At 66.0% G+C, this 115,343-nt stretch carries 78 protein-coding genes, 1 tRNA gene and 1 pseudogene (1 of these 80 only partly in view); 49 read left to right on the plus strand and 31 right to left on the minus strand.

Going from position 1 to position 115,343, the window contains the following annotated elements; all coding sequences use genetic code 11:
- The 7 genes from EHV23_RS00860 to EHV23_RS00890 form a co-directional block, all read right to left on the minus strand.
- Positions 1 to 5,061: hypothetical protein (locus EHV23_RS00860; RefSeq protein WP_203228840.1), on the minus strand; the 5,061-nt coding region annotated here is incomplete at its 3' end.
- Between the two features lie 245 nt (positions 5,062 to 5,306).
- Positions 5,307 to 12,155 (minus strand): DUF11 domain-containing protein, encoded by a 6,849-nt coding sequence (locus tag EHV23_RS16315; protein WP_125094301.1) that lies wholly within the window; start codon positions 12,153 to 12,155, stop codon positions 5,307 to 5,309.
- A 3-nt stretch (positions 12,156 to 12,158) separates the two neighbouring features.
- Positions 12,159 to 15,914 carry a hypothetical protein gene (locus EHV23_RS00870; protein ID WP_125094302.1) on the minus strand — a complete coding sequence of 1,252 codons (3,756 nt, stop codon included), beginning with the start codon at positions 15,912 to 15,914 and terminating at the stop codon, positions 12,159 to 12,161.
- Between the two features lie 464 nt (positions 15,915 to 16,378).
- The gene (locus EHV23_RS00875) at positions 16,379 to 17,011 is read right to left on the minus strand and encodes a superoxide dismutase (RefSeq protein ID WP_125094303.1); all 633 of its coding nucleotides are present in this window, start codon (positions 17,009 to 17,011) and stop codon (positions 16,379 to 16,381) included.
- Between the two features lie 137 nt (positions 17,012 to 17,148).
- Positions 17,149 to 18,357, minus strand: coding sequence for a beta-ketoacyl-ACP synthase I (gene fabB, locus EHV23_RS00880; protein WP_125094304.1), 1,209 nt, complete (start codon positions 18,355 to 18,357; stop codon positions 17,149 to 17,151).
- 75 nt (positions 18,358 to 18,432) lie between these two features.
- Positions 18,433 to 18,957 (minus strand): 3-hydroxyacyl-[acyl-carrier-protein] dehydratase FabA, encoded by a 525-nt coding sequence (fabA, locus tag EHV23_RS00885; RefSeq protein ID WP_125094305.1) that lies wholly within the window; start codon positions 18,955 to 18,957, stop codon positions 18,433 to 18,435.
- Positions 18,958 to 19,397: 440 nt separating this feature from the next.
- Positions 19,398 to 20,153 carry a transporter substrate-binding domain-containing protein gene (locus EHV23_RS00890; protein ID WP_125094306.1) on the minus strand — a complete coding sequence of 252 codons (756 nt, stop codon included), beginning with the start codon at positions 20,151 to 20,153 and terminating at the stop codon, positions 19,398 to 19,400.
- A 570-nt stretch (positions 20,154 to 20,723) separates the two neighbouring features.
- On the opposite strand from EHV23_RS00890, the gene EHV23_RS00895 reads away from it, so the two are divergent.
- From EHV23_RS00895 to EHV23_RS16320, 4 genes are all read left to right on the plus strand, one after another.
- On the plus strand, positions 20,724 to 22,835 hold the full coding sequence (locus EHV23_RS00895; protein WP_125094307.1) for a carbon starvation CstA family protein: 2,112 nt from the start codon (positions 20,724 to 20,726) through the stop codon (positions 22,833 to 22,835).
- 100 nt (positions 22,836 to 22,935) lie between these two features.
- Complete coding sequence (locus tag EHV23_RS15750) at positions 22,936 to 23,121, plus strand: YbdD/YjiX family protein (protein ID WP_275265089.1); 186 nt, start codon at positions 22,936 to 22,938, stop codon at positions 23,119 to 23,121.
- A gap of 342 nt (positions 23,122 to 23,463) precedes the next feature.
- Positions 23,464 to 24,159: an RNA chaperone Hfq gene (locus tag EHV23_RS00910; RefSeq protein ID WP_158615761.1), complete on the plus strand. Its 696-nt coding sequence runs from the start codon at positions 23,464 to 23,466 to the stop codon at positions 24,157 to 24,159.
- Positions 24,160 to 24,224: 65 nt separating this feature from the next.
- On the plus strand, positions 24,225 to 25,235 hold the full coding sequence (locus EHV23_RS16320) for a 23S rRNA (adenine(2030)-N(6))-methyltransferase RlmJ (protein WP_125094310.1): 1,011 nt from the start codon (positions 24,225 to 24,227) through the stop codon (positions 25,233 to 25,235).
- A gap of 158 nt (positions 25,236 to 25,393) precedes the next feature.
- Here the strand turns inward: EHV23_RS16320 and EHV23_RS00920 are convergent, their stop codons facing one another.
- From EHV23_RS00920 to EHV23_RS15125, 5 genes are all read right to left on the minus strand, one after another.
- Positions 25,394 to 26,521: an ABC transporter substrate-binding protein gene (locus tag EHV23_RS00920; RefSeq protein ID WP_125094311.1), complete on the minus strand. Its 1,128-nt coding sequence runs from the start codon at positions 26,519 to 26,521 to the stop codon at positions 25,394 to 25,396.
- Between the two features lie 198 nt (positions 26,522 to 26,719).
- Entirely contained in the window at positions 26,720 to 27,937 is a 1,218-nt protein-coding gene (locus tag EHV23_RS00925; RefSeq protein ID WP_158615762.1) for a GNAT family N-acetyltransferase, read from the minus strand.
- Positions 27,938 to 28,074: 137 nt separating this feature from the next.
- Entirely contained in the window at positions 28,075 to 28,500 is a 426-nt protein-coding gene (locus EHV23_RS00930) for an ExbD/TolR family protein (protein WP_125094313.1), read from the minus strand.
- 129 nt (positions 28,501 to 28,629) lie between these two features.
- The gene (locus EHV23_RS00935; RefSeq protein ID WP_125094314.1) at positions 28,630 to 29,364 is read right to left on the minus strand and encodes a MotA/TolQ/ExbB proton channel family protein; all 735 of its coding nucleotides are present in this window, start codon (positions 29,362 to 29,364) and stop codon (positions 28,630 to 28,632) included.
- A gap of 2 nt (positions 29,365 to 29,366) precedes the next feature.
- On the minus strand, positions 29,367 to 30,200 hold the full coding sequence (locus EHV23_RS15125; protein WP_158615763.1) for an energy transducer TonB: 834 nt from the start codon (positions 30,198 to 30,200) through the stop codon (positions 29,367 to 29,369).
- Between the two features lie 1,504 nt (positions 30,201 to 31,704).
- On the opposite strand from EHV23_RS15125, the pseudogene ribA reads away from it, so the two are divergent.
- The 6 genes and pseudogenes from ribA to EHV23_RS00970 all read left to right on the plus strand — a co-directional run.
- A pseudogene (gene ribA, locus EHV23_RS15765) lies at positions 31,705 to 32,571 on the plus strand (GTP cyclohydrolase II); the annotation flags it as partial.
- A 174-nt stretch (positions 32,572 to 32,745) separates the two neighbouring features.
- A complete protein-coding gene (folE, locus tag EHV23_RS15770) occupies positions 32,746 to 33,459 on the plus strand; it encodes a GTP cyclohydrolase I (RefSeq protein ID WP_238990339.1) in 714 nt (237 codons plus the stop codon).
- A 305-nt stretch (positions 33,460 to 33,764) separates the two neighbouring features.
- Positions 33,765 to 34,781, plus strand: a complete 1,017-nt coding sequence (galE, locus tag EHV23_RS00955; protein WP_125094317.1) for a UDP-glucose 4-epimerase GalE — start codon at positions 33,765 to 33,767, stop codon at positions 34,779 to 34,781.
- 741 nt (positions 34,782 to 35,522) lie between these two features.
- The gene (locus tag EHV23_RS00960; RefSeq protein ID WP_125094318.1) at positions 35,523 to 36,593 is read left to right on the plus strand and encodes an ABC transporter substrate-binding protein; all 1,071 of its coding nucleotides are present in this window, start codon (positions 35,523 to 35,525) and stop codon (positions 36,591 to 36,593) included.
- A gap of 1 nt (position 36,594) precedes the next feature.
- Positions 36,595 to 37,455 (plus strand): ABC transporter permease, encoded by an 861-nt coding sequence (locus EHV23_RS00965; protein ID WP_162499727.1) that lies wholly within the window; start codon positions 36,595 to 36,597, stop codon positions 37,453 to 37,455.
- Complete coding sequence (locus EHV23_RS00970) at positions 37,455 to 38,855, plus strand: quaternary amine ABC transporter ATP-binding protein (RefSeq protein ID WP_125094319.1); 1,401 nt, start codon at positions 37,455 to 37,457, stop codon at positions 38,853 to 38,855. Before EHV23_RS00965 ends, EHV23_RS00970 begins: the two co-directional genes overlap by 1 nt.
- Positions 38,856 to 39,019: 164 nt before the next feature.
- Here the strand turns inward: EHV23_RS00970 and folK are convergent, their stop codons facing one another.
- The 3 genes from folK to EHV23_RS00985 form a co-directional block, all read right to left on the minus strand.
- A complete protein-coding gene (folK, locus tag EHV23_RS00975; protein ID WP_125094320.1) occupies positions 39,020 to 39,535 on the minus strand; it encodes a 2-amino-4-hydroxy-6-hydroxymethyldihydropteridine diphosphokinase in 516 nt (171 codons plus the stop codon).
- 152 nt (positions 39,536 to 39,687) lie between these two features.
- Positions 39,688 to 41,277 carry a polynucleotide adenylyltransferase PcnB gene (gene pcnB, locus EHV23_RS00980; RefSeq protein WP_203228841.1) on the minus strand — a complete coding sequence of 530 codons (1,590 nt, stop codon included), beginning with the start codon at positions 41,275 to 41,277 and terminating at the stop codon, positions 39,688 to 39,690.
- An 8-nt stretch (positions 41,278 to 41,285) separates the two neighbouring features.
- The gene (locus EHV23_RS00985) at positions 41,286 to 41,966 is read right to left on the minus strand and encodes an HAD family hydrolase (RefSeq protein WP_420813021.1); all 681 of its coding nucleotides are present in this window, start codon (positions 41,964 to 41,966) and stop codon (positions 41,286 to 41,288) included.
- Positions 41,967 to 42,270: 304 nt separating this feature from the next.
- On the opposite strand from EHV23_RS00985, the gene EHV23_RS16325 reads away from it, so the two are divergent.
- The 8 genes from EHV23_RS16325 (at position 42,271) to EHV23_RS01020 (ending at position 52,799) form a co-directional block, all read left to right on the plus strand.
- Positions 42,271 to 42,606 carry an L-lactate permease gene (locus EHV23_RS16325; protein WP_203228842.1) on the plus strand — a complete coding sequence of 112 codons (336 nt, stop codon included), beginning with the start codon at positions 42,271 to 42,273 and terminating at the stop codon, positions 42,604 to 42,606.
- 13 nt (positions 42,607 to 42,619) lie between these two features.
- The gene (locus EHV23_RS00990) at positions 42,620 to 43,915 is read left to right on the plus strand and encodes an L-lactate permease (protein WP_275265077.1); all 1,296 of its coding nucleotides are present in this window, start codon (positions 42,620 to 42,622) and stop codon (positions 43,913 to 43,915) included.
- Between the two features lie 488 nt (positions 43,916 to 44,403).
- Complete coding sequence (locus EHV23_RS00995; RefSeq protein ID WP_125094322.1) at positions 44,404 to 45,513, plus strand: ABC transporter substrate-binding protein; 1,110 nt, start codon at positions 44,404 to 44,406, stop codon at positions 45,511 to 45,513.
- 12 nt (positions 45,514 to 45,525) lie between these two features.
- Entirely contained in the window at positions 45,526 to 46,698 is a 1,173-nt protein-coding gene (locus tag EHV23_RS01000; RefSeq protein ID WP_125094323.1) for a FecCD family ABC transporter permease, read from the plus strand.
- 151 nt (positions 46,699 to 46,849) lie between these two features.
- Positions 46,850 to 47,596 carry an ABC transporter ATP-binding protein gene (locus EHV23_RS01005; RefSeq protein WP_125094324.1) on the plus strand — a complete coding sequence of 249 codons (747 nt, stop codon included), beginning with the start codon at positions 46,850 to 46,852 and terminating at the stop codon, positions 47,594 to 47,596.
- Between the two features lie 235 nt (positions 47,597 to 47,831).
- Complete coding sequence (locus EHV23_RS01010) at positions 47,832 to 48,989, plus strand: hypothetical protein (protein ID WP_125094325.1); 1,158 nt, start codon at positions 47,832 to 47,834, stop codon at positions 48,987 to 48,989.
- An 82-nt stretch (positions 48,990 to 49,071) separates the two neighbouring features.
- Positions 49,072 to 50,130, plus strand: coding sequence for a hypothetical protein (locus EHV23_RS01015; protein WP_125094326.1), 1,059 nt, complete (start codon positions 49,072 to 49,074; stop codon positions 50,128 to 50,130).
- 1,469 nt (positions 50,131 to 51,599) lie between these two features.
- A complete protein-coding gene (locus tag EHV23_RS01020) occupies positions 51,600 to 52,799 on the plus strand; it encodes a hypothetical protein (RefSeq protein WP_125094327.1) in 1,200 nt (399 codons plus the stop codon).
- A gap of 9 nt (positions 52,800 to 52,808) precedes the next feature.
- Here EHV23_RS01020 and EHV23_RS01025 read toward each other — a convergent pair whose 3' ends face one another.
- Positions 52,809 to 53,510, minus strand: coding sequence for an HdaA/DnaA family protein (locus EHV23_RS01025; protein ID WP_158615765.1), 702 nt, complete (start codon positions 53,508 to 53,510; stop codon positions 52,809 to 52,811).
- A 330-nt stretch (positions 53,511 to 53,840) separates the two neighbouring features.
- On the opposite strand from EHV23_RS01025, the gene purM reads away from it, so the two are divergent.
- From purM to mnmH, 9 genes are all read left to right on the plus strand, one after another.
- Positions 53,841 to 54,905, plus strand: coding sequence for a phosphoribosylformylglycinamidine cyclo-ligase (purM, locus tag EHV23_RS01030; RefSeq protein WP_125094329.1), 1,065 nt, complete (start codon positions 53,841 to 53,843; stop codon positions 54,903 to 54,905).
- 750 nt (positions 54,906 to 55,655) lie between these two features.
- Positions 55,656 to 58,730, plus strand: a complete 3,075-nt coding sequence (gene fdnG / locus EHV23_RS01040) for a formate dehydrogenase-N subunit alpha (RefSeq protein ID WP_148098587.1) — start codon at positions 55,656 to 55,658, stop codon at positions 58,728 to 58,730.
- A gap of 13 nt (positions 58,731 to 58,743) precedes the next feature.
- On the plus strand, positions 58,744 to 59,742 hold the full coding sequence (gene fdxH, locus EHV23_RS01045; RefSeq protein WP_125094332.1) for a formate dehydrogenase subunit beta: 999 nt from the start codon (positions 58,744 to 58,746) through the stop codon (positions 59,740 to 59,742).
- A 3-nt stretch (positions 59,743 to 59,745) separates the two neighbouring features.
- A complete protein-coding gene (locus tag EHV23_RS01050; protein ID WP_125094333.1) occupies positions 59,746 to 60,369 on the plus strand; it encodes a formate dehydrogenase subunit gamma in 624 nt (207 codons plus the stop codon).
- Between the two features lie 389 nt (positions 60,370 to 60,758).
- Complete coding sequence (fdhE, locus tag EHV23_RS01055; protein WP_125094334.1) at positions 60,759 to 61,805, plus strand: formate dehydrogenase accessory protein FdhE; 1,047 nt, start codon at positions 60,759 to 60,761, stop codon at positions 61,803 to 61,805.
- Positions 61,802 to 63,217 carry an L-seryl-tRNA(Sec) selenium transferase gene (gene selA, locus EHV23_RS01060; RefSeq protein ID WP_125094335.1) on the plus strand — a complete coding sequence of 472 codons (1,416 nt, stop codon included), beginning with the start codon at positions 61,802 to 61,804 and terminating at the stop codon, positions 63,215 to 63,217. The genes fdhE and selA overlap by 4 nt, the downstream gene beginning before the upstream one ends.
- Before the next feature lie 6 nt (positions 63,218 to 63,223).
- Positions 63,224 to 65,773, plus strand: coding sequence for a selenocysteine-specific translation elongation factor (gene selB, locus EHV23_RS15775; RefSeq protein ID WP_238990220.1), 2,550 nt, complete (start codon positions 63,224 to 63,226; stop codon positions 65,771 to 65,773).
- 287 nt (positions 65,774 to 66,060) lie between these two features.
- Positions 66,061 to 66,156: transfer RNA gene (locus EHV23_RS01075), tRNA-Sec, on the plus strand.
- A 363-nt stretch (positions 66,157 to 66,519) separates the two neighbouring features.
- The gene (gene mnmH, locus EHV23_RS01080; protein ID WP_125094336.1) at positions 66,520 to 67,578 is read left to right on the plus strand and encodes a tRNA 2-selenouridine(34) synthase MnmH; all 1,059 of its coding nucleotides are present in this window, start codon (positions 66,520 to 66,522) and stop codon (positions 67,576 to 67,578) included.
- 10 nt (positions 67,579 to 67,588) lie between these two features.
- Here mnmH and EHV23_RS01085 read toward each other — a convergent pair whose 3' ends face one another.
- The gene (locus EHV23_RS01085; protein ID WP_238990221.1) at positions 67,589 to 68,650 is read right to left on the minus strand and encodes a LysR family transcriptional regulator; all 1,062 of its coding nucleotides are present in this window, start codon (positions 68,648 to 68,650) and stop codon (positions 67,589 to 67,591) included.
- A gap of 144 nt (positions 68,651 to 68,794) precedes the next feature.
- Between EHV23_RS01085 and EHV23_RS01090 the strand changes: the two genes are divergently transcribed.
- A complete protein-coding gene (locus tag EHV23_RS01090) occupies positions 68,795 to 69,844 on the plus strand; it encodes an SMP-30/gluconolactonase/LRE family protein (RefSeq protein ID WP_158615766.1) in 1,050 nt (349 codons plus the stop codon).
- A gap of 32 nt (positions 69,845 to 69,876) precedes the next feature.
- Here the strand turns inward: EHV23_RS01090 and EHV23_RS01095 are convergent, their stop codons facing one another.
- Entirely contained in the window at positions 69,877 to 70,467 is a 591-nt protein-coding gene (locus EHV23_RS01095; RefSeq protein ID WP_125094338.1) for an NAD(P)H-dependent oxidoreductase, read from the minus strand.
- Positions 70,468 to 70,646: 179 nt separating this feature from the next.
- Here EHV23_RS01095 and EHV23_RS01100 point away from each other — a divergent pair, with 179 nt between their 5' ends.
- Entirely contained in the window at positions 70,647 to 71,060 is a 414-nt protein-coding gene (locus tag EHV23_RS01100; RefSeq protein WP_125094339.1) for a type II toxin-antitoxin system Phd/YefM family antitoxin, read from the plus strand.
- Positions 71,057 to 71,449: a type II toxin-antitoxin system VapC family toxin gene (locus EHV23_RS01105; RefSeq protein WP_125094340.1), complete on the plus strand. Its 393-nt coding sequence runs from the start codon at positions 71,057 to 71,059 to the stop codon at positions 71,447 to 71,449. Before EHV23_RS01100 ends, EHV23_RS01105 begins: the two co-directional genes overlap by 4 nt.
- 59 nt (positions 71,450 to 71,508) lie before the next feature.
- Here the strand turns inward: EHV23_RS01105 and miaA are convergent, their stop codons facing one another.
- Positions 71,509 to 72,438 carry a tRNA (adenosine(37)-N6)-dimethylallyltransferase MiaA gene (miaA, locus tag EHV23_RS01110; RefSeq protein WP_125094341.1) on the minus strand — a complete coding sequence of 310 codons (930 nt, stop codon included), beginning with the start codon at positions 72,436 to 72,438 and terminating at the stop codon, positions 71,509 to 71,511.
- 148 nt (positions 72,439 to 72,586) lie between these two features.
- Entirely contained in the window at positions 72,587 to 75,232 is a 2,646-nt protein-coding gene (mutL, locus tag EHV23_RS01115; RefSeq protein ID WP_158615768.1) for a DNA mismatch repair endonuclease MutL, read from the minus strand.
- A 104-nt stretch (positions 75,233 to 75,336) separates the two neighbouring features.
- Here mutL and EHV23_RS01120 point away from each other — a divergent pair, with 104 nt between their 5' ends.
- Positions 75,337 to 75,987 (plus strand): DedA family protein, encoded by a 651-nt coding sequence (locus tag EHV23_RS01120; protein ID WP_125094343.1) that lies wholly within the window; start codon positions 75,337 to 75,339, stop codon positions 75,985 to 75,987.
- A gap of 66 nt (positions 75,988 to 76,053) precedes the next feature.
- Here the strand turns inward: EHV23_RS01120 and EHV23_RS01125 are convergent, their stop codons facing one another.
- The 8 genes from EHV23_RS01125 to EHV23_RS01160 form a co-directional block, all read right to left on the minus strand.
- Positions 76,054 to 76,935: a class I SAM-dependent methyltransferase gene (locus EHV23_RS01125; protein ID WP_158615769.1), complete on the minus strand. Its 882-nt coding sequence runs from the start codon at positions 76,933 to 76,935 to the stop codon at positions 76,054 to 76,056.
- Positions 76,936 to 77,402: 467 nt separating this feature from the next.
- Positions 77,403 to 78,743, minus strand: a complete 1,341-nt coding sequence (locus EHV23_RS01130) for an alginate export family protein (RefSeq protein WP_125094345.1) — start codon at positions 78,741 to 78,743, stop codon at positions 77,403 to 77,405.
- A gap of 382 nt (positions 78,744 to 79,125) precedes the next feature.
- The gene (locus EHV23_RS01135) at positions 79,126 to 80,520 is read right to left on the minus strand and encodes an alginate export family protein (protein ID WP_158615770.1); all 1,395 of its coding nucleotides are present in this window, start codon (positions 80,518 to 80,520) and stop codon (positions 79,126 to 79,128) included.
- A 195-nt stretch (positions 80,521 to 80,715) separates the two neighbouring features.
- The gene (locus EHV23_RS01140) at positions 80,716 to 83,478 is read right to left on the minus strand and encodes a phosphotransferase (RefSeq protein WP_125094347.1); all 2,763 of its coding nucleotides are present in this window, start codon (positions 83,476 to 83,478) and stop codon (positions 80,716 to 80,718) included.
- A gap of 20 nt (positions 83,479 to 83,498) precedes the next feature.
- Positions 83,499 to 85,586 carry an ABC transporter ATP-binding protein gene (locus EHV23_RS01145; protein WP_238990222.1) on the minus strand — a complete coding sequence of 696 codons (2,088 nt, stop codon included), beginning with the start codon at positions 85,584 to 85,586 and terminating at the stop codon, positions 83,499 to 83,501.
- A gap of 191 nt (positions 85,587 to 85,777) precedes the next feature.
- On the minus strand, positions 85,778 to 86,974 hold the full coding sequence (locus EHV23_RS01150; protein WP_125094348.1) for a glycosyltransferase family 4 protein: 1,197 nt from the start codon (positions 86,972 to 86,974) through the stop codon (positions 85,778 to 85,780).
- On the minus strand, positions 86,971 to 88,221 hold the full coding sequence (locus EHV23_RS01155; protein ID WP_125094349.1) for a glycosyltransferase: 1,251 nt from the start codon (positions 88,219 to 88,221) through the stop codon (positions 86,971 to 86,973). Before EHV23_RS01155 ends, EHV23_RS01150 begins: the two co-directional genes overlap by 4 nt.
- Before the next feature lie 76 nt (positions 88,222 to 88,297).
- Positions 88,298 to 89,551: a glycosyltransferase family protein gene (locus EHV23_RS01160; RefSeq protein WP_125094350.1), complete on the minus strand. Its 1,254-nt coding sequence runs from the start codon at positions 89,549 to 89,551 to the stop codon at positions 88,298 to 88,300.
- 204 nt (positions 89,552 to 89,755) lie between these two features.
- On the opposite strand from EHV23_RS01160, the gene EHV23_RS01165 reads away from it, so the two are divergent.
- From EHV23_RS01165 to EHV23_RS01180, 4 genes are all read left to right on the plus strand, one after another.
- A complete protein-coding gene (locus EHV23_RS01165; protein WP_125094351.1) occupies positions 89,756 to 90,469 on the plus strand; it encodes a PepSY domain-containing protein in 714 nt (237 codons plus the stop codon).
- A complete protein-coding gene (locus EHV23_RS01170) occupies positions 90,469 to 91,173 on the plus strand; it encodes a response regulator transcription factor (protein WP_125094352.1) in 705 nt (234 codons plus the stop codon). Before EHV23_RS01165 ends, EHV23_RS01170 begins: the two co-directional genes overlap by 1 nt.
- Positions 91,170 to 92,528 carry a sensor histidine kinase gene (locus EHV23_RS01175; RefSeq protein ID WP_125094353.1) on the plus strand — a complete coding sequence of 453 codons (1,359 nt, stop codon included), beginning with the start codon at positions 91,170 to 91,172 and terminating at the stop codon, positions 92,526 to 92,528. The genes EHV23_RS01170 and EHV23_RS01175 overlap by 4 nt, the downstream gene beginning before the upstream one ends.
- A 184-nt stretch (positions 92,529 to 92,712) precedes the next feature.
- Positions 92,713 to 94,047 carry a UDP-glucose dehydrogenase family protein gene (locus EHV23_RS01180; RefSeq protein ID WP_125094354.1) on the plus strand — a complete coding sequence of 445 codons (1,335 nt, stop codon included), beginning with the start codon at positions 92,713 to 92,715 and terminating at the stop codon, positions 94,045 to 94,047.
- Between the two features lie 136 nt (positions 94,048 to 94,183).
- Here EHV23_RS01180 and EHV23_RS01185 read toward each other — a convergent pair whose 3' ends face one another.
- Positions 94,184 to 96,031, minus strand: coding sequence for an N-acetylmuramoyl-L-alanine amidase (locus EHV23_RS01185; RefSeq protein WP_125094355.1), 1,848 nt, complete (start codon positions 96,029 to 96,031; stop codon positions 94,184 to 94,186).
- A complete protein-coding gene (gene tsaE, locus EHV23_RS01190; RefSeq protein ID WP_125094356.1) occupies positions 95,983 to 96,486 on the minus strand; it encodes a tRNA (adenosine(37)-N6)-threonylcarbamoyltransferase complex ATPase subunit type 1 TsaE in 504 nt (167 codons plus the stop codon). The genes EHV23_RS01185 and tsaE overlap by 49 nt, the downstream gene beginning before the upstream one ends.
- A gap of 445 nt (positions 96,487 to 96,931) precedes the next feature.
- Between tsaE and xerD the strand changes: the two genes are divergently transcribed.
- A complete protein-coding gene (gene xerD, locus EHV23_RS01195; RefSeq protein ID WP_125095446.1) occupies positions 96,932 to 97,813 on the plus strand; it encodes a site-specific tyrosine recombinase XerD in 882 nt (293 codons plus the stop codon).
- A gap of 67 nt (positions 97,814 to 97,880) precedes the next feature.
- Positions 97,881 to 98,543, plus strand: coding sequence for a glycerol-3-phosphate 1-O-acyltransferase PlsY (gene plsY / locus EHV23_RS01200; RefSeq protein ID WP_125094357.1), 663 nt, complete (start codon positions 97,881 to 97,883; stop codon positions 98,541 to 98,543).
- Positions 98,544 to 98,546: 3 nt separating this feature from the next.
- On the opposite strand, the gene tsaD is transcribed toward plsY, so the two are convergent.
- Entirely contained in the window at positions 98,547 to 99,599 is a 1,053-nt protein-coding gene (tsaD, locus tag EHV23_RS01205) for a tRNA (adenosine(37)-N6)-threonylcarbamoyltransferase complex transferase subunit TsaD (protein WP_125094358.1), read from the minus strand.
- A 67-nt stretch (positions 99,600 to 99,666) separates the two neighbouring features.
- Here tsaD and EHV23_RS01210 point away from each other — a divergent pair, with 67 nt between their 5' ends.
- The 12 genes from EHV23_RS01210 to EHV23_RS01265 form a co-directional block, all read left to right on the plus strand.
- Entirely contained in the window at positions 99,667 to 101,118 is a 1,452-nt protein-coding gene (locus tag EHV23_RS01210; protein ID WP_125094359.1) for a BaiN/RdsA family NAD(P)/FAD-dependent oxidoreductase, read from the plus strand.
- A gap of 243 nt (positions 101,119 to 101,361) precedes the next feature.
- Positions 101,362 to 101,574, plus strand: a complete 213-nt coding sequence (rpsU, locus tag EHV23_RS01215; RefSeq protein ID WP_005673817.1) for a 30S ribosomal protein S21 — start codon at positions 101,362 to 101,364, stop codon at positions 101,572 to 101,574.
- A gap of 160 nt (positions 101,575 to 101,734) precedes the next feature.
- On the plus strand, positions 101,735 to 102,193 hold the full coding sequence (locus EHV23_RS01220; RefSeq protein ID WP_125094360.1) for a GatB/YqeY domain-containing protein: 459 nt from the start codon (positions 101,735 to 101,737) through the stop codon (positions 102,191 to 102,193).
- A gap of 39 nt (positions 102,194 to 102,232) precedes the next feature.
- Entirely contained in the window at positions 102,233 to 104,473 is a 2,241-nt protein-coding gene (gene dnaG / locus EHV23_RS15780; protein WP_238990223.1) for a DNA primase, read from the plus strand.
- Positions 104,474 to 104,808: 335 nt separating this feature from the next.
- Positions 104,809 to 107,145 carry an RNA polymerase sigma factor RpoD gene (gene rpoD / locus EHV23_RS01230; protein WP_125094361.1) on the plus strand — a complete coding sequence of 779 codons (2,337 nt, stop codon included), beginning with the start codon at positions 104,809 to 104,811 and terminating at the stop codon, positions 107,143 to 107,145.
- A gap of 625 nt (positions 107,146 to 107,770) precedes the next feature.
- Entirely contained in the window at positions 107,771 to 108,295 is a 525-nt protein-coding gene (locus EHV23_RS01235; RefSeq protein WP_125094362.1) for a GspH/FimT family pseudopilin, read from the plus strand.
- A gap of 134 nt (positions 108,296 to 108,429) precedes the next feature.
- Positions 108,430 to 108,963 (plus strand): type IV pilus modification protein PilV, encoded by a 534-nt coding sequence (gene pilV / locus EHV23_RS01240; RefSeq protein ID WP_158615771.1) that lies wholly within the window; start codon positions 108,430 to 108,432, stop codon positions 108,961 to 108,963.
- Positions 108,963 to 109,997: a PilW family protein gene (locus tag EHV23_RS01245; RefSeq protein WP_158615772.1), complete on the plus strand. Its 1,035-nt coding sequence runs from the start codon at positions 108,963 to 108,965 to the stop codon at positions 109,995 to 109,997. The genes pilV and EHV23_RS01245 overlap by 1 nt, the downstream gene beginning before the upstream one ends.
- A gap of 32 nt (positions 109,998 to 110,029) precedes the next feature.
- Positions 110,030 to 110,656, plus strand: a complete 627-nt coding sequence (locus EHV23_RS01250) for a pilus assembly PilX family protein (RefSeq protein WP_125094365.1) — start codon at positions 110,030 to 110,032, stop codon at positions 110,654 to 110,656.
- The gene (locus EHV23_RS16330) at positions 110,653 to 111,309 is read left to right on the plus strand and encodes a type IV pilin protein (protein ID WP_275265078.1); all 657 of its coding nucleotides are present in this window, start codon (positions 110,653 to 110,655) and stop codon (positions 111,307 to 111,309) included. The genes EHV23_RS01250 and EHV23_RS16330 overlap by 4 nt, the downstream gene beginning before the upstream one ends.
- Positions 111,310 to 111,520: 211 nt before the next feature.
- Positions 111,521 to 112,012 (plus strand): hypothetical protein, encoded by a 492-nt coding sequence (locus tag EHV23_RS01260; protein ID WP_125094366.1) that lies wholly within the window; start codon positions 111,521 to 111,523, stop codon positions 112,010 to 112,012.
- Between the two features lie 139 nt (positions 112,013 to 112,151).
- Positions 112,152 to 115,343: the 5' portion of a pilus assembly protein gene (locus EHV23_RS01265; protein WP_125094367.1), read on the plus strand. 966 nt of this gene lie beyond the right edge of the window; the window shows 3,192 of its 4,158 coding nt (coding positions 1–3,192); the start codon lies at positions 112,152 to 112,154; the stop codon falls past the right edge of the window.

Genomic DNA, 115,343 nt, shown 5'->3' on the forward strand with positions numbered 1-115,343 from the left:
GCCGTCATCCAGCGTGACCTGGGTGGACACGACCTGCACATCGGGGTCGAAGGCGGGGGTATCGGTCAGGTCGTAGGTGGCATCGACGCCGCTCTGGTGGGTGACGGTGACGATGTGCTGCACCGTGTATTCGTTGGCGGTACCGGCCACGAGTGCGGGTTCACCGACCACGGATTTTTCCACCCGGATGCTGGCGGGGATGTCCTTGAGGGTGAAGCGGCAGCCGATGTTGGCACGGTTGCCGGTGACGAGGAAGGGGCCGTTCTGCGTCTGGCCATCGACGACGTAGGTGTCCTGCAGGGTGCCGCCATCGCAGGCCCAGCTGCCGGTCTGGTAGCCGGGCAGGGACAGGCCGGTGAGTTTATACACGCCGGGGGCCACGGGCACCGGATCGGAGGATTCGGATTTTTTCGGGCTGCGGATTTCCTTGCCCTGGCCGGATGCGGAGACGGTGTTGTCGTCGGCGGTGGCGGTGCCGCCGTACTGGTTGATGATGTCGAGTTTGAGCGACAGGCTCACGGGGGCGTCGCTGTGGTTGATGGTGCAGACCACGTTGTCGCCGTTGGCCAGCGTCACGTCGGCATCGCCTTTTTTGGCATTGCCGCTGTCTTCGGTGATGATGGTGACATCGCGGACCGAAGTACGGCCGGCTGCGCTGCTGCCGGTAGTGCCGGAAACAGTACCCGAAGCATTCGACGTGGCACCGGATGCAGAGCCGCCTGCTGCGCCCTGGGCGGCATCATCCGTGCTGACCGTGCACGACCAGGCGCCCGGTACATAAATGGGTTTGCCGTCGCTGTCGAGCAGATTGGTGGCGTGCAGGCGGTAGCTGCCGGGCAGCACCTGCACCGAGGTTACGGTCGGGGTGCCGGTCTTGCCGGACAGCGCAGCGGTCTGGGTGCTTCCACCGTTTCCGCTGCCACCGTTGCCACCATGACCTGTGTTGCCACCGTTTCCGGCATTGCCGCCATTTCCACCCGATCCGCCATTATTGCCGGAACCACCATTGCCGCCATTCTGGCCGGACAGCGGCCCCGTGGCGCTGAGGTCGAAATCGGCAGCCGTGTTGCTGCGGCCGTTGCTGTTGGTGACGGTATTGATGAGTGTGAGGGTGGCGGGTTTGTCCGCATAGGTCACGGTGCAGCTGGCCTTGTCGCCGTTGAGCAGGGGCAGGGCCAGTGTGGCGGTGTTCACCGTCACGTTGCGTTTTTCGCCGGCGGCATTGGTCACTTCGCATGTCCAGCCGTTCACCTTGTAGCCGGACAGGGTGTTGCTGGCCAGTGTCCAGGTGCCGGCGGTGGCGCCTGCCGCGGTCACGGCGGTTTCATCATTTTTACCGGATTTTTGCGTGGCCGGCACGGCGTTGCCATCGGCATCCACCTGTGTGGCGGTCATCGTTACGTCATTGCTGGTTTTGCTGCCGCCATGGGTGTTGTTGACCACGTTCACCAGCGTGAGCTGCGGTGCGGGCGGGGTTTCGGTGAAGTTGTAGCTGGTGGCCGCCTTGCCGCCCTTGAGCTGGATGTTGCCGATCAGCTGTTCGGTGGTGCTGGCGTCGCCGCCTTCACTGCCGGTTTTTGGCTGGGAGGCGGTGTTGCCGGTGCTGGCGGGGGTGATGCGGGAGAGGGTGTAGGTGCCGGCGCGGATGCCGTTGAAATTGGGAAGGGCCGTGCCACTGCAGTCGCCGTTGACGAAGAAGCGATTGGCGCTGCCGGCGGTAAAGCTGTAGTTGCCGTCATCATCGGTCTGGGTGGAGATCGTGATGGTCTCGCCACGCTCGTTGGTGCCGGTCAGCTTGATGCACTGCTGTCCCAATGGCTTGTTGTACCCGGCGGCGCTGTTGGCGGTGCCGTCCATGTCGATGAAGACACGGCCAGCCACCGAGGCTAACTTGTCGGCGGAAATGGGCACGACTTGCGAGCTGAGGCCGTCCCTGGAGAGCACCAGCAGCAGCGAGCCATTGGGGTTGTCCGAACGGGCCGCTGCACGGTTGGACAGGATGTCCTCGGGTGTGGCGATGAACGAATCCAGCGCCAGATTGATCTTGAAGCCATAGGGCTGGCCGGAGGCCAGCTGGTTCAGTGCCGGGTTGGTGCGGATGGCCGTGACATCGGCCAGACTGTCCGGGCAGCCGGTATTGCTCTGGCCGAATTCGGCGCGACGGCACCATTTGGTGGAACCGCCCGGGATGGCGTTGCTGGCGTCACGCGGGTCGTTGTGGATTTCGGCAGGGTTGCGGCGGGTGTAATAGACCTGCATACCGGGGTCGATTTCCGGCCTTTCCACGGAAACCAGCCGGAAGGCTCCCTTGGCGTATTTCGATTCCGGATGGCGCCCCTTGAATTCACGTGATGCGTCTGCTGTGCCGTCACCGACGAAGGGCAGGATGTCGATGATGTCGGGAACATCATCTTTCTGGAGGTCCTGGCCCAGAGCGTAGAACGTCACGGTGTAGTGGAACGTGTCACCGGGTTCGAAGGTATTTGTGGAGGCCTGTTTGTCCAGATACATGCTGGGGGGCGTTTGCACGCGCACCTCGCTGGTGTCCTTCTTCGAGCAGGCGTCCAGTACGCCGGTCGTCGCGTTCAGCGTGCAGTCCGGCTCGGCGTCGGCGGTGCCGCCCGTGATCGACACCTGGTTCTGCAGGGTGTCGCCGTTGCGCAACTGCAGGGCCATGCGTGCCTTGAAGGTGATCGGCGCCATTTTTGCGCTGTCCTCATTGTCGGCACCAGCATGGGGCATGGCGTTTTCATAGGTCCAGGTCAGGCGGGTCTGGCCGCTGGCCAGTTTTTCCACGGTGGGTTCGGCGGCCTGGTCGCCTTTTCTGGCCGAGCCGGCAATGTACTCAACCCCACTGGGCAGGAGGTCGGTGACCGTGACGGCGGCAGGCTGGGGAGGCAGCGGCGTGGCATAGCGCGGCTGCAGCTCGTATGTCAGCTCGGTTCCTGCCGGCAGAGGCGCCGTACTGGCGTCCGCCGGGCTGACGATCCTGTCCTGGATGCGGGTGATGGTCCGGGCAAACTGGACCTGCAGGTGATCCCGGATTTTGGTGTTCAGCACGTCCATCTGGCTCTGCGGCATGTTGTCGGAGCTGACCCAGGCACGATTGCGCAGTACGGTATTCTCGGCAATGGTCTGCCCCTGCTGCCGGATTTCTGCTTGTGGCCACTGCACGGCGACGGTGCTGGCCCAAGTGTTGCGCAGTTTAAGCCCCTGGGTAAAGAGGTGTGCACTGGCGCCTCCCTGCAGCTTGGGAATGACCAGACGGACGTAGCTGATTTCGCCAGCAGCCCGTGCGGCTTCCGGGGTGTCGTACCAGGTGATGGCTGGGTCGCCGCATGATGCCTGGCTGTAGGCCGAGGAGCCGTGTTCCGAGCCGGCCTCGGCGCGGGGGCCGCGGCCGGTATCGATGGTGCTGAAATACGGGCTGCCACTGTGCACGCCGTACTGGGGATTCACCCGGTCCCCCTTCTCGATGACGCTGCGCCCGCTGAAGTGCGCTCCCAGGTCGAATGCGCTGCGGTCCAGCACATCGCACATGGTGAGGTTCAGAATGCTGACGCTGCCCCGGTTGTTGAAAGTGACGCGGCTGCCTACGTGCTGTCCCGGTGCCATGTAGTCGACGATCTTGTCGCCGGTATAGGCGGGGTCGGGAAGGGTACCCCAGGGCATGGCAACGGTACTGTCCGGGAACCAGATCTTGCTGGCCTCGCCATCGATCTGGTTGATCAGGGGATAGGAATAGGCGTCGTTGCTGGTACGGCCGTTGGTGGCGATCTGCCCGGTGATCGACTGTGCGGAAAAGTTCTTCAGGCGCAGGGTGTGAGTAACGGTGACGGCGCCCGGGTAATCGTTGACGTCGGTCCAGAGAATGACGGCCTTGTTGAATACCCAGAATTCATCGGGCGGAACACTGCCCTTGGCGCGCCGCAGGGTTGGTGTGTGCTGCAGGGTGGTGTCGGTGCCAGTAACGGTAATCTGGATGGTCTGGTTGTCGGGCAGGCCGCTGGCGGTACGCGTGGCCACACAGACGCCCCCTCTGGCCACGGTGGAAGGGTCGGTGCTGTTGACGCCGGTATCGAGCACCTTCTGGTGCATGTTGAGTTCACCGCCGGCCAGGTTGCCGGGGTTGCTGCCACCGCCCCAGGGGCTGCCACAGCCATTGCCGGTGGCAAGGGTGCCGGTCGGCCGGTCCCACTGGTTGGGTGTGTTCTGTGGCGTGCGCCAGTTGTCCAGCCGAACGGATTGTGGGTAGCCGCTGACATCCAGATCGATGACGACGGGTTTGGTCGGGTCCAGCTGCTCGACGCCCTTCTTGCCGTTGCCGTTGGGGTTGCGCGCCAGCAGGCCCACCAGCATGCGGTGATAGAAGCCATCCTTGCCGTCTGGACCACCGCCCTCCTGGAAGGCCGCGGCCTTGGGGCTTCCCGGCCATGTTGTATCGACCACCACGTCGTAGAAAGGAGCGGCCGTGATGGTGAGGGTTCTGGGGAGTGTGGCGGGGGAGATGGTTGCCGTGTTGACGGAGCCGACTTTCAGCGTGGGGGCCGGCATCTGGGTGTTGTTGGGGGTGCTGCCCAGAATGGTGGCGCGGAACAGGCCGGAGCTGGTGCCCGGGGATCCGCTCTGGTCTGGAATGCGGCAAGTAAGAGTCTGGCGGTCTGACGATATGGTGGAGCCGGGGGCGCAGTCGGCGGGGGCGATGGTGGGCCACTGGGCCATGGGCTTGCCGTTGGCCATGCTGGGCAGCGTCAGCGTGATGCTGGCTCCCTGGGTAGTGCCGTCGTGCGAAATGGAGACCTGATAGGTCACTTCATCGTTGGTGCGCACCCGTCCGTTATTAGGGCCGGTATCCATGCCGTTGTCGTCCGTGGGATCCCAGCCTGCGGTGCCGTCGCTTTTCAGTTCGTAGGCAACATTGACCAGGGCAGCGTGCACGGGGACGCTCCACAGCGCCAGCGCAGACACGACGGCTGCAGCCAGAGGCTTGCGGATGAGGCGGGGAGGCTTGGCTGCCGGGGCACGCGGGGCGCGGACGGGGCGCTCGGGATGGGTTGTCATCGGGATCACCAGGGGGGGAGAAATGCGGGGGCAGCGGCGTGTTGCGCCGGCGAGACGCACACGCTGCTGCTGCCAGTGTTCGTGAGGAAACAAACGGGATGATTGCCGTCTGGTTCGGTATCGAAGGGATGATGCCGCCATTCATCCCCGGGATGGGCGGTGGATGGCCCTTGCGTTGCCGTGGTGCAACCGGGGGCTGATGGGTGTGGCTTCGGTGGGGATGGGTGGTGCGGCTTCGATGACGTTCAGTACCGCGTTCTGGAAAGGGGCTGCCTGGCGCTGTCGGTGCCCTGCTGGCGGGGACGCGAGGTGAGGCGTCCCTTGCTGTCGAAGGTGAGGGCGGGCTGCGTCTGTTGGAGGGGCGTACCGGTGTTATGGTGTTTTTCGGTTGCTCCGCTGCCGGCAGGGGGCAGGGGGCCTTCGGTCTGCACGCTGGTGGCCGGGCCTTGCGCCTGACGGGCCTTGACCTGTTCGATCACCGCGTTGCTGCACGAGCCTTCGATGAAGTCGGCGCGGTGCAGCATGCCCTTGCGGGCGTCGATGAAGAGGCTGTTGGCATCGCCCACGTTCTGCGGGCTGCTGGTGACGAGGCGGCTTCTGCGGGGCAGGGTGCGGCTGTCGACCTTCAGGACGTGGGTGCGGGGGCGCAGGCCGCAGTGGCTGTATTTGCCCTGTTCGTCGGAGACGAGCCAGGTGCCGTTTTCCAGATACAGGCGCACGCCGGGGATGCCCAGTTCTTCGCGGTCCTTGATGGAATTGCCGTTGCAGTCGACGAAGATCTGGCCGGCCAGGCACGCTTCTTCGGAGAAGATGCCGCCGGTGACCTGCACTTTCCAGCGGGATTCGTTGGAGCAGTCGGCCAGGCCGGAGGGGCTGCGGGGGGCAACGCACTGGATGTGGGCACGGTTGATGCCGTCACCTTCCTGTGAGCCGACGCCGGCACGCAGGCGGTAGGTGATCAGCACATCGCGGCTGCTGGTGCCTGTGCTGCCCGTCAGGCGGCTGCCGGTGGTGTCCGGGTTGCCGGTGCCGGCCGCCGTGTTGCCTGCCGTGCTGCTGGCGGTTGCGTTGCCGGTGGTGCTGCCCGGCATGTCGATGCGGTCCAGGGTGATGCGCAGTTCGCGGCTGCTGGCCATTTCCACGTTCGTGGCGGTGGCGTTCTGCACGCGCACGGAGCCGGGTTCTAAGCGGAAGCCGCGCGGCAGCAGGTCCACGACCACGGGTTTGATGGCCGGGGTGTTGCCGGTGTTGCGGATGCGCAGGCGATAGGCCACCTGTTCACCCAGTTCGACGCTGCGCAGGCCGCTGGATTTCTCGATGACGAGGGTGGTGGATTCGATGGGTTCCGGTGTGTCCACGCACGCCTGCGAAGTCAGCGGGGTGCTGTTGATGGGCTGCAAGGCACCGTCGTAGTGGGTGAGGCTGACGGTGTTGTGCAGGCCATTGCCGCCGGTGGCCGAGCCTGTGGAGGAGGCGATGGAACCGGTGGCCGCGGAGGTGGTCGCGACGCTGCCCGTTCCGGTGCCGGTGCCCACGGCGGTACCTGTGGCGGTATTTGTGGCGCCACCCGTTGTGCAGCGGTTGTTGTGTGTGCTGCTGCCGAAGGGTACGCGGATGCGGCTGGTCATGCGGTAGACGTGCCGGCCGCTGTGGCCGGTGGTGGTGTCCTGCATTTTCAGGACACGGCGGCTGGCGAGCGGCCACTGCACGGTGCCATTGGTCAGTGTGATGGGGGTGATGTTCAGTGGCTGCAGGCTGTTCTGGCCGCGGCTGGTGCGTGAAGGTGTCTGGCCCGTGCGGTTGTCGTTCGCTGCGCTGGGGGTAGCGTTCGTGCGCAACGACTGGCCATCGCGTCCGGTGCGGCTGGCGCTGCCTGCGTCGTCATCGCCGTCATCGCTTTCCAGCGTGATCTGGGTGGACACGACCTGCACATCGGGGTCGAAGGCGGGGGTATCGGTCAGGTCGTAGGTGGCATCGACGCCGCTCTGGTGGGTGACGGTGACGATGTGCTGCACCGTGTATTCGTTGGCGGTACCGGCCACGAGTGCGGGTTCACCGGCCACGGATTTTTCCACCCGGATGCTGGCGGGGATGTCCTTGAGGGTGAAGCGGCAGCCGATGTTGGCGCGGTTGCCGGTGACGAGGAAGGGGCCGTTCTGCGTCTGGCCATCGACGACGTAGGTGTCCTGCAGGGTGCCGCCATCGCAGGCCCAGCTGCCGGTCTGGTAGCCGGGCAGGGACAGGCCGGTGAGCCTGTAGACGCCGGGGGCCACGGGCACCGGATCGGAGGATTCGGCTTTTTTCGGGCTGTGGATTTCCTTGCCCTGGCCGGATGCGGAGACGGTGTTGTCGTCGGTGGTGGCGGTGCCGCCGTACTGGTTGATGATGTCGAGTTTGAGCGACAGGCTCACGGGGGCGTCGCTGTGGTTGATGGTGCAGACCACGTTGTCGCCGTTGGCCAGCGTCACGTCGGCATCGCCTTTTTGGGCATTGCCGCTGTCTTCGGTGATGGGGGTGACATCGCGGACCGAAGTATGGCCGGTTGCGCTGCTGCCGGAAGCGGTGCCCGAAGCAGCACCTGAAGCTGCGCCGGATGCAGCGGCATTGGGTGATGCACCTGAAACCGTGCCGGATGCCGAGCCGCCCGCTGCAGACTGGGCTGCATCATCCGCGTTGACCGTGCACGACCAGGCGCCCGGTACGTAAATGGGCTTGCCGTCGCTGTCGAGCAGGTTGGTGGCATGCAGGCGGTAGCTGCCGGGCAGCACCTGCACCGAGGTCACGGCCGGGGTGCCAGTCTTGCCGGAAAACGCAGGGGTCTGGGTGTTGTTGTCGCCGCCATTCTGGCCGGACAGCGGCCCCGTGGCGCTGAGGTCGAAATCGGCAGCCGTGTTGCTGCGGCCGTTGCTGTTGGTGACGGTGTTGATGAGCGTGAGGGTGGCGGGTCTGTCCGCGTAGGTGATGGTGCAGCTGGCCCTGTCACCGTTGAGCAGGGGCAGGGCAGGGGATGTTCCTGCCAGTTTCGTCTCGCGCTGTTCGCCGCCCTGACGGGTGATGCTGCATGTCCAGCCGCTGGTGGTGTAGCCGGGCAGGGACGTACTGTCCAGTGTCCAGATACCGGCGGTCACGGTGGCGGCGGTTACGGCGGTGTCTCCGCTTTTGCCGGATTTTCGCGTGGCCGGTTCGGGGCTGCCATCGGCCTGCTGGCGGGTGGCGGCCAGTGTCACGTCATTGTGGGTGTGGCTGCCGCCGTGGGTGTTGCCGACCGTGGCGGTCAGCGTGAGTTGCGGCGCCGGTGGTACGTCGATGAAGTCGTAGTGGGTGGCCGCCTGGCCCCCCTTGAGCGAAATGTTGCCGATCAGCTGTTCGGTGCTGCTGGCATCGCCGCCCGCGCTGCCTGCCCTGGGGCGGGAGGCGGTGTTGCCCTGGCTGGTCGGGGTGATGCGCGACAGAGTGTACTGGCCGCCACGAATGCCGTGGAAGCGGGTCAGGGCCGTGCCGCTGCAGTCGCCGTTGGGGTAGATGGCACGCGTGCCGTTACTGGCGTTTGTCTGGGGCGTGGCGCTGTGGGAGGCTGCACTGGTGGAAGAGGCGCTGCTGGAGGTGGTATTGCCGGGTGTGGTGCCACTGGAGGTGCTGCTGTCCGGTGATCCATTGCCGGCCGCTGACTCACGGCTGCCGTCGGGTGCAAGGCTGTAGTGGCCGTCGGCGTCGGTGCGGGTCGAGAGGGTGATCGGGCGTTGCCGGTCGTCGGTGCCGGACAGGCGGATGCACTGGCCGGCCAGCGGCCTGTTGTGTTCGGCGCTGCTGTCGGCCTGTCCGTCCATGTCCAGAAACACGCGGCCGGAAATGGCGGCCATCTGCCCGGCGCCGGGTGATACGACACGGGTGTTCAGGCCGGCATCGGAGAGGGCCAGCAGCAGGTCGCTGGCACGGTTGTCCGGCCGGGCGGCTGCCTGGTTGGCAAACAGGTCGCCGGGCTGGGCAATGACGGGGTCGCTGGCCATGTGCAGGACCAGGCCATAGGGCTGGTTCGAGGGCAGGGTGGCCAGGGTGGGACTGGTGCGCACCGCCGTGGTTTCGGCGATGGTGGCCGGGCAGCCAGCGGTGCCGAACTCGGCTTCGCGGCACCACCGGGTGCTGCCGCCGGGAATGGCGTTGCTGGCGTCGCGCGGGTCGTTGTGGATGTCGCGGGGCGCGCGGCGGGTGTAGTAGATCTCCATGCCCGGATCGATGGCCGGCCTGTCCACGGAGACGAGGTGCCAGGCACCGGTCTGGAAGCGGGAGGCGGGCTGGCGGCCCTCGAAGGCGCGGCTGGTGTCCCGGTTGCCATCGCCTGCATGGGGCAGGATGTCGATGATGTCGGGAATGTCCACCTGCTGCAGGGCTCTGCCCATCGAGTAGAAGTCGATGGTGTAGGCAAAGGGGTCGCCGGGTTCGATCTGCGCGGGTTCGGTGCGTTTTTCGAGGGCAAAGCCGGGCGGGGTGCTGATGCGCAGTTCGCTGTCGCTGCGCTTGGTGCAGGCTGCGAGGTTCCCGGCGGCATCGCGGGTGCAGTCGGGTACGTCATCGGCTGCGCCGCCCGAGATGATGGCCTGGTTGCGTACCGAACTGCCGTTGGTCAGTCGCCGGCTCAGCCGGGTCCGGAAGGTGATGGCTGGCAGGCGGGCGGCATCGTCTCCGTCGGGGCCGAAATGGGGGGTGACGTTTTCGTAGGTCCACGTCAGTTTCGTCTGGCCGGTGGCGGTGTCCGTTTCCACGACGGGTTCGTCCGGCTGGCCACCGCGGGTGCCCGAGCCGGCCTGGTAGACGAGGCCAGCCGGCAGAAAGTCGGTGACGGTCACGGTGCCCGGCTGCGGGGGCAGCAGGGTGGCGTAGCGCGGCTGGAGCCGGAAGGTCACGATCTGGCCGGCGGCCAGGGGCTGGGTGGCGGCACTGGCGGGTTCAATGATGTCGTTGTTCACGCGCGTGATGGTCCGGACCCGTTTGACCTGCAGGTGATCGCGCAGGGCGGCAAAGCGCTGGACTTCCGTGACGGGCATGTTGTCGGCATGGACCCAGGCACGGTTGCGCAGCACGGTGTTCTCGGCAATGTCATCGCCCTGTACGCGGGTGCCGGCCTGCGGTGCCAGGACCTGGACGGTACTGGCCCAGGTGGTGCGCAGTTTCAGGCCCTGCACGAACAGGTGATAGCCCTTGCCGCCGGCCTGGTGGGCCAGCGTGGCACGGATGTAGGTGGGGCCGCCGGCGGCCCGGGCCTTTTCCGGCCGGGTGTACCAGACGATGCCGGGGTCATTGCAGGTGGCCCGGCTGTAGTCGGAGCGCCCACCGGGGGATGTATCCTTGAAGGAGGGGCCACTGGCGCTGTCGGTGCTGGCAAAGTACGGCGAGCCCGGGCGTACGCCGTATTCCACGGTGCCCTGGCCACGCCTGTCGTTGTACACGTCCCAGGCGCTGAAGTGGCTGCCCAGGTCGAAGGCCGAGCGGTCGATCACCTCGCACAGGACGATGTTCCGGTAGGCCACGCTGCCCCGGTTGCTGAAGGAGATGCGGCTGCCCACGTGCTGTCCCGGTGCCATGTAGTCGACGATGGCGTCTTCCCTGTAGGTGGGCTCGCGCACCGTGCCGCCTTCCGGCAGGGTCAGCGAGGTATCGGGAAACCAGATCTTGCTGGCGCGTCCCTCGATCTGGTTGACCAGCGGATAGGTGAAGCTGTCGTTGCTGGTGCGTACGTTCTGGATGGGCTGTCCGCTGAGGGAGCGGGCGCTGATGGCGGCCAGTTTCAGGGTGTGGTCGATCTGCTGCTGGACGGGGTAGTCGGCAATGTCGGTCCAAAACACGACCGCCTTGTTGGACACCCAGAAATCGCTGGCATCGATGGCAAAGCTGGGGTGCTTGTGGGTAGGGGTGTGCTTCAGGCTGGTGTCGATGCCGCTGATGCGGATCTGTACGCGCTGGCTGGTGGGCAGACCGTCGGCCGTGCGGGTGGCCACGCAGGTGCCCCCGTTGGCGACGATGGTGGGGGTGTTGCCCGTGTCCGGCCCCAGGTCCAGCACGCGCTGGTACATGTTGAGGGGGCCACCGGCCAGCAGGCCCGGTGTGCTGCCGCGTACCCAGGTGCTGCCGCAGCCCTGGCCGGTCTGGAAAGAACCGGAAGGGCGGTCTGCCGCGTTGGGGGTATTGGCGGCCGTGCGCCAGTTGTCCAGGCGTACGGACTGCGGGTAGCCGCTGACATCGAGGTCGATGGTGACGGGCTGGCCGGGGTCGAGCGCTTCGACGCCCTTCTTGCCGTGGCCGCCGGGATTGCGTGCCAGCAGGCCCACCAGCATGCGGTGATAGAAACCGTCCCGGCCCCCGGGGCCACCGGCTTCCTGAAACGCGTGGGCCTTGGGATCACCGGGATAGGTCCTGTCGATCACCACGTCGTAGAAGGGCGCGGCGCTGATGGTCAGCGGGCCGGGCAGGGCCGGTGGCATCACGGCCGGGGCGTTCTGTTCGCCCGCCTGCAGGGTAGGGGCCGGCATGGCGGTGCCATTGGCCACGGTGCCGAGGATGGTGGCCCGGAAGTCGGTGGCCTGGGTACCCGAGCCGGAAAAGTCGTCCAGCACGCAGGTCAGGGTCTGGTGGTCGGCCGAGACGCTGGAGCCGTTGGCACAGCCTTCCACGGCCTTCGGCCATTCGGCCATGGGGGTGCCATCGGCCTGTTTCGGCAGGGTCAGGGTGATGCGCGCGTTTTTCGTGCCGCCCGAATAGGAAATGGCCACCCGGTAGGTGACTTCGTCGTGGGTGCGCACGCGGCCGTTGCGGGGGCCGCTGTCCAGGCCGGGGCCGTCGCTGCCGTCCCAGCCCGGGGTGCCATCGGCTTCGATGGTGTAGGCCACGGCGGTCAGGGCGGCGTGGGCGGGCGCGCCCCACAGGGCCAGTGCCGCCATGACCGCAGCCGCCAGCGACTGCCGGCGGGGCAGAGGGCATGCGCCGGTGATGCTGCCCGGATGCGTGGCTTTCATCGATGACGGGATGGGCTGCCCGCTGGCAGGCGGCTGGTGTGCGGCGTGGATGGAGGAAGGCGCGAGCGGGACTACTGTTTGCGTCATGTGTCAGCGGTCCAGCGTGCGGTTCACGTCCGGATCGTTGCCGCTGAACAGCCGCTCGTCGAACTTGAAGCGCAGGCGCAGGTAGGCGCCCCGGCTGGTGTATTCGGAACCGGTCAGGTCGTGATCGCGGAAGCCCGTCCAGTTGTAGCCGGCCGACAGCCACAGGTTCGAGGTGAGCAGGTAGCCGATTTCGGCACCGGCTGCATTCTGGCTGTTCAGGCGCGGGCTCCACAGGCGGTAGGCCAGTGCGCTCACGTCCCAGCGCTCGGTCAGCCCGTAGGTGATGCGGCCACCGGCCAGCCAGGCGCGGAAGGTGCTGCGACCGGCATCGGCAAAGCGGTCGGTCTGGCGCTTGCCGGCCAGCCGCCCGGTCAGCCACCAGGTGCGGCTGGGGTGCCAGTCGGACACGACGCTGGCGATGTGTTTTTCATAGCCGTCGGATGCGGCCTCCGTGTTGCCGGCGTCACCGGTGCCCAGCACAGGATCGCGCCGTTTCCACCATTCGTAGCGGAACAGGGTGTTGGTGCGGTTGGTTTCGGTGTCGCGGAAGGCCAGACCCAGCTGAAAGCGGTTTTCGTAGCGTTTGGGGGCGTTGCCGTCGAAGTCGTTCAGCAGGTAATAGTTGCGGATCAGCGCTGTCCAGTCTTCGTTCAGTTTGCGCGACAGGCTGAGGGTGGACAGCCAGCTGTCGTAGCCGCGCAGGTACGGATCGGCCTGCGCGGTGGTGTTGCCATCGGTCACGCGCTGTCCGCCGGTGTGGCGCCATTCCAGCCGGTTGGCAACCTGCCACAGGCCGTTGGGTTTCCACTGGAGGCCGGTGGTGATGGCGGTGGCGTTGCGGTCGGTGCCGTCGAGCACCTTCAGGTGTTCGGCGCCGGTCTGCAGGCTGAGTTTCGGCGAGATGCGCCAGGTGTTGCGGATGCCGTTGGCCCACTGTGCCTGTTTTTCGCTGATGGCGTCGTACATGCGGTATTCGCTGTAGACGTTGCCATCTTCCATGTATTCGGTGTCGATGCCGAACACGAAGGCGCTGCTGCGGTAGGGGCTGGCCTTGCGGGCGCCGGTCAGCGGATCGACCACGGTGCTGCTGGTGGCCACGCTGGACAGGCCGGTGTTCCATTCGTAGCGGCCGAACAGACGGGTCTTTTCCTTGAGCTGGTAGCTGGTGCCGAGGGCAGCGCGGCGGTGCTCGCGGTGCGAGACATCCTGCTCCACTTCGGCGCCGATGCGCCAGCGGGTGACGGGCAGGATGGACAGGCCGATCTGCGCGGCGGTGTATTCGACGGGCACGCCGGCCAGGCCGGTGCCCACACTGCTGCCGTAGCCGGTGCTCCAGCCGCTGCCGGTGTTGTAGAGGGTTTCGCCGCGGATCGGGTCGAGCGCGCTGTTGCTGCTGCCGTACAGGCCGCCGCCGAAGCCCTGATCGACCACGCCGACGCCGTAGGGCGCGGTGAGGTTGCTGGCGGTGACGAGGCCGCCGGTGGCGGTGGTGCCGGCCTTTTCATCGACGCGGTTGGCGCCCAGCTCCAGACGCACCTTCGGACTCAGGTCCAGCTGGACGCCGGCCTGGATCTGGGTGCGCTCGGCCTGGGTCTGGCGGTCCTCGACGAAGTTGCCGCGGGTGTAGACGGCCACGCCGATCTGGCTGTCGGGCTGTGACGTTGAGGTGCTGCAGCCGTCCGTCGCGGAGGCGCGGTCCTGCGTGCCGTCGTTGCGGCCGGTGTGGGCGTGGGTGTCCTGGGGCGAGCAGTCGTCAGGACTCGTGCCAGTGCCAGTGCTTGTGCTTGTGCTTGTGCCGGTGCTCGTGCCTGTGGTTGCCGTGGGATCGTCATGCTCGCTGCCGGATTGCGCGGCGGCTGCGAGGGTCGCGGCTTCTCCGGCATGGCGGTTGGCTTCGGCCACGGCAACGGCCTCGCGCAGGATGCGCCGGGCCTCCAGGCCGGCCTGGCGCTGGCCGCCGGCAAAGGAGGAAGCGGGGTTGTTGAAGCCTTCGTCGCTCTGGCCATACCAGACACCGATGGCGCCCCGGTCGCCCTCGTAGCCGGCTTCGGCACGCCAGGCATTGCCGGCGACCTGGCCGTCACCGCCTGCGAGCTTCGTGGGGTCGAGGTTGTAGCGGTGGCCGCCGACGGCATCGGCGGTGGTTTTGGTGCGGGCGATTTCGGCGCGCGCCCAGCCTTTGTCACCGAGCGTGGTGCCGACGTTGGCGCTCCCCATTTCGAACGGGGCCAGCGGGTTGCGGTCCTTCACCCAGGAGCCGCCCATGTCGCTGCCCTCGGTGGGCTGCACCTGGCCGCTGACGCCGTAGACCCAGTAGCGCTCGCCGCCCTGGTCCACCTCGTAGGTGATCCGTACGGACATGGGGTTGAGGTTTTCATCCAGTGAGGGGACCGGGCGATTGAGCAGGATGCGGCCGCTGAAGGGCTCGAAGGTGTAGTCGGTGAAGCGGGTCAGTGGCTGGGTCTTCAGGATGCGCGACGGCGCATGCCGGTCACGGGTGACCAGCACGACCTGTTCGGTGCCCACCACGGCACTGGCTGCGTTGGTGACGGTGTAGGGGCCCGAAATGCCACGCCCCGGAAACTCTTCCACCACCTGGCGCAGGCTGTCGTAGGCGGCAAAGCTGTCGAAGAAGCCGCGCCTGCCTTCCACGTGGCCGCGCACGCCGGTCAGGGCGCGTTCGTACTGGCCGAGGTCGCGGCGCTGCAGGCGGGCCACGCGCCCCTGGCCGGCCCGTTCGGAAAAGCCGCTGCCGGTGACGATGTCGCCGTACAGCAGGTAGTTCCTGTTCTTGTCCAGCCGGACGTAGAGGCGGCTGTTGCTCTGGGCATCGAACCCGGTCTGGCTGCTGTCGCCGTAGACGGGGTACCAGCGCTCGGGGTCGAGGTCGCGGAACAGGCGGTCGTTGTCGGGATGTTCGCTGTCGTAGGCCATGGTCAGCAGCGTGTCGCCGCGCACCTTGCCCTTCAGGAAGAAGGCGCTCTGGGCGGCGGCGCTGCGCTTGCCATCGTGGCTCTCGCGGCTCCAGGTGCGGATCTGGTCCTCGAAGCCGTCGCTGGGGCGGGCTTCGTCCAGACGCAGGGAACGGTCACGGCGCAGCGAGATCACGCCCTCCACGAAGCCCACGGCGATCATGTCGCGCAGCTCGGGCACGAAGTCGATGTCGCCCATCACCTGCACGGGGCCGGCGGACACGCGCAGTTCCACCGTCTGCGGCGCGGCCGGTGCCAGCAGCAGCACGGTGGCATGGCCATTGTTCAGTGCCACGCGCATGCCGGGTTCCAGCGGATTCAGGTCGGCCGGGAACAGGCCCTTCTCGTCGCTGCGGGCACCAGGCAACTGCAGGCGGCCGCCGGAGGTTTCGATGTCGACGAAGGATTCGCCGCGCACGGCCTGGTTGTCGGCATCGAAGGCGCGGATGGTCAGCTTGACCGGGCTCTGGCCGTCGGCGGGCACGTCGTTGCGGTCCACCTCGACGGTGATGCGGGCAATGCCATGCTGCAGTGGGGCCACGGGCGGTTCGGCCAGCACACCGATGGGTGTGTCGGGCACGGTGACGCGCTGCAGGTCGACGTGGCTGGAGTCCAGCGGGCTGGTGACGGGTGTTTCGGCCCAGACGGCCATGGGGGCGAGGGCACAGGCGCCGAGCATGGGGGCCGTCCAGCGCAGGGCGCGCCTGCGTACGCCCGGTGGTGCCATGCGCGCCTGCGCCGGGTGATTGCGGGATCGGTCGACCTGGTTGTGCTGCTTGCCGCTCATTCGGGCCCTCTGTGTGGGAATGCCTGCCGGTTGAATCCGGCCCGGGCTGCGAAAAACCGGCGTGTCGCAGGGGCGGGTCGGATATCTTTTGCCGTGACAGGGAAGGGATGGTTCGCTGCCGACGGATTTTCATTGTGCGTATTTTTGGGGCGGCAGCCCATGGCACGGGGCCTGTGTTTCGGCAACAAACAAACGGTTTTTCCGGGCCTTTCGACTGGTGGGAATCACGGGGCGATGAGTGGCCGGGCGCTGTTTGCGCGGAGCGGGATGGTTTTTGGGTGATGTGGTTTTTGTGCTGTATTTGTGAATGACAAGGGAAATGGCGGTGAGCGCAGATGGCCGGCTGGCGGGGAGAGGATGGCCGGTGGAATGCGTTGTTTTTCTGGGAAGTGTTGCCTGCGGCTGGCGCACGCACAAAAAAACCCGCCGGAGGGGCGGGTTTGGGCTCGATGCGCAGGTGAGGCTCAGCCTTTGGCGGCGTCGTAACGGCGGGCCACTTCGTCCCAGTCGATCACGTTGTAGAACGCGGCGATGTAGTCGGGACGGCGGTTCTGGTAGTGCAGGTAGTAGGCGTGCTCCCACACGTCCAGGCCCAGCACCGGGGTGTTGCCGCTCATGCCGGCCACCTTGCCCATCAGCGGGTTGTCCTGGTTGGGCGAGCTTTCGACCACCAGCTTGCCATTGGCATCGACCGACAGCCAGGCCCAGCCGCTGCCGAAGCGGGTCAGCGCGGCCTTGGTGAAGGCGTCCCTGAAGGCATCGAAACCGCCCAGGTCACGGTCGATGGCGCTGGCCAGTGCGCCGGTGGGCTTGCCACCCTTGTTGGGGCCCATGATGGACCAGAACAGGCTGTGGTTGGAATGGCCGCCACCATTGTTGCGCACGGCGCCGCGGATGGCTTCCGGCAGGTTGTCGAGGTAGGCGATGAGGGCATCCACCGGCTCGTCGGTGGCGATGCCGGCGCCTTCCAGGGCGGCATTCAGGTTGTTGACGTAGGTCTGGTGGTGTTTGGTGTAGTGGATTTCCATCGTCTGCGCGTCGATGTGGGGTTCGAGCGCATCGTAGGCGTAGCCCAGTGTGGGCAGCGTGTAGGCCATGGTGTTCTCCTGAAGCAGGGAAAGTGGGTGAGGAAGGTTAGGGCGGTTCGTGCACCCGTTTGCCCGTGCGGGGCGGAATGGGTTCACGACATGCGCCGTGCCGGCCATCCCGGAGCGGCCGGCGGATAGGGGCGATATCAGACCCGTTTGAAGATCAGGGTGGCGTTGGTGCCGCCAAAGCCGAAGCTGTTGGACATGACGGCGTCGAGCGACACGTCGCGGTTCTCGCGCAGGATGGGCATGCCCTCGGCCTTTTCGTCCAGTTTCTGGATGTTGGCACTGCCGCAGGCAAAGCCGTTCTGCATCATCAGGATGGCGTAGATGGCCTCGTTGGAGCCGGCGGCCCCCAGCGCGTGCCCCGACAGCGACTTGGTGGAGCTGATCGGCGGGATGTCGTTGCCGAAGGTGGCGCGGATGGCCTCCAGCTCCTTGGTGTCGCCCACCGGGGTGGAGGTGCCGTGGGCGTTGATGTAGTCGACCTTGCCACCGTGCTGGGCCAGGGCCATCTGCATGCAGCGCACGGCGCCCTCGCCGGAGGGCTGGACCATGTCGTAGCCGTCGGAGGTGGCGCCGTAGCCGGTGAGTTCACACAGGATGTTCGCGCCACGGGCTTTCGCGTGTTCGTACTCTTCCAGCACCAGCATGCTGCCGCCGCCGGAGATGACGAAGCCGTCACGGTCGGCGTCGTAGGCGCGACTGGCCACCTCGGGGGTGTCGTTGTAGCGGCTGGACAGGGCGCCCATGCCGTCGAACAGCATGCTCATCTGCCACGATACTTCCTCGCCGCCACCGGCGAAGACGATGTCCTGCTTGCCCAGCTGGATGAGTTCGGCACCGTGGCCGATGCAGTGGGCGCTGGTGGAGCAGGCCGAGCTGATGGAGTAGTTGACGCCCCTGATCTGGAAGGGCGTGGCCAGACAGGCCGAGACGGTGGAGCCCATGCACTTGGTGACGCCATAGGCACCCACGCGCTTGACGCCGCTGGCCCGCAGCGTGTCGGCCAGTTCGACCTGCGACGACGAGGAGGCGCCGCCGCTGCCGGCCACGATGCCGGTGCGGATGTTCGAGACCTGTTCCGGCGTGAGGCCCGCCTGGGCGATGGCTTCCTTCAGGGCGATGTAGGTATAGGCGGCCGCATTGCCCATGAAACGCACGACCTTGCGGTCGATGTGTTCCTTCGTGTCGATGGCGATGTTGCCGGCCACCTGGGAGCGCAGGCCCATTTCCCGGTAGGTTGGGTCGGAGGTGATGCCGGACTTCAGGCCGCGCAACGACGCCAGGACTTCCTGGCAGTTGTTGCCCAGGCTGGAGACGATGCCGATGCCGGTGACGACGACGCGTTTCATGCTATGGCTCCCGGATGCTTGCGTGACGGGCGATGTGAATGCTGCACAGGAAGGAACAGGGGGCAGGAGGGCTGGTTAGAAGTCATCCGTGCTGGTGAACAGACCCACACGCAGGCCGTTGCCTTCGTAGATCTTGCGGCCATCCACGCTCATCTCGGCGTCGGCAATGCCCAGCACCAGTTTGCTGTTCATCACGCGCTTCATGTGGATGTGATAGGTGATCTTCTTGTGGGTGGGCAGGACCTGGCCGCTGAACTTGACCTCGCCGCAGCCCAGCGCACGGCCGCGGCCGGGGGCACCGGTCCAGCCCAGGTAGAAACCGACCAGCTGCCACATGGCGTCCAGCCCCAGGCAGCCGGGCATGACGGGGTCGCTCTCGAAGTGGCAGCCAAAAAACCACAGGTCCGGGCTGATGTCCAGCTCGGCGATGATCTCGCCCTTGTGGAACTTGCCGCCCGTTTTGTTGATCTCGACGATGCGGTCGACCATCAGCATGTTGGGCAGGGGCAGGCGGGCATTGCCGGGGCCGAAGAGCTGGCCCTTGCCGCAGGCGATCAGTTCTTCCTTGGAGTAGCTGTTTTGGGGGGCGAACGCGGTCATGTCAGTCCTTGAAACGGGCGGGCTGGCCGTCGGGCTGACGGGCCAGGAGGCCACGGGGCCCCCTTGTGCGGATCCGCCCGTCGTAGAGGCCGATTTCAGTGGAAACCCTCAATGTTATGCGCAAATTGCCCTTTCTTGATGAATCAGGGTGTGTTGCCGGGTTTTTGCTGCAGTGTGGCCGGGCCGAAGGATGCCTGCAGGGCCGCCCCGCTGTCAAACCGGACGGGGTCCCGGCGCCCCTCGTCCGATGATTGTGTCACGCCTGCCTGACAGCCGGTTGGCGAGAAACTGCGCCAGGCTTGTGCCAGACGCACGTTGCCGGTGCAGGTACAAGTGGCCGGTGCAGGTGCAGATGCATATGCCGGTACAGGTGCCGGTATGAAAGCCCGCACAGCAGTGCCCGCGCTTTCGGCCGTGGCGGCGGGCAGGGGAGAGCCCCATCAGGGCTGGGTGGCCGCTGGGGCTACGCTGGCCCCATGAATATGATGGGCCTGCAGGGCGGCGGCCACGGCGCCGCTGGCCTTGGCGTGCTCGACGAAGCTCTTCAGTAGGCCGGCGGCGCGCTCGCTGCGCCCCTTCGGCAGGCCCATGGCCTGTTCGATCACCATGAAGCGGCCGGGCAGCAGGCGCAGGCCGGGCACGCGGGCGGCGTCGGCTTCCAGCTGCTGGCGCACGCCGGCGGCCACGTCCAGCCGGTCGGCCATGAAGGTGTCGACCACGGCCTGGGAGGAGGCGGCGCGCACCAGGGTGGCATGCCGGATGTTCCGGGTGAGCCAGAGGTCGTAGGCACTGCCCTTGCCGACCACGATCCGGTGCCCCTCGGCATCGACCTGGGCATTGTCGGTCAGCGGAGAGTTTTTGAGCACCAGATAGGCGCCCTCGATGAGCACATAGGGTGCCGTGAAGCCGATGCCGGCCCCGCGCTCCGGGTCGATGGCAAAGAAGCCGATGTCGGCCCGCTCCTCCGTGACGGCGGCCACGGCCTCGGCCGCGATGTTCACCGGGATCAGGTCCAGCTCCACCCCCAGCAGGCGGGCGAGGCTGCGGGCCAAATCGACCGAGACACCAGCCGGCTCGGGACTGTCGGGCTGACGGTGGGCCAGCAGGGCGTTGCCGAGGTTGATGACGGCGCGCAGGCGGCCGGTGGGGACGAGTTCTGCGACGAGGGCGGGATCATCGATGGCAGCGACGGTCATGGGTGGTCTCCTTGCATATGATGACGTGTGTTTTTGCAATATGGGATGAAAGGCGTGCCTTTCGGCAGAATGTCCTTTCCCTGGCCGGTGGCCCGGGCCCATTGTGCGGATCCGGCCCGTACGGGTAAAGACAGGGATTGACCGGAGCCGGCCGCTGCCGCCCGTTACGGCCGATGCCGGCAATGGCGGCAGATCCTGCAAAAACGCAGCGTACAGCGCGGTTGTCGGGGAAAGAGGGTGGATGCCGTCTGTCCGGTGCCGTGGCGTTGCCGGTGCATCGGGCAGGACGAAACCGTCAGCCTAACAGCCGGATGTTTCTCGCACGTGATGTTTCATGAGCATGGGTGATGGATGCAAAATAACTGCGGGCGGCCGCCGGGCACAGGGCGCTTCAGGAGCGCAGTCCCATTGATGCATGCTTCATGCGACGCACATGTCCCGATGGGTACGTGTCATGGGTACATGTCTTTGGGGTATGCGCCTCATGGATGCATCTGTCCCGCGCAGGTTCCGTTCTTCATCAACATGTCGCCGGTGCGGGTTGGCCGGCATTTTCGGAGACAGAAAACCATGTCAGCTTCCGGTTCTGATCCCTCGAAGCGTTCGCCCTGGTTCCATCAGCTGGGCTGGTGGGTTGCCGCCCTGCTGGGGGCGTGGGCGCTGGGGGTGGTGGCACTCTCGCGCGGAGAAACCATCAACGCCCTGTGGGTGGTGATTGCCGCCGTCTGCGTCTATCTGATCGGTTACCGCTATTACAGTCTGTTCATCGCGGACCGGGTTCTGGGGCTGGATGGCACGCGGATGACGCCGGCCTGGAAACACAATGACGGGCTCGATTTCGTGCCCACCAATGAATATGTGCTGTTCGGCCACCATTTTGCAGCCATTGCCGGGGCCGGGCCGCTGGTGGGGCCGGTGCTGGCCGCGCAGATGGGTTATCTGCCGGGCATGCTGTGGATTCTGGCGGGCGTGGTGTTTGCCGGTGCGGTGCAGGATTTCATCGTGCTGTTCATTTCCGTGCGCCGCGATGGCCGTTCGCTGGGCGATCTGGTCAAGGCCGAACTGGGGCCGGTGCCGGGCGTGATTGCGCTGGTCGGCACGTTCATGATCATGGTGATCATCCTGGCCGTGCTGGCCCTCATCGTGGTGAAGGCACTGGCGCACTCGCCGTGGGGGCTGTTCACGGTGTCGGCCACCATTCCGATTGCCATTTTCATGGGGGTGTACCTGCGCTACATCCGCCCGGGGCGCATCGGCGAGATTTCGCTGATCGGCTTCGTGCTGCTGATGCTGGCCATCATGCTGGGCCAGAACGTGGCCGAGAGCCCCACCTGGGGGCCGATGTTCGACCTCGACGGCAAGACGCTGACCTGGATCCTGATCGGCTATGGCGCAGTGGCCTCCATCCTGCCGGTGTGGCTGCTGCTGGCCCCGCGTGACTACCTGTCGACTTTCCTGAAGATCGGCACCATCGTGGGCCTCGCCCTGGGCATTCTGGTGGTGGCTCCCAGCCTGCAGATGCCGGCCGTCACCAAATTCATCGACGGCACCGGCCCGGTGTGGTCGGGCGACCTGTTCCCGTTCCTGTTCATCACCATTGCCTGCGGGGCGGTGTCGGGCTTCCATGCGCTGATCTCGTCGGGCACCACGCCCAAGCTGCTCGAGAACGAGCGTCAGGCCCGCTTCATCGGCTATGCGGGCATGCTGATGGAATCGTTCGTGGCCATCATGGCGCTGGTGGCGGCCTCCGTCATCGATCCGGGCGTGTACTTTGCCATGAACAGCCCGGCGGCACTCATCGGCACGACCCCCGAGGCGGTGGCCCAGACGGTCTCCAGCTGGGGCTTCGTGATCACGCCGGATGTGCTGGTGGCCACGGCGAAGGATGTGGGCGAGCACACCATCCTGTCGCGGGCCGGTGGCGCACCGACGCTGGCGGTGGGCATGGCGCAGATCCTGCACCAGGCCATTGGCGGCAAGGCGATGATGGCCTTCTGGTACCACTTCGCCATCCTGTTCGAGGCGCTGTTCATCCTGACGGCGGTCGATGCCGGTACCCGTGCCGGCCGCTTCATGCTGCAGGACCTGCTGGGCACGGTGGCACCGTCGCTGCGCCGGACCGACTCGCTGATGGCCAACCTGGTGGCCACCGGCCTGTGCGTGGCGGCCTGGGGCTACTTCCTCTATCAGGGCGTGGTCGATCCGCTGGGCGGCATCAACACGCTGTGGCCGCTGTTCGGCATTGCCAACCAGATGCTGGCTGCGGTGGCGCTGGTGCTGGGTACGGTGGTGCTCTACCGCATGAAGAAAGACCGCTATGTCTGGGTGACCATCCTGCCCACCATCTGGCTGCTGGTCTGCACGCTGTCGGCTGGCTGGGAGAAACTCTTTCACGAGAACCCGAAAATCAGCTTCCTCGCCCACGCCCGCAAGTATTCGGAGGCGCTGGCCGAACAGAAGGTGCTGGCGCCGGCCAAATCGCTGGAACAGATGCAGCAGGTGCTGTTCAACGATTATGTCGATGCAGCGCTGTGCGGCCTGTTCATGCTGGTGGTGGTGAGCGTGGCGGTGTTTGGCGTGAAGTCCGTGATGGAGGCCCGCCGTCGTCCCGAACCCTCCACGGCCGAAATGCCGTATGAACCGCTGCCGGCCGAGGCGGCCGCCGGTCCGGGAGGACACTGACATGGCGGAGGGCAAGCACGAAGCCGCGACCATTGCGGCTGCAGGCGCGCGGGCGCGCCAGGCGGGCGGCTCGGTGTTCGGTGCTGCGCTCAGGCGCTCGCTGGGAACCGGCGGGCGCTATCTGGGCCAGACCATGCGGCTGATGGTGGGTATGCCCGATTACGAGCGCTATGTGGCCCACGTGCAGCGCGTGCATCCCGGGCAGACCCCCATGAGCTACGAGGAGTTCTTTCGCAACCGTCAGGACGCCCGCTACGGCGGGCGCGGCAAGGTGGGGTGCTGCTGAACGGGGTGCTCCTGGGTGAGGTGCTGCTGGGTGAGGCGCTGCTGGGTGGGGCGCTGCTGGGTGGGGCGCTGCCGGGGCGGAAAGTGCGCGCCCGCAGCGTGGGGTCTTCGCAGCCGTGCATGTCATGCGCCGACGTGGCTCCGTGCCCCGGCCTTTCCGCTCCAGGGGGAAGGGCCAGCCTGTTTTGTGGGTATGTGTTGCCGGGTGCTACGGCTCGTGAAGGGGCCGTTTGCCCTGCGGCCCTGATCGGGCCGATAATTGCAGAGGTCATGCCCAGACGCCTGTGTTCCGGCTCGTGGGCTTTCTGTGTTCATTCAAATGCGAGTACAACGGAGGAAGTCTGTGAGCGGAAGTGATGCAGCCGAACAGAACGCGGAATCACCCGCACGGGAGGCAGCGCCGTCCGGAGCGGGTGACGGTCCTTCCTCCAGCCTGTCCCCCGCGGATGGACTCGCCCCGCCGGCGCCACCGTCCGGCCCCGACGCCGACGATGCGCTGCCCCTGCTGAACCAGCAGTTCACCATGCTCAATGGTCTGCGCCGTGCGCGGACCTGGGTGGATGTCTATCTGGTCACCGGTACCTGCCTGCACGGCCAGATCCGTTCGTTCGATTCCAACATGCTGCTGCTGCAGACCCGCAGCGGCGAGGTGGCGCTCTATCACCACGCCGTCAGCAGCGTGATGCGCGCCCAGAAGCGCGGCGGCAGCCGGCCGTCGTCGTCCGCCCGCAAGCCGGCCCGCACGGTCGGCGGCCGCTCCGGCCAGCGCGACGAGGGAGGCCGTCCCGAGATGGATGGCGGTACCCGTGCCCATGGTGCCGGCCAGGCCCCCCGCGTCTGGCGGCAGCCGGCCATCGAAACAGCGCCGCGGCCCCGGGTGGAAATCAACCGGGAGGCGGGCGGCCGCATCGAGGGCTCACGCCTGTCGGCATCGCGTCCGGCCGGTGCGGCCCCGCGCCGGGCGCCGCCTCCGCCCGCCGGGGTGGTGGTGGTGCGCCACAAGCGGGTGCGCACCATCGTCAAGCCGGAAGACGTGTAGCGCGTGTCATGAGTTCATACACGCGCTGACCAGCATGCGTTCATAACACGTCCCAGGCGCCCCCCATGTTCAGCTATCGCCATGTCTTTCACGCCGGCAATCATGCCGACGTGCTCAAGCACGCCATCCTGGTGGCCATCCTGCGTCACCTGGCCCAGAAGGACAAGGCGTTCTGGGTGTTCGATACCCATGCCGGTGCTGGCCTGTACCGGCTCGATGCCGCCCAGGCCCGCAAGAATGCCGAGTACGCCAGTGGCATCGAGGCCCTGTGGCCGGTGAAGAAGCTGCCGCCGCTGCTGAAGGATTACTGCGAGGCCGTGGCGCGTTTCGATGCGGCGCATGGCCAGCAGCGGGGCGTCGCAGGCCGGGGGGAACGGGAAGCGAAGGCGGGCTCCGCTCGTGCCGGTGGGCCTGTGGAAGCCGGTTCGGAGAGGCGTGCAGCTGGGGCAGCTTTGATGGCTGGCGCGCCGTCCGGAAAGGTGGTGCGTGCCGGCCGCCTGCCGCGCTGGTATCCGGGGTCGCCCTGGCTGGCGCTGCAGGCCATGCGCCCGCAGGACCGGCTGCGCTGCTTCGAGGCGCATCCCAGCGAGATCCGCGCGCTGCAGAACAATCTGGCCGCGGCTGGGCGCCGGCAGGTGCAGGTGTTCGGCGAGGACGGCTTTGCCGGGCTGAAGGCGCTGCTGCCGCCGGTGTCGCGCCGCGGGCTGGTCGTCATCGACCCGTCCTACGAGGACAAGCGCGACTATTCGAAGGCGCGCCGCACGTTGATCGAGGCGCTGGAGCGCTTTGCCACCGGCACGATGATGCTCTGGTACCCGCTCGTGCGCCGTCGCGAGCTGATGCTGCTGCTCGAAAACCTGCCCAGGCTGCCCGGCCTGACCGACTGGCTGGATGTGCGCCTGCAGGTCAGCGCCCCGCCGGAAGATGGTTACGGGCTCTACGGCAGCGGCGTGTTCGTGATCAACCCGCCGTACACGCTGGCCCCCAGCCTGAAGGAAGCCATGCCGGTGCTGTGGGAGCTGCTGGGGCAGGACGCCCGTTCCGGCTGGTGGATGGGTTCGTCGAACGAGCGCTGAGCGCTGGTCGCTGGCCGTAAACGGGCAGTGGTATTCTGGCCTGTCGCCAGGGTGGGGGCAAGTGCTACGGTGGGGCAAAAATGCCATGGTGGCGGTATGTGCCGGATGCCGGCCGCTGTGAGAGCGACCGGTGCGGGAAGCGCTGTTTTTCCGGTGTCTCAGTGGCCAGTTTCGGGCTCGACGTAAAACGTCCCACGCGGTACGACCGGCAGCCAGCGTTTGTAGAAACCCAGATAACTGGCCTGCGGATCGATGTCCTGGAACAGTGACGGATAGGCCGCCTTGGCGATGTACTGTACCGACGCATAGTCGGCCACCGAGCGTGAGGCCCCCTGGTACGCACCATGAATGCGCTTGCTGCGGACGGCGGGCAGGCTGCTCCAGCCCGGACGCTGCGCAAAGCTCTCCAGCCGCTTGAGGGCATCCTCGCGGCTCACGTCGATGCCCATGCGCATGGCGGTGGGAACCTTGCTGCTTTCCGTGCCGGTGATCAGGATGACCTCCGGTTTGGCGGCAATGATCTGTTCCGGGTTCATCGGCCCCCAGTACTGGACGTAGGGAGCGGCAATGTTGTCGCCGCCGGCCAGGTCGATCAGGGCGCCCCACTGGCTGCGGCCGTAGGCGAAGCTGTATTCGGATGGCCCCTTGTTGCCGAATTCGGCATAGACCTTCGGTTTGGGCAGACCAGCCTGCTCGATGCGGGCCTGCACCGCTTCGACGGCACTGCGGTACTCGTCGGCAATCTTGCGGGCGCGCTTTTGCTGGCCGGTGACTTCGCCGATCAGCAGCGTGCTGGCAACATGGCTGGCCACGGTCTCTTCGTTGTAGTCCACCACCACGATGGGAATGCCCGCCTGCTGCAGGCGGTCGGCATCGGCGCCCAGGCTGCGGTACTGCCACCGGGCCAGCACGATCACATCCGGACGCAGCGCCAGCACCTTGTCCACGGAAAAGCTCTGGGTCTCGACATCGCCCACGTCGGGAAGCTTCTTCAGCGACGGACGATGGGCCGTGAACAGGGCCCAGCTGGCTGGCCGCCAGCCCTCCCAGCCCTCGCGCGACAGGCCGACCACCCGGTCGAAGGCCTTTTCCGTGCCAATGGCCATGTAGTCTTCGTAGTAAAAGCCCAGCAGCACCCGTTTGGCCGGCGACGCGATGGTCACCTTGCGTCCCTCGATGTCGGTCACTTCCTTCTTGGCGGCGAAGGCGGGGGCCATCAGACCCATGGCCAGGGCGCCCAGGGCAGCGGTCAGCAGGGGGCGGGGGAAGGGACGGGTGAATGACATGGGCGGATGACCTCGCAGGGAAAGGGAACGGGGCGTGAGGGGGGCGGACGGTTCACCGATGGTTTGGGGGCAGCATGCGACGGGAACGACGGGCGCAAAGCAGACGAATCCGCCGGATCAGCTGATGACGCCTGCAGGATCAGCTGATGCTCCCCGCAGGATCGGCCGATGCCCCACAGGATCGGCGCCACCGCCGGATCAGCTGATGGCCTGGGCCACCAGCGCGCAGAAACCCGGTGCGTGGGGCGGCTGTACCCCAGTGATGGTAACGCCTGCTGCAACGCTGCCCGATGCGATGCCGGAACCGGGTTCTGTCGCACCAGTCGTCGCTGTCGTTCGTGTCGTACCAGCCATGGCGGGGGGCGGCGTTTCCGCAGTCATCGTGCCCGGGCGAATCATCGTGACGGGCTCGTCCACCATGGCCAGCCCCTGCGCCTGCAGCCAGGCGCCGAGCTGCGGGCCGGGGGCCTGACTGCCGTGCGCTGCAAAGGCCAGCATGTCAGCCGCCAGATCAATGCGGATGAACTGGCCGGCATGGTCGGCCGTCAGATGCCGGATCAGGGCCTGGGCGTGCGATTCATCCCGGGCCAGCAGCGGCCCCAGCACCCAGCCCCGCCCGAAGCGGCGCAGCACACCGTAGCCGTCGATCTGCCCGCCGGCCGTCGTGCTCACCGTGCAGCGTTCATCGGGCTGCAGGCCCTGCAGCAGGTCGCGGATGAGCCACTGGCGGCTGATGCCGCGCGCGGCACTGTCCCAGTCCAGCAGGGCCGGCAGGTCGGCGGGCTGCAGCGGGCGGAGATGGCTGGCCTGGGATGTATTTGCAGTACAGGCTGTACGGAACCGTCCTGCGGCAGGTTGCGTATCTGCGGTGGGTTCTGTCCTTGCAGCAGGTTCTGCGACCGCTGCGTGCATGGCCCCCGTCACGCCGGCTGTCACACCTTCTCTCGCCGGGGGGGCTTCCGCCGGGGCCGACCCCGCCAGGCTGCCTGGCAGCAGGCTTTCTGCCGCCGGCTGCCATATGCCATGAAACTGCCGCGCCCGTCCGGTGGCATGGAAGCCCATCCTTTCGTAGAGCGGCAGCCCCGCCTGGGTGGCCTGCAGGGTCACACTGCGTTCGCCCTGCAGGGCGAGCAGCTGGTTGAACATCTGCTTGCCCAGCCCGCGTCCCTGCCAGGCGTCATCGACGATGACCATGCCGATGCTGCCGTGCGTCTCGCCCCAGAAAAAGGCAAAACCGCAGCCGATCAGGCGCCCGTCTGCCCGCAGGGCCACGGTGCCCCCGTGTCGTTCGGCCCATTGCTGAAAGCGCAGCAGGTCGGCCTCGCGGTGCGGCCAGCGCAGCGCCTGGCACATCCGCCAGCAGGCGTGGGCATCGGCCGGGGTGAGCGTGTCGAGGGTGGGGGTGGGAGCTGTCATGGGAATTCCGTGAGCGTGGGGGCCTTGTGGCGCAGTCCTGAGAACAAAAAGGCCAGCGATGTGCGGGGGCATCCCCGTGTCACATCACTGGCCGCCGGGCGCCTGGCTGGATGAGGCGCCTTGCCGGATGAAACGCCTTACTTCTTCTCGGTCTCGGGCTGGGTGATGAAGCCTACCTTGGAAAGCCCGGCCTTCGAGGCATCGACGATGGTCTCGGCCACATAGCGATAGGGGGTGGTCTCATCGGCGCGCAGATGCACGGCCGGTTGCGGATCCTTCGTGCCGGCTTCCTTGAAGCGGGCGGCGGCCTCTTCGCGGCTGACCTTGTCCTTGCCCCAGAACAGGTTGCCATCCGGATCGATGGAGAACTCGATGGTATCCGGCTTGCTTTCGGACGGGGCGGTGGTGGCGCGCGGCAGCGCCAGCTTCACCGAATTGGTGAGCAGCGGTGCGGTGACGATGAAGATCACCAGCAGAACCAGCATCACGTCGATCAGCGGAACCATGTTGATCTCGCCCATCGGAGAGTTGCTGCCTTTGGAATCAAAACTGGCAAATGCCATGGTGTGTCAGTCCTTCGGAGAGGTGTGCTGCAGCCGGGGAGCGCGACTGGCCCGGGCTGGATGCCCGCGGAGCCTGCCGGCCCGGGGCCGGCTGCAGCGCACCATGAACGGAGAAACGGAAAACGGCGATCAGGCTTCCTTCGGTTCGGTACGGTTGCCGGCGTGACCGCTCAGCGTCTGGCCCGATGACAGGAAGGTGAACAGCTCGAAGGCGAAGGCGTCCAGCTTGGCCGACACCACGCGGTTGCGCCGGGCCAGCCAGTTGTAGCCGATGACGGCGGGCAGCGCCACGGCCAGACCCAGACCGGTCATGATCAGGGCCTCGCCCACGGGGCCGGCCACCTGGTCCAGACCACCCGAGCCGCTCAGGCCGATGTTGACCAGCGCATGGTACACGCCCCACACCGTGCCGAACAGGCCGAAGAACGGGGCCGTGGCACCCACCGTGGCCAGCACGGACAGGCCGTTCTCGGCGCTCACGGTCTCTTCGTCCAGCACCTTCTTGATGGTGCGGGTGAGGAAGTCGGCCGGGCTGCCGGATTCGGCCATGCGGCCACCGTTGGCGCCGGTGCGGGCATAGTGCTGCACGGCCTGAAGGGCGTTGGCGGTCACGCGGGAGAAGGAATCATGCACCCCATGGGAGGCGATATCCCTGGCCACGGCCTGCATGGACGGGGCCTCCCAGAACATCTTCAGGAAGCGCTCAGCATGGCGTCGGCGCAGGAAGTAGGTGACACCCTTGACGAGGATCAGCGTCCAGGACACCACCGACATGCCCAGCAGGATGATCAGCAGGCCCTTGCTGATGGCATCACCCGACAGCAGGAAGTGGGCAAAGCCCAGGGTTTGTTGGGGTTCGTTCACGTTCAGTTCTCCAGTTCAAAGACGATCGGCACGATCCCATAGGCTTCGCGCGGCTCGCCGTTTTCGATGTTCGGTGAGAAGAGGGATCCGCGGGCGGCCGCCACGGCGGCATCGTCCAGGCGCGGGAAGCCCGAGGATTTTTCGATCTTGATTTCCGTCGGCCGGCCTTTCTTGTCGATCAGCACGCGCAGGATGACCTTGCCGGTCTCGCCTGCCCGCCTCGAGAAGGCGGGATATACCGGTTTGGGCTGACGCAGATAGGCGACCTGTCTGCCCGTGAGTACGCGGGGTGCATTGCTCGGTCCGGGCGTACCACGGCCAGCCTGTGGCTTGGCATCCGACGGCGCATTGGGCGTACCTTCCACTGGCGGGGCAGGGGGGGCCTGGGGCGCAGGGGGAGCGGGAGGCGCGGGCGGGGCCGGCGGCGAAGGCTCGGGTGGCTTCGGTGGAGGCGGTTCCTTGGGCTTGGGAGGCTCCTTCTTCCTGGGTTTGGGCTTGGGTTTCTTGGGCTTCTGCACCTCGAACTCGGGCTTGGGCTCGGGTTTCGGGGGGGGCTCGGCCACGACCGGCTCCGGCTCGGGTTCCGGTTCGACCGGAGGAGGCGGGGGTGGCGGCGGGGGCGGAGGCGGTGTGCTCGGTTCCGGAATGACCGGCGGCTGATAGGGCGCTTCGACGATGTCCACGGAAATGGGCACGTCATCGCCGCCGGCTACCTGCACCGGTTCGGAGCGCGTGATGCCATACAGCAGCGCGGCGTGCAGCAGCAGCACACCGCCCAGCGCGGGCAGCATGTGCCAGCGCGGCGATGACTGCCCCAGTTGGGTGGGGGAGAACATGCCGGTGGCTGCAACATCACGCTGCCCGACCGTCTGAGGTGCCTGCGATGGACTGGCGGGCGCCTGCTGAGGGGGAGAAGGTGGTTTCACACAGGAACGGGAAAAGGTTGCGGGAAGGGGCGCCGCCCCGGATGGCAGCGCGCGGTTCCGGACGAACCCGTACCGGAAGGACGCGGCTGTTGCCACGGATGACGCACAGACAGGCCATGCACCGGGAACCAGGAGCTGCCCGGTGCGTCGCATGCAGGCCGGTTGTGGATGGCGAAGCAGAGCGAGGGCACGGGTGAGGGTTCTTGCGGGGCCATGGCCGGCGCAGGGTGGGGGAGTGCAGCAGGACGGAAATGTGACTGTCAGATGGCTGTCAGAAACATGCCAGTTCTGTTACAAGCGCCACGGGGATAACGCGCGCGCCAATGTTAACGATTCGTATTGGAATCATCAAACCGTCGCTCTGCGATTCTTGTCGTGATTCCTGCAGCTTGCAAGCATGACCCTGCGCGGCAAAGGGGGTTGAATTGGGGCGGATATTTGCAGTGTTTTCGCAGGATGCCGCCCGGAGCAACAGCTACATGTGGATTACGTCACGCAACACAGATTTACGATTTTGAACCGGGAATCTGGCTGTATTTCAGGCCGTCAGGTGCCGGGAGACGGGGGGCAGGCATCACGGGCATGTGTCGGCCCATTTGTCATCTCCGTCCGTGCAACAGTTCCGCCCGCAGGGGGCAACACAGGCGCCTGTGGCGGCGGAGCGTGACCAAACACTCTATACAATGCGCGCATGCATACCGATACCACTTCCCTCTGGCCTGACTGGCAGCGTCAGTCCCTCTCCATTGTTGTCGATCGTGCCCTGACCGAACTGCGACGGGGACGGCCGGTTCTGATGCAGTCGCAGCCAGGGAAGCGGCCGCTCATGCCCGGTTACCATGGCTGCACGCCGTCCGGGGCCGACAATGGCTGGCATCCGGATCTGGCAGAGTCCTGGCTGTTCGTGCCTGTCGAGACACTGACACCCGACATGCTGCGCCTGATCGAGGAGGTCAGCAGATGCAAGTGTCTGCTGCTGTCGGCACAACGTGTTGCTGCGTTGCTGGCCCTGCGCGAGAAATCGTCTGATGTTCAGCCGGGGGCAGGAAAAACCGCCGTGTCCGCAGCTGAACGTGTTGCCCAGGGGCAGCTTTGTGCGTTTGAGCTGCCCGGGCCACGGGAATACCAGTCCGTGGCAGGCAGGGAAGCGCTTGCAAGCATACTTGGGCTGTCATTGCGCAGTGACGCACCGGGGCAAACCGGTATGCAGGTCAGTGGCGAGGTTCCGGCCGAAGACTACCTGCACGTCCTTCGAGAGGCTGCCGGGCTGGCGCCTGCCACCTGGTTCGAGGTTCCACCCTTCGTGCGCAGGGCACTGGACGCAGGCATGCGGCCTCCCGCGGAAAACGGCAGCGCTACTGCGGTGGCCGCCATCCTCTGCGACCGCTCGCTCGTTGCCTCTCCCCCCGTCATGATGTCAGAGGCTGCCATTGCGCTGGCCCGTGAAGCCAGGCTGGCGCCCGCCCTGGTGGCTGTTCGGATCCAGACGGCCGGAAAGGCTGTCGATGCACTTTACGCGGTCCGTAGCCAGACATACCGTGACCAGCAGCAGGCAGAAAAGCCTGCCGATCAGCAGGCTATCCTGGGGGCATGGCTGCAATCGCTGCTGCCGGTCGATCCTGCCCAGGTGCTCCAGTACGTCTCTGACCGTCCCGCCCATCTGGAAGAGATCAGCGATGCGCCGGTGCCGCTGGAACGCATCGTCGATGGCCCCAGCGGGGCGCATGCTCCGGGTACGGTCCCCATCGGCAGCCGCTTCGTCGTCTTCCGCGAAAAGAACACCGATTTCGAGCATGTCGCCGTCATCGTCGGCGATCCTGACTTCAACGGCCCCGATCCGGTCCGTGTCCGCCTGCATTCCTCTTGCCTGACTGGCGATCTCTTCGGCAGCCTGCGCTGCGACTGTGGCGACCAGCTGCGCGGTACGGTGCAGCGGCTGGCCCGGGAGGGCGGTGGCATCATCCTGTACCTGTCGCAGGAAGGGCGGGGCATCGGCATTGCCAACAAGCTGCGTGCCTACCGGCTGCAGGACGCGGGGCAGGACACGCTGGATGCCAACCAGTCGCTGGGTTTCCGGATGGACGAGCGCCACTTCGAGGTGGCCGCTGCCATGCTGAAATCGCTCGGGTGCACCCGCATCCAGCTGCTCACCAACAACCCGGCCAAGATCGAGTCGCTGCGCGCCGCAGGCATCGACGTGGTCGAGCGCGAACCGGTGAAGGGCGAGGTCAACCCGCACAACCAGCAGTATCTGGTCACCAAGATGAAACGGGCCGGCCACCTGTTCGAGCGCAGCGAGCTGCGCCTGCCCGACCGGCCGGCGGCGGCCTCTCTCCCGGCTGATGCCGCCCGTCTGGGTGATGCAGCGCGCCCGGATGATGCAGCCCGTTCCGGAGAGGCTGCCCGTTCGGAGGGGCTGGTGCATCCGCGCGATGCAGCCCTTCAGGCGGGCGGCGTGGCCGTGCCGGCCAGCGCGTCCAGCGATGCCGGCTTTACGCCATCGCGCGCCATCCGCGCCCGCATCCTGCAGGCCGGCCAGCGCTTCCATGCCAACGACAACATCGCGGCCTTCATCCGCGATGACGAGCTGGCCCTGCTGCAGGACGAAGTGGCCGAGCGGATGCAGGCGCTGCTCGAATCGCTGGTCATCGATACCGAGTCCGACCACAACACCCAGGATACGGCGCGGCGCGTGGCCAAAATGTACCTGAACGAGGTGTTTGCCGGCCGCTATCGTGCCGCGCCGGACATGACCGAGTTTCCCAACGTGGAAAAGCTCAACGAGCTGCTGGTGGTGGGGCCCATCACCGTGCGCTCAGCCTGCTCGCATCACTTCTGCCCGATCATGGGCCGGCTGTGGGTGGGCGTGCTGCCCAATGCCGATTCCAATCTGATCGGCCTGTCCAAGTACGCGCGTCTGGCCGACTGGATCATGAGCCGGCCGCAGATCCAGGAAGAGGCCGTCAAGACGCTGGCCGACGAGCTGGAGCGCCGGCTGGCGCCCGACGGGCTGGCCGTCATCATGAAGGCCGACCACTTCTGCATGCACTGGCGCGGCGTGAAGGACGAGAGCCAGATGACCTCCTCGGTGATGCGGGGCGCCTTCCTGCGCAACAGCAGCCTGCGCCGCGAACTGCTGTCGCTGATCGCCGACATGGGCAAGGGCTGAAACCAGCACGCAGCCCGGCCGGGGCGCGGGCGGGGGCATGCCGGGTGACACGTAGCCGGGTGGCGCAGGGACGTGTCGTGGGCCGTTGCGAGCCTTCGTGCATCGGTTCGTTTCTGTGTAACAGTGCATGCCAGAGCTTTTCCCGCGCGGGCAAACCGGGGACGGCGCGATGCCCCCTGTGGGAAAATGGCCCGGCCGCACGGCTGCCATCGGGTATGCTGCAGCGCAGCGCCGCCAGGGTACGCCGCGACGGCCTCTCTCCTCCTTTTCTGTTCGACGCCCGTCTTCAGCGGGCAAGATATCTCATGGACAAACAGACTCTCCTGGTCACCGGCGGTGCCGGTTACATCGGTTCCCACACCGTGGTGGAACTGCTGGGCGCCGGGCATGACGTGGTCATTCTCGACAACTTCAGCAACAGCTCGCCGAAGGTGGTCGACCGCATCGAAGAAATCGCCGGCCGCCGGCCGCAGCTGGTCGAGGGCGATGCCGGTGATCGCAGCACGCTGCAGCAGCTGCTGTCCCGTCACCGCATCGATGCCACCATCCACTTTGCCGGCTACAAGGCCGTGGGCGAGTCGGTGGCCAAACCGCTGGCCTACTATGGCAACAACGTCGGCGGTACCGTGGTGCTGCTCGAGTGCCTGGAAGAGGCGGGGGCCCGCCGCTTCGTGTTCAGCTCGTCGGCCACTGTCTATGGTGACCCGGCCAGCGTGCCCATCCGTGAAGACTTCCCCACCGGCCCCACCAACCCCTATGGCCGCACCAAGTGGTACATCGAGCACATGCTCAACGACCTGGCAGTGGCCAGTCCGGACTGGTCGATCGGCATCCTGCGCTACTTCAACCCGGTGGGGGCACATGTCTCGGGCCGCATCGGCGAGAATCCGCGCGGCATCCCCAACAACCTGATGCCCTTCGTCACGCAGGTGGCGGTGGGCAAGCGGCCGCAGCTGTCGGTCTTCGGTGGCGACTATCCCACGCCCGACGGCACCGGCGTGCGCGACTACATCCACGTGGTCGATCTGGCGCTGGGGCACCTGGCGGCGCTGGAGAAGGTGGCCCGTGGCAAGGGCGCCTGGACGATCAATCTCGGCACGGGCATCGGCTACTCGGTGCTGGACATCGTCAAGGCCTTCGAGAAGGCCAGCGGCCGGCCCATCCCGTACCAGATCGTCGACCGTCGCCCCGGCGATGTGGCGCAATGCTACGCCGATCCCTCGCTGGCCGCGCAGGAACTGGGCTGGCGCGCCACCCGTGACCTGCAGACGATGTGCGCCGACAGCTGGCGCTGGCAGGAAGGCAATCCCGAGGGGTATTGAGGTACGCCGGCCGGTGCCCGACGCTCCCACTGGTTTTTGCCGGGGAGCCATGCCTGCAGAGCCTCTGCCACGGCCTCCTGTCTGCCGGTTTTCTGGACATTCTCCGGAAAATAACATTATGTTACTGTAATGGATATCACCCGAAACCCGCATGAACAGCCGGTTTCGGGTGAAAAACCCGTCTTCCGGGTTATTCCCGGAATGGTTTTCCGGGTGGGGGCTGGTTATTGCGTTATAATGCCCTTGCTGTTCCCCATTAATTTCCCCGTACGGGGTGCATTTTCAACCACACCCGGGGTTCAGCTTCGCGTCGGGTTTTCTGCTTCATGCCAGAGATGTCTCGTACCCGGGATGTCCCGTGCATGAGGGGTTTCCCCCTGAAGGCAGAAAGCGCCTGCATCGCCAGCGCTTCCGCTGCTGCCCGTTTTTTGCGGTGGCCATCGTCTGGTCCGTTGCGGGCGCATGTCTGGGCCTCACCGCCTTGCCGGTGTCTGCGTAGTTTTTCTGCATATCGGCCCGTTTTGCCCACCCGGCATTTTCCGGCTCTGTCCGGATAACACCCGTGTGCACGCGTGTGCGTGCCATGGCATACCAGTATCGGTTCCCCCTGGGTCTTCCAGATCATCGCCGTCGGGCAGATCTGGCCCAGTCGCGCGGGCTCTCGTCCGGCGGCCGGTCAGAGGGTCGCTACCGTTCGCCACCGGCGTCGGTATCCGGTCTTCCGTCAAAGAGGAGTCAAACATGTCCCGTCTTTCACCGCAGCCTTCCGCAGTCGTCAACTCCGCCCGGCACGAGGCCGGCCCCCGCCTTCCCCTGGCCGCCCTGTCTGCCGCAGCCCTCGGCGTGGCAGCCCTGTTTGCCGCACCGGCCGCCCAGGCCGCCGATGCCCCGGCCTGTGAAGTGAATCACCCCGTGCGCTTCGGCGGCATGAACTGGGAGTCCAACCTGGTGCTGACCGAAATCGAGCGTCGCATCATGGAGAAGGGCTACGGCTGCGAAACCGACGTGCTGCCCACCGAAGCCCTGCCGGCGCTGGCTGCCCTGGGCCGGGGTGACCTGGATGTGAACAGCGAGATCTGGCAGAACAGCGTGGCCGAACCCTGGGCCAAGGCGGCTGCCACTGGCAAGGTCAAGTCCGTCGGTACGGCTTTCATGGGCGCCGAAGCCTGGTACATTCCGCGCTATGTGGCCGAGCGCTTCCCCGACCTGAAGTCCGTCAAGGACCTGCCCAAACACAAGGAAGACTTCGTCGACAACGAAGACCCCGACAAGGGCCGCTTCTACGGCTGCCCGGCCGGCTGGGGATGCGAGGTCGTGACTTCGCAGATCTTCAAGGGCGACAAGGAGCTGGCCGCCAGCTTCAACCTGTTCTCGCCCGGCACCGGTGCCGCCCAGAAGGCCGCGCTGACCTCGGCCTACAAACGGAAGAAGAACATCGTCTTCTACTACTGGTCGCCCACGCCGGTGGTCGGCTCCATGGATCTGGTCAAGCTGGAAATGCCTCCGTATGACGAGGCCAAGCACAAGTGCCTGACCGACCCCGACTGCCCGAATCCGGAAATCGTCGACTATCCGCAGAACCCGGTGCTGACGGCCGTCAACACGAAGTTCAGCGAGCAGGCGCCGAAGGCCACCGAGTTCCTCTCGAAGGTGTCGCTGCCGGTGGATGTGGTCAATGCGGCACTCGCCCACATGGAAGAGGAATCGCTGGAGGCCCCGGACGTGGCCAACTGGTTCCTGAAGAACCACGAGGAGGTCTGGACCAAATGGGTGCCGGCCGACGTGGCCGAGCGTGTGAAGGCGGGGCTCTGACATGGCGTTTCCCGAACTCTTCAACCCGGCCGGCATGCGCAAGGGTATCGACAGCTTCGTCGATACCATCGTCACCCGCTACGGCGACTCGCTGGGTGCTCTGTCCGACCACTTCGAGCGCTGGCTGTCGTGGTTCGAGAAGCTGCTGCGAACGTCGCCCTGGTGGGCGGTGGTGCTGGTGGTGGTCCTGATCGCCTGGTGCCTTACCCGGCGGCTGGGCTTCTCCATCCTGATGGGGGCCATGCTGTGCATCATCGGCCTGCTGGGCCTCTGGGATGCCGGCATGCAGACGCTGGCGCTGATGCTGATGGCCACCTTCCTGTCGGTCATCATCGGCATTCCGGTGGGCATCCTGATGGGCCGGGTGGACTGGGTGCGGGCCGTTCTGCACCCGGTGCTGGACGTGATGCAGACCATGCCCAGCTTCGTCTACCTCATCCCGGTGGTCATGCTGTTCGGCCTCGGCAAGACGGCGGCGCTGATCGCCACCATCATCTATGCCGTGGCCCCGCTCATCCGCCTCACCGACCTGGGCATCCGTCTGGTCGATCGGGAAGTGCTGGAAGCAGCGCGCGCCTATGGGGCCAACACCTGGCAGCAGCTCTTCGGTGTGCAGATTCCGCTGGCGCTGCCCAACATCATGGCGGGCATCAACCAGACCACGATGATGGCGCTGGCCATGGTGGTGATCGCCTCGATGATCGGCGCCACTGGTCTGGGCCATGAGGTGCTGCTGGGCATCAACCGCCTCGAAGTGGGCCGCGGCCTGATGGCGGGGGCTTCCATCGTCGTGCTGGCCATCCTGTTCGACCGCATCACCCAGGCCTATGGCCGTCGCCAGCGCAAGGGGGGCGCACACTGATGAGCAAGATCGAGGTCCGCAACATCTACAAGATCTTCGGCCCGCACCCCGAGCGCTGGCTGAAGGCCGCCCAGGACGGCATGAGCAAGGAAGAGCTGCTGGCCAAAAGTGGCCATACGCTCGGCCTGCGCGACATCTCCCTGTCCATCGAGGAAGGCAGCATCTACGTCATCATGGGCCTGTCCGGTTCGGGCAAGTCCACGCTGATCCGTCACTTCAACCGCCTGATCGAGCCTACCGCGGGCGAGATCCTGGTCGATGGCCAGAACGTGGTGCAGATGGGCAAGCGCGAACTGCAGGACTTCCGCCAGCACAAGATGTCCATGGTGTTCCAGCGCTTCGGCCTGCTGCCGCACCGCACCGTGCTGGACAACGCCGCCTATGGGCTGGCCGTGCAGAAGGTGCCGCGTGCCCAGCGTGAGGAGAAGGCCCGCTACTGGCTGGACCAGGTGGGCCTGTCCGGCTTCGAGAACCAGTATCCGAACCAGCTCTCGGGCGGCATGCAGCAGCGCGTGGGCCTGGCCCGGGCGCTGGCCACCGACGCCGAGATCCTGCTGATGGACGAAGCCTTCTCGGCGCTGGACCCGCTGATCCGCCGCGAGATGCAGGACCATCTGCTCAAGCTGCAGGCCCGGCTGAACAAGACCATCGTCTTCATCACCCACGATCTGGACGAGGCCCTGCGCCTGGGCAACCACATTGCCATCCTGAAGGACGGCGAGCTGATCCAGGACGGCGAGCCCGAGGACATCCTGCTGGCCCCGGCCACCGAGTACGTGCAGTCGTTCCTGCAGGACGTGAACCGCTCCAAGGTGCTCAGCGCCGGCCACGCGCTGCAGGAGGGGCCGCGGCTGACGCTGACCATGCGGACGCGCCCGCACCATGCGCTGGCGCTGCTGCAGGAGAAGAAATTCGACTACGCACCGGTGCTGGACGGCAAGCGCCTGGGCGGCGTGCTGACCGTGGGCCGCATCATCGACGCGCTCAAGGACGGCGCCCGCGATGTATCCGACTACGTGGAGGACATGGCGTCCGTGCCGTCCACCGCCGGTCTGGATTCCGTGCTGGGCCATCTGCTCAAGAGCGACCAGCCGCTGGCCGTGACCGGCGATCACGACGAATTCGTCGGCATGCTGTCGCGCAGCAAGGTGCTGAGCCTCGTCAGCAACGAAACACCGGAGCTGGTGCCCGAAAACGCCGCCTCGCCGGCCATTGCGGCCGAGGGCGAGGCCCAGAAGGCGGCGGCGGAGCAGGCCGCAGCGGAGCAGGCCGTGGCAGAACAGGCAGTGGCGGGACAGGCCGCTGCCGAAAAGGCCGCTGCGGATCAGGCGGCCCCAGGCCAGCCGGCCGCGCAGGCTGCTGCCGAACCGAAAGACACTTCATCGGGAAGCAGCAGCTGACGAACGACGTATATCATGCCCCTTTGAGGGCGTGTATACCGCCGTCATCACAGGGCGATCCTTTTCGCGAGGGGTCGCCCTGTTTTCGTATCCTTCCCCGTTGCGTGAAGAAGTGTCGTGTTGCGTCATACGCGGATTTCAGGGGCAGTCGGGGAAGTACCTGATCAGCCCGCCATCCGCCGGCAATCCTGGCCGTGGGCCGTGGCCTGCAGCCGTTCCAGCAGCGCTGCCACCGTGCCCAGCCCGGGTACCGGCAGCGCTGCGTCGATCTCGGCCAGCGGCATCAGCACGAACAGCCGCTCGTGCAGGCGCGGATGGGGCAGCGTGAGCTGCGTGTCCGTACGCACCTCGTCATTGAACAGCAGCACGTCCAGATCGAGCGTGCGCGGCGCGTTGCGGTAGGGCCGCTGCCGACCAAACGCCTGTTCGATGCCCTGCAGCGCAGCCAGCAGGGCAGGGGCGTCCAGCGAGGTGCCTGCCCGCACCACCTGGTTGCAGTACCACGGCCCGGATGAGTCGACTGGTGCACTGTCGTACAGGCCGGAGGCCGCCTGCAGCGTGATGCCGGGCAAGGTGCCCAGCTGCTGCAGGGCCGCCCGCAGCGTGTCGGCCGGATGCCCGGCCTCGCTGGGCAGGTTGGCGCCCAGGCCGATCCAGGCGGTGTTCAGATGAGCTGGCATGCTTTATCCGGGGTATGACAGGGCACGAAGGCGCTTCGTTGTGCCGATACCCCTGGGACGCCTGGCTGGCGGAAGGGCACGGCGTTCCGCGAGGGGAAATGATCAGGGTTCAGTGCAGCTGGCCAGACCGAAGCTCTGCTCGGACCGCCGCATCAGACCGCAGCCCCACTTACGGGCGGCAGCGGTGCCATGACGGTAGTGTCAACGGCACCTGCCGCCGCTCCCGAACCGGCCACGTCACTGCTGTCACCCCCTTCGCCACCTGCCGCAGCACCCTTGCTGCGCCGCCGGCGCCGCTTGCGGTTGCCGCTGCCCTTCGGAGCATTGGCCAGGCTTTCCTTCACCAGCCGTTCGCGTTCGTCATGGTTGCCGGTGGTGAAGGCCGTCCACCAGTCGGCCATGGTGCCGTCCAGCTCGCCGGCACCGGCGCGCAGCAGCAGAAAATCGTAGCCGGCCCGGAAGCGCAGCTGGGTGATCAGCGTGAACGCCTGGCGGCCCCGTTTTTCCAGCCGGGGCTGCATCATCCAGATTTCGCGCATGTCCGCCTGATAGCGCCGCTGCAGCGACAGCTTCACCCCCTGCTCGTCCAGCACGCTGGTAATGGCCAGGTCCAGTGCCGGCACCACGTGTTCGCCCCGGGTACGGGCGGCTTCCCAGCGCACCCGCACCTGCGGCCACAGCAGGGCGGCAAACAGGAAGCTGGGCGAGACCGATTTGCCCTGCTGCACGCGCTCGTCGGTGCGGGTCAGGGCCTGCGTGACGAAGCCCTCGTCGGTTTCGAAAATGGTGTCGAGCAGCGGCAGGATGCCGTGGTGCAGCCCCTCGTGCCGCAGCCGCTGGATGCAGGCCAGGCCGTGGCCGCTTTCCAGCAGTTTCATGATCTCGTCGAAAATCCGTGCCGGCGGCACGTTCTCGAGCAGCGGGGCCATCCGGCGGATGGGCTTGAGGGTGGGTGGATCGACCTGAAAATCCAGCTTGGCCGCAAAGCGTACCGTGCGCAGCATCCGCACCGGATCCTCGCGGTAGCGGGTGGCCGGGTCGCCGATCATGCGCAGCAGCCGGGCGTTCAGATCCTGCACGCCGCCCAGCGGGTCGATCAGCGTTTCGGCAATCGGGTCGTAATACAGCGCGTTGACCGTGAAGTCGCGACGCAGGGCATCTTCGTCGCGGGTGCCGAATTCGTTGTCGTTGAGCATGCGGCCGTGCGCATCGGTCTGGCCGTTGGTCTGCGCAGCGCGGAAGGTGGTGACCTCGATGGTCTCCCGGCCGAACATCACGTGCACGATCCGGAAGCGCCGCCCGATCAGACGCGCACGCCGAAAGACGTGCAGCACCTCTTCCGGGGCGGCATCGGTGGCCACGTCGAAATCCTTCGGTTCACGCCCCAGCAGCAGGTCACGCACGCCGCCGCCCACGATGTAGGCCGCAAAACCCGCCTGCTGCAGCTCCTCGCAGGTCCGCAGGGCGGCAAAGGAGATCCGCTGCTTCGACAGACCCAGCGCCGCGGCCGGGTGGCTGTGTGCATTCGCGCCCGCTGCCGCGCCTTTTCGGCTGCCGCTGCGGACCGGGCGGGAGGCTGGCAGGGCAGCATGCCGTGGCGCGCTGGTCCGGGAACGGCGGGTGGCGGGAGCCGGCGCACGCGATGCCGGTGTCTGGCTTTCGGAGGCCGGGGCGTTGTCCTTGCCGTGGCTGTCTGTCCGCGCGGTCTGACCGGACATCCATTTGAAGAGTCGGTTGAGCACGATACCTTCTAGCCCACGAGCGGGAACAGTTCGATGACCGGCCAGCCGCGGGCCCCGGCGGTCTGGCGCAGGATGGTGTCGGGATTGGTGGCGACCGGGTGGGTGGCCAGCTCCAGCATCGGCAGGTCGTTGTGGGAATCGGAATAGGCCCAGATCTCGTCGAAGCTGTTGCGCGACAGGCCCATGTCCTTCAGCCAGGCGTCGATGCGGATCAGCTTGCCGGCCCGGTAGGTGATGACCCCTTCGGGCTCGCCGGTGTACTGGCCATCACGAATCTCGCCCTCGGCCCCCAGCAGGTGCGCCACGCCGAACAGGCCGGCAATGGGGCGGGTGACGAAGGCATTGGTGGCGGTGACGATGGCGCACAGGTCGCCGGCATCGCGGTGTTTTGCCACCAGGTCGAGCGCCGACTGGCTGATGACCGGCCGGATCACCTGGTCGATGTATTCCTGCCGCCAGCCTTCGATTTCGGCCATCGGGCGGTGCGCGAACGCCCCCAGCGCAAAGCGCAGGTGCTCGACCGGATCGAGCTGGCCTTTCCTGTACTGTGCGTAGAACGCGTCGATTGCGGCGTTGAACGCGGCTTCATCGGGCACCCGGCCGGTACGGCACAGAAAGCGCCCCCATTCGTTGTCGGAGTCGATGGGGAGCAGCGTGTGATCCAGATCGAACAGGGCTAGTCTTCTCATGGAGGCCATTCTAAAGCGTGTTGGACCTTTTGGGACGCTTTCAGGGCAGACACGCGACGGGCCGGTAGTGATCTGGACTGGTTCGCATTCATAATACGGGACATGTCACCTGCAGCGTCCCCGCCGGGAAGGGCTGCCACGGGTGGCGTTCTATCTTCTGGCGGTCCGTCATGGACTGCAGCCCTCCGTCGTATCTCTCCATTTGGTCGTGGTGCGGCCGGCCCTGTGCCGCTGTGCGAGCGGTGCCAGGGGGCCAGACGGGCGGGCAGTGCCGTGCGCCGCATTACAAGGAATCCCCATCATCATGTGGCAACAGGTCTACAACCCGCTGCAGGCGCCCGTGCTGTCGGCGCTCGTCGCAGCCATTCCCATCCTCTTCTTCCTGCTGGGGCTGACGGTCCTCAAACTGAGCGGCGTCCGGGCCGCCCTCGGTGCACTGGTGCTGGCGCTGGGTATTGGCATCCCCGTTTTCGGCATGCCAGTGGGCGTGGGTGTCGGGGCCATCGTGCTCGGTTTTCTGTCCGGACTCTGGCCCATCGGCTGGATCGTGCTGATGGCCGTGTGGCTCTACCGCATCAGTGTGCGGGCCGGCAATTTCGATATCGTGCGTTCGTCCATCTCGGTCGGCCATCACCACTGACCAGCGCATTCAGATGTTGCTGATCGCCTACTGCTTCGGCGGTTTTCTGGAAGGGGCGGCCGGTTTCGGCATTCCGGTAGCCATCTGCGCAGCGCTGCTGGTGTCGCTGGGCTTTCAGCCGCTGCGGGCTTCGGTGCTGGCCCTGGTGGGCAACGTGGCCTCGGGGGCCTACGGGGCCATCGGCATTCCGGTGAGCAACGGGGCCGAGAAGGGCGGGGTGGCGCTGGCGGCCCTGTCCACCGACATGGTGTTCGTGCTGCAGATCTTCGCCATCCTGTGTCCGGTCGTGATGGTGATGCTGCAGGACGGCCTGCGGGGCCTGCGCCAGACCGGCGTGGTGGCCCTCATCACCGGCGCCGTGTTCGGTGGTGGCCAGTCGCTGATGCTGCTGGTGCTGGGCAGCCCCGAACTGGTCGACATCATCGCGCCACTGCTGTCGCTGGTGGTGCTGGCGCTGATCATGCAGTTCTGGTCCCCCAGTCACGTGTTCCGTGAGCCGGGTGCCCCCTGTCCGGAAAGTGTCCAGGAGCTGAAGCAGAAGCGCCAGACGTTCATGGGCATCGTGCGTGCGTGGAGTCCGTTCATCTTCCTGTCCGTCACCATCCTGCTGTGGTCCACGGTACTCAAGCCGGTGTTTGCCCCGGGCGGAACGCTGGGCTTTGCCAGCCTGAGCTTCGGTATGCCCGGCGTGCACCAGGCCATCCAGCAGATGCCGCCCATCGTGGCCACGCCGAAGGCGGTGGAGGCGGTCTACACATGGAACATCCTGGGGGCGTCCGGCACGGCCATTCTGGTGGCGGCCATCGTCACCATCCTGACGGCCCGCATCACCTGGCGCGAGGCCTTCGAGGAACTGCATGCCACCCGCCAGCAGCTGCAGCTGCCCATCCTGATGATCTGCCTCGTCATGGCGGTGGCCAACGTGATGAACTACTCCGGCATGATCTCAGCCATTGCCCTGGCCGTGGCGGCGGCGGGCACGGTCTTCCCGCTGCTGTCCCCCGTCATCGGCTGGATCGGCGTGTTCGTCACCGGCTCGGTGGTCAACAACAATACGCTCTTCGCTGGCCTGCAGGCCACGACGGCCCAGCAGATCGGCGTCAGCCAGAGCCTGCTGGTGGCCGCCAATACGGCCGGAGGCGTGGCTGCGAAGATCGTGTCGCCGCAATCCATTGCCATTGCAGCTGCGGCCGTCGGAAGCGCCGGACAGGAGTCCACCATTACCTCGATGGGCTTTCGCTACAGCGTCATCCTGCTGCTGCTGATGTGCGGCTGGGTGTATCTGCTGTCGCTGATGGTGGGGGGCTGAGGGTATATTGAAGACTGCTCCTGCTCCTGCTCCTGCGCCGGGTGCCGGGTGCCGGGCGCTGGGCGCTGGGCGCTGGGTGTAGGGCGCAGGGTGTTGGGGCCGGGCTGTCCGCAGTCACCCGCGGATGCATGGTGCCTGAACCCGGCTCTTTCAGGTGCAACCCGAGGGGCGGGCATGGAACAGGCATGAACCTGCACCTGCCTGCACCCGGGCGCCTCCGAAAAAGCGGATGGCCCCGAAAAAATGAACGTCTCGTCATCAATGCTGGTGCCGGGGCGTTTTGACGACAGGGAGGAGAGGATGCGCGGGGACAAAAGTGTCCATGACAGGTTCTAATTTGATGGTCGTCAAATTACATCGGCCATCCTGCCGGAGATATTTACAAAGCATCAGATACCTTACCCGATACCGGGCCAAATTTCGCATGGTGGCGATAAAACAATGCAATAATCCGCCGGTTTCCCAGAAACACAAGAAAGAGGTCCTCCATGAAGAAACTCGCCGCTGCCGTGGCACTCAGTCTGCTGCCCCTGGCCTTTGCCGCCCAGGCCGAAATCACCGCCACCGACGTCGTCGGACGCAAGGTCACGGTACCCGATGTGCCCAAGCGCGTGGTGCTGGGTTTTTATTATGAAGATTATCTGGCCATTACCGGCCCCGGCGGCGTCGACAAGCTGGTGGGCCTGTCGCTGACCACCTGGAAGGACTGGCGTCCGAAGCAGTACGCCGCCTACGAAAAGGCGCTCCCGCAGCTCAAAAAACTGCCGGACGTGGGCACCACCGACGACAACACCTTCTCCATCGAGAAGGTCATCGCCACCAAGCCGGACCTGCTGATCCTGGCTGCCTTCAGCTACGACGCGCTGGGCGAGAGCGTCAAGCAGATCGAGGCCGCCGGCATTCCGGTGCTGGTGCTCGACTACAACGCCCAGACCGTCGAGAAGCACGTCGCCTCCACGCTGGCGCTCGGCAAGATCATGGGCCAGGAAAAACGCGCCCAGGAACTGGCCGACAACTACAAAAAGGCCTTCGAGGACATCGATGCCCGCATCAAGAAGGCCGGTCCCACCCAGAAGAAGGTTTACGTCGAGCTGGCCCAGAAAGGCCCGTCCGAAGTGGGCAACTCCTACGGCAACAGCATGTGGGGCGCGCTCATCACCCAGCTGGGTGGCCACAACATCGCCGACGGCCAGATCGGCAACTGGGGGCCGCTCAGCCCCGAGTATGTGCTGTCGCAAAAACCCGATCTCATCTTCCTGTCCGGCTCCGAATGGCTGAACAAGCCGCAGGCCGTGGAAATGGGCTTCGACGCGAAGGAAGCGGTCACGCAGGAACGCATCGCCGCCTACCTGAAACGCCCGGGCTGGAGCAACCTGCCGGCCGTGAAGCAGGGTGATGTGCATGGCATCTACGCCGGCGGCGCCCGTACCCTGTCCGACTATGTGTACGCCCAGTACATCGCCAAACAGCTGTATCCGGCTGCCTTCAGGGACGTGAACCCGCAGCAGAACCTGCGTGATTTCTACGCCAAATGGCTGCCGGTCAAGGCCGACGGTGTCTTCATGCTGCCCTGGGCCAAGGGCGCGGCCGGCAAGTAAGGAGGGCAGCGCATGCAGCAGGCAGGCAGTCCCACGCCACCCCCATCCCGGGCAGGGGAGGGGACCACGCAGGTCCGTTCCCCGGGCAGCGACGCGCACCGCACGCCGGCAGCCACGGATGCCGGCGCCGGCACAGTGCCGGCCGCGTCCACGTCCCGTCATGACGACTACCACCGGGCTTCGGCCCGGCGCCTGCTGCTGATCGGCGTGGCCTGCGTGCTGCTCGTCACGCTGCTGCTGCTCGACCTCACCACCGGCCCGTCCGGCATGCCCTTCGCCGATGTATGGCGGGGGCTGAAGGCCGGCCCCAATGGTGGCGATCTCGATGTGGCCACCATCCTGTGGCAGCTGCGCATGCCGCAGACACTGATGGGTGCCCTGGTCGGCGCCTGTCTGGGTCTGGCCGGCCTGCAGATGCAGACCATCCTGGGCAACCCGCTGGCCAGCCCGTTCACCCTCGGGTTTTCGGCGGCGGCCGGCTTCGGCGCGGCGCTGGCCATCATGTTCGGCGGGGCGCTGCCCATTCCCAATTTCGTCGTCATCCCCGTCAGTGCCTTCATCATGACCATGGTGGCCTGCGGGCTCGTCTACCTCATTGCCCGGCTGCGCAGTGCCTCGCCCGAAATCCTCGTGCTGGCCGGCATCACGGTGCTGTTTTTCTTCCAGTCGGTGCAGTCGCTGATGCAGTTCCTGGCCTCGCCCGAGGTGCTGCAGCAGATCGTGTTCTGGCTGTTCGGCAGCCTGCTCAAGGCCACCTGGACCAGCGTCACCGTCTGTGCCCTCGTGTTCGTGGCGTGTCTGCCCTTCATCATGCGTGATGCCTGGGCCCTCACCACCCTGCGGCTGGGCGATGCCAACGCCCGCAGCCTCGGCCTGTCGGTCGACAGCATTCGCCAGCGCACCTTCTTTCTGGTGGCGCTGCTCACCGCAGCCGCCGTGTCGTTCGTCGGTACCATCGGCTTCGTCGGGCTGATTGCCCCGCACACCGCCCGCACGCTGGTGGGCGAAGATCACCGCTATTCACTGCCACTGGCTGCCATCATCGGCGCCGTCATCCTGGTGGGCGCTTCGGTATTCGGCAAGTTCATCTCGCCGGCCGCCGTCATCCCGGTGGGCATCATCACCGCCGTGGCCGGCGTGCCCATGCTGTTCACCATCATTGCCCGACGGGGGAGCGAAGGATGAGCAACGGCTGCATTTCCGACTTTTCGGGTCTGTTCCCTGCCACTTGCCATCCTTGCCCGGCGGGAGAGCGAAGGATGGGCAAGGACTGCATTTCCATATTTTCGGGTCTGCCCGGACCTGTTCCTGGCCGCCTGAGTGTGGAGGTACCGGCATGAGTCTCGAGCTGAAATCCGTCACCGTCACCCGCGGCAAGGCCCAGATCCTGAAGGACATTTCCGGCACGCTGGAAAGGGGCCAGATCGTCGGCCTGATCGGCCCCAACGGCACCGGCAAATCCACGCTGGTCAATGCCATTGCCACCATCTATCCCTTTGGCGGCACCATCCACTGGGAGGGCAGGCCGGTAAAGCTGGGCGAAATCGGCTACATGCCCCAGCAGGCCCACGTGCGCGCCAGCATCAGCGTCACCGAAACCGTGCTGCTGGGCCGCCACGAAGGGCTGGGCTGGCGGGTTGGCAACGCGCTGGTCGATCAGGCCATTGCCATGCTGGACGAATTCGGCATCGGCCACCTGCACAACCGCAGCATGCACACGCTTTCCGGCGGCCAGCAGCAGCTGGTCCTGCTGGCCCAGCGCCTGCTGCGCGAGCCAAAGCTGCTGCTGCTCGACGAAGCCACCAGCGCGCTGGACGTGCGTCACCAGATGCAGGTGTTCGACCGCCTGCGCGCCTACGTGGACCGCACCGGCGCCCTCGTCGTCATTGCCATTCACGACCTGAATCTCGCCGCCCGCCACGCCGACACCATCATGCTGCTCAACCGCGGCTATGTGGCCGGGCTGGGGTCGTTCTGTGACGTGGTCTGTGCCGATGCCCTGCGCGAGGTGTATGGCATCGAGGCCGAGCTGCTGCAGTCGCAGTCCGGCCAGACGGTCGTGCTGCCGCTGTGTGCGGCCTGACGCGTGTCATGAACGCATTCTCCTGAAACCGGGGGGCGCGCGATGCAGTGATGCGCATTTGTTCACTGCCATTCTGTCGTCTTGTCGGTAGGCTTTGCACATCGCTTCATTCGAAGCGGTGCTGACGGCCTGGAACGGCACGATTCTGCCGGCTGCCGTGCCGCCAGCTTCTGATCCCTTTCAACCTGCGGGTGCAACCATACCCAGACGGGAAGCACCCGGATCCGGAGCTGCCATGATCGAGATGACTTCCTCCCTGCCTTTCCGCCGCGCTGCGCTGGCTGCCGTGCTGGCTTCCGTGATGTTGCCGTTGGCCGCCTGTGGCGGCGGCGGTGAGGTATCGGTGAGCGGCGGCGGTTCCCTGGGGGGCGCATCGCTGTCGGGCAGCGGGACGTTCCGGCCGGGGCATCAGGGTGGCCAGAGCAACCAGAACACGCAGAACGGCCAGGGCGCACAGGGTAGCCAAAATGCACAGACCGCACCCGGTGGCCAGGACAATCAGAACCCGCAGAACCGTCAGAACGCCCAGAGCAATCAGGGTGGGCTGGCATCCCCGGGAAATCAGGTTGCCCAGAATGATCAGGCCAGTGGAGCAGGTGCCGCAGATTCGAATGGCACGGGGCGTCTGGGAGCGCCGGTTCGTCCGGGGACGGATACCGTGAACCAGACGGAAATCGACGAGGTGCTTTCCTGGCTGAGCAAGCCGCATCCGGAAATCACGCCGTCGATCCAGTACCTTGTTCAGTTCCTCGATGAAGGGCCGGATTTCCGTACGCTGACCGATGGCGTCAATGGCAAGGCCAGGCAGCCAGAGGAAGCGTTGACGGGCCAGGCGCTGGCTTACTATCAGAACCGTATCGAAACGTTGAAAAGTGGTGCCGTGCTCAACCTCGACACCGAGCAGCGTGTGTATCCGAAATGGTCGCTGACCGATGAGGAAGTCGCGCTGGCGACAGCCCCCGCTGCCTACGCCCAGATAATGGGGCGGTGCGGCAATGCCAGCCAGAACCTCGAAGGCTTCAACCGTTGCATGGTGGGAACCTACAGCGGTCATACCGAACAGGGAGAAAGCTGCTCGGTCAATGTCGGCGCGGATGGCAAGGTAACGTTCACCCTGTCGGGCAGGCAGTTTCCGTCGTTCGACATTCGGCACCGCGCCGCCTTTGTTGAACGCAATGCGTCAGGGGATGTCACCTCGGCAGGGGGCATTGCGTTCTCGGGATGGCTGTCGGCGGCGCAGGTGGACGCCACGGGTACCCAGCCTTCCCACACACAGTGGTTTGGTCTCTACCTTGAAAACTACAAGGGCAAACCGCTGGTCGACGTGGATTTTGGCAACGCAGACCCCGAGCACGGCCCAGTGGTTGACGAAACCTGCTATCTGGGTCGTTGATGCCTGAACCGGTCCCGTACGGTGCGTGAGACGCCTTGCGCATCGTGCGGCACAGTTTTTCAGTGTACGAAACCACGCTGGTGTGAACGCCTACCCACTTGCTTCGATTGGGCCGGTTTTTCAGCCCTGTCAAGAACACGGAATCATCATGAATCACCACGTCCATTGCTCGTCGAGGTTGCGTAACCTTTCCGGCAGAGCGTTCATTACCGGTGCATTGCTCGCGCTTCCGTTGGGTGTGCTCGCAGCAGATAGTGCCCAGGGCACAGCCTCTGCAGGTTCGGCAGTGGCCAAACCCTCTGTCCAATCCACTGTCCAGGCCGCCACCCAGGTGCCGTCGGCCACAGCAAGGCCAGACAACTCGGCCCGATACCTGAACCCGCCGCTCTATCCGGGCGATGACACCCTGCCGTCCATGGAACGGGCTGCCAGAAAGGTTGCCCGGATGAGCGCCTTCGACAGCGGCCCAAACCGGGAGAGGCTTTACCAGCGCCTGCATGAAAAACCGGCCGACCAGCTCACCGACCGACATCGGATCATGCTCAGGTACGAGCCGGTGTACCGCGAAAGCCTGGCCACGCTGCAGCGTGGTGAAGTGCTGGCGTTCGAGCCGATGTTTCGCCTGGTGCCTGACACGAAGCTGACCGGCATGCTGCTGGACAGGCAGGTGACTTCCGAAGCTTTCTACCGGAGCATGTCCACGCGCTGCAGGGACGTCACAAAAAGCACGGCGGGCTTTTCTGCCTGTGTGACCGGCAGTTTCACGGGCACCGTGACCGATGGTCTGTCCGGAAAATCTCCGGCCGCCTGTCAGGTCATCATCGGCAAGGACGGGACCGTGTCATTCACGGCCGCCGGCAAAACCTACGCCCCGCTCAGGATTCGCTATCGCGCTGCGGGTGCGGATTTCACGGCGTCCGGTGACATCCGGGTTGCCGACATCCGCATGTTCACCGGTTGGGTGTCTGAAGGAGCGCGCCGGATGCAGAGCATGGCGGACGTGTTTCGTGGTGAGCGCAGTCAGGCACTCGACATCCTGATTGCCAGCGCTGGGGGAAGACGCAACGTACAGATGCGTTTCCTCAATCTGGATGCGGCCTATGGCCCGGACACTGAGATCGTCTGCGCCATTACACAGTGACGCAGGTTTTCCGAGTTTTTCCCCCTGAATGGAAGGTGCGCCCGCTGAAAAGCGGAGGGTATGAAGGCAGTCTTCATCGTGCATGGTGAAGGCCGCCTTTCGCTGTTTTGGGCGTTTGCCCTTTGTTGTCCCCGTCCTGTCATTCCTTTGGCCAGGCCAGACGACCTAGGCCATATGGATGTCAAGGCCCGTGTTGGGGGAGGGCGTGTGCTTCATCACTGTTTGGGTTTTTCCGTGTGGGTAGCCTTTCTGCATGGCGCTGCATGGCGCGATGCGGGGGCACCGGGGTGCTGCCCGTTTACCCACTCAACGGAAACACCATGAATTCTTCCATTTTCCTTTCCCTGCCTTTTCGCCGTACCAGCATGTGTGTGGCGCTGACTTCCGCCTTTGTTTCCCTGGCTGCCTGTGGCGGTCCGAATGTGGGAAACGGTTCCGATGCACAGGGGGGCGCATCTGCCCAGCGGCAAGGACATGTCCTGAACGATAGTGGTCTGCGGCCCGGCAATACGGGCTACGATACGTCGGGCTACACCGGTTTTGATGCTGGCTATCAGCCCGGGGCCTTCATGTCTGCGGACAGTGCAGTGCAGGCAGACCACGGTACCGGGCTGTCGGGTGTGGCGCCCGGTGGTGTGCGGCCCGGAAATTCCGGTATCCAGAGCGGAAATATCCATGCCGGAAGTTATGGTACGCAGGGCGGTAACGTGCAGGCTGGCGTTCCTGGTGCGACCGGGCAGGGGAGCACTACGGTTCCGCAAGGGGGCTCCCCTGCATTTCTGCCGGGTTTCATGCCGGGCAATGGCTATAACGGCAGTCCGTTCGGCGTGACAGGCCAGCCAGGGAGTGCAGGTCAGAACGGACAGGCAGGGCAGGCCACGCCTTTCGTTCAAACAGGGCAAACAGGCCAATCAGGCCAGTCTGCTCCGGCAGGGCAAGCTGCGCAGAGTGGAAATTCGCAGGGTGGAAATGCACAGGCCGGGATTTCGGGCATGCAGGGTCATGGGATGGCTGCGCAAACCGGGCAGGCCGTCCAGAATGGACAGTCCATTCAATCCGGGCTGGCCGCCCAGAACGGAAACGCTCGCCCCGTTTCCGGTGATGTTCTGACCAAACCGGTTCTCACGGATGGCACGACTCCACATGCATCTGGTGCCGCCAGCTGGAACGGATCTGCCGGCTCCAATGGACCAGCTGGCACCAATGGACCCGCCGGTTTCAACGGATCAGCCGGTTTCAATGGATCGGCTGCCTTTTACGGAAACGGAACGGGCGGTGTGGATGGTACGGCGGGACAGGGCAGTCCCGGTGGGTTCCCGGCAGAAGGGGCCGCAGGGGCTGCGGGACAGGGATCTTCCGGTGCGGCCCAGGGCGCCGGCGTTCCGGCTGCACCCATTTCGGGGACGGGCGCGGGTGCCGTCGGTACGAACACTGCCACCGGCGCGATTGCGGCGGACACGGCCGCGGGTATGCCTGCTTCTGGCACGGGGGGCAATGTCGGCTCCGGTGGTACTGATGGTGCGGGTCAGCGTGGTGGTACGGCCGGTACCCCAGGGGATGGTTTCATCGGCAGCAACAGCTACCGGCCTGCCGGCACGGGGGATGACAGCACAGCGGGCAACGGCAGCCCGCCTGCCGGTATGGGCAATATCAACACCGCAAACAGCGATGCGAACGATGCAACAGGCACCAGCCCCTCGTCCCCCTTCCGCTTCGACCTCTCCCCGGCCGGGCAGGAACGGCAGCGCCAGCTGGACGCCGAATCCGAACAGCGCCTGCTCACGCCCGAGGAGAACGCCGCGCACCTGACCTTCGTGTACGGCACAAGCCTTGGCCGCTGGTTCGACCGGGCGCGCGCCAACCTCGGCCGGATGGATGAGGATGACCGGGAGGTGCTGAAGTTCGAGCCGCTCTATCGTGCCAGCATGGCCACGCTGCTCAATGGTGGCGTGCTGTCGCTGGATTCGATGGTGCGCACCTATCGCAGCACGCCGGCCTATCTGGTGGCGGCCGGTGCGCGCCTGCCCGATGCCACTTTCCAGCGGCTGAATGCCCGGTGCCGTGAGGCCAGCGCCAGCGTGGCCGGCTTCAGCCGCTGCGTGACGGGCACCTACACGGGCCACATGTTGACGAAGCCGAAGCTGGCCTGCTCGGTCACCTTCACCCCTGATGGGCATGTCTCGTTCCAGGTGGGGGAACAGGCGTATCCGCCTTTCCGTATCGACTACCGGGCGGCCGGTGTGGACTACACCAGCCCGCGCGGACTGCGGCAGCTGGACCTGCGCATGACGACGGGCTGGCGGGATCGCGACATGTTTGCCGAAGCGAACGGGGACGATGACGACGACGGCCTGATGGCAGGCGATGATGCAGGGCGGCTGGGATTCATCGCTGGCCCGGCATCCAGCATCGGGCGCGGTGCGGGTGTAGCGGCCGGCGCTGGCGCAGGCATGGGAGCAGGCGCTACTATCGCCGGAGCTGGCACCGGCACCGCGGCGAATATTGGCGCCGCCACCCGCAAGGACGCCTGGCTGGACGATGCCTGGCAGCGCCAGTGGGTGAACCTGCTGGCCAGTTCGGGCGGCTACAACGCCGTTTCCATCGCACTGGGCAATACCGAGCCGTCACTCGGGCCGGTGTTCAGTGGGGTCTGCCGGATCGAGGAATGAGAGCCTGACTCAGCCCCCGCTCTGTTCCCGCCGCTGCAGATAGTCCTTCAGCAGCGGCAGCGTCAGCTGCTTCTTGCGGGCACGGGCCAGCTGTTCCAGACCGTCCAGAATGGTCTTGAGGCTGGCCATGTCGCGGCGGGTGTGGCGCAGCAGGTAGGTGGAGAGATCCTGCCCCAGCGTCAGGCCCCGCTCGCGCGCGGTGTGCTCCAGTGCATCGACCAGCGCGGTGTCATCCAGCGGCTGCAGGGCAAAGACCATGCCCCAGCCCAGGCGGCTGACCAGCTCGGGCAGCAGCTTCAGCCGGGCAGGGGGCTGGTTGCCGAACACCACCAGCGCCTGCTCCGGCTGCTCGACCAGCGCGTTGAAGCGGTGGAACAGCGTGCGCTGCCGCCCCTTGCTGTACTGGTCCACGTCGTCCACCACCGTCAGGTTCGGTGCCTGGCTGGCGGTCAGGGCGCTGGCTAGATGGCTCTTGCCGGAGCCGGCCGGCCCCCACACATAGAAGAAGCGCTGGGCGGGCGTCTCGCCCTGTTGCAGGGTGTGGACCAGATGCCGCAGGGTGGCGGCGCACTCCAGGTTGGGGCCGGGGACGAAGTTGTCGAAGCACGGGGGCGGCGGTGGCCCGAAATCCAGTATGAGCTGGGGCTCCTGCAGCGTCGGGGCAGGGGCTGGCGGCGTGTCGGGCGGGGTGGATGAGCGCTGGCGGTCCATGCACGGAATTCTACCGGCAGAGAGGGGCAGGAGGCGCAGGGAGGGCAGGGAGCGGAGGGGACGGAGAGATCTGCCAGCCGTCAGCAGCGGGGCAGGGGACGCAGAGGAGGCCACAGGCGGGCAGAGGGAGCAAAAAGGCAGGAGCGCTCGTCCACGACACATTTCAGGGACACGCTAGAATGCCGGCAACCCGTTTTTACGGTTGGGCACGGTTGCCGCGACGCGGATTCCTGACCATGGCCTGAATCGTCGCCCGGTCGTGTGCCGGCTGCCGGTGGCCTTCCATGATGGACGTGCCCTGCCTTCATCTGCCACACAGCGAGCACATTCATGGCACAGACGCAGAACACAGGTCTTTCATACCGGGATGCCGGGGTCGACATCGACGCGGGCGACGCACTGGTCGAGCGGATCAAGCCGCTGGCGGCCCGCACGAAGCGCCCGGGGCTGCTGTCGGGCATCGGGGGCTTTGGCGGGCTGTTCCAGATTCCGGCCGGCTACCGCGAGCCGGTGCTGGTGTCGGGGACCGACGGGGTGGGCACCAAGCTCAAGCTGGCCTTCACGCTGGGTGTGCACGACACCATCGGCATCGACCTGGTGGCCATGAGCGTCAACGACATTCTGGTGCAGGGGGCCGAGCCGCTCTTCTTCCTCGACTACTTCGCCTGCGGGCATCTGGACGTGGATGTGGCGGCGGCCGTGGTGGCCGGCGTGGCCACGGGTTGTGAACAGTCGGGCTGCGCGCTGCTGGGCGGCGAGACGGCCGAGATGCCGGGCATGTACCCGTCGGGCGAGTATGACGTGGCCGGCTTTGCCGTGGGGGTGGTCGAGCGGTCGCAGATCATCGACGGTTCCCGCGTGCAGGCTGGCGACCGGCTGCTGGGGCTGGCGTCCAGCGGGCCGCATTCCAATGGCTACTCGCTGGTGCGCAAGGTCATCGAGCGGGCGCTGGGCGAGGTGTCGCTGAAGGCCCTGCAGCAGCCGCTCGATGGCCGGCCGCTGTCCGAACACGTGATGGCACCCACCCGCATCTATGTGAAGTCGCTGCTGCCGCTGCTGCGCAGCGCGGCGCAGCCCATCCATGGCCTGGCCCACATCACCGGTGGCGGGCTGGTGGACAATGTGCCCCGCATGCTGCCCGACGGCCTGGTGGCGCGGATGGATGCATCCCGCTGGACGCGTCCGGCCGTGTTCGACTGGCTGCAGCAGCAGGGCGGTATCGACCAGGCCGAGATGCACCGGGTGTTCAACTGCGGCATCGGCACGGTGCTGGCCGTGGCGCCGGCCGATGTGGCGGCCGTCACGAGGGCGCTCACCGATGCTGGAGAACAGGTGTTCGAGATCGGCGAAGTGGCGCAGCGCCAGCCGGGTGAGGCGGCCGCCGTGGTGGTTTGAGCTGCGGCGTACGGAGCGTGGTGATTCGGTGGCGACTGACTGAAACACCGCGCCTCCCTGCCCGGGCTGCCGGCGTTACCCTGCCTGCAGGGCAGAGGGCAGAGGGCAGAGGGCAGAGGGCAGAGGGCAGAGGGCACAGGGCACAGGGCACAGGGAGGGCACAGGGCACAGGCCGTGCTGAACGAGTTCCGGGCTGCCGGCCGGAATGCCTCGACAGGCGGTCAGTCGTGGCCTTGCATTGAAAACATATCGGGATTTGTTTTGGTGATTGACGGGGTGGGGTATCCACCCCTTTTGCTGCGGCTTTTGCATGTCGGTCGATACAGGGGTTTCCCCGAGGCATCGTTATATATGATCGGATATAACGACTCGGGAATACCCTCTGCTTGAGACACTGTCTGACAGTTTTCCAGGCTTTTTGACCCGTTTGTGGACTTTTTGGGCACATCCCCACCGACCGTTGGCCGGCCCGTCCCGGCCGTACTTTGGATTTTTCTGTTTGACTACTAGAATTCTGCGGTAGATTCGATATCAGCCCGTATCCACGCTATCTGTCCGGGAACAGCAGCCAAATACGTGTCATTCGCATCCGTTTGCCGCAGGGGCTGGCCAGCCGTCTCACTGGCCGCCGTCGCGGTGTTTCCGGATGCTCCGTCACATGCTGGCTGCCTGGACGGGGTCGGTGCGGGTTTTGATTTTTTTATATCCCGGAAGAGTGCACACTTTTCCAGACCTTTTGAAGGTGGTGCCATGGAGCAGAAGATCTCCCGGCGGCAGTTCTTCAAGGTGACGGGAGCTACCCTGGCTTCGTCCAGCATGGCGCTGATGGGCTTTTCGCCCCGCGAGGTGCTGGCCGAAGTACGCCAGTTCAAGCTGGCCCAGACCACGGTGGCCCGTCAGACCTGTACGTACTGCTCGGTGGGTTGCGGCATTCTGATGTATTCGCTGGGCGACAACGCCAAGAACGCGAAGCGCTCGGTCATTCACGTCGAGGGTGATGCCGACCACCCGGTCAACCGCGGCACACTCTGTCCGAAGGGGGCCGGCCTGCTGGACTTCGTCAACAGTCCCAACCGGCTCCGCTACCCCGAATACCGCGCACCCGGTTCCGACAAATGGGAACGCATCAGCTGGGATGACGCGCTCGAGCGCATCGCCCGGCTGCTGAAGGAAGACCGCGACGCCAACTTCGTGCAGAAGACGGCCGATGGCAAGGTGGTCAACCGATGGACGACCACCGGCATGCTGGCCGCCTCGGCCGCCAGCAACGAAGCCGGTTACATCACCCACAAGGTGGCTCGCAGCTGGGGGCTTCTGGCGTTCGACAACCAGGCGCGTGTCTGACACGGCCCGACGGTGGCAGGTCTTGCCCCGACGTTTGGCCGTGGTGCGATGACGAATCACTGGGTCGACATCAAGAATGCCGACGTAGTGCTGATCATGGGCGGCAATGCAGCCGAGGCGCACCCGTGCGGATTCAAGTGGGTCACCGAGGCGAAGGCGCACAACAATGCGTACTTCATGGTGGTCGATCCGCGCTTCAACCGTTCGGCATCGGTGGCGGACTATTACGCCCCCATCCGCTCGGGCAGCGACATCACGTTCCTGGGCGCGATCATCAACTACCTGCTCACCAACGACAAAATCCATCACGAGTACGTCCACAACTACACCGACTTCAGCTTCATCGTCCGTGAGGACTTCCGTTTCGAAGACGGCATTTTCTCGGGTTACAACGAGGAAAAACGCACCTACGACAAGTCCACCTGGGAATACGAGCTGGGGCCGGATGGCTACGTGCGTACCGATCCCACGCTCAGGCACCCGCGCTGCGTGTACCAGCTGCTGAAAAAGCACTATGCACACTACACGCCGGAGGCGGTGGAGCGCGTGTGCGGCACACCGAAGGACAAGTTCCTGCACGTGGCCGAAACGCTTGCGTCCACGGCCGTGGCGGGGCGTGCCGCGACCATCATGTACGCGCTGGGCTGGACGCAGCACTCCATCGGGGCGCAGATCCTGCGCTGCGGTGCCATGGTGCAGCTGCTGCTGGGCAACATCGGTGTGGCGGGTGGTGGCATGAACGCACTGCGCGGGCACTCCAACATTCAGGGCCTGACGGACCTGGGCCTGCTCACGTCCTCGCTCACCGGCTACCTGAGCCTGGCCAACGAGGCCGAACAGGACTACACGGCCTACATTGCCAAACGCACCAAAAAGCCGCTGCGCCCGGGGCAGGTCAGTTACTGGCAGCACTATCCGAAGTTCCACGTCAGCCTGATGAAGTCCTGGTATGGCGACAAGGCCACGAAGGAGAACAACTGGGCCTACGACTACCTGCCCAAGCTCGACCGTCCGTACGACATGCTGCAGATCTTCGAGCTGATGAACGAGGGCAAGGTCAACGGCTATCTGGCGCAGGGCTTCAACCCGATTGCCTCGCTGTCGAACAGCCACCGGGTGCGCAATGGTCTGGCCAAACTGAAGTTCCTGGTCATCATGGACCCGCTGGCCACCGAAACGTCCGAGTTCTGGCGCAACTTCGGCGAGTACAACGACGTGGACACGGCCTCCATCCAGACCGAGGTGTTCCGTCTGCCCGCCACCTGCTTCGCGGAAGAGGACGGCTCCATCGTCAGTTCCTCGCGCGTGCTGCAGTGGCACTGGAAGGCTGCCGAGCCGCCGGGTGAGGCGCGTCCGGACATCCAGATCATGTCGGAGCTGCATCACCGCATGAAGGCGATGTACGAGAAGGAAGGGGGCGTGTTCCCCGACCCGATCCGCGATCTGGACTGGAGTCACTATTACAACCCCGAGGATCCCACCCCCGAAGAGCTGGCGAAGGAGTACAACGGCTGGGCCATCGCCGATGTGGTCGATCCGAAGGATCCGCACAAGGTGCTGCGCAAGGCCGGCCAGCAGCTGGGTGCGCTGGGCGAGCTGCGCGACGATGGCTCCACCGCCAGCGGCTGCTGGATCTGGGTGGGCTGCTGGACGGAAGAAGGCAACCAGATGGGCCGGCGCGACAATTCCGACCCGACCGGCATCGGCAACACGCTGAAATGGGCCTGGGCCTGGCCGGCCAACCGCCGCGTGCTCTACAACACCGCGTCCACCGACCTGAAGGGCAAACCCTTCAATCCGAAGCGGATGCTGGTGCAGTGGGATGGCCAGAAGTGGTCGGGCCCGGATATTCCGGACATGACGCCGACGCTGGCGCCCGAGAGCGGGGCAGGACCGTTCATCATGAACCCGGAAGGGGTGGCGCGCTTCTTCTCGCGCGGGCTGATGGCGGAAGGTACCTTCCCCACGCACTACGAGGCCTTCGACAACCCGCTGGGCTACAACCCGATGTACCCCAACAATCCGAAGGCGGTGTCGTCGCCGGCGGCGCGGGTGTTTGGTTCCATCTGGGACACCTTCGGTTCGCCGAAGGAGTATCCGCACGTGGGTACCACCTACCGGCTCACCGAGCACTTCCACTACTGGACCAAGCACGCGCTGATCAACGCCGCGCTGCAGCCGGAACAGTTCGTGGAAATCGGCGAGGCACTGGCCAATGAGATGGGCATCAGGCAGGGCGATCACGTGAAAGTGTCGTCCAAGCGGGGCTACATCAAGGCCGTGGCCGTGGTCACCAAGCGGATCCGTCCGATGCAGATCGATGGCAAGACTATCCACCACGTGGGCATCCCCATTCACTGGGGCTTCAAGGGCATGACGCGGCCGGGCTTCCTGGCCAACACGCTCACGCCGTTCGTGGGCGATGGCAACAGTTTCACCCCCGAGTTCAAGACCTTCCTCGTGAAGGTCGAGAAGATCTGAGGAGCGCAACACCATGTCAATGCAATCGCTCGACATCAAGCGCCTGTCGGCCACCACCACCACGCCGACGCAGATCCGCGAGCCGCGCTCGGGTGAAATCGCCAAGCTGATCGATGTCTCCAAGTGCATCGGCTGCAAGGCGTGCCAGTCTGCCTGCATGGAGTGGAACGACCTGCGGCCGGTCATCGAGATGTCGGCCGACGGTCCGCAGGTCACCAGCATCTGCGACGGCACCTACAACAACCCGACCGACCTGAACGGCAACACCTGGACGGTGATGCGCTTCACCGAGTACGAGAACGAGGCCACCGGCAATCTGGAATGGCTGATCCGCAAGGACGGCTGCATGCATTGCGCCGATCCGGGCTGCCTGAAGGCCTGCCCGTCGCCGGGCGCCATCGTCCAGTACACCAACGGCATCGTCGATTTCCACGAGGAAAAGTGCATCGGCTGCGGCTACTGCATCACCGGCTGCCCGTTCAACATCCCGCGCATCTCCGAGAAGGACCACAAGGCGTACAAGTGCACGCTGTGTTCCGACCGGGTGGGCGTGGGCCTGGAGCCGGCCTGCGTCAAGACCTGCCCCACGGGCGCCATCATGTTCGGCACCAAGGAGGCCATGAAGGACCAGGCCGAAACCCGCATTGCCGACCTCAAGCGCCGCGGTTACGATCAGGCCGGGCTGTATGATCCGGAAGGGGTGGGCGGTACGCACGTGATGTATGTGCTGCATCATGCCGACAAGCCGTCCATCTACGCCGGCCTGCCCGATGCGCCGAAAATCAACCCGATGGTCAGCCTCTGGAAGGGCATTGCCAAGCCACTGGCCGTGGCTGCCATGGGGGCTGCGGCACTGGGCAGCCTGTTCCACTACATCACCAAGGGCCCCAACGACGTATCGAAGGAGCTGGAGGACGAAATGGAACGCAAGGACATCGAAGCCGCCGCACGCGAAGCCGGCAAGGCAGCCACCCGTCGCAAGCGGGCGGCCGCGAAGCAAACGGAGGCCTGATCCATGCAACGCAACCCACGCGACATTCAGCGCTACAACGCGTCCGAGCGGCTCAACCACTGGATCGTCGGCATCTGCTTCATCCTGCTGGCGCTTTCGGGCCTGGCCTTCTTCCATCCGGCCTTCTTCCCGCTCACGCAGCTCTTCGGCGGCGGCCCGTGGACACGGATCCTGCATCCGTACATCGGCGTCACCATGGCGTTCTTCTTCGTCATCATGGCCGCGCGTTTCTGGAAGCTCAACTACATCCAGAAGCGCGACATCGAGTGGCTGATGGACATCCGGAAGATGATCGACGGCAACGACCACGACATGCCGGAGCAGGGCAAGTACAACGGTGGCCAGAAACTGCTGTTCTGGGGGCTGGTGCTGTGCATGGCAGGCATCACCGTCTCGGGCTTCATGATCTGGCGTGCCTGGTTCAACCTGCCGGTGTTCTGGGAGCGGGTGGGCGTGCTGGTGCATGCGCTGTGCGCCTTCGGCATGTTCATGCTGATCATCATGCACGTCTATGCCGCCATCTGGACGCGCGGCACCATCCGCGCCATGTTCTACGGCACCGTCACCCGCGCCTGGGCCAAGCAGCACCATCGTGCCTGGTACCGCAAGATGACGGGCGAGAACTGAGCGGCCAGCGAAGGCCCCTGTTGCGGCGTTCCTTTCGGGGCGCCGGCGTGGGCGCTTCCCTGGCCATGCTGCGTCGTTTCCGGTGCGCAGCTCCTGAACCCGCCGTATCCACAGCATCTGCTGATGTGGTCGGCGGGTTTGCTTTGCCCGGCCCGGGTGCGTCGTTGCTGTCCGGGATGACCGCACCGGATTCAAAAGCCGGACGTGTCGTTCCCGTGCAGCCTGTGCCGGCACCGGGTTTGTGGTGATACCGGCAATGGGGCTATGATCGCGCCGGGGAAGCCATCTGCCTGCGCTGGCCGTCGAGGGGCGTCCGGGGCGGGCGCCCAGGGGCCGTCACACGGCCGGCTGTGCCGCCATCCCTTCCCCGCACCAGTCCAGGGAATCCCATGTCACAACGCATCCTCCAGCCTGGCGAGATCGAGGCCCTCGATCGCACCCAGTTCCCCCGCATCATCCTGCCGCAGCCCGACAGTCTGCTGCGCGAGCGTGCCAGCCGGCTGCACCAGCTGGCGCAGGACAATCACAGCGTCGGCCCATTTCTTGAATACCTGAAGCGGCTGGTGGATGCCCAGCGTGCCGCCGTGGCCCGCATGCCCGTCCTGCCCCAGCCCGACGAGGCCCTGATCGAGCGGGCGCAGCGCCATGCCATGCCGCTGTGGCAGCTGCCCGACGATATCGATCCGGTCTGGCAGCAGATGCTGAAGGAGATCACCGCACATTTGCTGACCGGTCCCGAGGCCGAAACCCTGTCCGACACCGAGCGGCAGGTGGCCGAAGAGGTGCAGGCCATGGACAGCACCGCACTGACCCGCATGCTGGCCCGCCTGTGGACCGATGTCGTCCTCGACGCCGAAGAGCGGGTGCGCGCGCCGCTGCTGATGGCTGCGGTACAGGTGGTGATGATGGTGCGGGCCTCGCAGCTCAACCTCAAGACGCTGCCCATCGTCGAACCGCCCACCGTCTGCCCCGTCTGCGGCAGCACGCCGCTGGCCAGCATCGTGCACGTGGGGGGGCAGGTGGAAGGGCTGCGCTACCTGCACTGTTCCGTGTGCGAAACCGAATGGCACATGGTGCGCGTCAAGTGCAGCAACTGTGCCACCACCGAAGGCATCAGCTACCGGCAGCTGGAGCCGGCCGGCGAACCTGCGCAGACGGTGGAGGAACTGAAGGCTTCACCCGTGGCGGCCAGCCGCTATTTCTCGGCCTGCATGGCCGAAGTCTGCAGCAAGTGCAACAGCTACAGCAAGGTGTTCGACCAGCGGCGCGACCCGATGCTGGAGGTGATGGCCGACGACATCAACACCCTGGTGCTCGATGCGGCCATGGGCCAGTTCGGGCACGTGCGGGCCGGTTCGCACCCGTTTCTCTTTCCGGTGGATGATGGTGATGACGCCGCCACACTGGATCCGGATGCTGGAGAAGGGGCGCCGTGAACACCGTTCTCCCTTCGGTGGACGCCCTGCTGCGCCTGCCCGGCCTGCAGCCCCTGCTGGACGAATATGGCCACACCTGCACGGCGAACGTCATCCGTACCCAGCTGGCGCAATTGCGTGAGACGTGGCGGGAAAGGCAGGAAAACGTGCCGGCATCCGTTCCGGCCACCGATGCAGAATGGGTGAACCATATCGGCACCGCCCTGCGCCAGAAAATGGCGCCGCGCCTGAAGCCCGTCTTCAATCTCACCGGTACCGTGCTGCACACCAACCTGGGGCGGGCGCTGCTGCCCGACGAGGTGGTGCAGGCGGTGATTCGTGCCCTGATCACACCGGCCAATCTGGAATTCAACCTGGACAGCGGCGGGCGTGGCGACCGCGACGATCTGGTGATGGACTGGCTGCGCGAGATCACCGGGGCCGAGGATGCCACCCTTGTGAACAACAATGCGGCCGCCGTGCTGCTGATGCTCAACAGTCTGGCGCAGCGAAAGGAAGTGGTGGTGTCGCGCGGGGAACTCGTCGAAATTGGCGGGGCCTTTCGCATTCCGGACATCATGTCGCGCGCCGGCGCAAAACTGGTGGAAATCGGCACCACCAACCGGACGCATCCGGCCGATTACGCCAACGCCATCACACCACGTACCGCCATGCTGATGAAGGTGCACACCAGCAATTATGCGGTGCAGGGCTTCACGCGCAGTGTGGCCGAGGCCGACGTGGCCCGCATGGCACATGAGGCGGGTCTGCCGTTTGCCGTGGACCTGGGCAGCGGCACGCTGGTGGACCTGTCACAGTGGGGGCTGCCGCGCGAAGCCACCGTGCAGGAAATGGTGGCGGCCGGCGCCGATCTGGTCAGCTTCAGCGGTGACAAGCTGCTGGGCGGGCCGCAGGCCGGCTTCATCGTCGGGCGGCGCGACCTCATTGCCCGCATCAAGAAAAATCCGCTCAAGCGTGCGCTGCGTGTGGGCAAGCTCACGCTGGCTGCCATCGAGCCGCTGCTGCGGATGTACCTGATGCCCGAACACCTGCCGCAGCGCCTCACCACACTGCGCCTGTTCATTCGCCCTCAAACCGACATGCGCCAGCAGGCCGAACGGCTGCTGCCGGCCTTGCAGGCCGCACTGGGCGATGACTGGACGCTGTCGGTCGAACCGATGTTCAGCCAGATCGGCAGCGGTGCGCTGCCGGTGGATGCGCTGCCCAGCTGTGGTGTGGTGATCCGCACTGCCGACGGCAAACGCAGCGGGCGCCGCCTGAAGGCGCTGGCCGCGCAGTTGCGCGCGTTGCCCCGTGCGGTGATCGGCCGCGTGGCGGACGATGCGCTGTGGCTGGATTTTCGCTGTCTGGAAGCGGGGGATGAGGCCGAATTCGTGGCGCAGTGGCTGCGCCAGCATGCGCCAGAGGAGTGAGCTTCCATGATGATCGGAACCGCCGGGCACATCGACCACGGCAAGACCTCGCTGGTCAGGGCGCTGACCGGTACCGATACCGACCGACTGCCCGAAGAGAAAAAGCGCGGCATGAGCATCGAGCTGGGCTTTGCGTTTCTGGAGGACGGGAAGGCGGGGCCTGAGCGCGATGCCAGGATATCGGGCAAGGTGCGTATCGGTTTCATCGACGTGCCCGGCCACGAAAAACTGCTGCACACCATGATTGCCGGCGCCACCGGCATCGATTTTGCGCTGCTGGTGGTGGCTGCCGACGATGGTGTGATGCCGCAGACCCGCGAGCATCTGGCCGTGCTGTCACTGCTGGGCGTGCGGCGTGGCATCGTGGCGCTGACCAAGACCGACCGGGTTGATGCCGCTCGCGTGGCCGAGGTAACGGCCGACATCAAGGCACTGCTGGCGCCCACGCCGCTGGCGGACGCACGCATCGTGCCGGTCTCGACCGTGACTGGCGCGGGGATCGATGAGCTGCGCCACTGGCTGGTGGCGGAGGCGCGGTGCATGGCCTATGGTGGAACGCCCATGCCCTGGATTCCACCTCACCCCCCAGGGATGCGCTTCACGGACAGGCGGTTCATCGCGACGCCATCGGCAGACGTGCAGCCTGTTGACGGGGAGAACACCGAAATGGGGGCCACCGAAGTGGAGGCCGCCGAAGCGGGCCCGGTGGACCTCGTGGAAGTGGACTCCGTGGGCGTGGATAACGCCGCGGTGCCGGATCCCGCGGCCGGAGAGAACGCCCACGGCTTCCGTCTGGCCATCGACCGCGCTTTTACCCTCGACGGCGTGGGCACCGTGGTGACCGGTACCGTCCATGGTGGCCAGGTGCAGGTGGGTGATGTGCTGATGCAGATGCCCGGCGGCCCCGACGGGCTGCGCGTGCGTTCGCTGCACGCCCAGAACCGCAGCACCGGTACGGCCCACACCGGCCAGCGCTGCGCCATCAACCTGGCGGGCGTGGAACGGGATGTGCTGCAGCGCGGCCACTGGGTGGCCCAGCCCGACATCGTGTCCGTGTCGGACCGGCTGGACGTGGAACTCACGCTCTGGCATGAAGAACCACGGGCGCTGCGCAGTGGCACGCGCGTGCACGTGCATCTGGGCACCACCGCCAGCCCGGCGGCCGTGGCGGTGCTGGATGGCTGCGTGTCCGTGTCCGCACCTGGCGAAGGGGTCATACCCGTAGAAGAGGCCATACCTGGCGAAGGGGGCTCGCCTGCAGAAGGGGCCATACCCATGGCCGAGGGCCATGACCGTGCCGGGCAAGGGCGGGCGGTGCATGAAGAGGCCGGCGCGGGACGAGGGGGGCATGCTGCGTCGGGCGCGGATGTGAGCGAGGCCACGGGTGTGAGCAAGGCCAAGGGGGGGAGTGAGGCCACGGGGATGCCCGTGGACACCCTGGCTCCCGGCCGGACCGGTCTGGTGCAGCTGGTGTTGCCCCAGCCACTGGCGGTCTGGCATGGTGACCGGCTGATCGTGCGCGATGCGGCCGGCCAGCGCATCATCGGCGGCGGCCGGGTGCTGACCAGTCTGGCGCCGGTGCGCTACCGTCGCACACCCCAACGGCTGGCCCTGCTGCGCGCGCTGCAGCAGCCGGCGCTGCAGGACCGGCTGGCCGGCCTGCTGGCGGTTTCGGACGAAGGCGTGGATCTGACCCAGTGGCAGCGTGTCTTTGGCCTCGCCAGCGTGGCGGTGTTCGATGCCCTGCTGGATCTCCTGTGCCACCGGCGCCTGTCCGGCACCTTCGTCATGGGCGAGGCTGCGTGGCAGCAGCTCTCGGCCACCGTGCTGCAGACGCTGGCCCACTATCACGAGACCGCCACCGAGGAAATCGGCCCCGATGCCGCCCGCCTGCGCCGGCTGGCCCGGCTGCGGCTGGACGATGCCCACTGGCGGCTGGTGCTGGACGCACTGGCCAAAGAGGGGCTCATCGCGCTCAGCGGCGCCTTCGTGCATCTGCCCGGACACGGCACCGAACTGGCCGCCCGTGACCAGGCGCTGCTGGAGCGGCTGATGCCCTCGCTGATGGAGGCCGACGTGCAGGGCGCCTGGGTGCGGGACCTGGCCGAAGCCATGGGCGAGCAGCCTGCCACGCTGCGCCCGGCCATGGCCCGTCTGGCCCGTGGTGGGTATATCTACCCCATCGTGAAGGATCTGTACATCACGGCCGCCACAGCGGCGAAACTGGCCGCCATCGTGCGGCGACTGGCGCAGGAAAATGTACCGCCGCATGCGGTGTCCGCTTCATCCACGACCACGACCCCGGGCATGTCCGGACGGCTGGAGCGTGTGCGAACGACAGGGCCAGCAGGGGAAGGCCAGCGGCCATCCCGACCTGTGCCTGGGCAGCCGGGCCATGGGCAGCCCGTCCTGACCGTGGCGGCCTTTCGCGATGCCAGTGGCCTGGGCCGCAAGCGGGCCGTGCAGGTGCTGGAGTTTTTCGACCGCATTGGCCTGTGCCGGCGCGTGGGCGATGCGCACATCCTGCGCACGGAGAGTCTGCTGTTCAGGGCGTGAGCGGGGCGTCTTGCAGGCACACATGTCGACACACCCGTCCCGGTGTGCGCTGCCATGTTCGAGCCTGCGCCGGTTGCCCTGGAGCATACGCAGGTTCCGGAACGGTGTGCCGGAAAGGCGCCGTCGCCAGTCCGAAACGTCGCTTTTTGGGGCCTGCCGGACATTCCGTGCCGGACCGGACGCCCAGCCGTGCCACAATCACGGATTCGGAGTGAATCAGGGCTGGCTGGTACCTGACACGCTCCAGCCCCTTGCCGGCGCATCGACGCAGGGGGATGCACACCACCGGAGGGAACACGATCCCGGTGGGTCGGCCGGGCTTCAAACCCGGTGGGTGGCGCCACGCGTCGCCGGGTGGGTTCGACTCCCATTTCCCTCCGCCATCCTGCCTGTCCATGCTCTGCAGGTGTCATCTGCAGGCATACCCACCGAACCGGTGTCATGGGTTGCCCCCGGCGGCGCATCATGTTCGGTCCGCCCATGCAGCGCTGCTGGATGCAGCCCGGTGCGCGGGCAGTACGGCAGATTCGGCTCAGACGTTATCATTTCATGATCGGGACAGGGATCGCGGCCTGGCCGGTAGCCTGGAGTTTTCGGTTTTTGCGGCCCGGCACCAGCCCCCGGCTTTTGCGGTCTGCTCCCGTTCGGAGCATGCTCCGTGAAACCCTGCCCAGAATGGCCCCGTGCTGCGTGCAGTCGGGCGGCGCTTCTGCTCCCCTGTACCTTTCTCGCTCACGGAACCTTTCATGGCAACCCACCGCGGCCCCGTCGGCGTCGAGGCCATCGGCGACTTCAACGCCCTCATCGACGCCCGCTCCCCTTCGGAATATGCGCTCGACCACATTCCCGGCGCCGTCAATCACCCCGTGCTGAACGACGAGGAGCGCGCACGCGTCGGCACCATCTACAAGCAGAAAAGCGCCTTCGAGGCGCGGCGCATCGGCGCGGGGCTGGTGGCCGGCAATCTGGCCCGGCACTGGGAGGCCAGCTTCATCCACAAGCCCGAGAGCTGGCGCCCGCTGGTCTACTGCTGGCGCGGCGGTCTGCGCAGTGGCTCGATGGTGACCTGGCTGCGCATGACCGGCTGGGATGCCCAGCAGCTGAAAGGGGGCTACAAGGCCTTTCGCCGCCATGTGGTGGAGCAGCTGCCACGGCTGATCGACGGCCTGCGACTGGTGGTGCTGTGCGGCCAGACCGGCACCGCTAAGACGCGCATCCTGCAGGCCATGGCACAGCAGGGCGCCCAGGTGCTGGACCTCGAAGGGCTGGCCCGCCACAAGGGCTCGATGCTGGGGGCCTGGCCCGGCCAGCCGCAGCCCTCGCAGAAGCAGTTCGAAACCGCGCTCTACACCGAGCTGCAGAAGTTCGACCTGTCAAAGCCGGTGTATACCGAAAGCGAGAGTGCGCGCATCGGTACCATCAGCGTGCCGCTGGAGCTGGTGAGCCACCTGCGCGCCAGTACCGATCTGGTGGAAATCGATGCCAGCCCCGAAGCGCGACTGGATTTTCTGCTGCGCGACTATGCCTATCTGGGTGACGACCGGGCCGGTTTTTCGGCCATTCTGGGCAAGTTCACCCAGCTGCAGGGCAAGGAAACGGTGGCCCGCTGGCAGGCGTGGGCGCAGGAGGGCAATCTGCCGGAACTCTTTGCCGAACTGATGGCACGTCATTACGACCCGCAGTACAAACGCTCGCTGGGGCGTAATTTCGGTCAGTGGGACCGGCGGCGTACGGTCACGGCAGACACGCTGTCGGAGGCGGGGATCGTGGCGCTGGCGGGGAAGGTGCTGGAAACGGTGGGGTGAGCCTGCTGCGTCAGTAGCGTTCATCCCTGTCGTCCCGGTCCCGGTAGCCTTCGGTGGGCACGCCACGGGCAATACCTCTCAGGCTGTCCAATGACGGGACGGGAGTCTGCAGCGAAGGGATGGTGGCTTGCGGTACATCTTCCTTTCTGGGGCAATGTGGTGTTTCTTCTTCCGTCAGGGCACCGGTCAACGTATTGATCAATGCCCGCAAGGCAGCCGACATCTGCCGGCGCCCCGAGTAGTAGAGATAAAAGCCGGGGAATGATGGGCACCAGTCTTCCAGCACCCGGATCAGCCGTCCGCTGGCAATCAGGGGCGCTGCATGGCTTTCTTCCGAATAGGCCAGACCAGCCCCCTGAACGGCAGCGATGAGCATCAGGCTGGCGTCGTCCAGGATCAGGTTGCCATGAACGGCAATGTTGAGATGCTCTCCATCCTTTGCAAAGGCCCAGCGGCGCAGTTCGCCACTGCCGATTCTGCGGTAGCCGATGCAGCAGTGGCTGGCCAGATCATGAGGGGTCTGTGGCGCAGGGAGGCGCGCAAAATAACCGGGTGAGCCCACCACGGCGCGGCGCATGTTCGGGGTGATGCGCACGGCGATCATCCCCGGTGCCAGACTTTCTCCCAGTCGGATACCGGCATCAAAACCTTCCTTGACGATATCGACAAAACCATTGTTGGCCGATATTTCCAGCGTGATGTCTGGGTACCGGGTACTGAAACGCCGGAAAAGCGGCAGGATCAGGTGTTCGGCGGCACTGCGTGGCATGCTGATGCGCAGCTGTCCTGCAGGTCGCTCCCGAAAGCGGTTGACCGTTTCGATGGCCATCTCGATGTCGTGCAGAGCCGGCTCCAGCGCGTCGTAGAGCTGCCGGCCGGCTTCGGTCAGTGAGACGCTGCGGGTGGTGCGGTTCAGGAGGCGCACGCCCAGCCGTGTTTCCAGTGTGCGCATGGTGTGCGACAGGGTCGTGGGCTTGAGATTCAGCTGGGCGGCGGCACGGCGGAAACTGCCCTCACGGGCTATACGGGCAAAGGCGACCAGTTCGCCCAGTTCGGAAGAGCGCATGTTCATGCGCCAAGACTATCAGAGCCATTGATGGCTTTCATGCATCTGTCCATGCGATGACAGGTGTCTTATCCTGCGCAGTCTGGATGCCTATCATGCCTATGGTCGACGGCCCAGATGAGGCCGTCTTTGCACACAGGAGTTCCTGGTATGGTCAAAAAGACATGGCTCGTCGCTGCGCTGGTATGTTCGTTGTCCTCTCCGGTTATGGTGATGGCTGCACAGAATGCTGACGTGGGCCGTTTGGCGTCACGCACTTACACCCGCCCTCCCTTGCGGGATATCGCGTTGCCCGATCATGCGCACCCAGAAGGCGTGGTGTTCGATGCGGCCGGCAATCTCTACGTGACCAGCATGGGACGCGGCGCGGTCTACCGGATCCGTCCTGGTGAAGATCGGGCCGAGCCTTTCATCGCCCCGGGCAGCGCGGGGCTGATGGGCGCCCAGGGCGGCCGAATCGACCAGGCACGTGGTTTGCTGTATGTCTGTTCCAGTCATAATGGCGCCAATCCGGATGCCGTCAGGGGGCCTTCGGCACTCAAGGCGTTTTCATTGGTAGACGGTAGCCCGCGTGGCAGCTGGGATCTGCCGGGTGGCGCCAGCGCGTATTGCAACGATATGGTGGTGCTGCCGTCGGGAGCCGTATTGGTGACCGACAGCCTGAACCCGGAAATTCTCGTATTGCGCCCCGGTAGCAAAAAGCTGGATGTCTGGCTCAGCCATCCGCGCTTTGCAGGCAAGAGCTACGCCCTGAACAACATGGCACTGGAAGCGGATGGTCGTACCCTGTACGTGGGCAAACTGGACAGTGGCGAGCTGCTGCGCATCCGCCTCACGAAGGATGAAAGGCCATCCGGTGATCCGGAGTCCATCAAATTGCCCCGACGTATCGACGATCCCGATGGCATGGCATTGGTGGCGCCGGGAAAGATGCTGATCTGTGAGGCAAGTGTGGAGGCCAACCGCGGACGCGTCAGCCTGCTGGAGATCCACGGTGACCGGGCAACTCTTGCTCCTGTTGTGGAAAACGCTGGCCTCGCAGTACCGACGGGCGTGGCCATCCGTGATGGGCAGGTCTATGTGGCAGAAAGTCAGGTGGCCCCGCTGTTTGTGCCCGAACGAAGAAAGGAGGGACTGAAACCGTTCGTGGTTCGGCGGTTTGCGCTGCCTGCCGATATTGCCGCAGAGGCCGCACACTGAGGGCAGAGGAAAGGCGGCTGCCTGTTTCCGGGCTACGCCAGCGTGATCCCCTCCGACTGCATCTTTGCCAGCAGCGCCGCCAGTTTCTTCTCGGGGTCGAGCAGCGGGTCGAGGACGTGTGCCACCATGTTCTCGGCCGATTGCCGGACAGTTGCTTCGTCCGCACTGACGGTACCGTGAAAAATGAAGGGTGGCAGAAACTTCGTGCGCACCAGGTTGGCGGTCTGCTGGATGGGCTTGAGCAGCTCGCTCATCGAATAATTGTTGTAGCCACCGGCCTGATACGAGTCTGCCGGCCCGCCGGTGGAAATGGACGACACCCATTCCTTGCCTTCCAGTGCCCGGCCTTCGGGGCCGTAGGCCCAGTTGTAGGTCAGCACATCGTCGAACCACTGCTTCATCAGTGGCGGTACCGAATACCAGAAAAACGGATGCTGGAACACCAGACGGTCATGGGCCAGCAGTGCCGCCTGTTCGGCCATCACGTCGATTTTTCCGTCCGGGTAGAGGCTGTATATCCGGCGCACGGTGACATCCGGCAAACCGTCCAGCCGCGCCACCCACCGGCGGTTGACGGTGGACCGGTCGAGCCTGGGGTGGAATACGTTGACCAGTGTCTTCATGACCCTTGACCTCCCGGTGTCGCCGGTATGTTAATGTTCGTTAAATTATACGCCGGGCAATACAGGGAGGCAGCGTCTGCATACCGTCAATATCTGTGATGACCATGATTCGCGCCGAAGCCGATTGACCTTCAGAGGCTGTGTTTTGTACAATATGTACAAAAGTTGAGGTGTCAGTCATGCGTACCATCAGTGCCAGCGAGGCGCGGCAGGGGTTTGCCGAGCTTCTGGAGTCCACCCGCGAGGGGCCCGTGTTGATCGAGCGGCAAAAGCGCGGCGTAGCCGTGGTGATGTCTGTCGAGGAGTACGACAGGCTTGTTGCGGAAAGGCGAGGGTATGGTGCGCCTGTTCCGGCCGGACACATGGTTCTCATGGAGCCCGTTCGGCAGGCGTACGGAAGTCGTCAGCCAGGGGTTTTGTCTGCAGAACGGAATCGTCCGCGCAAAAAGCGCCAGATGGGCACGCTGAAAGGCAAATTGCCTGATTTCGAGGGCTTTGATGACTGGATGGCGGATGAAATTGACGAGATGTTCAACGGAAAGGATCCATCGCCGGATTCGTCCCTTGTGGAAGAGGGTGGCAAGGACAAATGAACATCCTCTGTGATACGCACGTGCTGCTGTGGTTTCTGGATGGCCAGACCAGGCGGTTCCCTGCGGAAACACTCGGTCTTCTGATGGATGAGGGCAACACGCTGCACTACAGTGATGCCAGCATCTGGGAAATTGCCATCAAGTTCAAACAGAAGCGGCCGGATTTTCCGTATGACCCCCAACACACCGTGGATGCACTGAATGATCAGGAGTTTTTGCAGGTGCCGATCAGGCTGCGACACATCCTGGAAACCATGAAGCTGCCAGCCGTCCATGGCGATCCGTTCGATCGTCTGTTGCTGGCGCAGGCGCGTGCTGACGGCTTTCTGCTGCTGACGGCAGATCGGCGAATTCTTCAGTACCAGGATGTGCTGGTGCGGGCGGTGTGATGGCGGGCCAGTGCTCTCTGGCCCGCACCCGTATCACGGCCACTTCCGGAAGGGCCGATTCATCCATGATGCCCTGCCAGACGCAGAAAATCCATCACGTCATCCACCAGACCCTCCCGCAGGCAATCCAGCCGCATGTCCACCGGCAGCGACCGCAGCCAGGTCAGCTGCCGCTTGGCCAGCTGGCGGGTGGCGGCTACGCCGGCTTCGAAAAGTGTGTCGGGCGACCGTTCACCGTCGAGCATCTGCCACACCTGCCGGTAGCCCACGGTGCGCATGGCCGGCAGCTCGGCGTGCAGGTCGGGGCGGGCATGCAGGCGTTTCACTTCGTCGATGAAGCCATTGTCCAGCATTATCTGAAAACGCTGCGCAATGCGTGCATGCAGTACGCTGCGCTCGGATGGCTCCAGGCTGATGATGCGGATGTCCGGATGTGCCTTTGGTTTCTGCCCGGCCTGCTGCAGCGCCGATAAGGGCTGGCCGGTGATTTCGATGATTTCCAGTGCGCGCTGGATGCGCTGCGCATCGGTGGCGTGCAGGCGCTGTGCGGTGGGCGGGTCCAGTTCGGCCAGGCGTGCATGCAGAAAGGGCCAGCCGTGTTCGGCGGCTTCGGCATCCAGCCGCGCGCGGATGTCGGGGCGGGCGCCGGGCAGATCATCCATGGGGTGCAGCAGCGTGCGCGCATACAGCATGGTGCCGCCCACCAGCAGCGGCAGCCGGCCGCGCGCTTCGATGTCGCCGATCAGCTGCCACGCATCGGCGCTGAATTCTGCGGCACTGTAGCTTTCGGATGGTTCGCGGATGTCGATCAGGTGATGTGGCACCTGCGCCAGCTCATCCGCCGATGGTTTGGCCGTGCCGATATCCATGCCACGGTAGACCAGCGCAGAATCGACGCTGATGATTTCCACGGGCACCCGCCGGGCAATGTCCAGTGCCAGCGCCGTCTTGCCGGACGCGGTGGGGCCGAGGATCATCAAGGCGCGCATGATGGCTCCTTTCCCGCATGTTTCGGTGGGGGCCCACCTTTCTTCGGGCGTTGCCGGTACCGGCCATGGGGGGCCTCAGCTGCAAACCCGGAAAATACCGGTACGGCCGATGTTACTACCGGTGCAGCCGATGTGACGGGACACACCATCACTGCCCCCGCATGAACCACCGGTCCAGTTCGTCCAGCGTCAGCCGGAACCAGGTGGGGCGGCCATGGTTGCAGAAATCGGCGTCGGGGGTGGCTTCCATGTCGCGCAGCAGGGCGTTCATTTCGGGCAGCGTCAGCGCGCGGTTGGCGCGCACCGAACCGTGGCAGGCCATGGTGGACAGCATCCGGTCCAGCCGTTTTTCCAGCGCATTGTGCTGGGCGGGTGCCTGCCAGGCGGCCAGTACCTCGCGGGCCAGCCGTTCCGGGTCGGCGCGCGAGAGCAGGGCGGGCACGCTGGTCACAGCCAGGGTGTCGGGGCCGCGCACTTCCAGTTCGATGCCCAGATCGCCCAACGAATCGGCATCGTCCGTGACGGTGGCCACGTCCAGTTCGGTGCCCTGAAACACGGCCGGAATCAGCAGTGGCTGGCGGGCCAGATGGTGCTCGCGGTGGGCTTTTTTCAGGCGCTCCAGCGTGATGCGCTCGTGCGCCGCGTGCATGTCGACGATGATCAGACCATCGACCGTCTGCGACAGGATGTAGATGCCGTGCAGCTGGGCCAGCGCGAAGCCCATGCGCGGGGTGTCGGCCAGCGGGGTTCTGGCTGGGGGATGGCCATTCAGGGAAGCGCTGCCCGGTGATGCAGCGACACGCTGACCGTCTTCGTGCTGTGCGGCGATACCGGTCAGGGGCGTGCCATCCGGAGCGTCCTCCGCAGGGATGGCCGGGCCGCCCTGCCAGCTGGGGCGCGCTTCGGATACGTGAGGAATACCCGTTTCGGTGCCTGTCGCTGTACGGGCCGCCGTTCCGGCAGCGGCAGCAGATCCCGCGCTGACGGCAGCATCGCCAGAGGCTGGGTAAAGGTTGTCGGAAGCCGTGGCTGTCGTGTCGGCAGGGAGACCGGTACCGTCATGTGTCCCGCTTGCCGGGGTGCGGGAACCGGACGGGTCAGGACCGTCATGCCGGGATGCGGGCAGATGCGTGTCGTCCAGCACATGCAGGCTGGCCTGCTGCCAGTGGGCTTCCAGACCCGGCGGCGGACTGGCTTTATCGTCATGCTGTGTTGTCGAAGGGCGTGGGCTGGCCCCGCCGTCATGTCCCGATTCCGATGCTGACGGGGACGGGGCGGCTTGCGCATTGCGTCCCGGCGCAGAAGAAGACGGTGCGGCCTGGGTATCGTGCCCCGGTGCCTGAAACGCCAGACTGGCGCGGTTGGCGGCCGTGTCGTACTGGCCGGCGCCCGGGCGGTATGTGCCCGGATGATGCCCCTGCCTGGACGGGCCACTGCCTGTTGCCGGTGAACCCGTCCGGCCGGTGTCCGGCGTGAAGGGTTGGTGGCCCGGCCGGGTACGCACGGTGTGCCGGTCGGTCGTGAAACCGCTGACACTGTGATGGTCTGTGCCGTCTGCGCGGGAGCTTCCTGCATCCATGACGTCTGGCGCATGCGTGACCCCCGCAGCACCTGTGCCGCCCAGGGGGCCGGGTCTTTCCCTGCTGCCCGGCGCCCCTGCCAGCGAGATCGTCCGGCTGGCGCTGCCCTGTCCCGGCCGGGGCAGCGCGGTGCCCAGGGCATTTTCCACCGCATGGAACACCAGATGCCGCACGGCCGCCGGGTCGCGAAAGCGCACCTCGGTCTTGGCCGGGTGCACGTTGGCATCGACCAGTGTCGGGTCGATGGTCAGGAACAGCGCGAATACCGGATAGCGTTCGCCGTGCAGGCGGTCGCGGTAGGCCTGGCGGATGGCCTGCGCCAGCATGCGGTCACGCACGAAGCGGCCGTTGACGAACAGGTACTGCCGGTCCGAACGGGCACGGGCGGCATCGGGCGTACCCAGCAGACCCTCCAGCGTCAGCGGGCCGGCCTGGGCGGAGACGGGCAGCAGCCGGTTGCCGCCGGCGCCGCCATCGCCCACCAGGGTCTCGATGCGCTGGCGTGGTGTGGTGGCGGGCCAGCGGCGGATTTCCTTGCCGTCCTGGTGCACGACGAACTGCACGTCCGGGTGCGAGAGCGCAATGCGGCGGATCACGTCCAGGCAGTAGGCGGCTTCGGTGGTCGGTGACTTCAGAAACTTGCGCCGGGCCGGGGTGGCCGAGAACAGGTCGATCACCTCGATGACGGTGCCGGGCGGGACGGCGGCCGGTTCGGCCGGCGGGGCTTCCCGGCCGGGCTGCACGTCCACCTTCCAGCCGTGTTCGGCGGAGGCCGGGCGGCTGGCCAGGGTCAGGCGCGAGACGGCCGCCATCGAGGCCAGCGCCTCGCCCCGGAAGCCCAGCGAGGTGACGCGTTCCAGATCGGCCAGCGAGGCGATCTTGCTGGTGGCGTGGCGGGTGAGGGCCAGCGGCAGCTGTTCGCGGGCGATGCCGCGGCCGTTGTCGATGATCTGCAGGCGGCGCAGGCCGCCTTCCTCGATGCGGATCTCGATCTGGGTGGCGCCGGCGTCCAGGGCGTTTTCCAGCAGTTCCTTGATGGCCGAGGCCGGCCGCTCGATCACCTCACCGGCCGCAATCTGGCTGATCAGGATGTCGGGCAGTACGGCAATGGGGCGCGATGCGGCGGTATCCGTGGCGGCTGGCAGGGAAAACTGGCTGGCGGAGTCGGTCATGGCCAACAGGTGGGGCAGGCGGGTGGGAAGATGGGCATCCATTATAGGGAGTGCATTTGCCCGCCGGCGCCACACTGCGATTGCAGCAGCCGGCAATCCCCTCGGGTAAACTGTGTGCCCCTGTCTCCTCCCGTTTGTTTTCATCCATGGACTTCTCCAGCCTGCTCGACATCTTCCTGCACCTCGACAAGCACCTCGAAATGGTGGTGCAGAACTATGGCGTCTGGGTGTACGCGCTGATGTTTGCCATCATCTTCGTCGAAACCGGGCTGGTGGTGATGCCCTTCCTGCCGGGAGATTCGCTGCTGTTCGTGGCCGGCGCCATTGCCGCGGTGGGCGGGCTGGACCTGCTGGGCGTCATGGCGCTGCTGACGGTGGCGGCCGTGCTGGGCGACGCGCTCAACTATTCCATCGGCCGCTACATCGGGCCGAAGGTGTTCCAGTGGGAGGACAGCCGCTTCTTCAACCGCGAGGCTTTCGACCGCACCCATGCTTTCTACGAGAAGCATGGCGGCATCACCATCATCGTGGCGCGCTTCATGCCCTTCATTCGCACCTTTGCCCCCTTCGTGGCCGGGGTGGCGCAGATGAGCTATCCGCGCTTTGCCATGTTCAACGTGGTGGGCGGCATGCTGTGGGTCTGCGGCCTGTCCGGGCTGGGCTATCTCATCGGCAACAACGACTGGGTCAAGGCCCACTTCTCGTGGGTGACGCTGGCGATGATCATCATTCCGGGCCTGCCGGCCGTGTTCGAGGTGGTGCGGCACTTCATCAACAGGCGCAGAAAGGCCGCCTGAACGCCTGGACCCCGGCCGGGTGGGCTGCCACAGGCTGCCGGGGGGTCGGCGCTGCCTGTGGCAGGATCAGCCCGGTGCCCGCAGCGTCCAGACCTTGATGTCGGCCGGCATGCGTTGCAGGATCGGGTTGAGGATCGTCAGTATGGCGGCAATCAGGGCAGCCTTGGCGGCGGACATGTTGCGGTCGTAGCGGATGCGGGCGTACAGCCCGCTGGTGCTGATCGAGGGCAGGGTGGAGGTCTTCTCCAGCATCAGTCCGGCACGCTGGCCGATGGCGCGGATGCTGTCGTCATCGAAATAATGGACGTGCGGCGACGGAAAGCCCTTTTGCCACATCCGCTCGAAGCTGCCGCGCATGCCCAGGCGGTTCATCAGTTTCGAGATGCGATAGAGCACGCCGGTTCTGGCCGGTGAATTGACGAGAATGCGCCCGCCTGGCTTCAGGTGCTGCACGCAGGCATCAAAGGCTGCGTTGACGTTGGGGATGTGTTCCATCACGTCGTTGAAGCTGATGACGTCAAAGCGCTCGTTGGCCTCGAGCACGTCGGGAAAGAAGCCCCTGCGGACCTGCACGCCCTGGGCTGTGGCCATCTCGGCAACCCGGGCATCGGGTTCGATGCCAAGCCCGGTGAAGTGTGGCGAGGTGGCCTTCAGGAACCAGCCATGTCCACACCCCACGTCCAGCAGGGTGGGGGATGTGCCGGCCGGCGGGTTCAGGGTTTTATCCAGTTCGGCGGCCAGCATGCGGAAGTTGCTCTGACGAAGGTCGCTGAGACCTTCTTCGCGCAGCGTTTCATCGAGCACTTCGCGGTCGCCATGCACGTCGATGTCGACCAGCAGCGAGCTGCCTTCGTAGGAACAGGCACTGCAGACCAGGTGCCACGGGTACAGGCCGGTTTGCAGGCGATTCTGGCAGGCAGGGCATGACTGGGATGCAGGGGCGTTCATGGCGGGAGACTCGGTGAGGGGCAGATTTGACGGACGGGGTTTTCTGGACGAACGTCGCCAGAAAATTTGTATGCGTACCATCATCCGTGTGGTGCGGCCGTATTCTTGCACCCGTCTGTACCAGAAGGAGGGGGCTGTGGTTTGCTGAGCCACAAAACTTCACGATCCGTGTCGTCAGGGCGCGTTTTTGCAGGCACTTCCCGTGGGCTCACCGCTCCGGTCGCTGGCCAGGCACAAAAAAGCCTGCCGAAGCAGGCTCGAGTCAGAATGATCAGGCTGCATTCGGCAGGCTTTGGGCGCCCGGAGGCTCAGCAGGCCCTGGCGGTGTCGAGCAGATCTTGCCGGGCGGGCACCACAGGCAGTCGGGATGACGTCCGGCACTGTCCGTGTCAGGGGACTGGGCGCCATCCACACGCATGTTCCAGCCGGGATGATGCCCGGCACTGCCCGTGGCAGGGGCTGGCTGCTTACCGGCCCGGGTAGTACCGGATGTCGATGCCGGCGGCGTAGGCGTTGGCCGATTTGCCGGCACCGGCATCGGTGCTGGCGCGGAAGCGGCCGCTGGGCATGAACACGCCGGCGTAGGCCTGTACCTTCCAGGCCGGACCGGGTGTCCAGCCCCAGACCAGATCGAAGCCGTTGCCCAGGGTGCGGCGGTTCTGCAGGTCGGCCTCCGGGTTCAGGGCCGTCTTGCTCAGCGCCCCCAGCTTGTCCTGGCGGTAGTGGTGATAGACCAGATCCAGCGAGCTGTCCTTCATGGGGGCAATGCCCACGGCGGCCGTCAGCACGTGGATGTTGGTCAGCGCCGGGTTCAGCACCGTGCCGTAGGTCTTGAAGTCGTACACGGCGCCCATTTCGGACTTGTTGGTCTGCATGCCGGTCTGGTGGTGGCTGTTGTCGGTGCCCTTGCCGTCATCACCACTGCCCCAGGCGTAGCCCAGCGTGGCGCGCGGGTTCCAGCGGCTGCTGCTGTCGACGAACAGGGTGGCGCCCACGTCGATGGCCTCGCCACGCACGCGCCGGTCGTTCTGGTGGCCGCTCACGTAGCTGGCCAGGGCCCAGTGCTGCATGCCCTCGGAGGGGGTGTTGATCGAGCCACCGATCAGGTGGGTCAGGTGCATGCCCTCCTTCTTGTCATTGACCTGCCGCAAGCCCTTCAGGATCAGCTGGTGATCCTTGTTGAGCCGGTAGGTGCCCATGGCGGCCGCCAGTTTGTCACCCTTTTCGTGCGGGGCGTTGTGGTTGAACAGGTCGTGCCGCCAGACATCGTACTGGGCGACGAAGGCATCGACCAGCCAGGGACCGCGTTCGACGGTGACGTTGAGACCGTCGAAGTCGGTGTCGAAGAACCAGGTGCGCTCGTCATCGGTGCTCCAGCGGCCCAGACGTGCGCGCGTGCCGTACTCCTTGAACTGGGCCTCGGCGTAGAGCTGGGGCAGGTACAGCATGGTGTCGTTTTCCTGCGGGTTGCCGTCGGCTCGCCACAGGCTGACGTAGGGTTCGATGTCGAACACGAAGCCCCAGTGATCGTCGTGCTGGTAGCGGGTGACCAGCCGGGCCTCCGGCATGCCCAGCGACTGGCTGCTGATGTTGTTCTTGCGCAGCTTGAGGTTCTTCTGGATGTCCTGCTGGTACATGATCCGCGAGATGAAGTGCCAGCCCGGCTTCTGCCACCGGATGGCATCCTTCGCCTGGGCACTGCCCAGCAGGGAGGCGCCCAGCATCAGGGCGACCAGCGGACCTGCGGCCCGGCGGAAGGGGGTTGCCGGTGCGTCCTGGCTGTGTGGCGGGCGGAGCATGGTGTTCATGCAGGGTCTCCTGGGAAGGTCGGTTGGTTGTCGGGTTGTAACGGGTATGTCCGGTGCAGCAGAACATGTTGCGTGTTGCAAGGCACGTATTATCAGGTACTTCGGTCCCTGAACAGGCCCGCAGACGTATCAGGGTTTTCCTGAATGGGGCGGACCGGGGCCGCATGGTCCCCAGCGCGTGTGGTGGACGCCTTCATCCCCGTGCACCCCCCTCTTTGGGTGTGCGTGTCCCGACACAGAAAAGCCTGCCAGCCTCCGGAGCGGAGGGTGGACAGGCTTTCGTGTCGCGCCCGGGCAGACTGCATGGGCGCTGCTGCGCGCCGGCAGCTGCGGGGGCAGGCGGTGGTGACTGGTGCCCTGGGACTTTCGGCGCGCGGGCTGGTTACTTCCTGCCGGGGTAGTACTTGACCTCGAAGCCGGCGGCCCAGGCATTGGACGACTTGCCGGCGCCGTCGCGGCTGCTGGCGCGGAAGCGCCCGCTGGGCATGAACATGCCGGTGTAGGCCTGGATCTTCCATTCCTTCGTCGGTTTCCAGCCCCAGACCAGGTCGATGCCGTTGCCCAGGGTGCGGCGGTCCTGCAGGTCGGCGCGCGGGCGCAGGTCGGTGCGGGTCAGTTCGGTGGTCTTGTCCTGGCGGTAGTGGTGGAAGACCAGGTCCAGCGAGCTTTTCTTCATCGGGGTGATGCCGACGCCGGCGGTGAGCACGTGGATGTTCGACAGTTGCGGGTCCAGCACCGTGCCGTAGGTCTTGAAGTCGATTTCGGCGCCCATGTAGGACTTGTTGCTCTGCCAGCCGGTCTGGTGATGGCTGGTGTCCACGCCTTCGCCGTCATCGCCGCTGCCCCAGGCGTAGCCGAGGGTGGCACGCGGGCTCCAGCCGCTGCGGTCGTCGAGGAATAGGGTGGCGCCCAGGTCGATGGCCTCACCGCGCACGCGACGGCCCTTTTCCTTGCCGCTCACGTAGCTGGCCATGGCCCAGTGCTGCAGGTGCGGGTCGCCCTCGTTGAGGGAACCGCCGGCCACGTGGGTCAGGCGCAGGTCGTCGTTGTCTTCCTCCTGGTGCAGACCCTTGAGGATGATCTTGTGGTCTTCGGTCATCCACCAGGTACCCAGAGCACCGACGACATCGGCACCTTTTTCGTGTTTGGTGTGGCGGTTGAACAGGTCACTGCGCCAGTTGCTGTAGCGGGCCACGAAGGTGTCCAGCTGGTAAGGGCCGTAATCGAGGGTGGCGTTGAGGCCGTCGAACTGGGTGTCGAAGAACCAGGTGCGTTCGTCATCGATGCTCCAGCGGCCCAGGCGCGCGCGGGCGCCGTATTCCTGCAGCTGGGCTTCTGCGAAGAGCTGCGTGACCTCCAGCCGGGTCTGACGGTCGGTGGGTGAGCCGGTCTCGCGCTCGATGCTTTCGTACAGTTCGAAGTCACCGACGAAGCCCCAGCGGCTGTCGTGCTGGTAGCGGGACACGAGCCGGAATTCCGGAACCGTGTCCGATTTGGTGCGTTCGCCGCTGCCGCGCAGATCGCGGTTCTTCAGCCGGTCATATTCCAGGGAGATCCGGGGCAGGAAGTCCCAGCCGGGTTTCTGCCACTTGATGGGGGCTCCGGCCTGGGCGTTGCCCAGCAGGGCAGTGCCCAGCAGCAGGGCGGCCAGCGGGCGCAGGGCCGGCCGGCAGAATGTGGCTGGCCGAACGGAAGTGGCTGGCCAGCAGGAGCTGGCTGGCTGGCTGGAAGGGGCTGGCGCGCCCGGTCTGTGCGGGGAATGGGGGTTCTGGTTCATGCTGCGTCTCCTGTCGTGGGTGGTCTGGGGCGCCATGGACCCATGCATCCGCGTGCTGCCGGTCTTGCCCTGTCTGGCAGGACGGCCGGCCCCGTCCGTGCATGGCATGCTGCTGGCACGGGGGGCGGGGTCAGTGCGGGGAGGCATGCGTCCATGACGCGCCCTGGCGGGTTGCGGGATTGGAACATGGAAAGATCAGATGCCCAGCTGGTGCTCGCAGTATTCCAGCAGGGGCAGGGTGGTGGTGTGCCGGTCGTCGAACTGCGTGGACAGCTGGACGTGACGGGCCAGTGACAGCAGGGTCCAGCCCTCGATGGCCGTCATGTCCACGTGCGGGGTATCCTGCCGGAAGCCGTCAGTGAGGGCCTGCTGGTGCGCCTGCAGGGCGTGCAGGCTGCCATGATGGCGCAGTGCGTCTTCCATCAGGTGGGCCACGAAGTTGCCCACGTCCAGGGCAGGATCGCCCAAGCAGAACAGGTCGAGGTCCAGCCAGGTGAGCCGCTCGCCGTCCACCAGGATCTGGTCGGCGTAGCAGTCGCGGTGAATGCCGGTAGGCGCCGTGGTCGGCAGGCGTCTGGCCAGCCTGCGGGTGGCCGGGATCAGCGCACGGATGCGTTCGGCCCAGGCAGGGCGGGCTTCGGCCGCCTTTTCCAGGCGGCCGTGCAGCATGTCCAGTTCGTCCTCCAGCGTCCAGCGGCGGCTGGGATCGATGGGGGGGGCGCCGGTTGCGGGCTGGCCGTTGCGGGCAGCGTCCAGCAGCTGGCCGCCTGCCCGGTGCAGCGCGGCCAGGGCCTGGCCGATCCGGAAGGACAGGCCCGGGTCGCTGCCGGGGCGGATGAGGTGGCTGGCCATGGTGCCGGGTACCCTGCGCTGCAGCCACAGGCGCTGTTCGGGCAGGATGGCGAGCGCCTCGGGCAAGGCTACCCAGGGCAGGTCGAAGCCATGTTCGTACAGGGCCTTCTGCACGGCAAAGCCATGCCGGTCGGCGCCCTTGAAGCGCAGTTTGCCCAGCAGTTCGATGCGGGTGGTGGCCGTTGCAGCCGGGGCTGCGCCGGGCGTGGCACAGCCGGCCGTTGCAGGCGTGGCGGGCGTGTCCGGGGCAGGGATGCCTGCGGTGGATGTGCCTGCAGTGGATGTGCGGGTGGTTTCGGCAGGGACACGATGGATCAGGGTGTAGTCCAGCAGGGCGCGGCGGCCGGCCTTGTGGCGCAGCACGCGTACCGGTTCCAGCTGCCAGTCGCCGGCCGGCAGATGCAGGGCGTCCAGCAGCAGCGGCTGCATGAGGGTGCGGTCGGTCTGGGGCCAGCTGGAAGGCGTGTTCCCGGTGCCGGGGGCGCCGGCGGTAACGGGCGTGTGTCCGGCCTCCGCTGCTGCAGGATGGGCTGGTGCCGGCCTCATCGATGAGGTCTCCCGGCCTGTCGTCTCCGCGGCGACAGCGCCGGTTGTCGTGGACGGCAGGGATGTGGAAGGGGGTTCTGTCGTGCCGGCCGGCGCCGTCGCGGCGTGCAGGGGTGCGGGCTGCAGCTGGGCGGCCAGGTATTCGGCCAGGGCCACGATCTGTTCCATCTGTTCGGGCCATGACGGGCGGCGGCGCCGGAAGCCCTCGGGGGCCAGACGCAGCAACCCTGCCACGGTATGCCAGCCGGCACGCCGGCGGGTGTGGGGAGCCCGTGCCGACAGGGTGGCCGGCAGGGGGCTGCTGGCGTCGATGCCGCGGGCCAGGGCGTCGTGGACGGTATCGAGCAGGTCGGCCAGGGTATCGGGGGTGGGGGCGGTGCGGCTGCGGCCCAGATACTGGGTGGCCAGACGGGCCAGCAGCGAGCCGGCATCGGCCATCGGGTCGCCCAGGGCGGCATTGTCCCAGTCGATGAACTGCAGCTGGCCGAGCGGATCGCGCACCATCTGCTCCAGTGACAGGTCGCCATGGGTAATGCAGGGCTGCCAGCCGGTGCTGGCCTGCTGCAGGGCCTGGGCCGTCCGGTCGGCCAGGCTGTGGGCGCGTCCGCCCAGCGCCGGAAGCAGCCGGGCAATGCTGCCGGCTGCCCGGGTCAGGGCATCGATGTCATCGGCCACGGTACGGTGCATGGGGTGCGCGATGCGGGCCTCATGCAGCTCACCCAGGCGCAGGCCAATGTCGGCAAAGAGGCCCAGGTCCAGCTGGGGCATGTCGGCCGATGGCACTTCTCCGTGTGCAGACAGCTCCTGCACGGCGCGCGCGGTGTCGTTGCCCAGCATGTCCAGGCTCTGGCCGCGCTGCCAGGGCATGACCAGAAAATGCCGGGTAGCCCCCACGGCCAGGGGGGCCGTTCCCTGAAAGGCACGGGCCAGCCGGGCACCGGCCTCGGTGGCGGGGAATTCCCGTTCGGTGCAGGCGCGCAGCACGCCCACCGGGCGCGACCCCTGCCGCAGCTGCAGCACCATGCGCCGCTCGGGCTTGTAGCGCAGCACGTGGGCTTGGATTTCGCGTTCGTACAGGTGCTGTTCGATGCCCAGGTCATCGGGCAGCGGCTGGGTACCGTCGAGGGTGCCGGGGGTGTTCAGCAGGGTGCCCAGGGCGGTGATGCGGCGGTCGTGCACGGCGCTGGCCAGCAGCAGCCGCGTGCGGGGCAGGACGTGTGCCGAGAAGCGGCCGTCGAGGGCGGCGCGTTTCTGCAGGCGTGCGGCGTGCTGGTCCCAGTCGGGATTGGAGGCGGTGAGTGCCCGGGCGAAGGCATGCTGGGTGCGCCCCAGTGTGTCGATGACGCGCAGGCCGGCCATGCAGCTGGTGCCTGGCTTGTAGCGCAGGTAATCGATGCGGATGCGCGCCACGTCGGCGGCCGGCATCTGGCGGCCGACTTCGTCGAGCAGCGCTTCTTCGTCCAGCAGCAGCCCCAGTCCGGGCAGGTCGGTGTCCCGGGCGATCAGGGCATGGTCGGCGTCGTTCAGGGGGCTGCTCTGTCTGGCAGGGGGCTGGTTCATCCGGTGTCCTTGGGGCGGAATCAGGCGCGTTGCGCCGCGGATGACATGGTAGCGGTTTCCGGTCCGGTGCCACGGCTGCTGGCGCGGGCAGCCTCTCCGGCACTGGCACTGGCACTCGCACTCGCACTGGTATCGGTACCTGCACCGGCGGCGCCTCCCGTGGACGTGCCAGTGGAAGTGCCCGTGGTGTTTGCGGTGGCGCCGTCGCCCTCACCGACAGCCTTGCGGTGCAGCTGCCAGAGGGCGGCGTAGGGGCCTTTGCGGGCCAGCAGTTCGTCGTGGGTGCCCGATTCGGCAATGCCGCCCTGGTCCACATAGACGATGCGGTCGGCCCCGGCCGCCAGATCGAGGTCGTGGGTGATCATCAGCGCGGTGCGGTTGTCGATCAGGCGTTCGATGGCGTGGCGCACCACGGCCTCGCTGGCCCGGTCCAGCCCGGTGGTGGGTTCGTCCAGCACCATGACCGGACAATGCCGCAGGGCCAGCCGGGCAATGGCCAGCCGCTGGCGCTGGCCGCCCGACAGGGTGGCGCCGCGTTCGCCGATGACGGTGTCGTAGCCCTCGGGCAGGGCCATGATGAAATCGTGCGCGTTGGCCATTTTTGCGGCGGCGATGATTTCCTCGTCGCTCACCTCGCGGCCGGCGGCGCAGGTCAGGTTGTCGCGCACGCTGGCGGCAAACAGCAGCGCGTCCTGCGGCAGCAGGCCGATCTGGCGACGGACCGAGGCGGTCTTCCAGTGGCGGATGTCGGTACCGTCGATTTCCACGCTGCCTTTCTGCGGATCGTACAGGCGCAGCAGCAGCACGGTGAGCGTGGATTTGCCGATGCCGGACGGCCCCACCACCGCCACGTGTTCACGCGGGGCCAGCACCAGATCGAGTCCATGGAAAATGGAACGTGATTCGGCATCGTACGAAAAATGCAGGTCACGAAAATGCACGGCACCCTCGAAGGCCGGGGCGGTTTTGGCGCCCTTGCGGTCGATGATGTCGGGTTTTTCTTCCAGAATGTCGCTGATGCGTTCGGCCGAGGCCAGTGCCTTCGAAAGCCGGCCGGCATATTTGGCATATTCGCGCACCGGACGCATGGAGTTCTTCAGGTACGAAATGAATACCAGCAGGTCACCGGCGGTGAGTGCGCCGGCCAGTACCTGCAGGGCGCCCTGCCACAGCACCAGGGCAGTGGCCACGGCCACCAGCAGGTCGATCGAGCGCTCCAGCCCGGCGGCCAGCCGCTTGGTGTTCATGTCGGCATGCGCAGCCTGGCCGTCGTTGCCATGAAAGAGCCGCGAGAAGCTGTCTTCCAGCACCAGCGACTGCACGGTGCGGATGGCCGACATCGATTCCGACGCCGTGGCGGCCAGCGAGCCTTCGCGGGTGCGCTGGCGGCGGCTGGCCTCGTGAATCAGTTTGCTGCTGCGTTTGGCCGAGAACCACATCACCGGCAGCGGAATCAGCGACAGCAGTGCCAGCCGCCAGTTCAGCATGAACATCACGGCAAACATGCCCACCAGGATGAACACGTTGGCCAGCATCGGCAGCAGGGCCGACACGGTCACTTCACGCAGCTGGCCCACGTCGTTGACCAGGCGCAGGGCCAGATCACCACTGCGCTGGCGCTGGTGAAAGGCCAGTGACAGCCGCAGCAGCCGGTTGTAGAGCACATTGCGCACGCGGCTCAGCACCACGTTGCCGATGCGCGCAAAGCCCACCGTCGACAGAAAGCCGGCCAGTGCCCGCAGCGCGGCAAACACCACCACCGACACTCCGGCCAGCACGATGACGCCCATGATGCCCAGGTCCGCCACCATGCCGGTCACCCAGCCGGCAGCGGCCGGTGCCTCGTGCGAGCCGGTCTTGCCGCCCAGCACGTGGTCGATCACGAAGGCCAGCGGCCAGGGTTCGGCCACGCGCATCAGCGTGCTGAGCAGCAGGGCGGTGAGGGAGCCGGCCAGCAGCGGCCCCTGGCCCTTCATGAAGGGCCGGAAGCGCTTCAGCACGCGGCGGATGGGGTGGCGGGAGGCGGCTTTGTTGTCCTGGGGCACGGCGATGACGGGGTGAATGGATGGAAGGGCCGGCCACGGAGCCGGCAGCGAGGGCAGGGACATCCCGCCGGCAGGGCGGGGCGTCCGGCGCTATTGTGCGGGATGGGGCGGATACCGGGCATGGCGACGATGCTGCCGGGGTGGTACCGGGCGCCCCGAGCAGCGCCGGTGCAGTGCGGTGCCACCAGCAGGGGCAGCGCAGGACGCGCCGGTGCATGATGTGCGGCTGCACGCCGGCGCCCGGCCCGGCCGGATCAGGCCGCCCGCTCCGACGCGGCCGTGGCCCCGGCAATGTCCAGCAGCCGGGCGGTGACGGCGTCCCAGCTGTGCTCGGCCAGAACGCGGGTGCGGCCCCGCTGGCCCATGGCCCGGCGTTCGGACGGGTTTTCGAGCAGGCGGGCCATGGCGGCGGCAAAGGCGTCCGGATCGCCGGGGGGCACCAGCAGGCTATCGACACCATCGAGCACCACGGTATCGAGATGGCCCACACGGGTGGTTACCACCGGCAGTTCGGCGGCCAGATACTCGTAGATCTTGAGCGGCGAGAAATAGAAATTCTGCTGCTGCGGGTAGGGGGCGGTGGCAATGTCCATGCGGGCCAGCAGGGCAGGTACCTCGCGGGCCTGCACGGCGCCGGTGAACTCGCAGTGACCCAGCAGCCCCTGGGCGGTGAGGGCCGATTCCATGTTGACGCGCTCCGGACCATCACCCACCACCAGCAGCCGTGTGCGGGGGTGCTGGCGGTGCAGGCGGGCAAAGGCGTCCACCAGCATCGGCAGGCCATGCCAGGGCTTGAGCGTGCCCAGAAAGCCGATGACGGTTTCATCCTCGCCGGCGGCGGCCTGAGCGTGGCGGGCCTGACGGCGGGCCGCGCTGTCGTCGTACGGGGCCGGATCCACGCCATTGGCCACCACGTGCACGCGTCCGCGCGTGCCGGGCCAGGTGTGCAGATAATCGGCCACGCCCGGCGAGACGGCCACCAGGGCACTGGCCCGCGAGAAGGCCGACGCGGCCATGGCCTGTGCCTCGGTTTCGAGCACCAGCCCGCGGTGGGTGCGCTGTTCCTCGATCAGCGGGGCATTGACCTCCAGCACGCCGGGAATGTGCTGGACGCGCGCCCAGCGCATGCCCACGTCACTCCAGAGCGAATAGCGCTCGTAGACGAGGTCGAAGGGGCCATGCTCATAGAGCAGGGCCGCAATGCGGGGATGGGACTGCAGGGCGGCGTGGGCACGCTTTTCCGGATCGCCCTGCGGCAGCTCGGGCAACTGCACGCAGGCTGCGCCCTCCAGCCCCGGGGGTATCGGGCCGTCGAAACGGGTGGCAAACAGGGTGACACGGTGGCCGGCCTTCAGGGCCGCGCGCACGACCGACTGCACGTGAATCGAGGCACCCTTGGTGCCGAAGACGGGAATGCCGGCGTCGGTGCAGAGATAGGCGATATGTTTCATGAACGCTCCGGGCTGGACAGGGGGTGATCGGCAACGGTCTGCACGCTCTGCGCAAACAGGGCGCGCAGCTGGCCGGTGTTGTGGTGAACGTCGTATTCGCGCTCGACGAGGGCGCGGGCTGCGTCGGCCATCTGCCGGGCCCTGGCCGGGTTGGCCAGCAGCGTGGCGATGGCGTCGGCCAGGGCGGCGGCATCCTTCGGCGGGACGCACAGGCCAGTGATCTGGTCTCGCACCAGTTCGGGAATGCCCACTACCCGGGTGGACACGCAGGGGGTGCCGAGGGCCATGGCTTCCACCAGGATGGTGGGCAGGCCGTCACGGTCGCCCCCCTCGCTGATGATGCAGGGGGCCACCAGCATGGCCGATTCGCGCAGCAGCGCGGTGATCTGTGGCAGCGTGCGCACGCCGGCCAGCTGGACCCGGTCGTGCAGCCGGTGGGTGTCGATCAGCTGCTGCAGGATGGGGCGCATCGGGCCATCGCCCACGAGGGTGCACCGGCAGTCCACCCCCTGGTCGCGCAGCAGGGCCATGGCCTGGACCAGCCACGGAAAGCCCTTCTTCTCGACCAGGCGGCCCACGGCCAGCACGTGATGTGGGCGGTTGACCGGAGGCTGATAGTCGAAGGCCGACAGATCCAGCCCGTTGTAGATGCGGTGCGAGCGGGCCGGATCGGCGTGGAAGTGGGTGCGCAGGTACTGCAGGTTGTAGTCCGACACCGTGACGGTGAAGGCGGCGTCACGGATTTTCAGGTCGAGCTGCACCGGCTCTTCGTACTGGTGGTAGATGTCCTTGGCGTGCGCGGTGAAGCTGTAGTGGATATCGGCAAAGGCGGCCGCCAGCCGGGCCACGGTGGCGGCCTGCGTGCCGAAGTGGGCGTGCAGGTGTTTGAGGCCCGCCGCCCGGACTTTCATGGCGAGAATCAGCGCCTGGCCCACGGTGACCCAGTCGTGGTCATCGGCCAGGTGGGCCAGGCGGCGAAACGCCGGCAGGGCCTTGCGGGCCTGCACGATCAGCTGCCAGTACAGTTCGGTGTCGTGGAACTGGTGACGGATGCGGCGCACCGGCGCCCGCACGCGGGAGATGGCTTCCTGGAAGTGGGTCTCGCTGACGGGGCCGAGCGCGAAGATCTCGACCTGCACCCCGGCCTTTTCGAGGGCGAGGATTTCATTGACCACGAAGGTCTCGGAAAAACGGGGGTAACGCTTCAGCACATAGCCAACGGCAAGCGGTGCGTTCGGGGCGGACATGGAGGGTTCCTGGGAAAAGGTGTCGATGGCGGAGGTATTTGCTGGCCATCGGAAGGGGCGTGAGCAGACGAGGGGTTCAGGGGCCGGGTGGTGCACCGTCCGGAGGGGCCGGATTGTCCGGTGATGCCTGCAGCAGGCCGGCCGCAAGGGTGGCAACCCGCTGCAGGCCGGAAAAGTCGAGCACCTCGCGCGCGCGCGGCCGGGGGGATGGCGAGGCGGCGCCGGCCAGCCAGGCGCCCACCCGTTCGGGGCTGAGTTCGTCGGGGTGCAGGCAGTGCACGAGGCCAAGATCCGCTAGCCGGCGGGCACGCAGCCACTGTTCCTCGCGCGGCACCACGCGGGGAACCAGCAGGGTGTTCTTTTCGAGCGCCAGCACTTCCATCGTGCTGTTGTAGCCGGCCATGGCTACCACGGCGCTGGCTGCGCGAATCAGCGCCAGTGGTTCGGACGAGAACGACAGCAGCTGCAGCTCGGGCCGGTGGGCCACCAGGGCCTGCAGCCGGGCACGGGCTGCAGGCGGCATCATCGAACCGGTGAGAATGATGCCCCGCCAGCCCGCGGGCAGCGGCGCACGGGCAAAGGCCTCGGCCACGGCCAGGCCGTCCTGGCCGCCGCCCATCATGCAGAGCGCATAGGGGGGCTCGTGGGTGGCGAGGACGCTGCCGGCCATCCCGGGCGATGTGGTACCTTCCGTACGGCCTTCCTGGCGCAGGCTGGCATCGAGGTAGCCCACCGGCGTGACCTGCACGCCGTGCAGGTGGTTCAGCCCGTAGGCGGCAACGGTATCGTAGAGGCGCGTGTCGCCGTAGATCCAGATGGCGTCGAACCACTGTTCCAGGGCGCTGGCATTCTGCTGCTTCTCCCACTGCCGGGCCACCACGTCGGGGGTGTCGATGATGTCGCGCAGCCCCAGCACGATGCGGGTGCCACGGGCGCGCAGCACGGGCAGCACGGTGTCCAGCTCGGCCAGGGCGCCGCGCGGCACGTTGTCGACGATGAACAGCCCGGGCGCAAAGGCGGTGAGGGCGGCCAGAATGGTCCGGGCGCGCAGGTCGATCAGTTCCTGCAGCGACAGGCCCAGCGCACGCGGGCGGTAGCTGCCGTCGGGCTGCTTCTGGTAGGCCGGCAGCGTGATGCTGTCGATGCCCTTCGGCAGCGGAAATGCGCCCGATTCGCGAATGCCGGAGACCAGCAGCACGTCGGCCGACAGCGGTGGCCGGATCAGTGTCTGGGCCAGCAGCGTGTTGCGGCGGATGTGGCCCAGTCCCATGGTGTCATGGGAGTACAGGGCAATGCGCGGGACTGTGCGGGTAACGGAGGATCGGGGCATCTTGCGTGCAGGTGGTTGTGCGGGGAAGGATTCCCGCCCGGGGAGCTGTGCGCCAGCGGCGGCGTGCCGGGCGAGGCGGCCTGTGCTCCACGGGTTTCCCTGCATTGTCTCCCATCCGGCATGAACCAGCCTTGACAGACCGGTTCATGATTCGTTCAGACAGGGTTGTTTAGGATGCTGTTCATGGTCCCCGTGGGTGTTCGCATGTTCAAGTGGATTTTCCCTTCCGTTGCCGTCGCCCTTCTGGGCGTGTCCGTGGCTGCCATGGCCGCACCGCAGCACGACGACGTGCGCAAGGCCGTGACGGCAGGGCGCTTTCGTCCGCTGGCGGACATTCTGGAAATGGTCCAGAAAAAGTACAGCGGCAATGTGCTGGACGTGGAACTGGACCGCGATGAGGCGGGCCGTCATATTTATGAGGTCAAACTGCTGGACGCCAATGGCCGCCGGCGCGAAATTCACATCGATGCCGTCTCCGGCCAGGAAGTGCGTCGCAGCAGCAGTGGCAACGTGAGCAGCCTGCCCGAGATGCTGCGCCGCGTGCTGGCGCGCTATCCGGGGCTGGTGGTGGATGTGGATCTCGAGCGCGGCCGCCAGGGGCGCGAGGTGTACCAGGTGCGCGTCCGTCAGGACGATGGTCTGGTGCGCGGCGTGTTCGTCGACGCCGCTTCGGGCGAGCTGCTCTCCGACATGGGCAGCATGGATCCCGGCAACGACATGAAATCGCTGCCCGAACTGCTCGATGTCGTGCTGCAGCGCTACCCGGGCACGGTGCTGGAGGCCGAACTGAAATACGACCGGGACACGCGGCCCGTCTATGAGGTCGATCTGCGCCTGCTCAACGACACGCTGATCGAGGTGACCCTCGATCCGGTGACGGGACGGGTGCTCGACGAAGAGGAAATCGAGGTGCGCTGATGCGGGTACTGATCGTTGAAGATGACCGTGAGCTGGCCGAAAGCCTGGCCCGTGTGCTGGACGAGTCCGGCATGGTGGCGGAAATTGCCACCAATGGTCGCGAGGCCGATTTTCTCGGCTGCACCGAAAAATATGATGCAGCCGTGCTCGATCTCGGCCTGCCCGAGCTGGACGGCGTGTCGGTGCTGCAGCACTGGCGCGAGCAGGGGCGCCGTTTTCCGGTGCTGATTCTCACCGGGCGCGGTCGCTGGAGCGACAAGCTTTCGGGCTTTGGTGCCGGTGCCGACGACTACCTCACCAAGCCCTTCATGCACGAGGAAGTGGTGCTGCGGCTGCGGGCGCTGATGCGTCGCGCCTATGGCCATGCCGAGCCCGTGCTGCAGGTGGGGCCGCTGTCGTACGACACGCATCAGGGCCGTTTTTCCATGGAAGGCAAACGCCTCGGCTTTACCGCCCAGGAAGAGCGCATCCTGGCCTACCTGATGCACCAGCCCGGCGTGGTGCTGAGCCGGGCCGACATTTCCGAGCATGTGTATGCGCGTGACTCCGACCCCGATTCCAATGCCATCGACGTGCTGATCAGCCGCATTCGCCGCAAGCTCGGCGCGCCGATGATCCGCACCGTGCGGGGCCGCGGATTTGCCCTGGTTCTGCCCGACGAGGGTGCCGATGAGGACGCCCTGTCGCAGGATGAGCCGACATGACCCTGCCGCCCATGGGCCTGGCCCAGCGCCTGATGCTGCTGGGGATGCTGGCCGTCGTGCTGTCCACCACGGTGGGCGGGCTGCTGCTGCGCGAGCAGCTGCATGCCGTCATCCTGCGGAGCATGGCCGGATCGCTGGGCGAGCGGGCCGACCGCATTGCGGCCGGCATGCGTCTCGACCGCGACGGCACGCCCTCGCTCGATCACCGGCTGGTCAACGACGAATTCCGTTTCGTCTTTTCCGGGTGGTACTGGCAGCTGGAAGAGGGCGGGACGGTGCACCGCTCCCGTTCGCTCTGGGACAGCCGGCTGGAAACCCCCACCGACCGGCACGTTGCCGGTTCCGACGTGCTGCTGCTCACCTACGGGCCGCGTGACGAGCTGCTCTATGGCCTGGTGCGGCCCCTGAGCATCCAGGGCCACGATTACCGGCTGTTCGTCTACGGACCGGCCGGTCCCTCGCGCAAGGACATGGTGTTCATCGACCGGTTTCTGGTGGTGATGCTGGGCGGCCTGGCGGCGGCGCTGCTGGCGGGCATGTATTTTCAGGTGCGCCTGGGCCTGCGCCCGCTGCGCCGGCTGCACGACCGGCTGCAGGGCATCCACGCCGGTGAGCACGACCGGGTGGGAACGGGGTATGGCCCCGATCTCGACCCGCTGGCAGCCGAAGTGGATGAAGTGCTCGAACGCAACGCGCGCATCGTGATGCGTGCGCGGGGCAATGCGGCCGATCTCAGCCATGCGCTGAAAAAGCCGCTGGCACTGCTCAATGCCCAGTCGCGCGATGGCTCGCTCGTGGCGGCCAGTGTGCAGAAGCAGGTCGAGACGATGAACCGGATGATCGAGCGTCATCTGGCCCGGGCAGGCAGTGGCGCAGGGGACGTGCGGCGCATCGATGTGGGCGAGTGCCTGAAAGGACTGCTCGGGCTGATGAAAATGCTGCACGCCTCGCGCAGCCTCGACTGGCGGCTGGACTTGCCGGGCGCGGTGCACTGGCGCGGTGAAAGCACCGACCTGGAAGAAATGCTGGGCAACCTGCTGGACAACGCCGGCAAATGGGCCCGCAGCCAGGTATGGGTGACGCTGCAGGTGTTCCGTCAGGCCACGAATGAACAGGAAGGCATGGCCTCACGTACCGGATTCGTGGCGATCTGCATCGACGACGATGGCGAGGGCCTCGACGACGATGAAATCGCCCGGGCCCGCCGGCGGGGCGAGCGCTTCGACGAAAGCACCGAGGGCAGCGGTCTGGGCCTGGCCATTGCCTCCGACATTGCCGAAACCTACGGGGGACGGCTGGATCTGGGCAGAAGCCCGCTGGGTGGACTGCAGGTGATGCTGCGTCTGCCCCGGTGAAAACGCGGTACCGGCGGATAAACGGGTTGCGCCCGGCTGAACGGGTCATGGACGAACGGGGGCATGACATGCGTAACCGGGCTGCATGCGGCCGGATCCGTTTTCCGGCGCGCACCGGACATGCATTGCTGGCCGGGCTGGTTTTTCCGGTCATTGACTCCTTCTTCAGAAACAGGAAAACAAAATGAACATCGTCATCGTTGGGTCTGGCTACGTGGGTCTGGTCACAGGTGCCTGCCTGGCAGAAAAGGGTCAGCACGTGACCTGTGTGGACATCAGCGAAAGCCGCATCGAAGGACTGAAGCGCGGCGTGGTGCCCATTTACGAACCGGGCCTGGACGAGATCATCGACCGCAATGCAAAGGTCGGCCGTCTCGAATTCACCACCTCGCTGCCCGACGCCATGAAAAAGGCGCAGGTCTACTGCATTGCCGTGGGCACGCCTCCGGATGAGGACGGTTCGGCCGACCTGTCGCACGTGCTGGCCGTGGCCCGCGAAATCGGCCAGCACATGACCGAACGGTCGGTGATCATCAACAAGTCGACGGTGCCGGTGGGCACGGCCGACAGGGTGCGCGCCGCCGTGGATGCCGAGCTGGCCAGACGCGGCGTGCAGATCGAATTCGACGTGGTGTCCAACCCCGAATTCCTGAAGGAAGGTGTGGCCATCAAGGACTTCATGGAACCGGACCGCATCGTGCTGGGGGTGGAATCTGGCCATGCCCGCCAGGTGATGGATGAACTGTATGCCCCCTTTGCGCAGGAAGGGGCGCGCATCATCCACATGCGGGTACGCGACGCCGAAATGACCAAATACGCTGCCAACGCCATGCTGGCCACCCGCATCTCGTTCATGAACGAGATTGCCGGCCTGTGCGAGCGCCTGGGGGTGGACGTGGAAAGCGTGCGCGAGGGCATCAGTGCCGACCCGCGCATCGGCACCCGCTTCATCCGTCCGGGTGCAGGCTATGGTGGTTCATGCCTGCCCAAGGACGTGCGCGCACTGGCGCGCATGGCGCATTCGGCCGGCTTCGACCCGGTGCTGCTGTCGGCCGTGGAGCATCGCAACGACCAGCAGAAGAGCCGCCTGTACGAAATGGTGAGCAGCGAACTGGGTGACGACCTGCGTGGCAAGACGGTGGCCGTATGGGGGCTGGCGTTCAAGCCGGGGACCGACGACATGCGCGAGGCGCCCAGCATCACACTGGTGGAATCGCTGCTGAAGGCCGGTGCCCTCGTGCGGGCCTATGACCCCGAGGCCACCGAAACGGCACGCCGCGCCATGCCGCAGGATCCGCAGGCCGAAGGCACGCTGCGCTTCATGACCGAACAGTATGAGGCTGTGGAGGGTGCCGATGCGCTGGTGCTGGTGACCGAGTGGCCGCAGTTCCGCGCGCCGGATTTTGCGCGCCTGCGCACGCAGATGCGCTACCCGGTGGTGATCGACGGCCGCAACCAGTACCAGCCGGACGAAGTGCGCGAGATGGGGTTCCGCTACCAGAGCGTGGGCCGGCCGTGAGCGGTAGCCCCGCCGTGGCCGGCATGGCCGTGGTTGGCATAGCCGGGGCAGATATGGCCGGGACAGATATGGCTGCGTGAGGCGCCATCGTCTCTGGCCGGAAAGCCGGTGACCGGCCTTTGGCTGGGCAGTGGCGTCAGGAAACCTTGCCCCGTGCCGCCGGCGGGTTGTGCCGGCGGTAGTCCAGAATGCCTCGCGCGATGGCGCGGGCCAGACGGTCCTGATAGGCAGGGTCGCGCAGGCGTCTTTCCTCGTCGGGGTTGCTGATGAAGGCGGTTTCCACCAGCACCGACGGCACGTCCGGCGAGCGCAGCACCGCAAAATTGGCCTGTTCCACCTGCCCGCGGTGCAGCTTGCCGATCTGGCCCAGCTCGTTGAGCATGCGGCCGGCCAGTACCTTGCTGTCGCGGATCTGTGCAGTGGTGTAGAGATCCATCAGCAGGCTGGCGGTTTCCGGCATGCTGGTGGTGCGGATGTTCACCCCGCCGATCAGGTCGGCCTTGTTCTCGTTGCGGGCCAGCCATTTGGCGCCCACACTGGTGGCACCGTGGCTCGACAGCACGAACACGGATGAACCACTGGCATCGGGCTTGACGAAGGCGTCGGCGTGGATGGACACGAACAGGTCGGCGCGCACGCCCCGTGCCTTGTTCACGCGCTTGACCAGCGGCACATAGTAGTCGTCGTCGCGCGTCATGATCACGCGCAGGTTCTCTTCCTTCGCCAGCAGCTTGCGCACCCGGTGCGCCACGGCCAGCACCACGTCTTTCTCGTGCGTGCCCTTCGGGCCGGTGGCACCGGGATCCTCGCCGCCATGACCGGGGTCCAGCGCCACGGTGAAGATGCGGGCCACCTCTTCCTGCGCCGGCTGGCGGCCGCCAGTGGCGGGCGCCGATGACGGGGAGCCGCCTTTCTGCCCGTTGCGGCGCTGGCCGCCGCGGGCATCGGCGTGCTGGCGTGCCTCGGGCGCAGACCTGCCCGGGGCTCCGCCCTTGCCCTGGGCGCTGCCTTCCTTCTGCGCCTCGGCGGCCGAGGCGATCAGCTGGTCGAGCGTGTCGTCGGCATGCTTCGGATAGAAGTCCAGCACCAGCCGGTGCTGGTAGTTGCCCGTGGGCTTGAGCGTGAACACCTGCGGCGCCACCGGCTGCTTCAGGTCGAAGACGATGCGCAGGGTTTCGGGGTTGAACTGGCCGATGCGCACCTGCCGCACGAACGGATCCTGCGTGCTGATGCGCGACAGCAGCTCGCGCACCTTCGATTCGACCTGCAGCCCCTCCAGATCGAGAATGACCCGGTTGGGGTTGTCGATCAGCCGGGCACGGAAGGGGATGGCCTGGGTCAGCTCGAAGGTGACCCGGGTGTACTCGCGCGACGGCCACATGCGCACGGCCGCAATGCCGTGACGGGTGTCGGTTCTGCCGGATACGCCGGATGGCGTGGTGCTGTTGAGTGCCGTGCGCTGCAGGGATGGCTGGGCAGCATGGCTTGTGTCGCCTGCATGGCGCGTGCTGCCTGTATGGTTCGTGCCACTGGATGAGGACGACCCGTTGCTGGCCGTGGCAGTGTACCGGGTGGTTGTGTCCGAACCGGTCCTGCCACTGGTGCCGGTGGACGAGGATGAACTCTGATGGGCCGAGACAGATTTTTTGCTGGATGACGCAGACTTGCTGCCGGATGAGGCAGATTTCCCGCTGGATGAGGCAGGTTGGTTGCCGGATGACGTGGCTTTGCCGTGGGATGCAGCCGTTTTGCTGCCGCCCGATGCGGCAGTGCGGCCCGACGAAACGCTTCTGCCTCCCGTCGATGCGGCAGCCGTGCGCACGCCGGTGCTGCCCTGGGCACTGCCCGGGCGCTTCGAGGGGTGGCTGACCCGGATGGGCGCCGAGGCCTCGACGGCGCGCAGGGGCAGCAGCAGCGGTGTCGCCAGGCCCAGCGTCAGCAGGCGTCGGCGGCTGCGAGGTGTTTGGCGAGCGTCGTCAGACATGTTGCTCCGGCTGCGCTGTGCGCATGGGCCTCCAGTTGGCGCGCCTCGACATCGTCGGTGAGCGCGAGTCTCAGATCCAGATCGGCACCGGGCAGGGCACCTTCGGCCTGCTCCGGCCACTCCACCAGCATCAGCCCCGCACCGGCAAAGATGTCGTCGAAGCCGGCGTCGAACCACTGGTCTGGCGAAGAGAACCTATATAAATCAAAGTGGTAGATGTTGAACTTCGGTAGATTATAAGATTCGAGCAGGGGGTAGGTGGGGCTCTTGATACGCCCTTTTACGCCCAGCGCACGCAGCAGGGCCCGGGCTAGCGTGGTCTTGCCGGCGCCCAGATCCCCCCGCAGGGTGATCAAAAAGGCTTGTTTGCCAAGGTCTTGCGTGGACAGGGCGGCAGCCAGGGCCTCGGCCCAGTGTCCGGTTTGCCGTTCGTCGGCCAGATGAAAGTGTTGCAAGGTTGTTTCCGCAGCTGTTGGTTTTTCGCCCTTATTCTGGCAAAAACGACAGGGATGATGTTCATGCGTGTTACGGGGCTGTCCCGTCTGCCCCGAAGGCGTGATGTGCGGATGAACACGCCACGACGTGCGCAGGGAGTCAGGCCGCCCGTCCGGTTCGGGCCGGACAGGCACCCTGATGCGTGCTATGGGTGCTTCGTCACCGCGCTGGCCCTGTCCATGTGCCGACAAGGCGCCACGCAGGCAAGGCTGGCCCCGACCATGTGCAGGAAGGGGGCTGGCTATTTTCGGGCAGATCGAGGGAAGCTGTGAAGCAGGGGAAGCCGTGAAGACTGACGAAACCGATGGACAGCAGGCCGATGTGGCGGATTCCGTGGCCGGCAGGGCAGTGGCCGCGACCCCGGGTACGACGGCCGCCACCGCCGCGCTGCTGGACGAGGCGCAGATGCAGATACGCCAGTTCTGCGATGCCCTGTGGCTGGAGGACGGCCTGTCGAAGAACACGCTGGAAGCCTACCGGCGCGACCTGCTGCAGCTGGCGCGCTGGCTGGCCGTGCCGGCCCGGGGCGTGGCGCTGGTGGCGGCTTCGGAGGCCGACCTGCTGGCCTGGCTGGCGGCCCAGCACGGGCAGGGCAAGCCCAGTTCGGCCAACCGGCGGCTGACGGTGTACAGGCGCTTCTATCGCTACCTGCTGCGGGGTGGCGTGCGCCAGGACGATCCCACCCTGCGCATCCAGGCCATGAAGCAGCCGGGACGCTTTCCGGACACACTGTCGGAAGCCCAGGTGGAGGCGCTGCTGGCGGCCCCCGATGTCGAAACGGTGCTGGGGCTGCGCGACCGCACGATGCTGGAAGTGCTGTACGCCACGGGCCTGCGGGTGTCCGAGCTGGTGGCCCTGCGGATGGCCGAGGTGTCGATGGTCGACAGCCTGGTGCGCATCGTGGGCAAGGGCGACAAGGAACGGCTGGTGCCGCTGGGCGAGGAGGCGCGTGCCTGGCTGGTGCGCTACCTGCAGGAATCGCGGCCGCGGCTGCTGGGCGCGCATCAGGCCGATGCCGTGTTCGTCACGCAGCGGGGAGCGGGCATGACACGCCAGATGTTCTGGGTGCTGATCAAGCGCCATGCGCTGAAGGCGGGCATTGCCGCGCACCTGTCGCCCCACACGCTGCGCCACGCCTTTGCCACGCACCTGCTCAACCATGGTGCCGACCTGCGGGTGGTGCAGGTGCTGCTGGGGCATGCCGATATTTCCACCACGCAGATCTATACGCACGTGGCCCGCGCCCGGCTCAAGACGCTGCATGCGCAGCATCATCCGCGGGGGTGAGTGCGCGCATAACATGCGCTGGAGCATTCCGGTAATATTGAAACATCATTTTTCTGGATGATCGATCATGGCGTCGTTGCCCGTACAAATCCTGGTCCTGCTGGTGGCCTATCTGATTGGTTCGGTGTCGTTCGGGGTGGTGGTCAGCCGCCTGATGGGGCTGGCCGACCCGCATTCCTACGGCTCGGGCAACCCGGGGGCCACCAACGTGTTGCGTACCGGGAACAAAAAGGCGGCGCTGTTCACGCTGCTGGGCGACGTGGGCAAGGGTGTGGTGGCGGTGCTGCTGGCCAAATGGCTGGCCCCGTCACTGGGGCTGTCGCCGCTGCTGGTCATGCTGGTTGGGCTGGCCGCCTTCATCGGCCACCTGTATCCGGTGTTCCATGGCTTCAAGGGCGGCAAGGGCGTGGCCACTGCCGGCGGGGTGCTGCTGGCCATGAACCCGCTGCATGGGCTGGCCGTGCTGGCCACCTGGCTGGCCGTGGCCTTCGTCACCCGCTATTCGTCACTGGCGGCCATCGTGGCGGCGCTGATGGCGCCCATCTACTGGCAGCTGTTCTACGGCATCGACGCCCGCGCCCTGGTGGTGCTGCTGATTGCCGCGCTGCTGATCTGGCGCCACCGCGAGAACATCAACCGGCTGCTGACGGGCAAGGAATCGAAGATTGGCGGCGGCAGGAAGGCCGCGCCGAAGGTCAAATACCCGCCGCCGCGGGTGGGGGGGCACTGAGCGTCACGCCGCCGGCAGTTCCTCCAGCGGCCAGCGGGGCCGGACATCGAAGTGCAGTGCTTCGCCGGCAGGCAGGGGGCTGGCGGCGGCCAGCCGGCGGGCACCGGCGTAGGCGATCATCGCGCCGTTGTCGGTGCACAGTGCCAGTGGCGGGAAGTGGATCTGCAGCGGCCCCCGGCGTTTAGGCCATCGCTTCACGGCGTCGGTCAGCTTGGCACGCAGGCGGTGGTTGGCACTGACCCCGCCCGAAATCACCAGCCGGTTCAGTCCGGTCTGCTCCAGTGCCTTCAGCGACTTGCCCACCAGCACATCGGTGATGGCCTCTTCCACCTCGCGGGCCAGCCAGGGGCGGTGTTCGGTGGGCAGCCCCTTCTTCACCTGCGTGAGCACGGCCGTCTTCAGGCCGCTGAAGCTGAAATCCAGATCGGGGCTTTTCAGTTTGGGGCGCGGCAGGCTGAAGACTGGTGCATCGGGCTGGTCCGGATTGGCCTGTGCAGCCAGTGCCGACAGGGCCGGCCCGCCGGGATAGTCCAGCTCCAGCAGCTTGGCGCTCTTGTCGAAGGCCTCGCCGGCGGCGTCGTCCACCGTCTCGCCCAGCAGCGTGTACTGGCCCAGACCATCGACCTGCAGCAGCTGGGTGTGTCCACCCGAGACCAGCAGTGCCACGAACGGGAAGGCCGGCGGATCATCCGACAGCAGCGGCGAGAGCAGGTGACCTTCGAGGTGGTGCACGCCGATGACGGGCCTGTTCAGCGAGAAGGCCAGTGCGGTGGCAACCGCCGCGCCGGTGAGCAGCGCGCCCGCCAGTCCGGGCCCCTGAGTGTAGGCAATGGCGTCGATGCTGTCGAGCGGCCGGCCGGCCTCGGCCATCACCTGTTCCAGCAGCGGCACGATGCGCTCGATATGGTCCCGCGAGGCCAGCTCGGGCACCACGCCGCCATAGCGGTTGTGCATGGCCACCTGGGAGTGCAGGGCCTGTGCCAGCAGGCCGTGGTCGGTGTCGTAGAGGGCGATTCCGGTTTCGTCGCAGGAGGTTTCGATGCCCAGTACCAGCATGGGGGACGCCTTTTCTGTTCAAATCAGCTGGTGCGATGATACGCGGGTTCGGCAGGGGGTAAGGCGGGTGGAAACGTGTGACGTGGTGGTGATCGGCGCCGGTGCGGCCGGGCTGTACTGTGCCGGGCTGCTGGGACAGCAGGGCAGGCAGGTGGTGGTGCTGGATCATGCCCGGCGCATCGGCGAGAAGATCCGCATTTCCGGCGGCGGGCGCTGCAACTTCACCAACCTCAATGGTGCGGACCCGGCCCGCTACCTGTGCACCGACCCGCGCTTCGTGCGCTACGCGCTGAAGGAACATCCACCCGAGCGTTTCATCGCGCGGGTGCGTCACGCGGGTATCGGCTTTCACGAAAAACACCTGGGGCAGCTGTTCTGCAACGACAGCAGCCAGCAGATCATCGACATGCTGCTGGCCGATTGCCGCCGCGGCGGCGTACAGATCCGCCATCCGGTGACGGTGACCGGCATGCAGCGGCTGGTGGTGCGTGAATCACAGGAGCCGGAGGAATCACGCCTGGCAGATCGTCCGTCCGCGACAGGGGCGCCTCCAGTGCCCGGCATCCGGGCCTTGCAGGACACGGACGCCGGACAGGCCCCCCGTTTCGAGATTCGTACTACGGCAGGTGTACTGCGTGCCCGCAGCCTCGTGATCGCCACGGGCGGGCTGTCGATTCCAGCCATCGGCGCCTCGGACTTTGCCTGGCAGCTGGCCACCGAGTGGGGCCTGCAGACCATCGCTCCCCGGCCGGGCCTCGTGCCGCTGACGATGACCTCTTCCGCCTGGCAGCCCTTTGCCGCGCTTTCTGGTGTGGCCCTGCCGGTGGATGTGTCGGTGACGGTCAGTCCACCGGGGCGTGCAAAGACCAGAAAACCGCAGTCTGTACGCTTCGGCGAAGACCTGCTGTTTACCCATCGTGGCCTGTCGGGGCCGGCATCGCTGCAGATTTCCAGCTACTGGCGCGCCGGCCAGCCGCTGTGGCTGAACCTGCTCCCCGGGATAGAACGGGCTGGCGAATGGCTGGTGGATCTGAAGCACGGGCGGCTGGCGGCTTCTCCCCTGTCCGAGGGAAAGCGGGGAGACGGGCAGCCCCATCGCCAGCAGCTGGGGACGATCCTGTCGACACTGCTGCCGGGCCGGCTGGCCCGTGCGTGGCTGGCCGGTGCCGCCACCCTGTCGGGAACGCAGTGGCCACCGCAACTGGCAGCCGCCCTGCAGGGATTGCGTGAGGACATGCGCCTGACCGACCTGCCCGATGCCCGGCTGCGCGAACTGGGGCAGGCGCTCAATGCCTGGCCGCTGGTGCCGGCCGGGACCGAGGGCTACCGCAAGGCCGAGGTGACGGTGGGCGGGCTGGCCACGGCAGAACTGGACCCCACCACGATGATGGTCCGGCGCATTCCAGGCTGTTACTGGATCGGCGAGGCCGTGGACGTGACCGGCTGGCTGGGTGGTTACAACTTCCAGTGGGCCTGGGCTTCGGCCTGGGTGGCTGCGCGGGCACTGGGCAACCATTGAGGCGCCCTTGATGATCAGACCCGGGGAAACTTCTGCCTGCTGTGCAGGACAGCAAGTCCAGACAGGCCCGGGGTGCTTCGCATGCCACAGAGCGATTCGTGGCCCGACGCGCCAGTGGCAGCCGACGGACGAACCCCGCCGGGCGACGGGATGCCGTCACTGCTTGGCAAGTGAACGGTGTCATGGCTATAATGCCGGACTGATCACAATAGCCCCCCACAACGTTTCAAGGAAGGTTTTTTCATGCCACTGGTCCGAGTCAAGGAAAACGAGCCGTTTGATGTTGCCCTGCGGCGCTTCAAGCGAACCATCGAGAAGACCGGCCTGCTCACCGAGCTGCGTGCGCGTGAGTTCTATGAAAAACCGACTGCAGAACGCAAGCGCAAGAAATCTGCTGCCGTGAAGCGCCACCACAAGCGCCTGCGCAGCCAGATGCTGCCCAAGAAAAAATACTGATCCCCCCGGGTCATCCCCCCGGTTCAGTCTTTTTTGACACAGGCTGCTGTGTGCCGGTGCATGTCCGTGAGGGCTGCGCTGGCGTATGGCAGCCGTGCCGTTCTCTGTCGTTTTCATATTCCTCACTGCACGGGTTCCTGAACAGCCCGTGGATAGCCCCATGAATGCAGCTGCTGATCTCAAAACGCGTATCGATGCCGACATGAAGGCGGCCATGCGGGCGCGCGAGAAGGTGCGTCTGGGTGCATTGCGGCTGCTGCTGGCCGCCATCAAGCAGAAGGAAGTCGATGAGCGCATCACGCTCGACGACACCCAGGTGCTTGCCATCATCGAGAAACTCTCCAAGCAGCGGCGAGACTCGATCGAGCAGTTCGAAAAGGCCGGCCGTACCGAACTGGCCGAACAGGAGCGCGCCGAACTGGCCGTGCTCGACACCTACCGTCCCGCCCAGGCCGACGAGGCGCAGATCAGCGCCGTCATCGAGGCCGCCATGGCAGAAACCGGCGCCACCGGCATGGCCGACATGGGCAAGGTGATGGCCATCGTCAAGGCCAGGCTGGCAGGCCAGGCCGATCTCGCTGCCGTGTCCGCCCGGGTCCGTGCCCGGCTGGCCGCCTGAGCGCGCCCGTCTGGCGCACACTCTTCGCCCCATGAAGGTTTGATCCCGCAATCGTTCATTCAGGAGCTGCTGACCCGCGTCGACATCGTCGATGTGGTGGGTCGGTCTGTCAAACTGAAGAAGGCGGGTGCCAATTACCAGGGGCTGTGTCCTTTTCACAACGAAAAGACGCCTTCCTTTTCCGTCTCGCCCACCAAGCAGTTTTACCACTGTTTCGGCTGCGGCGCCCATGGCTCGTCCATCAACTTCCTGATGGAGCACTTCGGCATGGGCTTCGTCGAGGCCGTGCACGAACTGGCCCGCGACGCCGGGCTGACCGTGCCCGAAGACAACTCCCGCGAGGGGCGTGATGCCGCCCAGAAGGCCAGTCAGCAGCTGGCGCTGTCGCAATGGATGGACCGGGCCGCCGCCTACTACCGCCTGCGGCTGAAGGAAACCCCGGCGGCCATCCAGTACCTGAAGGACCGGGGCGTGAGCGGCGAGACGGCCAAGCGCTTCGGGCTGGGCTATGCCCCGGCCGGCTGGCGCAACCTCGAGGGGGTGCTGCCCGACTATGCCGCGGAAGACGCCGAGCGGGCCGGGCTGGTGATTGCCGGTGACGAAGGCAGGCGCTACGACCGCTTCCGCGAGCGGGTGATGTTTCCCATCCGCAACCCGCGCGGGCAGATCATCGGCTTTGGTGGTCGCGTGATGGGGGCTGGTGAACCCAAGTACCTGAACTCCCCCGAAGGCCCGCTGTTTTCCAAGGGCCACGAACTCTACGGCCTGTACGAGGCGCGCGAGGGCATTCGCGAAACCGGCCGGGTGCTGGTGGTGGAAGGGTACATGGACGTGGTGATGCTGCACCAGTACGGCTGCACCTATGCCGTGGCCACGCTGGGTACGGCCACGACGGCCGTGCACATCACCAAGCTGCTGCGCCAGGCCGACCGCATCGTCTTTGCCTTCGACGGTGACAGCGCCGGTCGCCGTGCGGCATGGCGTGCGCTGGAGAACGCACTGCCGGTGCTGTCCGACACCAAGCAGCTGGATTTTCTGTTCCTGCCGCCCGAGCACGACCCCGACAGCTTCGTGCGCGAGGAAGGGCTGGAGGCTTTCGAGGCGCTGGTGCGCGATGCGCTGCCGCTGTCGTCCTTCCTGCTCAAGGAGCTGGCCAGCCGGGGCGACATCACCACCCCGGAGGGGCGTGCACGCATGCAGGCCGAGCTGAAGCCGCTGGTGCTGCAGATGCCCGACATTGCGCTGCGCACCCAGATTCTCGTGGACATGGCGGGCCGGCTCGGGCTGCACACCGAAGAACTGGCCTCCTATGTGGGCCTGCAGCTGGCACGTCCTGCCGCACCGTCGGGCCGCAGTGGCCAGGTGCGGAATTTCGGCGGCGCAGGGGGCCATGCGCGCGCCGGCAACGATTACGGTGCGCGCCAGGCTGGTCGGAGCGGTGCTTCGCGCAGCGATGGACGCTGGGGCGGTGCCGCCCAGGGGGCTGGATTTCAGGGCGCTGGTTCCCATGGTGCCCATGGTGACGCCTCTGGCGCTGACCCGTACGGGCGCGGAACCCATGCAGGCGGAAACCGTTCTGGCAGTGGCCATGGCGGATGGACGCGCGAGGGGGGCGCAGGCCGCCCGGATGGAGGGCGTGCCGGTGCAGGGGATGGACGCTGGGGAGGCGCTGTCCAGGGGGCTGCTGGTCATGATGCTGGCCGCCGTGGGGGCTACGGTGATGGCAGCCGGGGGGCAGATGCCGCCGGCCGGGACCGGAACTTCGGCAGCAGGGCAGGTCGCGATGGCGGTTTCGCCGGTCGTTCCGGGTTTTCCGCTTCGGGGCCGGGGGGCGCCGGGGGCGGCCGTCTGCGCCCGACACCCACCACGCTGGTGCAGCGTGTCTGCCTGCTGCTGGCCTACTACCCGGCGCTGGCGCAGGAGCCGCTGGAAGACGAAAACCTGCTGCCGCAGCGCCTGCTGGACTGGCGGGCGCGGCTGGCCGGGCTGCCGGTGGGGGCGCACTTTGCCTCGGTGCTGGCCGGTGTGCGGGAAGAATCGCCCGCACAGGCCGCCTTCATCGAGCAGCTCGACGAGAAGGACGCGGGCGTGATGGCCAGCATGGGCTACGACGAAGCCCAGAAGGATTACTTCAATGCCCTGGACCGGCTGCGGCTGGACCAGGCCCGGCACGAACTGGTGCGGGCCGTCAGCCAGGGCCTTGATGAACCGGGGGTACGAACCCGATATGAGGAACTGACGGCTGTGATCAAGCGCTTATCCGAGCGGGGAGCGGGCTGATATGATTAGAGTTTCTTCATATTGGGGCAGGTCCGTGCCCGTTCGCAGGCATGGCGTGCAGGCCACGGGGCACACGCCGGCCTGCGGGGTGCTTCGCCGGTGCCTGCGCACGGCCCGCGGACCGGGCCGGCCGGGGCCCGGCATCGTGGGCGCAGGCCGGTATGCGGCTCCGCGGGCAGTACAGGCGGCCGAAGGCGTCTTCTTCGGTAACGGACAATGAACCTCACCCCGGCGGTGAGTCATCGAGGTTAGGGAGCAGGCGGGCAGCACGGTTTCCGGAAGATCCGGAACCGGCGGGCTGCCCGGAGGCTCGAACAGGCAAGGCGGAAATCAACGTGGCAAAAGACTCTGACAAAACTGCAACCCAGGAAGAAGTGACCGGCGCAGCCGCACCGGCCGCCGAGGGCGCCGAAGCCAAACCGGCGAAGAAGGCCAGGGCCGAAAAACCGGCCAAGAAGGCCGCCAGCAAGACCGTCAAGGCCGCGAAGGCTGATGGCGCCGAGGCTTCCGACGGTGAGGAAAAGGCCGCAAAGCCGAAGGCCAGCCGTGCGAAGAAGGCCGATGGCACCAAAAAGCCGGCCAAAAAATCAGCCAGCAAGAAAAAGGCTGCGGCGAAGCCGGCGGCCGGCGGTGAACTGGATGATGATGACGGCTTCGAGGACGGTGGCGACTACGACGTGATCTCCACCGACGACGGCGACAGCGACGGTGACGATCTGGATGGCGTGGATGAAGGCGTGGACGAGGTGCCTGCCGCGCCGGCCAAGGGCCGCTCGCGCGACAAGCGCTCGAAGGAAAAGGCGCTCATCAAGGAAGCGCTGGCCAGCGTCAAGCAGGGCGTGACCGAAGAGGAAATGGAAGCGCGCCGCAGCCGTCTGCGCCAGCTGATCAAGCTGGGCAAGGAGCGGGGCTTCCTCACCTACGCCGAGATCAACGACCACCTGCCCGAGGGGCTGACCGAGGTCGAGGCCATCGACCAGATGATCGGCACCTTCAGTGACATGGGCATCTCGGTGTACGAGCAGGCACCCGACACCGACTCGCTGCTGCTCAACGACCGCACCGTCACCTCGTCGGACGACGACACCGAGGAGGAGGCCGAGGCCGCCCTGTCGTCGGTCGATTCCGAATTCGGCCGCACCACCGACCCGGTGCGCATGTACATGCGCGAGATGGGTTCGGTCGAGCTGCTCACCCGCGAAGGCGAAATCGTCATTGCCAAGAAGATCGAGGAAGGTCTGAAGGACATGATGCACGCCATCTCGGCCTGCCCGACCACCATTGCCGAAGTGCTGGAACAGGCCGAGAAGGTGCGCGAGGGCCAGCTGCGCGTGGACGAGATCGTCGATGGCCTGCTCGACCCCGAGGCCGACGAGGAAATGTCCTTCGGCCCGTCCCGTTCGGACAGCGACGATGACGACGAGGCCACGGTGGCCGCCATGAACAACGCCAAGCTCGAAGAGCTGAAGGAAGAGGCGCTGTCGCGCTTCGACCGCATCGGCGAGTTCTTCGAGGCCATGCGCCAGGCGCTGGAAAACGAGGGCTACAAGTCCGGGCCATACCTGGCCGCGCAGGAATCGGTGCAGAAGCAGCTGATGTCCATCCGCTTCACCGCCAAGGTGGTGGAAAAGCTGTGCGACATGCTGCGCGCGCAGGTGGACGAGGTGCGTACCGTCGAGCGCACCATTCTGGACATCTGCGTCAACCGCGTGGGCATGGACCGCGGCCACTTCATCCAGAGCTTCCCGGGCAACGAAACCAACCTGGCCTGGGTGGACAACGAGCTGGCCACCAGCCCGCGCTACGCCGACGTGCTGACCCGCAGCATCCCCGACATCCAGGATCTGCAGCAGAAGCTCATCGACCTGCAGGCCCGCGTGGTGCTGCCGCTGCCCGACCTGAAGGAGATCAACAAGCGGATGGCCATGGGCGAGATGAAGGCGCGCAAGGCCAAGCGGGAAATGACCGAGGCCAACCTGCGTCTGGTCATTTCCATTGCCAAGAAGTACACCAACCGCGGGCTGCAGTTCCTCGATCTCATCCAGGAAGGCAACGTGGGCCTGATGAAGGCCGTGGACAAGTTCGAGTTCCGCCGTGGCTTCAAGTTCTCCACCTACGCCACCTGGTGGATCCGTCAGGCCATCACCCGGTCCATCGCCGATCAGGCGCGCACCATCCGCATCCCGGTGCACATGATCGAAACGATCAACAAGATGAACCGCATCAGCCGGCAGATCCTGCAGGAAACCGGTGTCGAGCCCGATCCCGCCACCCTGGCCGAGAAGATGGACATGCCGGAAGAGAAGATCCGCAAGATCCTGAAGATCGCCAAGGAACCGATCTCGATGGAAACCCCGATCGGCGACGACGACGACTCGCACCTGGGCGACTTCATCGAGGACACCACCACGCTGGCGCCGTCCGACGCCGCGCTGCACGACTCGATGCGCGAGGTGGTCAAGGAAGTGCTGGATTCGCTCACCCCGCGCGAGGCCAAGGTGCTGCGCATGCGCTTCGGTGTGGAGATGAGTACCGACCACACGCTGGAAGAGGTGGGCAAGCAGTTCGACGTCACCCGCGAGCGCATCCGCCAGATCGAGGCCAAGGCGCTGCGCAAGCTGCGTCACCCCAGCCGGGCCGACAAGCTCAAGAGCTTCCTGGAAGGGCAGTGATGCCCGGGTGACATGGTCTTTGCGTGTCACGGGTTCATCGCCCCCGCGATACCCGGATACCAGACATGAGGCTTTCCTGAGTGGGTCGTGATGCATGGACGTGCCGTCCGTGCATCCACCGGCACGCAACGTGGAAGCGGGCAGGAGCTTGCTCCCAGCCTCCCCAACCCCCCGCACATGAACCCCACACGGTTCGTTTGCGGGGGTTTTTTGTGTTCCGCCAGTGGAGAATCCCCCTCTTGGGTGCTCATGACCGGTGCCCATGACCGCGCTGGCAGTACCCTGAAACCATCGGGGATGCTGTGGCCCTGCAGCCCTGTCCTGTAGCCACCCAAAGGGGGACGCGGGGACCAATGAGTCCAGGACACACGCCAGGCAACGCAGACGCACTCACCAGCCGGGTGTGACCATCAGTAGACACCCAGCCCCCGCTCGTCCAGAGAACGTTGCCGAGGCAGGGGCAGTGCCCCAGACTTGCCGCTGCATGACGTGCCATCGGGGCTGATCCCCGCTGTCACGGGCACCACGCCCGTGCAGCCCGGCGGAAGGCGCCCGCAGCGAACCAGGGGCAGTGCCCCCGGACCGGCACGTCGGCCTTTCGTTCAACTGAACTGGTCTGGAGAGCATGAAACCCTCGCAAGCCTCGGCAGGCTTCACGCTGCAGGAAATGCTGGTGGTGATGGCCATCACCGGCATCGTGGCCGCCGCCGCCATTCCCAGCTTTCGGGACTTTGCCATTCAGCGTTCGATCAACGCCCAGATCACCGACCTGACCTCGGCCATGCGCCTGGCCCGCTCCGAAGCGATCAAGCGGGGGCGGGAGGTGTCGATGTGTCCGACTGCCGATCCGAACCGTGCCAAGCCGGGCTGCAACCGTTGGGGCTATGACTGGTCGACCGGTTACATCATCTTCGTCGGCAGCGTCAAAGGGAACGACCAGTACATCCGCATCCAGCAGGGCTATTCCAATGGCGGCACGATCAAGGCCGATGCCTGGGATGCCGTTCGTTTCCGCCCCAATGGCGTGCTGAAGGAGGGCGGGGCGCGCGTGTTCGAGTTCTACCCCAAACACGCGCAGAACGATCCTTCCCTCATGAAACTGAAGAAAAAGGTGTGCCTGAGTGACACGGGGGTGCTGGCGCAATGCTGAGAACGGAACTGCGGGCACACCCGGAAGCGGGTGTATGGAACCATGAAAAATCAGGCGCACGCATGTCCCCGGAACCTGATGTACGGGTCGGTGCGGTATCTGGTGCAGCGGTATGTCCGAAATCAGGCGTACGTATGCGCCCGAAACAGTCCGGCTCCGGCCTGATCGAGGTGCTGGTGGCGGTGGTGGTGCTGTCGGTGGGGCTGCTGTCCATGCTGTGGGCGCAGACCAAATCGATGGGCTATCAGCGTACGGCCGAGTTCCGCAACATGGCGGCCCAGATTGCGACCGAATATGCCGACCGCATGCGGGCCAATGTGGCAGGGGCCGACCATTACCTGTCCAGTTACAGGTATGACCCGACGCAGGGCTTTTCGCGCCCCAATTCCGGTGAGAAATGCCATACCGCCACCGAGGTGTGCAGCGCCGCCGAAATGGCCGAGTCTGACCAGTACGACCTGCGCGTGATGGCGCGCAACAGCATGCCCGGTGGTGATGTGCTGGTGACCCGTGGCCAGAACAGCGGGTATGACATCTGGGTCGTGTGGATCCAGCCGAATGTGCCGGGTCTGGACGATCCTGCCCTGTCGTCGGCGGTTTTCTGCCCGGATGACCTGAAACGGGACAAACACAAGCCGCAATGTCTTCAGCTGGGGGTATCGCTGTGATGCAGAAACGAACCTGGATGGGGCAGGGCGAGCAGCCGATGGCCTGGCATCCGCCCCGGCGCCGCGCGCAGCAGGGGTTCTCGATGATCGAGATGCTGGTGGCCGTGGCCATCGGCCTGATGGTGACGGCCACCGTGCTGTACACCGTGAGTGGCTCGGGCATGTCGGGGCGCAAGCAGAACGTGCAGGCCTCCATTCATGATCAGGGGATGCTGGCACTGGTGCAGCTGGCCGACCACCTGCGCATGGCCGGCTTCTGGATGCCGTCCTCGGAGGTGATGCCCGAAGACGTGTCCATGGACCACGAGACTTCGCTGTTCGGCTGCCGCGGCGACTTTACCGATCCGTCCGCCCCCTGGAGCGCGCTGGCCTGCAGCAATGTGAACAAGGATGCCAGCGACACGCTGGCGCTGCGCTTCGAAGTGGCCCGGGGTGGGCGCAACTGGGACTGCCTGGGCAGCGTGGTCATCAGCGAGGAGATGGACCAGGCCGAGGATGCCAGGGCTGCCGCCAAAAAAACGCAACGGGTCAGGCACGGAGAAAAGGTCTCCAACGAGATCAATGAACGCATCTACGTGAAGACGCAGGGTACGGCTTCGGGCAATCCGGGCCTGTTCTGCCGTTCGAACATTCCGCCCACGCCCCAGCCGAACAAGCCGCCCAAAACGGAACAGCTGCTGGCCGACAACGTGGACCAGCTGCGCATTTTCTACGGGGTATCGCCCATCAATGGTGAGGCCCAGTCGACCAACGTGGCCTTCGATGCTCCGGCGCTGGCGGGCCGTACCGAGAAGTATGTGTCGGCCACCGACCTGGTGAAGGCCTGCCAGCCGGGCCAGATGGCGGCCAATTCGTGGTGTGCGGTGGACTCGGTGCGTCTGTGCCTGGTCATGCGCAGTGACAACAACGTCAACGAAGAGGCCCGCACGCCCTATGTGGATTGCGATGGCAAGGTGCAGTACTCGAATGACCGCCGGCTGCGGCAGGCGTTCACGATGACCGTGGCCCTGCGCAACAAGGTGGCAACGCAATGAGGTCCAGCGTGAAGACACAGGGACGGAAGGACATGGCTGCACGGAAAACCGCCACGCCGGTTCACGCCGGCGTGACAGCGGCAGGGCAGGGGCCGCTGGGGGCGCCCAGGCGCAGCCAGCAGGGCCTGGTGATGATGATGACGCTGATCCTGCTGGTGGTGATGGCCCTGGGTACGGCAGTGGCCGTGCGCCTGTCGCTGACCACCGACATGGTGGGCGCCAACCTGCGTGCGCGTACGCTGGCCTTCCAGGCGGCCGAGGCGGCACTGCGCTTCTGCGAACGGCAGGTCATCAACAATTTTGCCGGCACGCCAATGATCACGGCGCTCTCCTGGGACGAGTGGACCGACGAGAACCAGTGGAATGGCCCCGCGGGCCGCAGGCTGACGCCGCAGGAAATCAACGTGCCGGCGCAGATCAAGACCATGCCGCAGTGCCTGTTCCGCTACCTGACGATCGACGACTGGCGCCAGATCGCCCCGCCCAAACCGGGTACGGTGACGGCCGAGTCGCGTGGTTTCGATTCCGACCGCTTCCGGTTCGTGCGCATCACGGTGCGTGGTTACAGCCCGGATTATGTGCCGGCAAACAGTGGTGATCCCCAGACGGCCAAGGGTTCGGAAGTCCGTCTGCAATCGATGGTGAGAGTGATCCAATGAACGTGTTTCAGACACAGGGGCGCAGCCTGCGCCAGCAGGATGGGGAAGTGACGCGGGCCGTGGCCTGTGGCCGGGCGCCATGCTCCGGCGCGGACATGCCTCACACCGGCATCTTTGGTCCGTTCGAGGTGGAGGCCGTGAACAGCGCAGAGGCGCCGGTGCGTGCCGAGCCCATGCCGGCCGGCCTGATCCACCACACGGTGGCGCGGGCAGGGCGCGGTGTGCGGCATGCCGGTTTCACGCTGATCGAACTGCTGATTGCCATTGCCATCGTGGGCATTCTGTCGGCCGTTGCCATTCCGTCGTACTTCACCTACATCCAGCGCGCCAACCGGGCCGATGCCAAGGCCGTGCTGATGGACGCCACGCAGTTCATGCAGCGTTTCTATTCGCTGCACAACGGCTACAACCGCCAGCGTGATGGCCAGACGCCGGTGGAACTGCCCGATTCGCTGAAAAAATCGCCTCGCAACGGAGCGGCGCTCTATCACATCAGCCTGAGTCATGTGGATGCCACCAGCTATACGCTGCAGGCCAGGCCGGTGGACAGGAACGACCCCTGCGGCACGCTGACACTCAACAGCACGGGGCAGCGCGGCATCACGGAGCGTCCGGCCAAGAGCGGCATGACGGCCGAGAGCTGCTGGCGCTAGGACACAGGCTGCCGGCCCGCCGGGCCGTGCAGCCAGATGCAGCGCCGGCAGTGGCTGCCGGGGCAGGGGCGGTGGAACCGGGGCTCCACGGGAGCATCGGCCTGCCGCCCGGTGTGTATCCGGAAGGTTTTCTCATCAGGCCAGTCAGGCCGGTCCGTTTCGGGCAGGCCGGGCAGGGCCGGGAAAAACCGCCCGGAAGGGAGTTTCAGAGATGAATCAGCAGGAATTGTCGCGCGGCCACTGGGCCGATGGTGCCTGGCGCAAGGCGCATGCCGGACTGGCCGGGGAGCCTCCCGGCACGTTTGCCACGGACGTGGACGGTGAGGACGCAGGGCTGTGGATGCACGGCCTTTCGTCGTTTGATGATGCGCCGGAACTGGACGTGCTGTGGGGGCTGGCCGGGCAGCTGGAGGCCAGTGCCGAAGAACGGGCCGCATGGCACGACCTGAGTGGCGCGGACGAGCCGGACTGGCACTTCCATCTGGGTTTCGACGCACTGGACAGCTTTGCCGGCTTCGAGGGTTTCGACGATTCCGTGGATGGGCCTGATGGAGACGTCGTCTTCGGCCGGGACGAAACCGGGGCGCGTGCATGGGGGAATTCCGGCCATCCATCACCATCGGTTCGGGGGCCGGGAGCAGATGTCCTTCGGCCTGCCGTGGAGAGCGACGACGCCAGAATCATCACCGTACACGGGCACTGAACACACGGAACACGAAAGGACAGGGGGCTTCGGACCAGGGCGCACTGCCGGCCGAAGTGTCCATGAACGAACAGTCACAGATCCGTGAATGACCCGATACGGGTTCACGGACAACCAGACGAATACCGGGCATTGGGATATGAAGCACATTCAACAGAATGACGCAGGACAGCGGGTCGGGGGGCGGCCGGTGGTGCGCCGCGTTGCGCGGGCCGTGCAGGTGGCACTGGCACTGATGTCGTGTGCCGCAGCACCGGCCGTGCTGGCACAGGCCGCATCCGGTGGCGCCGCGAGTGGTTCGAAGCTGGCGCAGGAGTCACTGATCATCAAGCAGCTGCCGGTAGTGGAACCCAACCTGATGTTCACGCTGGATGACTCGGGGTCGATGGCGTTCAACTATCTGCCGGATACGGATCTGGAGAGCATCATCTTCGGATTCCACCCGGGGGAACCGAGCTTTTTTCCTGACCGCGAGCTGACCGACGATGACTATAACAACAAATATGTCCGGGTCTATTCGGTGTACTACGCGCAGGGTCTGCTGGCCACCAACGACAATAACGTGCTGGCCGCGCGTCGCCGTTCGCCGCAGGTGAACACGCTGTATTACAACCCGGATGTGCAGTACAAACCCTGGGTGAACAAGGATGGTACGTCGATGGAGAACGCCAATCCGAAGGCGGTCATCTATCACATCGGCCATCCGCACAAGTCCATCCGTGACTGGCATACGCTGGACATCACCGGTACGCACAGCACGCTTGGTCAGGTCGACGGCGGCAAGGGCGTGCTCAAGAACATGAAGATCCCGGTATGTGTCGAGCCCACACTGGGAACCAACAGTAAAGGCAGGTACTGGAGCATTACGAGTAACTGGTATGCACAGGGCTGGTGCAAGCGTGATGACAGCATCACCGAAATTGCACCGGCCACCTATTACCTGAAGAAAGACCCAGCCTTCCAGCCGCCTGCCGACTGGAAGCAGGACAGCGCCTCCAACTACCAGCGTGTGTCGATCAAGGACCACCAGAGCTTCGATCGGGCATTGGCCCGCGAAGACTGTGCGCTCAATGCCGCAAAAACGGGGCGCGTCTGCACACAGGCGCAGGAATACCAGAATTTTGCCAACTGGTTCCAGTATCACCGAACCCGCATGCATGTGGCCATTGCGGCCGTGGGCAATGCCTTCGTGAAAGCGCTGGGTGGTGATGTGCGTGTGGGCTATGGGGCCATCAACAACTCGGAAGGTAACGAGTTTTCGGGGCTGGTCGGCAAGGATATCGATGGCAAGAACATGCCCATCATCGAACGGGGCGTGCGCCGCTTCGAGGGCAAGGACCGGGAAGATTTTCTGGCCTGGCTGCTGTCGCGCGAGGGCAAGGGCCCCACGCCGCTGATGCGTGCGATGAGTACGGTCAACAAATATTTCGAGCGGGATGACAATAATGGTCCCTGGGGCAACAACCCCGGGCATGCCCAAAGAGGGGAGTCCAACAGCGCCCATCTTGCCTGCCGCCGCTCGTACCACATCCTGATGACGGATGGACAGTACACGTTCTGGTATCCGGGTGTAACCGATGATGAGAAGAACAGACTGCAGACGGAAAAATATACGCTTGAATCCGATAACGTAGCGGGGGATGTCATTCGGGATGACCGCCCGCCCACGGACGGAAAGCCCCGTCCCTCCTATCAGTACCAGCCGGAAGCGCCGTTCCGCGGTACCGCCTCGGGCTCCCTGGCCGACTACGCCATGGATGCCTGGAAGAAGGACCTGCGCAAGGATCTTCTCAATATGGTGGAGCCCTACACCAGCACCAAGGATGGTTCGAACCCGTCGTTCTGGCAGAACGTTACCACCTACACGCTGGGCTTTGGTCTGAAGGGCACGCTGGATCCGAACAAGGATCTGGAGGCCATCAAGGCCGGTACGAAGCAGTGGCCCGGAACAGTGAAGGCCGGTGATCCGACCGCCATCGACGACCTCTGGCATGCGGCCATCAACGGCCATGGCCGTTACGTGGATGTGCAGAACAGTGAAGGCTTCCTGAGCGAGATGGAGTCCATTCTTGCCGATATTGCCAACCGGACCGGTACGCAGTCGGGTGTGGATGTGGCGTCGCGCGCCCTGCAGGCCGACAACCAGAAGTTCGTGCCGTCATTCCAGACCAAGCTCCAGACGGGGGAACTTTCTTCCTTTGCCGTGAACGCCAGCGGGGAGCAGGGCGCCCTGCAATGGAGTGTGTCACAGCACATCCCGCTGCCGAATGCGCGCGCCATGTTCGTGGGCGATGGAACCCGTGAGGGGGCGAGCTCCTTCTCATCGGCAGGCCTGGGACAGAATGCACTGACGGCACTGGCCGGCGGGGCAGGTGTCGACCTCAAGAAGGACGCAGCCAAGGGCAATGCGCTGATCGGCTTCCTGCGGGGCGAGCGGGATGCGTCCTCGAACACGTTCCGGACGGTAGCCAAGGGCCTGGGCCCCATCGTCAATTCCTCGCCCACCTACGTGGGGGCCGCCATCGACCGTGGCTATCGCTACCTGCCCACCAACCTGAAGGACAACGCCGGGGCGGGCAGCAGTTACCGCACCTATGTGGACCAGAAGCGCCGGCGGGCCTGTGCCGGCACCGAAAGCCGGGTGTGCGGGCAGACCATGGTGTTCGTGGGGGCCAACGAGGGCTTCCTGCATGGCTTCAATGCCAACCCGGACACGGCGAAGGACGGTGGCAAGGAGATCTTTGCCTATGCGCCCTTTGGCTCGCTGAAATGGCTGGGGGCGTCCACCCAGAAGGGCTATCACCCGCGGCTGCTGATGGATGGTCCGCTGATCGAGCGGGACGCCTTCTGGGACGGCCATTGGCACAACGTGGTGATCGGCACGACCGGCGCCGGCGTGAAATCGGTGTTTGCGCTGGATGTGACCGACACCCGCAGCACGGCCCTGAACGAGAAGGCGGTGCTGTGGGAGCTGAGCGAGGAAACGCTGGCCGCCAACACCAGTGCCGACACTTCGGGCAGCACCGATGCGCTGGGTCACGTTCTGGCCGAACCCGAAGTGGGTGTGCTGGCCGACGGCACCTGGGTGGCCGTGCTGGGTAACGGGTATGAAAGCAAGTCCAACCGCGCCCAGCTGCTGGTGGTGCGCCTGAAGGACGGTGTGGTGCTGCACCGGCTGGACACGGGTGTGGGCAGTGACAAGAATCCCAATGGGCTGGGTGGCGTGGCGCTGGCGCGTGATGGCAACCAGGTGATCACTGGCGCCTATGCGGGGGACCGGCTGGGCAACCTGTGGAAGTTCGACATGGCCAGTGCCAACCGCAGTGACTGG

Source organism: Lautropia dentalis, from assembly GCF_003892345.1.
GTDB lineage: Bacteria > Pseudomonadota > Gammaproteobacteria > Burkholderiales > Burkholderiaceae_E > Lautropia > Lautropia dentalis.

Coding starts and splice junctions, on each gene's coding strand:
- EHV23_RS16315 (WP_125094301.1), bottom strand. CDS start 12,155: ATGACGCAAACAGTAGTCCCGCTCGCGCCTTCCTCCATCCACGCCGCA.
- EHV23_RS00870 (WP_125094302.1), bottom strand. CDS start 15,914: ATGAGCGGCAAGCAGCACAACCAGGTCGACCGATCCCGCAATCACCCG.
- EHV23_RS00875 (WP_125094303.1), bottom strand. CDS start 17,011: ATGGCCTACACGCTGCCCACACTGGGCTACGCCTACGATGCGCTCGAA.
- fabB (WP_125094304.1), bottom strand. CDS start 18,357: ATGAAACGCGTCGTCGTCACCGGCATCGGCATCGTCTCCAGCCTGGGC.
- fabA (WP_125094305.1), bottom strand. CDS start 18,957: ATGACCGCGTTCGCCCCCCAAAACAGCTACTCCAAGGAAGAACTGATC.
- EHV23_RS00890 (WP_125094306.1), bottom strand. CDS start 20,153: ATGACCGTCGCTGCCATCGATGATCCCGCCCTCGTCGCAGAACTCGTC.
- EHV23_RS00895 (WP_125094307.1), top strand. CDS start 20,724: ATGTCAGCTTCCGGTTCTGATCCCTCGAAGCGTTCGCCCTGGTTCCAT.
- EHV23_RS16320 (WP_125094310.1), top strand. CDS start 24,225: ATGTTCAGCTATCGCCATGTCTTTCACGCCGGCAATCATGCCGACGTG.
- EHV23_RS00920 (WP_125094311.1), bottom strand. CDS start 26,521: ATGTCATTCACCCGTCCCTTCCCCCGCCCCCTGCTGACCGCTGCCCTG.
- EHV23_RS00925 (WP_158615762.1), bottom strand. CDS start 27,937: ATGACAGCTCCCACCCCCACCCTCGACACGCTCACCCCGGCCGATGCC.
- EHV23_RS00930 (WP_125094313.1), bottom strand. CDS start 28,500: ATGGCATTTGCCAGTTTTGATTCCAAAGGCAGCAACTCTCCGATGGGC.
- EHV23_RS15125 (WP_158615763.1), bottom strand. CDS start 30,200: ATGTTCTCCCCCACCCAACTGGGGCAGTCATCGCCGCGCTGGCACATG.
- galE (WP_125094317.1), top strand. CDS start 33,765: ATGGACAAACAGACTCTCCTGGTCACCGGCGGTGCCGGTTACATCGGT.
- EHV23_RS00960 (WP_125094318.1), top strand. CDS start 35,523: ATGTCCCGTCTTTCACCGCAGCCTTCCGCAGTCGTCAACTCCGCCCGG.
- EHV23_RS00965 (WP_162499727.1), top strand. CDS start 36,595: ATGGCGTTTCCCGAACTCTTCAACCCGGCCGGCATGCGCAAGGGTATC.
- EHV23_RS00970 (WP_125094319.1), top strand. CDS start 37,455: ATGAGCAAGATCGAGGTCCGCAACATCTACAAGATCTTCGGCCCGCAC.
- folK (WP_125094320.1), bottom strand. CDS start 39,535: ATGCCAGCTCATCTGAACACCGCCTGGATCGGCCTGGGCGCCAACCTG.
- EHV23_RS00985 (WP_420813021.1), bottom strand. CDS start 41,966: ATGAGAAGACTAGCCCTGTTCGATCTGGATCACACGCTGCTCCCCATC.
- EHV23_RS16325 (WP_203228842.1), top strand. CDS start 42,271: ATGTGGCAACAGGTCTACAACCCGCTGCAGGCGCCCGTGCTGTCGGCG.
- EHV23_RS00990 (WP_275265077.1), top strand. CDS start 42,620: ATGTTGCTGATCGCCTACTGCTTCGGCGGTTTTCTGGAAGGGGCGGCC.
- EHV23_RS00995 (WP_125094322.1), top strand. CDS start 44,404: ATGAAGAAACTCGCCGCTGCCGTGGCACTCAGTCTGCTGCCCCTGGCC.
- EHV23_RS01000 (WP_125094323.1), top strand. CDS start 45,526: ATGCAGCAGGCAGGCAGTCCCACGCCACCCCCATCCCGGGCAGGGGAG.
- EHV23_RS01005 (WP_125094324.1), top strand. CDS start 46,850: ATGAGTCTCGAGCTGAAATCCGTCACCGTCACCCGCGGCAAGGCCCAG.
- EHV23_RS01010 (WP_125094325.1), top strand. CDS start 47,832: ATGATCGAGATGACTTCCTCCCTGCCTTTCCGCCGCGCTGCGCTGGCT.
- EHV23_RS01020 (WP_125094327.1), top strand. CDS start 51,600: ATGCCTGCTTCTGGCACGGGGGGCAATGTCGGCTCCGGTGGTACTGAT.
- EHV23_RS01025 (WP_158615765.1), bottom strand. CDS start 53,510: ATGGACCGCCAGCGCTCATCCACCCCGCCCGACACGCCGCCAGCCCCT.
- purM (WP_125094329.1), top strand. CDS start 53,841: ATGGCACAGACGCAGAACACAGGTCTTTCATACCGGGATGCCGGGGTC.
- fdxH (WP_125094332.1), top strand. CDS start 58,744: ATGTCAATGCAATCGCTCGACATCAAGCGCCTGTCGGCCACCACCACC.
- EHV23_RS01050 (WP_125094333.1), top strand. CDS start 59,746: ATGCAACGCAACCCACGCGACATTCAGCGCTACAACGCGTCCGAGCGG.
- fdhE (WP_125094334.1), top strand. CDS start 60,759: ATGTCACAACGCATCCTCCAGCCTGGCGAGATCGAGGCCCTCGATCGC.
- selB (WP_238990220.1), top strand. CDS start 63,224: ATGATGATCGGAACCGCCGGGCACATCGACCACGGCAAGACCTCGCTG.
- mnmH (WP_125094336.1), top strand. CDS start 66,520: ATGGCAACCCACCGCGGCCCCGTCGGCGTCGAGGCCATCGGCGACTTC.
- EHV23_RS01085 (WP_238990221.1), bottom strand. CDS start 68,650: ATGAACATGCGCTCTTCCGAACTGGGCGAACTGGTCGCCTTTGCCCGT.
- EHV23_RS01090 (WP_158615766.1), top strand. CDS start 68,795: ATGGTCAAAAAGACATGGCTCGTCGCTGCGCTGGTATGTTCGTTGTCC.
- EHV23_RS01095 (WP_125094338.1), bottom strand. CDS start 70,467: ATGAAGACACTGGTCAACGTATTCCACCCCAGGCTCGACCGGTCCACC.
- EHV23_RS01100 (WP_125094339.1), top strand. CDS start 70,647: ATGCGTACCATCAGTGCCAGCGAGGCGCGGCAGGGGTTTGCCGAGCTT.
- EHV23_RS01105 (WP_125094340.1), top strand. CDS start 71,057: ATGAACATCCTCTGTGATACGCACGTGCTGCTGTGGTTTCTGGATGGC.
- miaA (WP_125094341.1), bottom strand. CDS start 72,438: ATGCGCGCCTTGATGATCCTCGGCCCCACCGCGTCCGGCAAGACGGCG.
- mutL (WP_158615768.1), bottom strand. CDS start 75,232: ATGGATGCCCATCTTCCCACCCGCCTGCCCCACCTGTTGGCCATGACC.
- EHV23_RS01120 (WP_125094343.1), top strand. CDS start 75,337: ATGGACTTCTCCAGCCTGCTCGACATCTTCCTGCACCTCGACAAGCAC.
- EHV23_RS01125 (WP_158615769.1), bottom strand. CDS start 76,935: ATGAACGCCCCTGCATCCCAGTCATGCCCTGCCTGCCAGAATCGCCTG.
- EHV23_RS01130 (WP_125094345.1), bottom strand. CDS start 78,743: ATGAACACCATGCTCCGCCCGCCACACAGCCAGGACGCACCGGCAACC.
- EHV23_RS01135 (WP_158615770.1), bottom strand. CDS start 80,520: ATGAACCAGAACCCCCATTCCCCGCACAGACCGGGCGCGCCAGCCCCT.
- EHV23_RS01140 (WP_125094347.1), bottom strand. CDS start 83,478: ATGAACCAGCCCCCTGCCAGACAGAGCAGCCCCCTGAACGACGCCGAC.
- EHV23_RS01145 (WP_238990222.1), bottom strand. CDS start 85,586: ATGTCCCTGCCCTCGCTGCCGGCTCCGTGGCCGGCCCTTCCATCCATT.
- EHV23_RS01150 (WP_125094348.1), bottom strand. CDS start 86,974: ATGAAACATATCGCCTATCTCTGCACCGACGCCGGCATTCCCGTCTTC.
- EHV23_RS01155 (WP_125094349.1), bottom strand. CDS start 88,221: ATGTCCGCCCCGAACGCACCGCTTGCCGTTGGCTATGTGCTGAAGCGT.
- EHV23_RS01160 (WP_125094350.1), bottom strand. CDS start 89,551: ATGCCCCGATCCTCCGTTACCCGCACAGTCCCGCGCATTGCCCTGTAC.
- EHV23_RS01165 (WP_125094351.1), top strand. CDS start 89,756: ATGTTCAAGTGGATTTTCCCTTCCGTTGCCGTCGCCCTTCTGGGCGTG.
- EHV23_RS01170 (WP_125094352.1), top strand. CDS start 90,469: ATGCGGGTACTGATCGTTGAAGATGACCGTGAGCTGGCCGAAAGCCTG.
- EHV23_RS01175 (WP_125094353.1), top strand. CDS start 91,170: ATGACCCTGCCGCCCATGGGCCTGGCCCAGCGCCTGATGCTGCTGGGG.
- EHV23_RS01180 (WP_125094354.1), top strand. CDS start 92,713: ATGAACATCGTCATCGTTGGGTCTGGCTACGTGGGTCTGGTCACAGGT.
- EHV23_RS01185 (WP_125094355.1), bottom strand. CDS start 96,031: ATGTCTGACGACGCTCGCCAAACACCTCGCAGCCGCCGACGCCTGCTG.
- xerD (WP_125095446.1), top strand. CDS start 96,932: ATGCAGATACGCCAGTTCTGCGATGCCCTGTGGCTGGAGGACGGCCTG.
- plsY (WP_125094357.1), top strand. CDS start 97,881: ATGGCGTCGTTGCCCGTACAAATCCTGGTCCTGCTGGTGGCCTATCTG.
- tsaD (WP_125094358.1), bottom strand. CDS start 99,599: ATGCTGGTACTGGGCATCGAAACCTCCTGCGACGAAACCGGAATCGCC.
- rpsU (WP_005673817.1), top strand. CDS start 101,362: ATGCCACTGGTCCGAGTCAAGGAAAACGAGCCGTTTGATGTTGCCCTG.
- EHV23_RS01220 (WP_125094360.1), top strand. CDS start 101,735: ATGAATGCAGCTGCTGATCTCAAAACGCGTATCGATGCCGACATGAAG.
- EHV23_RS01235 (WP_125094362.1), top strand. CDS start 107,771: ATGAAACCCTCGCAAGCCTCGGCAGGCTTCACGCTGCAGGAAATGCTG.
- pilV (WP_158615771.1), top strand. CDS start 108,430: ATGCGCCCGAAACAGTCCGGCTCCGGCCTGATCGAGGTGCTGGTGGCG.
- EHV23_RS01245 (WP_158615772.1), top strand. CDS start 108,963: ATGCAGAAACGAACCTGGATGGGGCAGGGCGAGCAGCCGATGGCCTGG.
- EHV23_RS01250 (WP_125094365.1), top strand. CDS start 110,030: ATGGCTGCACGGAAAACCGCCACGCCGGTTCACGCCGGCGTGACAGCG.
- EHV23_RS16330 (WP_275265078.1), top strand. CDS start 110,653: ATGAACGTGTTTCAGACACAGGGGCGCAGCCTGCGCCAGCAGGATGGG.
- EHV23_RS01260 (WP_125094366.1), top strand. CDS start 111,521: ATGAATCAGCAGGAATTGTCGCGCGGCCACTGGGCCGATGGTGCCTGG.